Source organism: Trinickia symbiotica (assembly GCF_002934455.1).
GTDB classification, from domain to species: domain Bacteria; phylum Pseudomonadota; class Gammaproteobacteria; order Burkholderiales; family Burkholderiaceae; genus Trinickia; species Trinickia symbiotica.
The window spans coordinates 112,402-227,744 of record NZ_PTIR01000009.1 but is presented as its reverse complement, the minus strand read 5'-3'; the positions used below and the strand labels follow the sequence as shown (position 1 = coordinate 227,744).

Below are 115,343 nucleotides of genomic sequence, written 5' to 3'. Positions count from 1 at the left end.
CTTAGGAGCGGGCGGGACGTGATCGTAAGCGCAGACATTGAGTTGCTATCGCCGGAACCCGGATCCAAGGATTTTCTTTACCTAACCGAACCCGATGCCGCCGCCGAGTTATCAAAGCGCCTCGGCCTCGAAATCGCGGAAGACCGTTTGCGGCGTCAAGTCGCCGATCGTTATCGGGGCGTTGACCTGTTCGATCGTGAAATGGCAATAGGAGACTATGTCAGGGCAGTAATGCCTCGCCTCTCCAAGGACCAAATAGCTACCGCTCGGGATCGAGTCAGGGAAGAGTGTCGGCAGCTCGGTATCGTAATCGGAGACAGCATCTGATGGCTATCGAAAAGATGTTCGCGTTCGGCTTGACTTGCCTCGGCTTCGGCTTTATCCCGGGTCCCGCCCTGTTGCAAACGGTATCGCTGACGCTGCAGCACGGGCGCCGGGCGGGGCTGTTATCGGCTTTGGGAATTCACGTTGGCGCGTTCTTCCAGATCTGTCTGGTCGCGTTCGGAGCGGTCGTCGTTTTGCAAACGACCCCGTGGCTATACCACGCGTTGAGGATAGTCGGCGGGGCCTATCTGGTCTGGCTTGGAATCGAGCGGTTGCGTACCAAGCCTGCTCACAACGTGCAGACGGGATTGCCGACCAGAATCGTCTTTTCTAGCGCATTCATCGAAGCATCGAACCCGAAGTCGGCGCTCTTTTATATGTCCTTCCTGCTGCAATTCGCCGACCCCGCCGCATCGATCAATGTAGGGTGGCAACTATTCCTCCTCGGCGCGGCAGCAAACGCTTTCTTTACGATTGCCGACCTGGTCTGCATCGTTCTCGCACATCCGCTTCGCCGTAACGTTAGCTCGGAAGGGACGGCGCTTACTATCGGCCGGTATCTCTCGGGCGCGCTGTTCATAGCCCTCGGGGTCGTTGCGATCGTCGATCGATAACGCGCTATAGGCGGAATCGCATCACCCCGTCCGCGCCCTGGATGCGCACGAGTTCCCCCGCATGCCAGAGCAAATGCAAATGCGCGAGCGCTTCGCCCATCGCGAACGTCATCTGGTGAATATCGAGCTGCCGGCGGAACATGATCGGCACGATGTCGGCCGCGCTTTGCGGGCTGCGAGCGCAAGCTTCCCGCACCTCGGCAAGCCGCGCGTCGTGGTGCGTGCGCAACTGCTCGATGCGCGTATGCAGCCCGCGAAACGGCCGGCCATGGGAAGGCAGCACGAGCGTATCGGCAGGCATCGACTCATACCGGCCGAGCGATTCGAGATAAAGCGCGAGCGGGTCGCCCTCGGGCTCGATATCGAAGACGGACACGTTCGTCGAGATACGCGGCAGGACCATGTCGCCCGAAATCAGTACACCCGCGCTTTCGCTGAAAAGCGCGCAGTGCTCGGGCGAATGTCCGTAGCCGGTGACGATGCGCCATTCGTGAGCGCCGATCGTCACCTTGTCGCCTTCACGCAGGCGCCGGTACTGCGAGGGCATCGACGGCACCAGATTCGAATAGTAGTCCTTACGATTGCGCAGCTTCTCGAGCGCCTCCGGATCGGTCACCCCGTGCCGCGCAAAATGGCGCGCCGCGCCCTCGCCGCCCGCGTTCGACCCGTCGCCGGCCGCCATCACGCGCCCCAACATGTAATCGCCGAGCGAAATCCAAAGCCGCACTTTCCAGCGCTCGCGGGCGCCGCCGTTGCAGATCCAGTCCGCAAGGCCCAGGTGATCGGGATGGCAATGCGTAACCAGCGTGCGAAGGACCGGCAAGCCTTGGAGCCGGGTATCGAAGATCGATTCCCAGTGCCCCCTGATGACGTCGCTCGCGATGCCGCAATCGATGACGGTCCACCCTTGGCGGCCATCGATCTCGTCGCGCAGCAACCAGAGATTGATATGGTCGAGCGCAAACGGCAGCGGCATGCGCACCCAGTAGATGCCGGGCGCCACCTCAAGCGTGGCGGCCGGCTCGACGAGCGTGTCGCCGAACGGATAGTCGAGTTGATGTTCGAGCGGATTCATCGGACGGTTTCAGTCGCGCAGGTTGCGCTTTGTCGAAGTTGACGATAACGTAAACGTCGACCGATTCTACCCGATCCGGCCGGAAAGTCGCAGCCGCCCCCGCGAGCGCCGCACGAATGCGCGAGCGCGTGAGCCGCGCGGGCACATGCCGGCCGAGCCGAAGCGAACACCATGAGCCAGCATTTCACGATCACCGAGCTCGCGCGCGAATTCGACGTAACGCCCCGCGCGATCCGCTTCTACGAAGACCAGGGACTGCTCGCGCCGAAGCGGGAGGGCTCGGGCGGGTTGCGGCGCGTCTACTCGAGCCGCGATCGCACGCGGCTCAAGTTGACGCTGCGCGGCAAGCGCCTCGGGTTTACGCTCTCCGAGATTCGCCGGCTGCTCGATCTGTATGACTCGCCGACCGACACGGTACCCCAGTTGCGGGCGTTTCTCGCCACGATCGCGCAGCATCGCGAGGTGCTCGAGCGCCAGCTCGACGATCTGAACGCGACGCTCGGAGACCTCGCGCGATACGAAGCCCAGTGCCGAGCCATGCTCGCCGAAAACGGGGCGGCCGAGGCCGTGCGCGCATGAAGCACTTTCCGAAGCTCCTTTCCTCGCAGATCGGCTTCGACATGGCGCAGTCGATCCTCGAAGGCTTCAACGGCCACTACGGTGCGTTTCGCGAGGCCGGTGCGCGCGCGAAGACGCTCTTCGAAACGGCCGATTGGCTCGGACTGCAAAAGCTCGCGCGCGACCGGATCGCGTCCTACGACAACCGCGTCCAAGCCTGTGTCGAGCTGCTTCAGGACGAATACGACGCCGAGAGAATCGATGACGATGTCTGGCAGCAGATCAGGCTCCATTACATAGGACTGCTGACGAACCACCTGCAGCCCGAGTGCGCCGAGACGTTCTTCAATTCAGTCTGCTGCAAGATCCTGCACCGGTCGTACTTCAACAACGACTTCATCTTCGTGCGCCCTGTCATCTCGACCGAATATCTCGAGAACGAAGAGCCTGCCGCGAAGCCTACGTATCGCGCCTACTACCCTGGTAAGGACGGCCTCGCGGCGACGCTCGAGCGAATCGTCACGAACTTTCAGCTCGAGGTGCCGTTCGAAAATCTTTCACGCGACGTCGCCTGCATCATCGACACCCTCCACGAGACCTACGGACCGTTCCAGGAAGCGTTCAACTTCCAGGTGCACGTGCTCTCGTCGCTGTTCTATCGCAACAAGGCCGCGTACGTCATCGGCCGGATCATCAACGGCGAGCTGCTGTTGCCATTCGCCGTGCCGATCCGGCATGTGCGCCCGGGTCTGCTCGCGCTCGATACCGTGCTGCTCAGGCGTGAGCAGTTGCAGATCATTTTCAGCTTCTCACACTCGTATTTCCTCGTCGATATGGCCGTGCCATCCGCCTACGTCGACTTTCTCGAGACGATCATGCCGGGCAAGCCGAAGGCGGAAATCTACACGTCGGTCGGCCTGCAGAAGCAAGGCAAAAACCTCTTTTATCGCGACCTGCTGAAGCACCTCTCGCATTCGAGCGATCAGTTCATCATCGCGCCCGGCATCAAGGGACTCGTGATGATCGTCTTCACGCTGCCGTCGTTCCCTTATGTGTTCAAGCTGATCAAGGACAGCTTCCCGGCGCCGAAGGATACGACGCGCGAGAAGATCCAGGAAAAATACCTGCTCGTGAAGCGGCACGACCGCCTCGGCCGCATGGCCGATACGCTCGAATATTCGAGTGTCGCATTGCCGCTCGCGCGGCTCGACGATGCGCTCTTGCGCGAACTCGAAAGGGAGGCGCCTTCGATGATCGAATACGAGGGCGATTGCGTCATCATCCGGCACGTCTACATCGAGCGCCGCATGGTGCCGCTCAACATGTTCCTGCAAAATGGCACGGAAGCCGATATCGAGCATGCGGTCAAGGAGTACGGCGATGCGGTGAAGGAGCTCATCCAGGCCAACATCTTCCCTGGCGATTTGCTCTACAAGAACTTCGGCGTGACCCGCCACGGGCGCGTTGTCTTCTATGATTACGACGAAATCGAATACCTGACCGACTGCAACGTTCGCCACGTGCCGCAGGCGCAAAGCGAGGAAGACGAGCTCTCGGCCGAGACGTGGTACGCCGTCGGCCCCAACGACATCTTTCCCGAAACCTACGGCACGTTCCTGCTCGGCGATCCGACCGTGCGCCGCTACTTCATGCGCCACCATGCGGATATTTTCGACCCGGCGCTTTGGCAAAGACACAAGGAGCAGCTACTCAAAGGCGAATTGCCGGACTTCTTTCCCTACGACAGGAACGCACGTTTTTGCAATCGCTATCCCGAGCGCTTTCACGAGACTTCGCCCGGCGCCGAACCACAGGCGACGGACGAGCCGAGCCACGGCAAGCGAGCGGCTTGAACGGCCGCCGTTTCGCTCGCGGCATTCATTCGAGGACGCCAGTGTCCGGAGCTGTATCAATCCAATCCACCGTCACGACGCATCATGAACGATCAAGACCATCCGCTCGCTCACCTCTTCGCCAACAACCAGTCGTGGGTCAAGCGCAAGCTCGCCGAAGATCCGCAGTACTTCTCGCGGCTTGCCGATCAGCAAACCCCGGAATACCTCTGGATCGGCTGCTCCGACTCGCGGGTGCCCGCCAATCAGATCATCGGGCTGCCGCCCGGTGAAGTGTTCGTCCACCGCAACATCGCGAACGTCGTCGTGCATACGGACCTGAACTGCTTGTCCGTGATCCAGTTCGCCGTCGATTTGCTGAAGGTCAAGCACATCATGGTGGTCGGCCATTACGGCTGCTCGGGCGTCGGCGCGGCCCTGTTCGACAGGCGCGTGGGACTCGCCGACAACTGGCTTCATCACATTCACGACGTGCGCGCGAAGCACGCGGCGCTGCTCGACGAGTGGCCGATGGGCGAGGCCCGGCATCGGCGTCTCGTCGAATTGAACACGATCGAGCAAGTGGTCAACGTCTGTCGCACGACGATCGTGAACGACGCGTGGGCGCGCAGCCAGCCACTCACGGTGCACGGCTGGACCTACGGCGTGCACGACGGACGCATGCGCAATCTCGGCATGACGATTTCGAGCGCCGAGATGCTCGGCAGTACTTACGAACGCTGCGTAGCCGCGCTTTCCGCCAAGCGGGCGAGCGCGGCCGATATCGACATCGTCGCTGCCGACGCCGCCGAGCTGACGAAGGTCGAGGCGGTCGTCGAAGGCGTAATCAAGGAGATCAAGCATGAGTGATGCAAGAGAGAGGTCCAGCGATGCCGTCGTCATCGTCGCCGCGGCGCGCACGCCGATGGGCGGGTTCCAAGGCGAGCTCGCCGCGCTCGCGGCGCCGCGGCTCGGCGCCATTGCGATCGAAGCGGCGCTCGCGCGCGCGGGACTGAAGCCCGAGCAGGTCGACGAGGCACTGATGGGCTGCGTGCTGCCGGCCGGTCTTGGCCAAGCACCAGCGCGTCAGGCCGCGCTCGGTGCCGGCTTGCCGCTTTCCACCGGCTGCACGACCGTCAACAAGATGTGCGGCTCCGGCATGCGCGCCGCCATGTTCGCGCACGACATGCTCGCCGCCGGCTCGGCCGATGTGATCGTCGCGGGCGGGATGGAAAGCATGACGAATGCGCCGTACCTGCTGCCGAAGGCGCGCGCCGGTATGCGCATGGGGCACGGCCAGGTGATCGACCACATGTTCTACGACGGGCTCGAAGACGCCTACGACAAAGGCCGTCTGATGGGCACGTTTGCCGAGGAATGCGCCGGCTCGTTCGGTTTCACTCGCGAAGCGCAGGACGCGTTCGCCGTCGAATCGCTCATGAGAGCACGGCGGGCCAACGAGGACGGTTCATTCTCGTGGGAAATCGCCCCCGCGAAAATCGAAGGCCGCAAGGGCGACGAGGTCCTGATCGCGCGCGACGAGCAGCCGTTCAAGGCGAACATCGAGAAAATCCCGACGCTCAAGCCCGCATTCAGCAAAACCGGAACGGTCACGGCGGCGAACTCGTCTTCGATTTCGGACGGCGCGGCGGCACTCGTGATGATGCGCGCGTCCACGGCCGAGCGGCTCGGCATCGCGCCGCTCGCACGCGTCGTCGGCCACTCCACGTTCGCCCAGGAACCGGCGAAGTTCACGACGGCACCCGTCGGCGCCATCCGCAAGCTCTTCGAGAAAAACGGCTGGCGCGCCAGCGACGTCGACCTCTATGAAATCAACGAGGCATTCGCCGTCGTGACGATGGCGGCGATGAAGGAACACGGCCTGCCGCACGAGATCGTCAACGTGAACGGCGGCGCCTGCGCACTTGGGCATCCGATCGGCGCCTCAGGCGCGCGCATTCTCGTCACGCTCATTGGCGCATTGAGGAAGCGCGGCGGCAAGCGCGGCGTGGCGAGCCTTTGCATCGGCGGCGGCGAAGCGACGGCCATGGGAATCGAGATCGTCTCGTGACCCGCATCGGGCGTCCTCGGGCATCAGGCGGCGCTCGATCGGCTGAGGGCAAGACGCTGCGCGCCTGCCGCGCAGATTCCGCGGTCCGTTAGGGGTCCGAACGATGAAGACAGCACTGATCGTGGGCGCGTCGCGCGGCATCGGGCGCGAGTTCGTGCGGCAATACCGTGGCGCGGGCTGGCGCGTCATCGCGACCGCGCGGGACGGCGAGGCGCTCGACGCGATCGAGGCCGACTTCGAAGCGGAGCCGATTCTGCTCGACGTGACCGAGCCCGATGACATCGACGGGTTGGCCGCCGTGATCGCAGACGAAGAGCTCGATGTGGCCATCATCTGCGCGGGTGTCTACGGGCCGCAGACGGAAGGCGTCGAGTCGTTCTCAGCCGACGATTTCGACCACGTGATGTCCACCAACGTCCGCGGCCCGATGCTGTTGCTGCCCGTGTTGCTGCCGCTCGTCGAATCGGTGGATGGGGTCCTGGCCGTGCTGTCGAGCAGAATGGGCAGCATCAGCGAGGCGACGGGAACGACGGGCTGGCTTTACCGCGCAAGCAAGGCCGCGCTCAACAGCGCGCTGCGCGTCGCCTCGCTGCAAACGCGCCGGGCGACTTGCATCGCGCTCAATCCCGGTTGGGTGCGTACCGATATGGGCGGGGCCAACGCGGCGATCGATCCTGAGCGCAGCGTGTCCGGCATGCGTCAGGTCATTGCGCAGGCGGGCGCCGCGCGGGCCGCTTTCAACGGCCGGTTCGTGCAGTATGACGGGACGCCGGTCGAGTGGTAGCACGAGACGGATCACACCTTCTCGCATCGTCCGTTCGATCGCGGCTTCCAGCAGCGACTCGAACGCAAGGCCTCACAAGGGCCGCCCAATGCTGCAGACATAGCAATCCAAGGCAACCAGCCAGGAGACAAACGAATATGGTGCTCGACCAGGATCACACGATGATCCGCGATGCGGTGCGTACTTTCGTGCGCGATGCCGTCACGCCTTTCGCGGCGCAATGGGACCGGAAACGGACATTTCCTAAGGACGTCCATCGGCAGCTCGCCGAGCTTGGCGCATATGGCGTGCTCGTACCGCACGAATACGGCGGCGCGGGCCTCGACGCGCTAGCACTCGCATTGATTCTCGAGGAAATCGCCGCGGGCGACGGTGGAACCTCGACGGCGATCTCCGTCAACAATTGCCCCGTGTGCAGCATCCTGCTCGCCTACGGCGACGACGCGCAAAAGCGCGACTGGCTCACGCCGCTCGCACGCGGCGAGATGCTCGGCGCGTTCTGCCTCACCGAGCCTCAGGCCGGCTCCGACGCCTCGGCGCTGCGGACCACGGCCGTGCGGGATGGGGACGCGTATGTCATCAACGGCGTCAAGCAGTTCATCACGAGCGGCAAGCATGGCGATGTCGCGATCGTCATGGCCGTGACGGATAAAACCGCCGGCAAGCGTGGCATCAGCGCCTTCATCGTGCCGACGAATACCCCCGGCTACGTCATGGCGCGCGTCGAAGACAAGCTCGGGCAGCATTCGTCCGACACGGCGCAGATCGTGTTCGAAAATTGCCGTGTGCCGGCCGCCCAGCGCATCGGCGCCGAAGGCGAAGGTTATCGGATCGCGCTGTCGGGGCTCGAAGGCGGGCGCATCGGCATCGCCGCGCAAAGCGTCGGCATGGCGCGCGCGGCGTTCGAGGCCGCGCTCGCCTATGCCAAGGAGCGCGAAAGTTTCGGAGAACTGATTTTCGGCCACCAGGCCGTGCAGTTCCGGCTCGCCGAAATGGCGACGCAGCTCGAAGCCGCAAGGCAACTGGTCTGGCACGCGGCCTCACTGAAGGATGCCGGTCAGCCGTGCCTCAAGGAAGCGGCGATGGCGAAGCTTTTCGCGTCGGAGGCGGCCGAACGGATCTGCTCCGCGGCATTGCAGACGTTCGGCGGCTACGGATACGTCACCGACTTTCCGGTCGAGCGCATTTATCGTGACGTGCGCGTGTGCCAGATTTATGAGGGCACGAGCGATATTCAAAAGATCTTGATTGCAAGGCAGTTCGAGTAAGATTCGGCGTTTTCGTCCCCGCACACCGCCGACACCGGATGAACGCAAAGCAACCGACCGCGCCCGTCGCGGGCGCCTGCCCCTGCGGCGGCGCTGCACCGAACCGCCGGGCCGCGGCCGCCGCACCGCGCTTTGCCGTGTGCTGCGGCCGCTATCTGAGCGGCGCGGCCGTGCCGCCTACGGCGCTCGAGGTGATGCGCTCCCGCTATACGGCCTATGTGGTCGGCGACACAGACTACCTCCGCGCGACATGGGATTCTTCGACCTGCCCCGCCGATCTCGCGGCCGACATCGACGCGCCCGATGCACCGCGCTGGTTGGGGCTTCAGATCAAACGTTTCGAAGCGCTCGACGATCGGCACGCCATCGTGGAATTCGTCGCTCGATTTAAAACGGGGGGTCGCGGACACCGGCTGCAAGAAGTCAGCCGTTTCACGCGCGGCGACGATGGACGCTGGCGCTACGTGGACGGCGACGTAAGCGAGCGCTAACCTCGCTGCTCTGCCGTCGGTCTTTCCATCGCTTTTCACCCGGTACGCCGGACGTTAATGTCCGGCAAGCCCGGGTTCTCCTTTATTGCGCAGGCGAATATCGGCGGGCTACGATTGGGCTCGCTTGTGACGTGCATCGTTCAGACGAATCGTTGCTAGCCGAAGGCGTTCGCCGCCGGCTGGAACTGCGCTTGGGCGATCGATAGGACTCCCTATCGATTTTTCGAGCGCAACGGGTGCGCGTCACATTCCCGCGCTTTTTCGCCACCGATTGCCGGCGACGCCTCGTCGCACGACCAATGGGACGAATTGTGACCATTGCCGGCCTTTTTTCGAGCAACGGCCCAGCGAAGTGAGCGCGGATACTGATCCGGGATGGACGAGAGAGGGACCATCGCCGTGACAACCGATTTTCTGAGCAGGCGCGCATGAGTTGGAAAAAAGTTTGGGTTGGATTGGCATGTGCGTGCGCATGGATGAGCGTCCATGCGGGCTCGAGCTCAACGAAGCAAGACGTCGCACTCGCCACTAGCCCCGGTGGGCCGCTTTCGGCCTCGAACGTGACACGCCTCGAGTTCGGCGAGTCGGACATGCCGGTCCTCGCCGCCGATCTCAATGAGCGCGTCGTCCGCGTTCCGGTCGATAGCGCGGGCTCGATCACGCTCGAAACCACGATCTTCAAGCCCAACGGTCCAGGACCGTTTCCGATAATCGTCTTCAATCACGGCAAGATGGCGGGCGACCCCCGCGCGCAGGCGCGCAGCCGTCCGCTCGCGTTCGCGCGAGAGTTCGTGCGCCGCGGCTATGTCGTCGTCGCCCCCAATCGCGAAGGCTTCGGCAATTCCGGCGGCACCTACCGCCAGGAAGGTTGCGACGTCGAAAAGAACGGCGACGCGCAAGCCGACGACGTCGCCGCCACGATTGCCTATATGTCGAAGGAACCGTACGTCGATGCTTCGCGGATCGTCGTGGCCGGCACGTCGCACGGCGGTTTGGCGACGATCGCTTACGGCATGCGGGCGGCGCCTGGCGTGCGCGGCCTCGTCAATTTCTCCGGCGGACTGCGGCAAGACGCCTGCTCGGGGTGGCAGGACAATCTCACGAACGCGTTCGAAGCCTACGGCGAGAAAGCGCACGTGCCGTCGCTCTGGCTCTACGGCGACAACGACTCGATCTGGACGCGCGAGCTGACCGAGCGCATGTATGCCGCCTATGTCGGTCACGGCGCGAGCGCCAAGATGATCGACTTCGGATCGTACAAGAACGACGCCCACCGGCTCGTCGTCGATCGCGACGGCGTATCGATCTGGTGGCCCGCCGTCGACGCGTTCCTCGCGCGCATCGGCATGCCGACGCGGCCCGAATACCAGGTCGAAACGCGTCCGATGCCGCAAGCGACGGGTTACGCGGCCGTCGATTCGGTCAACGCCGTGCCCTATCTCGATTCGGCGGGCCGCGCGGCGTACGGCAAGTTCCTGCATCAATTCCCGAGCCGTGCCTTCGCGGTCGCGAGCTCCGGTGCCTGGTCGTGGGCGGAGGGCGGCGACGATCCGATGTCGGTGGCGCTCGCCAATTGCAGCAAGGAGAACCACGGCGAGCCATGCCAGCTCTATGCGGTCAACGACTCGGTGGTCTGGAACGACGGCACGCAAACAGCCTCGTCATCGCCATCGAGCGGCAACGACACGAGCGGCGTCGGCGGTACCGGCACCGTTGCCCATCCCTCGCTTGCCAGCCGCTGGTAAGTCTGCCATTGCGATTCGCTCACCGGCGCGCGGCTGACCGCCCGCGCCGCTCACGTTTTTCATGAATTTTTGCCGGCGTGCGGCGTCATTCTGCCGTCGTCAACGCCATTCAACGTTCGCGATCTGCTCCGAAGCGCCCGGAGCTGCGTCGAATGGCCCGCAAAACGCGCCGTTCGCGGCCGCACGGAGTGCGTGCATCGTCGAACGGAACGCGCTACTCTCACGTCCGCCTTGGCTCGCATGCCGCGACGAACGCGCGGCTCGCGAGCTCGCAAAGCGATGGACAGGTCCGCGTTTTCCTCGCGCGGACGCAACGGACGAGATTTTGAAGCGTATGAACGTCGACGCTCCCAAGCAAGTAACCAGTACGAGTCCCACGACGCACGGACGCACCAGCAGCCGGACGGACGAAAGGGGCGCACACGAATGGGTTGCACGCAGCCTCGCGGCGGTCTGGCACCCCTGCACGCAGATGAAGCACCACGAGCGGCTGCCGCTCGTTGCCGTGGCGCGCGGCGAAGGTGCATGGCTCTTCGATCACGACGGGCGCCGATATCTCGACGCGATCAGCTCATGGTGGGTCAATCTGTTCGGTCACGCGAATCCGCGTATCAATGACGCGTTGAAGGCGCAGCTCGACACGCTCGAACACGCGATGCTCGCGGGCTGCACGCATACGGCCGCCGTCGAGCTCGCGGAGCGGCTCTCGCGGCTCACGCAGGCTACGCTCGGCCATGCGTTCTTCGCGTCGGACGGCGCATCGGCCGTCGAAATCGCGCTGAAAATGAGCTTCCACTATTGGCGCAACAGCGGCATGGATGAGAAGTGCGAATTCGTCTGCATCGCGAACGGCTATCACGGCGAAACGATCGGCGCCCTCGGCGTCACGGACGTCGCGTTGTTCAAGGACGCCTACGACCCGCTGATCCGTTGCGCGCACGTTGCGGCATCGCCCGATGCGCGCCTCGCGCAGCCCGGTGAGACAGCAGCCGATGTGGCCCGGCGCGCGCTCGAAGACGTCCGCGCACTTTTCGAATCTCGGGCCGAACGGATCGCGGCATTGATCGTCGAGCCGCTCGTGCAATGCGCGACCGGCATGGCAATGCACGACCCGTCGTACGTCGCCGGCCTGCGCGCCTTGTGCGACGAATATCGCGTGCATCTGATCGCCGACGAGATCGCCGTCGGCTGCGGACGCACCGGTACTTTTTTCGCCTGCGAGCAGGCCGGCGTCTGGCCCGATTTCCTCTGCTTGTCGAAGGGAATCAGCGGCGGCTATCTGCCCTTGTCGATCGTGCTGTCGCGCGACGAGGTGTTCGCCGCGTTCTACGACGACGATACGACGCGCGGCTTCCTGCATTCGCATTCGTACACGGGCAATCCGCTCGCTTGCCGCGCGGCGCTCGCGACGCTCGATCTGTTCGAAGCCGACGACGTGCTGGCCACGAACGAGACGAAATCGTCGGCACTGTTCGCGGCGCTTGGCTCGCTCGCCTCGCACGAGAAGGTGCGTCATCTGCGCCGTCGCGGAACGCTGATCGCTTTCGATGTCGCCCTCGAAGGCGATGCCGCGCGCACGTTCTCGCGACGCTTCTTCGCCAACGCGCTTGCGCGCGAGCTGCTGATGCGTCCGATCGGCACGACGGTCTACCTGATGCCGCCATATATTTTGGACAACGAACAAATCGCATGGCTTGCCGCGCGAACGCGCGAGACGTTCGACGCGACGCTTGCGGGCGAGGAGCGCTGATGCATTTGCTCGACTCGCTCCGAGAAGCCCTCGCCGATCTCGATGCACGCGGCCTGACACGCCGCCGGCGCACCGCCGGGACGCCCTGCGGCGCGCATATGAGCGTGGACGGACGCGAGATAGTAGGCTTCGCGAGCAACGACTACCTCGGCCTCGCCGCGCACCCGAAGTTGACGGCCGCGCTCGCCGAGGGCGCCAAACGCTACGGCGCGGGCAGCGGCGGCTCGCACCTGCTCGGCGGCCACTCGCATGCGCACGCGCAACTGGAAGACGATCTCGCGGCGTTTTGCGGCGGCTTCGTCGATGCGCCGCGCGCCCTCTCGTTCAGCACCGGCTATATGGCGAATCTCGCGACGCTGACGACGCTTGCCGGCCGCGACACGACACTTTTCTCCGACGCGCTCAACCATGCCTCGCTGATCGATGGCGCACGGCTCTCGCGCGCCGACGTGCAGATCTATCCGCACGGCGATACGGCTGCGCTCGCGGCCATGCTCGAGGCCTCCGATTCGAGCGCCAAGCTCATCGTGACGGACGGCGTGTTCAGCATGGACGGTGACATCGCACCGCTCGGCCGTTTGCTGGCGCTCGCCGAGCGGCATGGCGCGTGGCTCGTCGTCGACGACGCGCACGGCTTCGGCGTGCTCGGGCCGCAAGGGCGCGGCGTGCTCGCCGAGCACGCGCTGCGCTCGCCGCATCTCGTCTATGTCTGCACGCTCGGCAAGGCGGCCGGTGTGGCGGGAGCGGCCATCGTCGCGCACGAGACCGTGATCGAATGGCTCGTGCAGCGCGCGCGGCCCTATATCTTCACGACGGCCGCGCCGCCTGCGGTCGCTCATGCCGTTTCGGCGAGCCTCGAATTGATCGCAAGCGATGAAGGCGACACCCGCCGTGCGCATCTCGCGACGCTGATCGAGCGCACACGCGCCATGCTTCGCCGAACGCGCTGGCAGCCCGTCGATTCGCAAACGGCGATTCAGCCGCTCGTGATCGGCGACAACGAAGCCACGCTTGCGCTCGCCGCGCGCTTCGACGCCGAGGGGCTCTGGGTGCCGGCGATTCGGCCGCCGACGGTGCCAGCCGGCACGTCGCGGCTGCGCATTTCGCTTTCGGCCGCGCATTCGCTCGACGATCTGGCCAGGCTCGAAGCAGCGCTCTGTCGAATCGACGAGGGAGGCCAGGCATGAACGCGCCGCTCTCGCTCTTCGTCACGGGTACCGATACCGAGATCGGCAAGACCTTCGTCTCTTGCGCCCTGCTGCACGGCTTCAAGCGCGCGGGCCTACGCGCCGCGGCGATGAAACCGATCGCGGCCGGAGCCGTCGAGCGCGACGGGCAATGGCACAACGAGGACGCGGATCAGCTCGACGCCGCCGGCGGCGTTTTGCTGCCGCCCGAACTGCGCACGCCGTATCTCTTGAAAGCGCCGGCGGCACCGCACATCGTCGCAGCGCACGAAGGCGTCGCGCTCGATATCGCCCACATCGTCCAGTGCCACGCGCGAGCCGCGAAGCTCGCCGATATCGTCGTCGTCGAAGGCGTCGGCGGTTTTCGCGTGCCGCTCGACGACGAACACGACACGGCCGACCTCGCCCGCGCATTGGCACTGCCCGTTGTGCTTGTCGTGGGCGTGCGCCTCGGCTGCATCAGCCATACGCTGCTGACGGCACAAGCGATCGCCGCGCAAGGACTGCGCATCGCCGGCTGGGTGGCGAATGTCGTCGACCCAGCCATGCTGTACCGCGACGAAAATATCGATACGGTGCTCAAATGGCTCGCTCGCGAACACGATGCACCGCTCCTCGGCATCGTGCCGCATCTGGCACCCGCTTCGCCCGAGCAAGCCGCGCAGACGATCGATATCGCAGGACTCCTAAAGATCTTGCGTACTCAGCCGCCGCCGAGTTAGCGCCGCTTCCTCCCATCACCGCTTACGCGAATTTTGACGAATTCGGAACGACGACCCAACAGCGTTCCCAAGCCTCGAAGGATCGACGATATGACTCAAGCCCAAACCGAAAGCGCGTCGCCGATGGCCGCCCCCCAAACACCCGGTACCGTTCGCTGGCGCGTCGGGGACGTTGCGGCACTTTACGAGCTGCCGTTCAACGATCTCCTCTTTCGCGCGCAGCAAGTGCACCGCGAGCATTTCGACGCGAACGCCGTGCAGCTTTCGACATTGCTGTCGATCAAGACGGGCGGCTGCGAGGAGGACTGCAAATACTGCTCGCAGTCGTCGCACTATGAAACGGGCCTCAAAGCCGAGAAGCTGATGGACATCGGCGAGGTCCTCGCCGCGGCACGCACGGCGAAGGACAACGGCGCGACGCGCTTTTGCATGGGCGCCGCGTGGCGCAGCCCGAAAGACCGCCACCTCGAGCCGATCAAGGAAATGATCCGCGGCGTGAAGGCGATGGGCCTCGAGACCTGCGTGACACTCGGCATGCTCGAGGACCATCAGGCGAAGGCGCTGCGCGAAGCGGGCCTCGACTACTACAACCACAACCTCGATACGTCGCCCGAGTTCTATGGGCAAATCATTTCGACACGCACTTACCAGGACCGGCTCGAGACGCTCGAACGCGTGCGTGGCGCAGGCATCAACGTCTGCTGCGGCGGCATCGTCGGCATGGGCGAGTCGCGCCGCGAGCGCGCGGGACTCATCGCGCAACTCGCGAACATGGACCCCTATCCGGAATCCGTGCCGATCAATCATCTCGTCGCGATCGAAGGCACGCCGCTCGGCGAAGTCGAGCCTCTCGATCCGTTCGAGTTCGTGCGCACGATCGCCGTGGCGCGCATCACGATGCCGCGAGCGATGGTGCGACTCTCGGCCGGCCGCCAGCAAATGAACGATGCCGTTCAGGCACTTTGCTTCATGGCCGGAGCGAACTCCATCTTCTACGGCGACGCGTTGTTGACGACGGGCAATCCGCAGGCGGACGCCGATCGGAAACTCTTCGACCGCCTCGGCATACGCGCGCAGAGCGCGGGGGATCTGCCGGCGGCGCAAGACGTATGCAAAGAGGCATGCCGCAACGACTAAAGTCCGTTGTGCGGGTTCGCGAGCGCGGGGCCGAGAAAGTAGAATGAGAGGGTTCGCCCCTTCGTTCAGAGACTCGTCGACCTACCGTACGCAGCACGCATGAAGATTCTCTTCCACACGCCGCAGGCAAACGAAGCCGACCACTGGCTGCCGTCGCTCGCACGCGCGCTACCCGTGGCGCATATACGCGCGTGGGAGCCCGGCGATGTGGCCGATGCCGACTACGCGCTCGTATGGCGTCCCCCGCGCGAGCTGTTCGCGCGGCGCGCCGGGCTCAAAGCGATCTTCAATCTCGGCGCGGGCGTGGACGCTTTGTTGTCGCTCGAGCGCGAAGCGCCGGGAACGCTGCCGCATGGCGTGCCGATCGTCCGGCTCGAGGATACGGGGATGGCGGCACAAATGGCCGAGTACACGACGTACGCGGTGCTACGCTACATGCGCCGCTTCGACGAATACGAACTCGCGCAGCGGCAAGCCGATCCGAGCTGGCGCGAACTCGCGCCGCATGCGCGCGAAACCTTTACGGTCGGCGTGCTCGGGCTGGGCGCGCTCGGCGCTCATGTTGCGCAGGCCCTGGCATCGCTCGGCTTGCCCGTGCGCGGCTATAGCCGGAGCGATAAAACATTGGAGGGTGTCGAAACGTTCTCGGGCGAAGCTAATCTCGACGCGTTTCTCGATGGCCTCAAAGTGCTCGTCAATTTACTGCCGAGCACGCCCGATACCGACGGTATCCTGAACCGTCGGACTTTCGCGAAGGTCGCGCGCGGCGCCTATCTCGTGAACCTCGCGCGCGGCGCGCATGTCGTCGAGGCGGACTTGCTGGATGCGCTTGCGCAGGGACAGATCGCCGCGGCCACGCTGGACGTGTTCGCGACGGAGCCGCTGCCGCCCGATCACCGCTTGTGGCGGGAGCCGCGCGTGACGGTCACACCGCATATCGCGGCCTTGACGCTGCGCGAGCCGGCCATCGCGCAGATCGCGCAAAAGATCGCCGCGCTCGAGCGCGGCGAGCCGATCGGCGGCATCGTCGATCCGGTGCGGGGGTACTGAGAGAACAACATCGCGAATATCGATCGGCAGTCCTTACGAATCGACTGGAGAATGACATGTCCTTGCCTCGCGCAGTGAAGATCGTCGAAGTCGGCCCGCGCGACGGGCTGCAGAACGAGAAGCAGCAGGTGCCGGCCGCGGTGAAGATCGAGCTCGTTGATCGGCTCTCGGCGGCAGGGTTTCGCAACGTCGAGTCGGCGTCGTTCGTGTCGCCGAAGTGGGTGCCCCAAATGGCCGACGCCGCCGAGGTGATGGCGGGCATCGCGCGCCGCCCCGGCACGATCTATTCGGTGCTCACGCCGAACCTCAAGGGCTTCGAAGGCGCGCTGGCTGCGCAGGCCGACGAAGTGGTCATCTTCGGGGCCGCGAGCGAGGCTTTCTCGCAGCGAAACATCAATTGCAGTATCGCGGAGAGCGTTGCGCGCTTCGAGCCCGTCGCGCGAGCCGCGAAAGACAATGGTCTGCGGCTGCGCGGCAGCATCTCGTGCGCGCTCGGATGCCCCTATCAGGGAGATGTGCCGGTGCCCGCGGTCGTCGACGTGGTGCAGCGTTTCGCCGAACTCGGCTGCGACGAAATAGACATCGCGGACACCATCGGAGTCGGCACGCCGAAGCGCACGCATGAGGTGTTCGCGGCCGTGACGAAGGTTTTTCCGCGCGAACGGCTCTCGGGGCACTTTCATGACACTTACGGTCAGGCGCTCGCCAACATCTACGCCTCGCTGCTCGAAGGCATCGAGATCTTTCACGCGTCGGTGGCGGGTCTCGGCGGTTGTCCCTACGCGAAGGGCGCGACAGGAAACGTCGCGACGGAGGATGTGCTCTATCTGATGAACGGCCTTGGAATCGAAACCGGCGTCGATCTCGATCAAGTCGTCGACATCGGCCACTTCATTTCGTCGGCGATCGGCCGACCCAACGCGTCGCGCGCCGGCCGTGCATTGCTCGCAAAGCGAAATGCGGCGCAATGCAGCGAAGCAAGCGAGCAGGCGTGACGCAACGCGGCCTGCGAGGATGTCAAAAGAATCGACAATAAGCGGACAACACCGATCGATATGGACAACGAACGATTGACCCCCACGAACGCGCCCGAAGTGGCGGATGCCTCGGAACCACTCGCCGCATTGCCCGAATCGGCGCGACGCGTCGCCCTGCTGCTGCGCGAGCGTGGGCATGAGAAGCCTGTCGTGACGTTGCCTCAGACGGGCAAGACCTCGGCGGAAGCAGCGGCAGGGCTCGGCTGCACCGTCGCTCAAATCGCGAAGTCGATCCTCTTTCGACGCCGCGACGACGATATGCCCGTGCTCGTCATCGCAAGCGGCGCGAATCGCGTCGATGAGGAAAAGGTCGCCGCGCAAGTCGGTGCGGTCGCGCGAGCGGACGCGAAGTTCGTGCGCGAGAAGACGGGCTATGCGATAGGCGGCGTCTGCCCGATCGGGCACGTCACGCCGCCCGTTACGCTGATCGATGCGGACCTGTTGCAGTTGGACAGCCTCTGGGCGGCGGCCGGCCATCCTCACGCCGTCTTCAATCTGTCGCCGCAGGAACTGATCGGACTGACGGACGCCCCCGTGGCCGATGTGGCTTTGCGCGATTGAGAGGCCAAAAAAGAAAAGCCGCTCGTCAAGAATGGCGAACGGCGCAATGTACGACGTGATCAGCGTCACCGTCATCATACCGATGCGCCTTGATCGAGCGCATCGGTGATTTCCCTGCGAATACTCTACAACCCGCTTTCACTCAAATTTCACTTGCGTGCGAAGAGCCGCGCGCCAGCGATGTCCGGCGCGGCATCACGCGCCCGCGCGGCCCCTAATGCCTGGTCCGACTTTCGTCGAATTCATCGGACTCTCGCGCCTCGAAGAAGTCGAGCATTTCAGCGACGAGCGCACCGGCCGCTTCCTCGGGAATGAGACTGCCGCAATCGAGCGCGTGACCGCTTGCGTCGCGTGCCATGCGCTGCCATGCGCCGATGGGATCGGCACATTGACCGATGGCGCTTCGGGCGCCCCACAGAACGCGCAGCGGACACGCCACGCGACGACCGCGCTCGACGTCCGCGCGATCGTGTTCGAGATCGATCGAATCAGCCGCCGCCAGCTCGGCCGCGCCGTCGTAGTCGGTCATCGAGGGGGCCGTACCCAGCAACATCAATCGATCGACTGCATCGGGATGATCGAGCGCCATCCGGTGCGCGACACTCGCGCCCCACTCGTGCGCGCAGACGAGGAAATGCTCGAAGCCGAGCCGGCGCATGACGTCCACCTGATCCTGCGCCAAGGCACGCTTCGATACGCGGCTCGCCGCACCTTCGCGCTCGGGGTCGACTGACGATCCGTAGCCGCGCAGGTCCGTCGCGATCACCGTGAAATGCCGCGCGAGCGGTTGCGCGCACCGATGCCAGATTTCGTGCGTTCGCGCATGGCCATGCAGCAGCAACAACGGCGCCCCCGAACCGCCCTTGAGACCGAATATCGCTGATCCCCCGGTGGCCACGCGAAACGGAGTAAAGTCGGCGAAAGTCATTGCGTCCGCTCCATTGTTCTGCAGGTAGCCTCGCATTCTACGGACGTCTAAGCTGCGCGCCCGTTCGCTGCGCCACGAAACGTAGAGCCTGAGTACTCCCTCCAATGACCGATGCCACGGCGAACTCACCCCTCCGTATAATCGAACGAACGTTCTCTTCGTCGCCTACCTCTCCCCGCTCTTCGAAGGAGACTCGCCTCATGGCCCTTCCCGCCGTCCTGCAAAATCTGACGCTGCCTGTCGTCGCATCGCCGATGTTCATCGTCAGCTATCCGGAACTTGTGCTCGCGCAATGCAAGGCCGGTATCGTCGGATCGTTTCCAGCGCTCAACGCGCGCCCGGCCGAGTTGCTCGACGAGTGGCTCACGCAGATCGGCGAGGCGCTTGCCGCCCACAAGGCGGCGAACCCGAACGCGAAGGTCGGACCCGTCGCGGTCAACCAGATCGTCCATCAGTCGAATGCGCGTCTCGAGCACGACGTTCGCGTTTGCGTCGAGCACAAGGTGCCCATCTTCATTACGAGCCTGCGCGCGCCCGTCAAGGAGATGATCGATGCCGTGCATAGCTATGGCGGTATCGTGCTGCACGACGTCATCAATTTACGCCACGCGCAAAAGGCGCTCGAAGCCGGAGTCGATGGCTTGATTCTCGTGGCGGCGGGAGCCGGCGGACATGCGGGCACGATCTCGCCGTTCGCGCTCGTCGGCGAAGTACGGCGCATCTTCGATGGACCCATCGTGCTGTCGGGTGCGATCGCGAATGGCGGCTCGATCCTTGCCGCGCAGGCGATGGGCGCGGACCTCGCGTACATGGGCACGCGCTTCATCGCCACGCGGGAGGCGCATGCCGTCGATAGCTACAAGCATGCGATCGTGAACGCGAGCGCGGCCGACATCGTCTACACGAACCTCTTCACAGGCGTGCACGGGAACTACATACGCGAGAGCATCGTCAACGCTGGGCTCGATCCTGAGGACCTTCCCCTATCGGACAAGTCGGCAATGAATTTCGCCGGCGACAAAGCAAAAGCCTGGAAGGATATCTGGGGCGCCGGCCAAGGCGTCGGCCTCATGGACGATATTCCGAGCGTCGCCGAACTCGTCGCGCGGCTCGAGCGCGAGTACGACGAAGCACGGGCAAAGCTATCGATTCGATAACGCCGCCGCCTGGGGCTACGTCGTTCGACCGGGATGGAAGCAGACGTTCGCAACGTCACATCGTTCGCCGATACTGACCTCCCACCTCGAAGAGCGCGTGTGTGATCTGACCGAGCGAGCAGACGCGCACCGCATCCATCAATACGGCAAAGACGTTCTCATCGCCGATCGCGGCCTGCTGCAGGCGACGCAACATCGGCCCCGCTTCGTCGCGGTGCCGCTCGTGAAAAGCGGCGAGACGCGAGAGCTGGCTTTGCTTTTGCTCCCGCGTCGAGCGCGCGAGCGAAAGCGGCGGCGCGTCGGATTCGTCGGCATCTTTTCCAACGAACGTATTCACCCCGACGATCGGATACGACCCGTCGTGTTTGCGGTGCTCGTAGCGCATCGACTCGTCCTGGATTCGGCCTCGCTGGTAGCCCGTCTCCATCGCACCGAGCACTCCGCCGCGCTCGGTGAGTCGATCGAACTCGGCGAGGACGGCCGCCTCGACGAGATCGGTGAGTTCCTCGATCGCGAAGCTGCCCTGGTTCGGATTCTGGTTCTTGGCAAGGCCCCACTCGCGATTGATGATGAGCTGAATCGCGACTGCCCGACGGACCGATTCTTCGGTAGGCGTCGTGATCGCTTCGTCGTAGGCGTTCGTATGCAGCGAATTGCAGTTGTCGTAAATGGCGATTAACGCCTGCAGCGTCGTACGGATATCGTTGAACGCGATCTCCTGCGCATGCAGGCTGCGCCCGGAAGTCTGCACGTGGTATTTGAGCTTCTGGCTGCGCTCGTTCGCGCCATAGCGATCGCGCAGCGCCACGGCCCAGATACGCCGCGCGACGCGGCCGAGCACCGTGTATTCGGGCTCCATGCCGTTCGAGAAGAAGAACGACAGATTGGGCGCGAAATCGTCGATCGCCATGCCGCGCGCCAGATAGGCTTCGACATAGGTGAACCCGTTCGCGAGCGTATAGGCCAGCTGCGTGATCGGATTCGCGCCTGCCTCGGCGATGTGATAGCCGGATATCGACGCCGAGTAAAAGTTGCGGACGTCGTGCTCGACGAAGTACTGCTGGATATCGCCCATCATCTTCAGACTGAACTCGGTCGAGAAGATGCAGGTGTTCTGCCCTTGATCCTCCTTGAGAATGTCCGCCTGCACGGTTCCGCGAACGTTTTGCAGCGCGCTCGCACGCGCCGCCTCCATTTCGCCGGCGCGCGGCTGTCTGCCCTCTCGCGCGCAGCGCGCGGCGAGCTTTTCGAGCTGCTGATCGATGGCCACGTTGAAGAACATCGCGAGGACGGTCGGGGCGGGTCCGTTGATCGTCATCGACACCGACGTGCTCGGCTCGCACAAATCGAAGCCGTCGTAGAGGACTTTCATATCGTCGAGCGTCGCCACGGAAACGCCCGAGTTGCCGATCTTGCCGTAGATGTCGGGCCGCTCGTCCGGGTCCTCGCCGTACAGCGTGACCGAATCGAACGCCGTCGAAAGTCGCGCGGCAGGCATGCCCTCCGACAACAGCTTGAAGCGGCGATTGGTCCGTGCGGGATCGCCTTCACCCGCGAACATGCGCGTCGGGTCCTCGTTCTCGCGCTTGAAGGCGAAGACGCCAGCCGTATAAGGGAAGTAACCCGGCAGGTTTTCGAGCGCGAGCCAGCGCAGCGTTTCGCCGGGATCCGCGAATTTCGGCAACGAGACCTTGCGCATCGTCGTGCCGGAAAGCGTCGTGATCGTCAGCGCCGTGTGGATCTCGCTACCGCGAACGGTGACGACGCGCTCGTCGCCCGAGTACGCCTCGACGGTTTTGGGCCACGCCTCGAGCATCGCCTTTTCCGCCGAGCCGAGTTGCGTGTCGCGCGCCGCGATAAGCGCATCGAGCCGCGCCAGAGGGATTTCGCTTGCGGCATCGTGCGCGCCGCTCGCCGCGTCCATCAGGATGCGCCTCGCCTCGACGAGCTGCCAGCGCTCGCGCGCAAGGCTTGCCTGCGCCTCCGCCCGCATCCGATAGCCGCGCACCGTCTCGGCGATTTCCGAAAGATAGCGTACGCGCCCCGGAGGAACGATCGCGCGGCGCGCGCTCGAAAATCGCACATCGGCGGGCGGCAGACGCGGGCCCTGCACCGGCCGCGGCAACCCGATTTCATGGAGCGACGCTGCAATCCGCTGATAGAGCGCCGTCACGCCATCGTCGTTGAAATGCGACGCGACGGTGCCGAAGACCGGCATGGCGTCGGGCGGCTCGCTCCACGCTTCGCGATTTCGCTGCACCTGCTTCGCCACGTCGCGCAGCGCATCGGCCGCGCCGCTGCGGTCGAATTTGTTGATGGCGACGAAGTCGGCGAAATCGAGCATGTCGATCTTTTCGAGTTGCGTGGCTGCGCCGAACTCAGGCGTCATCACGTAAAGCGAACGATCGGCATGCCGAGCGATCGCCGCATCGCCCTGTCCGATGCCCGAAGTCTCGACGACGACGAGCTGAAAGCCCGCCGCCTTGCAGGCCGCTACCGCGTCAGGCAGGACATCGGGCAGCTCGTTGGCCGCCTCGCGCGTCGCGAGAGATCGCATGAACACGCGTGGACCATGCCCCCAGTCGCCGATCGCGTTCATGCGGATGCGGTCGCCGAGCAGTGCGCCGCCGGTCTTGCGCCGCGAAGGATCGACAGCGAGGACGGCGATGGTGAGGGAGTCGCCATAGTCGAGCCGAAAGCGCCGCACGAGCTCGTCGGTGAGCGACGACTTACCCGCGCCGCCCGTTCCGGTCACGCCGAGCACGGGGACCTGCCGCGCCTGCGCACGGGCCGCGAGCGCCGCACGCGTGGCCGCGTCGGCCTTGCCGTTTTCGAGCGCCGTGATCAGTTGCGCGAGCCCGCGCCAGCGCCGCGCGCCCGCGGCTTCGAGACCGGCGAGCGCTGCCTCGCCCGCCGACCCGCCGGGCGCGCCGGCCGGGTGAGCAGCCCGCGACGCCGCCGCGCAGCGCGCGATCATGTCGTCGATCATGCCCTGCAGCCCGAGCTGCTGACCGTCGTGCGGCGAATAGATTCGCTCGACGCCATAGCGCTGCAGCTCGTCGATCTCGTCGGCGACGATCACGCCGCCGCCGCCGCCGAACACCTTGATGCGCTCTCCCCCGCGCTCGCGCAGGCGGTCGACGAGATACTTGAAATATTCGACGTGGCCGCCTTGATAACTCGATACGGCGACGCCATCCGCGTCCTCGTCGAGGGCGGCATCGGCCACTTCATCGACCGAGCGGTTGTGGCCGAGGTGAATGACTTCCACGCCGCTCGATTGCAGAATGCGTCGCACGATGTTGATCGCGGCGTCATGGCCATCGAAAAGCGCGGCCGCGGTGACGAAGCGCAGCCGCGGTGAAGCACTCGGCTTGACCTCGCCTAGGGATTGCGGCGCCGACAGGTCGGTCATGTCTCCCCCATCTCGATCCGGGTCTCACCGTATTATCGCAACACGGCGGCTCTTGCGAGTATAGGCAACGGCGAAAAAGGGAGCTGACCGCAATCGAAAAGCATAGGGACGCGCGCGCATCAGCCAGCAGCCTCGCCATGTCCGGCGGAGCGCATGATCGCGCGAGCTGTGTCGATGCGACTTTCGAGCTGAAACACCTGGTAAGCACAGCGGACGGGGTGGTCTTTTTCGCCCGATCGCACGCGCTCGTCGCTCCCTACACTAGGTCCGCATTTCTTTCTCTAGCGGCGATGCGGGCTCCCGAGGTACCACGAGCGCGTCGCACTCCTCGGACCCATATCATGCGGCGATTCATCGCGATTATTCTTTTGCTTGTCGGCGTGCTGGATCTGCAAGGATGCGCGACGAGCACGGAGACGTTCGCGCTCGGTGGACTGTTCGGCTTTTTTGCGGGCGTCGGCGCTGTGACTTGCGCCGTTACGTGCCAGTAAGCGCCCGCGAACGGCAGGGCTCGCTCCCGCTGCTGCGAAATCGCGCTCAGGCCACGAGCGCGATCAGACCGCCGAGCGTGATGCCGGCCGCCAACCACCGGCCGGCCGTGTAGTACCCGTTCGTTTCCTCTTCCGGCTTGTCAGGGCGCTCGAGGCCGAGCGTACCGTAGGTAAATGACTTCACCGGCGAAGCATCGGGCTGCGACGACGCATCCAGCGTCGCGTCGGACGTCGCAGCCCCATCGCGCGCGGCGGCCGCCGCTCCTTCGGCAGAGATGGAGACGGCCGCATCCTGTGTCGGCACGGCCGTTTCAGCGAGCTGCAGAACTTGCGGGTCCTGGCTCGCTCCGTTGGCGCCGCGGTTTTGCCAGCCAGAATCGGTGCTCGTTGCGTTTCCCTGCTGCGCGTAGGACGTGAGCGCGCTCTCGATTTGCATGATCGATCTCCCGTGGTATGCGAGAGCCCGCCCGACTATGGCGTCTACAGGCTCCTTGCCGCGCCGGCATCGCGACTCTCATGCGATTTGGCACATCTAGACCGGGCTAACGACCGCGCCGTCGACAGGCTTGAGCGTGCGTAAGCAACGGTAAGCCGATCCCGTTGCGAGCGAGGCGCCCAGCACCGCGCAACGGGCAATGGGCGCCGTGCGCGGGGTGGCAAGTCCGACGGCGCTCAGAACTTCGCGCGTACGCCGGCGCCGACGGTCTGCCCCGTCGAGAGTCCGTTGAACTGGTCGTTCATATAGGCCGCGTAGACATCGGTGCGCTTCGAGAGCGGATAGTCGTAACCGACGGCCCACGTGCGGCGAGTCTGGTCGAGCCCGCCGCCATCACGCGAGTAGGCGTACGAAGCCATGATGGTGCCCGGGCCAGCAGGCACCGTCACGCCGCCTTGCCCTGTGTTGACGTGCCAGCTCCCGCCGCCAATCTCGTCGTTCTTCGTGTACATGTACTGCCCATAGAACTTGACGAACTTCATGTCGTAGCTGGCTCCGAGTTGCGCCACGCTTTGGCTCTTGAACGGCACGATCGAGCCGAACGCGGGCGGGGAGACGAGGTCGCCGGGGCTGTTGTTGAAGTTGACGTATTGGAATACGCCCGTCGCCGCGAACGGTCCGTGAAAATAGAGAAACTGCGCGCTCCACTTCTTGGCGCCGTTATTGCCGGCCTGATTACCGAGCCCGTACATGACGCTGCCCGACAGACCGTGAAAATCGGGCGTCGAATACTGCACCGCGTTGTTCCAGCCGGAATCGCCGACGACGCCCGTGTCCGTCGTATAAGTCGCGCCGGTCGGAATCGCCGTGTTGCCGAGGAACACGTGATACACCATCGGCGAGAACGTGTAGGAATCGATGAACGGATTGAAAAGAATCGTCGAAATGAAAAGCTGCGTCGTAAGCCGGCCAGCCGTGAACGTGCCGTATGGCGATTCGATACCGACGTAGGCGTTGCGTGAGAAGAACGAATCGCCGGTGAAGCGACCGTAATTGCCGTTTTGCGGCAGGAAAAAGTCTTCCAGCGTAAAGATCGCCTTGTAGCCGCCGCCGAGATCTTCGGCGCCCTTCAAGCCCCAATACGACGTCGACATGCCGCCGCCTCCGACGACCCACGAGCGTTGCTCGCCCGGGAATTGCTGCATGCCGACCCAGCTGTCCACCTGCCCGTACAACTGGACGCTCGATTGCGCGTAGGCGGCCGAGCCGGCCGCCATGAGGCCCGCCGCGGCGGCCGTTCGGAAACTCTTCTTCAGCGCACGGCTGACGGTGCTTTTCATTGGATCTCCTGTCTTTGTCGAAAAAATCGAAGCTTGGCGAACCGCTCGCGCGCCCCGTTTGCGTTCTCCGAATCGCCGGCGCTGCTCGGACCGGGATCATCGTTGCGGACCATTTTTCCGAACAAAAAACGATTTGGTTATTGCCGGTATAGCGGCACCGATAATCGAGCGAACGCCGCATTCTTTTGGGGCACGGCGCACCGCCATTGCATCGCGAGCGCCGTTTGCGGACGCGCTTGGGGCAGCTTTGGGCCGCCGCGGGTCGCCAAGCCGCAATAGTGGCGCATCACAAATCTCATGACAAAATCATTTCGCGCGGAACGCTCTCCAAGCGGAGAACCAGGGCGGCTCAGGCGAAAAAGTGTGGCGCGTTTGCATCAGCAACCGCTCGGCTGCCATGCAAGGACCAGGGAGGAGCGACGGAGGGCGCTCCGTCGCGAGTGACATCAGTTGCGGTAAAGCCAGGGATCGGGCGCACGCGTCCCGGGGCTCGGGGGCCGCGGCGCGACGCGCCCGGATTCGCGCTCTTCGTTGTAGCGCGTGACCGCGTCGCGAATTGAACCGGCTCTTACATAGGCCGAATTATCGGGTGGGCGAGGCACGTTTCGGCCGTTCTCGCTGACAGGCCGGTACGGTATGCCGCCCGGGGCGGCGCGCGGCAACAAGCGTTCGTGACGTGAAGACGCTGCGGCCCGCGAGCGCGGTGAACGGTCCGTTTCCGGATAGGTGCTGCGCGCCATCTGGAGGTAGTCCGCGCCGGGCTGCCGGACGAGCGCCGGATGCGTCGAGAACCCGCCGAAGCCGAAGGTCGCGGGTTGCCGGAAGCTGACCGCACCGGCATGCGCCGGCATAGGCGGCGCGGCTTGCGCGAGCGACATCGAAGCCGCGCAAATCGCGGCCGTCATCCAACGCCCGATGGTTTGAAAACCCGCATCCGCCATGATTGATCCACTCGCCCGCGGCTACGCCTCTTACTCTATTGCAGCAACATCGTCTTTACCGAAGCATGATCGGAGGAAAGGCTGCAGGGGCGCGCCGCAAGGGTAATTTATGGGCCACCCTCGGGTGTGTCGAGGCAAAAAGTGTTATGCGCTCGACGCCGTTGTAACCTGGTGTTACCGACATCTCTTTTTTCCGCCAAGCGTGCCGCAAATGCAGTAACCGGCGTATTCGAGTTCGGTCCGTGAGATCATCGAGGGTCTGTTTTGGCCCTGGCTTGCCCTGGTTTTTATTCATCGCTTCTTTGCCGTTTTTCCGCTCGACGCCGACATGCCCCGTCTGCCGTTTTTGATTCCCGATCGTTTCACGCTTTCGCTCGTGGGCACTGTCGTCCTCGCGAGCGTCATGCCGTGCCGCGGAGAAGCGGCCGTTGCAGTCAACGCGTTGACGAACGTCGCCGTCGGTCTGCTCTTTTTCCTGCATGGCGCCAAGCTGTCGCGCGAGGCGGTGCTCGCGGGCGCCACGCATTGGCGCCTGCATGCGCTCGTGCTGGCGAGCACGTTCATTCTGTTTCCGTTGCTCGGCCTCGCGTTCAAGCCGCTATTCTCGCCCCTCGTGTCGCCCGCCCTTTACGCGGGCGTGCTCTTTCTTTGCACGCTGCCATCGACCGTTCAATCGTCGATCGCCTTTACATCGATCGCCCGAGGCAACGTGCCGGCGGCCGTCTGCGCTGCGTCGGCGTCGAGCCTCATCGGCATATTCGTGACGCCGGCGCTCGTCGGCATCGTCGTCGACAGCCAGTCCGCAGCGGTGCGCTCGCCCTGGCACACAGTCGGCAACATCGTGGCCCAACTACTCGTTCCGTTCGTCGCGGGACAACTGCTGCGACCGGTCGTCGCGCCCTGGCTCGATCGCCACCGTCGCGCACTGCGTTTCGTCGATCAAGGCTCCATCCTTCTCGTCGTGTACATGGCATTCAGCGAAGCGATCAACGAAGGGCTGTGGCATCACCTGGGACTGAGGACGCTTGCCGGCCTCGTGGTCGCGGATGGCGCGCTGCTCGGCGCGGCGCTCCTCATTACGGGATGGGTCGGCAAGCGGCTTCGCTTCGATCGCGCCGATCGCATCACGATCGTTTTTTGCGGATCCAAAAAAAGCCTCGCCTCGGGCATTCCGATGGCCAAGGTCATTTTCTCGTCCCAGGCAATCGGCATCGCGGTGCTGCCCCTGATGCTATTTCATCAAATGCAGCTGATGGTCTGCGCCGCCCTCGCGCAGCGCTGGGGCGACCGCGCGGCGCGCGCCGAAACGCTGCCCGTCGACGCGCGCTGAACCGCGATCAAGGATCTTGCAGCATTAATATGAAGAATGGTCCGACACACGCCCGGCAACGCATTAATCGAGGCGTTCTATAAAGGCGATAGTCTTGGCATCGTCGACATTCACAATTGCAATTAACGATCGGCTCGACTCGCAAACGTTTGCTATTTGATTCCTGCTCGGAATCTCACTACCTGTTTGAAACGAACGTCCGCCGCACACCGTCTTTCGAACAATAGAAGAACGTGGAAGAAACCGGTATAGACGATACTGCCCCGGCTATGGACCATAGGATTACTAAATATCGTTAAACGTATCCCAACCGGGAATCCGCACATTAGAATGGCGCGACGGAACGAGCTGTCGGTTCCGTAATGCTTAGTTGCGCATCCAAAAGAGAGAAAAATGAGCAGCGAGGACCGATCTGAAGAGGATCGTCTCGACGGGGGTAATCTGCTCCGTCGTAAGCGGCGTTGGCCGGGGCGGCGCGCCAAGACGATCGATACTCCGCAAGAAAGCCAGTCATTCGAGGATTACGCCGCCGAAAGGCTCTCGTCGTTCCTCAGCGCGCAGTTGCTGACCTTGCTCGTGGGCTATGTCGTGCTCGTCGCCGGCGATATCTGGTTCAGGCACGGCCTCTCCACCGTGGCAGCGGTCCTTGGCGCATTGCCCGCAATGCCGATGGGGGCGGCGCTCGTCGTCGCGTGGGCGCCGCGCAGCGGCTTGCGCGCGAGCCTCGCCGCGCTCGTGTTCATTGCGGCACTCGAGGCCGGCATTGTCCTCCATGCCGTGCAGTGGGGGGAGGACCCGGCGATCGTTCTGCCCGCCTTCGTCCTCGTTCCGCTCACATTCAGCCCGGTCCTGCTGCGCGGCTGGGATTTCGCGGCGGCGGCGGCGTTTGCGGCGGCCGGACCGGTAGCGCTGCTCGCATTCAGCGCACCGCCGGCTCCCGAGCGGTTCGGCGTTGCGCTCTCGATCGTCGCCGCCATTTCGGCGAGTCTCGTGACGAATCTCTTCGCCCTGCGCTCGCAAAAGAAGAACTTTCGCCTCGAAGTGCAGCTGCGCGCTTTCGCGGATATCGACGAGCTCACTCAGCTGCCGCGCCGGCGCCGCGTGTTCGAGCTCGGCCGGCGCCTCATCCACCGCGCCGAGCGCACAGGTCAGCCGCTCTCGGCGCTTTACATCGACGCGGATTACTTCAAGTCGGTCAACGATCGGTTCGGCCACGACGCGGGCGACCGCGCGCTGCGGCTCATCGCGCGCGGAATTCAGGACAGTCTGCGTCCCACGGACGTCTGTGGCCGCTTCGGCGGCGAGGAGTTCGTCGCGCTGTTGCCGGGCAGCGATCAGATCGACGCCGCGCGCGCCGCCGAGAGGCTGCGCAAGCGGATCGAGGAGATGCGACAGTTCGAAGTGACGCTGACGATCAGCGTCGGCGTCGCTCAGCATGTGCGTGGCGAGCAGATCGATCGAGTGATTCGCCGCGCCGACGCCGCGCTCCTCGACGCCAAAGGGAGCGGCCGCAATCGCGTTGTGATCGCACCGCGTCCGCCCGAGCACGGGCTGGCCGCAACCGATGCGGGACCGCGCCCGGAGCCAGGCCCGAGCGCCCAGGGCGCCGCGCCGGGCTCCGCGACAAAGGAGTCCGCCACTCATGGCGACGCGCCGTGTTCGCGCGAGCCGATCACCGACTGAAGCATCGGAGGGCCGGCGGCAAGCATGGTGCGCACCAAAGCGGTGCAACACTTCACAAAAAATTCATTCAACTCTCAAGCATTCCGGTCGTTAAGCCGAGAGTCGTACTGGTACGCCCAATTGCCCGCCATTGCCCTTCATGTCATCACATCTTTCGCCGCCGAATGAGCCGAAGATCGCCGAGCTCATCGAGGGGCGCGCGCTGTCCGCGGTCTTCCAGCCGATCGTCGACTTCGGCGGCGGCACGATTCTCGGCTATGAGGGCCTCATACGCGGGCCGGCCGGAACCTTCCTCGAATCGCCCGGGGCGCTCTTCGCGCAAGCGGCGCGCGAAGGGCTGTCCGTCGAACTCGAGCATGCGGCCGCCGCCGCTTGCGTCGCCGCATTCGCCGAACTCGGCTGCGAAGGCAAGCTGTTCCTGAATTTCAGCGCCGAAGCGATCGCCACGCTCGGCCGCACGCGTGAGCACGCCGCCGATTGGCTCGGTCGGCAAGGCATGCCGATCGAGCGCATCGTGCTCGAGCTCACCGAGCAATGTGCGATCGACAACATGGCGGGCTTCGAGCCGATCGTCGCCGCGTTGCGCGAAACGGGCGCGCAGTTCGCGCTCGACGACTACGGCACGGCCAACGCGAGCATGAACCTCTGGGTCAGGCTGCAGCCCGACGTCGTCAAGATAGACCGCTTTTTCATCGACGACATCGCGAAGGACCCGCTCAAGTTCGAGGCCGTGCGCGCGATGCAGCACTTCGCGGGAGCGAGCGGCGCGCGGCTCGTCGCGGAGGGGATCGAAAAGGAAGCGGACCTCATCGTCGTGCGCGACATGGGCATCTCGTTCGGACAGGGCTACTTCTTCGGGCGCCCGCAGGCGCGCGCGCCGCGGGCCGTCTCGGATGCGGCCAAGGAGGCGCTCGGCGCCGGACACATCGCCGTGTTTCCGGGCGCGCGGCGCAGCGCGATCCCCGGGTCGCCGTCAGGCGGCATGGCGGCGGCGAAAATGCTCGTGCAGGCGCCCGCGCTCGATCGCAGCGCGAGCAACAACGACGTGCTCGATCTCTTCAATCGCTTGTCGGCGCTGCATGCGCTCGCCGTCGTCGAACAGGGGGAGCCGGTCGCGCTCATCAACCGCCGCAGCTTCATGGACCGCTATGCCCTGCCTTATCATCGCGAACTGTTCGGCAAGCGTCCCTGCATGCTGTTCGCGAACGCATCGCCCGTCATCATCGAAAAATCGATGACGGTCGAGCAGATGGCAAAGCTGCTCGCGAGCGACGATCAACGCTACCTTGCCGACGGCTTCGTCATTACGGATCAGGGCAAGTACCTCGGCCTCGGCACGGGCGAAAGCCTCGTGCGCGCCGTCACGGAAGTGCGCATCGAGGCGGCCCGCTATGCGAACCCCCTCACGTTCCTGCCCGGCAACATCCCGATCAGCTCGCACATCGCGCGGCTCGTCGAGCATCACGTCGAGTTTCACGCATGCTACGTCGATCTCAACCATTTCAAGCCGTTCAACGACCGCTACGGCTATTGGCAGGGCGACGAAGTGCTCAAGTTCTCCGCGGCCGTGCTCGCGCAAGCCTGCGACCCGACGCGCGATTTCCTCGGGCACGTCGGCGGAGACGACTTCCTGATTCTTTTCCAGAGTGAGGATTGGAGAGAACGGGCCTCGTCGGCGATCGCGGCGTTCAACTCCGGCGCGCTTCGCTTTTACGCAGACGAGGATCGTGAAGCGGGCGGCATTCATGGCGAGGATCGGCGCGGCAATCCGTCCTTCTTCGGCTTCGTGACGATGGCCATCGGCTGCGTGCGCGTGAAGCCGGCACCCGAGAGCCGCGCCCGCTACGGCAGCGAAGAAATCGCGTCGGTCGCGGCGCTCGCGAAGCACCGCGCCAAGCAAGAAGCGAGCGGTTTCTACCTGATCGACATCGACGAGGGCGCGGCGGTCCTGCATCAGCACGACAACGCATCGCCGACACCGCGCGCCGCCATGGCGCTCGACTAGCGCCGTAGAGGCGCTGCCCGCCTCTGCCCCCCGGCCCCCCTCTCCTTGATCGCGCCCCGGCCCCAGCCAGAGCCGGGGCATGCTCATTTGGCGTGTTTAGTTCTATTTACTAAACAAGACAAAGTTCCATCTCACGCGCTGCATCAAGGTTTCCCGGGAATTCCCCAACCGATCAGCGACTGTTTCCGACAGTTTTTACTATACAATCGGCGCGATTCGCAGCGACGGACGAAAGATGCACGATGGCCACGACCATTCGCGACATTGCCCGCGCGGCTAACGTGTCGATCGGCACGGTTTCGCGCGCGCTCAAGAACCAGCCGGGCCTCTCCGAGGCCACGCGCGTGCGCGTCGTCGAAACGGCTCGGCGCTTAGGCTATGACGCGGCGCAATTGCGCCCGCGCATCCGTCGTCTTACGTTCCTTTTGCACCGTCAGCACAACAACTTCGCCGCGAGCCCGTTCTTCTCGCACGTGCTGCACGGCGTCGAGAACGCGTGCCGCGCGCACGGCATTGTTCCCTCGCTGCTGACGGCGGGCCCGACCGAGGACATCGCCGACCAGCTGCGCCTGCATGCGCCCGACGCGATCGCCATCGCGGGCTTCGTCGAGCCGGAGACACTGGCCGCGCTCGTCGCCATGGGCCGGCCGCTCGTACTCATCGATCTGTGGGCGCCGAATCTGCGCTCCGTCAATCTCGACAACAGCGCCGGCGCCGCGCTCGCCATGCGGCATCTGTTCGCGCTGAACCGCACGCGCGTGGCGTTCATCGGTGGCTCTCTCGCGCACTACAGCATCGCCCAGCGCGCGCTCGGCTATCGGCGCGCGTTTTTCGAAGCGGGATTGCTTTTCGATCCCTCGCTCGAAACGACGATCGACGCCAATCTGCCGCCCGATGCCGGCGCCGCGCTCGCGATGCAGCGCCTGCTCGACGCGCGCGCGGGCGACGAGGCGCCGAACGCAGTCTTTGCTTACAACGACGTCGCGGCACTCGCCGCGATGCGCGTTTGCCTCGCACGTGGGTTGCGCGTGCCGGAGGACATTGCCATCGTCGGTTTCGACGACATACCCGCCGCCGCGCAGGCCGCGCCGTCGCTCACGACGATCGCGGCCGACAAGGAAGCGCTCGGCTCGCGCGGCGTCGAAGTATTGCTCGACGATTCGCCGGCCGAGTTCCAGGTACGCCTGCCGGTGAGACTCGTCGTACGCGCGAGCTCGGCCCACGCCACGTACACGGGAAGGACGGGCACGCCCCGCGCGCTCGACATGACGAGCAGCCATTCGGAAACAACACCATGACGAAACTACCGAACGCCAACAAATCGATGAAAGCGACGACGTCAGGGATAGCGGAGCCAGGCGTCATTCATACGAACACCACGGTGCCGCCGGTCGAGAACTTCCGCGATCGCGAATTCCTGCTTGGGCACGTGGCCGACACGCTCGCGTTCTACGGGCCGGCGGTGCACGACCAGACGGGCGGATTCTTCCACTACTTCAAAGACGACGGGACGGTCTATGACCGGACCCGCCGCCACTTGGTCAGCAGCTGCCGCTTCGTCTTCAACTATGCGATGGCCTATCGCCATTTCGGCGATCCGCAATACCTCGAATACGCGCGTCACGGCCTGGCATTCCTGCGCAGCGGGCATTGGGACGCCGAGCACCTCGGTTACGACTGGGAGATCGAATGGCGCAATCGTGAAAAGCGCGCGCTCGACGCGACGCGGCATTGCTACGGGCTCGCGTTCGTGCTGCTCGCGCAGTCCCATGCGGCGATGGCGGGCATCGACGAAGCGAAAATGCAGATCGCCGAGACTTTCGAGTTGATGGAGCACCGCTTCTGGGATCCCGCCGCGGGCCTCTATGCGGACGAAGCAACGCCCGACTGGCGCGTCTCGACCTACCGCGGTCAGAACGCGAACATGCACACGACCGAAGCACTGCTCGCCGCTTATGAAGCCACCGGCCATCTGGTCTATCTCGATCGCGCCGAGCGAATCGCGACGAATATCACGCAACGGCAGGCCAAGCTTTCGCATGGCCTCGTCTGGGAGCATTTTCATGCCGATTGGTCCGTCGACTGGCATTACAACGAAGAGGACAGCTCGAACATTTTTCGCCCCTGGGGCTTTCAGCCGGGGCACCAGACGGAGTGGGCGAAGCTGCTGCTGATCCTCGAGCGGCACCGGCCGCTGCCGTGGCTGTTGCCGCGCGCGATCGAGCTTTTCGACGCGGCGCTCACGCATGCCTGGGACGACGAGCATGGCGGGCTCTGCTACGGCTTCGCCCCAGACGGCACGGTTTGCGACCACGACAAGTACTTCTGGGTCCAAGCCGAGACGCTGGCCGCGGCCGCGCTGCTCGGACGGCGCACGGGCAGCGAACGGTTCTGGGACTGGTACGACGAAATCTGGCGCTATAGCTGGACGCATTTCGTCGATCATCGATACGGTGCCTGGTACCGCATCCTGACCTGCGACAACCGCAAGTACAGCGACGAGAAGAGCCCGGCCGGAAAGACCGACTATCACACGATGGGCGCTTGCTACGAAGTGCTCAATGCACTCGACGAAAGCGAAAGCGCCTGCGCGCCCACCCTGGAACCACGCTCATGAGCACGAACTTTTCCGCCGACTTCCCGCTCTTCGTGAGCGCGGGCGACATTCTCACCGACCTGGTACGCATGCGCGACGCGCAATGGGTCTCGCACCCGGGCGGCGCGGGATGGAACGTCGCGCGCGCCGTCGCGCGCCTCGGCGTGCCGAGCGCCTGCGCGGGTGCGCTCGGGCTCGATTGCTTTTCCGACGTGCTCTGGAACGCGAGCGCGGCAGCCGGGCTCGACATGCGGTTTCTGCAGCGCGTCGAGCGGGCGCCGCTGCTCGCGATCGTTCATGAAACGCAGCCGCCAGCCTATTTCTTCATCGGCGAAGCGAGCGCCGATCTCGCGTTCGATCCTGAGCTGCTGCCCGAAGGCTGGGAAAAAGCCGTGCAATGGGCGCATTTCGGCGGTATCAGCCTTGCCCGGCAGCCGCTCGGCGCCACGCTCGCGACGCTCGCGGCCGAGCTTCGCGCGCGCGGCGTGAAGATCAGCTTCGATCCCAACTACCGCAATCTGATGGAGCACGGCTATCGCCCGATGCTCGAAACGATGGCCGCGCTGGCCGACCTGATCAAGGTGTCCGACGAGGACCTGCGGTGTCTCTTCCGCACCGACGAGGCAAGCGCCATCGAAGCGCTGCGCACGATGAACCCCGATGCGGCGCTCCTCGTCACGCGCGGCGCAAGCGCGGCGACGCTCTTCGTCGGCGGCGAAACGATCGAGGCCTCGCCGCCGCGCGTCGAAGTCGTCGATACCGTCGGCGCAGGCGATGCTTCGATCGGCGGACTGCTGTTCAGCCTCATGCGGCGCCCCCACGAGGGATGGCGTCAACATCTCTCGTTCGCGCTCGCGGCCGGCGCCGCCGCGTGCCGCTACGCGGGCGCACATTCGCCGACAGTCGACGAGGTAGCCGCGCTGTTGCTGGACGCCTGAGTCGTCCGGGCCGGTCGCGTGGCATTCGCCGTGTCGTCCGGCGGGCGGTGAGGCACGCCAGTCTGCCGACGTCGGGCGTTCGACATGTAGGCTTCTCGAACCGGTGCTACGATGCAATGCATCCACTCGATGGGAGAGGAGCGGCATCATGGACGACGTCACCTACACCAAGGGCATCTATACGGCGACCGTGACGGTGCGTCAGCTCGCCAACGGCCGATTCCAGGGCGTGGTGTCGCTCGCCCGGGACGACGCGACCGAACGCGAGACGACGGCCTACGAAGTCGAGGCGCCGAATACGACGGCAACGGAAGCTTTGGAGGAAGGCAAGGCGCTCGCTCACCGGATTCTCGGCGAGCTGGAGTTATAGGCGCATCGACCGGACGCCAGTCGCGAAAAGCCCTCCCTCCCCGCAACGGTTCCCGCCTGAATCCCGAACGCTCGCCGCGGCAAGCAAAGGAAGGTGCATATGGCCGAGCAACTTTATCTCTACGGTGTCTATTCGATTCACGTTCGTCCGATTCCGCTCGAGCGCGCGCATTGGGATGCCGAGTACGAAATCCGCCATCAGGACAAGCCGGTGCAAAGGTGGACGACGGTCGGCGGCGACGTCGGCTACGAGCACGAGGCCGACGCGATCGAGGCGGCTCATCAGCAGGCGATCGCCGATATCGAGCGCGGCGCCGGCGTGCCGAAGCCGAGAGCGTTTCCCTGAAGCGCGCGTGATTGCCGCTCGGGAAAGCGAACGAAGCGAGAAGGCACGTGGTACGCTCAGGCCCGATCCGAACCCAGGGCCTGCGCCATGCGATCGAGTACGCGACAGCAAATTGAACCGGACGCCGCAGCGGGTGCGAACATGAGCCGTGCGCGCGGCGAGCGGCGGCGCGCACGCACGAGCCGCACATTGCGCACGCAGACCGGCAACGTCGTGACGCACAACATGCCGCAGCCGCTCTTCCTCGATGTCTATCACCGGGCGCTGACGGCCAGCTGGCCTCACTTCTTCGGGGCGCTCGCCGCGCTTTTTCTGCTACTGAACACCGGTTTCGCGTTGCTTTATCTCTGCGGATCGGCATCGATCGCCAATCAATCGCCGCCCGGCTTTCTCGGCGCGTTCTTTTTCAGCGTCGAGACGCTGGCGACCGTCGGCTACGGCGACATGCATCCGCAGACCGTCTACGCGCATATCGTCGCCACGCTCGAAATCTTCATAGGCATGTCGAGCATCGCTCTGGCGACTGGCCTCATCTTCGTGCGGTTCTCGCGTCCGCGCGCGCGCATCATTTTTTCGCGCTACGCCATCGTGCGTCCGCTCGACGGCCGCTCGACGCTGATGGTTCGCGCCGCGAACGCGCGCCAGAACGTGATCGTCGAAGCGCAGGCGAAGCTGCGGCTCATGCGCCGCGAATCGACGCCGGAGGGCTATTCGCTTTGGCGCATCACCGACCTCACGCTCGTGCGCGATCGGCACCCGATCTTCCTGCTCGGATGGAATCTGATGCACGTCATCGACGAAACGAGCCCCCTCTATGGCGAAACTCCGGCGAGCCTCGCCGCCAGCAAAGCTTCACTGATGATCTATCTCGAAGGGGCGGACGAAACGACGACACAGCTCATGGAAGCGCGCTACACGTGGTCGCACGAGGCCATTCGCTGGCGGCATCGGTTCATCGACCTGCTCTATGACGACGAAGACGGCGTGCGGCATATCGACTACGAGCACTTCCACGACGTCGTCGCGCTTACGCCCGAGGAGGAAAATTCCTCTCCGCAAGAGCTCGAATCGCGTACAAAGCACCACGACGCGACGGACAAGCAGTCGATATAGCAAAAAACCTCCACTATTGGCGGGAAAGAATGAAGGTTTCCGGCGTTCGCGAGATCCGCAAGCGCACGAGATAAGGAGACCCGCCATGACAGCCCGCCTTCCGATCGACGGCATACCCGCCCTTTCGGACTACCAGCTCACCGATAATCTGGCCGCCACACGCGGACGCATCTTTCTGACGGGCACTCAGGCGCTCGTGCGCATCCTGCTGACGCAGCGGCGGCTCGACCGCGCGCGCGGGCTCCATACGGCCGGCTTCGTGAGCGGCTACCGCGGCTCCCCGCTCGGCATGGTCGACCAGCAACTCTGGAAAGCGAAGAAACTGCTCGAGGCGCACGACATCCGCTTTCTGCCCGCGATCAACGAAGAGCTCGGCGGCACGGCGGTGCTCGGCACGCAGCGCGTGGAAGCCGACGAAGCGCGCACCGTCGACGGCGTATTCGCGATGTGGTACGGGAAAGGGCCGGGCGTCGACCGCGCGGGCGACGCACTCAAGCACGGCAACGCCTACGGGTCGTCCCCGCACGGCGGCGTGCTCGTCGTGGCGGGCGACGATCACGGTTGTGTCTCTTCCTCGATGCCGCATCAAAGCGACTTCGCGATGGTCGCCTGGCAGATGCCGGTCGTGAATCCGGCAAATATCGCCGAGATGCTCGAGTTCGGCGCTTACGGTTACGCGCTCTCGCGGTTCTCGGGTGCCTGGGTCGGCTTCAAGGCGATTTCGGAAACGGTCGAATCGGGTTCGACGGTCGACCTTGATGCATTGACGACGGAGTGGACCGCGCCCGTCGAGTTGGCCCCGTTTGACGGCGGCCTGCACAACCGCTGGCCTGACTTGCCGAGCCTCACGATCGAGGCGCGCCTTGCGGCCAAGCTCGATGCCGTGCGCGCCTTCGCCCGCGCGAACTCCATCGATAAATGGGTTGCGGCGAGCCCGAAGGCGAACGTCGGCATCGTCACCTGCGGCAAGGCGCACCTGGACCTGATGGAAGCGTTGCGCCGGCTCGACGTTTCCGTCGCCGACCTCGATGCCGCGGGAGTGCGGATCTACAAGGTCGCACTGTCGTTTCCGCTCGAAACGACGCGTCTGGACGCGTTCGTCGAGGGCCTCGACGAAGTCCTCGTCATCGAGGAGAAAGGCCCCGTCGTCGAGCAGCAGATCAAGGATCATCTCTACAACCGTATCGCCGGCTCACGCCCGCGCATCATCGGCAAGCACGATGCGAACGGCGCGCCGCTTCTCTCCGCGCTCGGTGAATTGCGCCCCTCGCGCGTGCTGCCCGTATTCGCCGAATGGCTCGCACGGCATAAGCCCTCGCTCGACAGGCGCGAGCGTGTCGTCGACCTCGTCGCGCCGGAAATCCTCTCGAACGAGGCCGACACGGTGAAGCGTACGCCCTATTTTTGCTCGGGCTGCCCACACAATACCTCGACCAAGGTGCCCGAAGGCTCCATCGCGCAGGCCGGCATCGGCTGCCACTTCATGGCCTCGTGGATGGATCGCGGCACGACCGGGCTCATCCAGATGGGCGGCGAAGGCGTCGATTGGGTATCGCACTCCATATTCACGAAGACACGCCACGTTTTTCAGAACCTCGGCGACGGAACGTACTTTCACTCGGGCATTCTCGCGATCCGCCAGGCCGTTGCGGCGCGCACCAACATCACCTACAAGATCCTCTACAACGATGCGGTTGCGATGACGGGCGGACAACCCGTCGACGGCAGCATCTCCGTACCGCAAATCGCCCGTCAGGTCGAGGCCGAAGGGGTCTCGCGCTTCGTCGTGGTGTCCGACGAGCCCGAGAAGTACGACGGCCATCACGGACTGTTTCCGAAGGGAACGACGTTCCATGATCGCAGCGAGCTCGATGCCGTGCAGCGCGAGTTGCGCGAGGTGGAGGGCGTGAGCGTGCTGATCTACGATCAGACGTGCGCAGCCGAAAAACGTCGCCGCCGCAAAAAGGGGCAGTTCCCCGATCCGGACAAGCGTCTCTTCATCAACGAGGAAGTCTGCGAAGGCTGCGGCGACTGCGGAGTGCAGTCGAATTGCCTCTCGGTCGAACCGGTGGAAACGCCGCTCGGACGCAAGCGTCGCATCGACCAGTCATCGTGCAACAAGGATTTTTCGTGCGTGAACGGCTTTTGCCCGAGCTTCGTGACGATCGAAGGCGGCAAGCTGAAAAAGGCGGCGGGCGCGGCATTCGACGAAGCCGCCCTCGATGCGCGCGTCGCGGCACTGCCGTTGCCGGCGATGTCGCTCGACGCCGCGCCCTACGACATTCTCGTGACCGGTGTCGGCGGCACGGGCGTGGTGACGGTGGGCGCGCTGATCAGCATGGCCGCTCATCTCGAAGGCAAGAGCGCTTCCGTGCTCGACTTCATGGGCTTCGCGCAAAAAGGCGGCTCGGTGCTGTCGTTCGTGCGTTTCGCCGCGCGCGACGAGTGGTTGAACCAGGTCCGCATCGATACGCAGCAAGCCGACCTGCTGCTTGCCTGCGATATGGTCGTCGGAGCAAGCGCGGACGCGTTGCAAACCGTGCGCCATGGTCGCTCGCGAATCGTCGTCAACACGCACGCGATTCCGAACGCAACGTTCGTGCGGAACCCGGACGCGAACCTGCATGCCGATGCGCTCATCGACAAAATGCGCCATGCGGCCGGCGCCGAATTCTTGTCGGCCTGCGATGCACAGTCGCTCGCGTCGAAGTTCCTCGGCGATACGATCGGCGCGAACATTCTGATGCTCGGCTTCGCCTGGCAATTGGGCCTCGTTCCCGTGTCGCTGGCGGCGCTCTCGCGCGCGATCGAGCTCAACGGCGTGGCCGTGGCGATGAACAAGCTCGCCTTCTCGATCGGCCGCCTCGCGGCGGGCGATCCGCGTGCACTCGACGCGCTGTGGGCCGAGCGGCACGGCGCCGTCCGAGCGGCCTCGGCGCCGGCCGGGGACGGCTCGACGGCGAGCACTGGCTTCGACGCGCTCGTGGCGGACCGCGAAGCACGGCTCGCCGCCTACGGCGGCCGACGCTACCTCAAACGCTATCGCGCGCTCGTCGAAGCGGCCCGTCTTGCCGGCAAACGGGCCTCGGCATCGGACGGCGATCGACTTGCCGCCGCCGTCGCGACGACGTTCTATCGACTGCTCGCGGTCAAGGACGAGTACGAGGTGGCGCGCCTGCACACGTCCTCCGCATTCCGCGCGGCGCTCGAGACGCAATTCGAAGGCACGGCCGGCAAAGACTTTCGCGTCAAGTTCAACCTCGCCCCGCCCGCGCTCGCCAAACCCGGCCCCGGTGGCATCCCGCGCAAAATGACGTTTGGGCAATGGCTGTGGCCGGTGCTCGGGCTGCTGGCGAAGTGCCGCAGCTTGCGCGCAACGGCGCTCGATCCGTTCGGGCGCACGCTGGAACGCAGGATGGAGCGCGCGCTTGCAAATGACTACGAGCTGACGATGACGCGAGCATTCGACGCGCTTAATCCGTCGAACGCCGAGACGGTCCTGCAACTTGCCCAGTTGCCTGCGCGGGTGCGCGGCTATGGTCACGTGAAACTGGCGAACCTCGCGGCCGTCAAGCGTAACGAGCGCGCGCTGGCCGCGCAGTTGTCGCTCGAGGCGGCCACGAGCACCGCGGTGCAGCAAGCGCTCGATCAATTGAAAGGCGCCGGGACGCTGCGGGGCATTCCTGTCGTCGCGGCGAAATAAAGAACGGCCGAGCAAAGACCATTGACGATACCAACTAAACGACCTATTATGAGACCACTCGTCAGATCATCTTCCGCTCCTTAGCCGATCGGTCTAATTGGCGGAAGAACCTGGGATGCCCATACTCGTCACCGTAGGCATTGGGGATGCGTCGCAACGATCCCCGATGAAATGAACCATGGAAAGCATTCTTGCCCGCGCCTCGATTGGAATCAGTGAATTGAAGCTCAACCCGACAGCAGCCATCGAACGTGCCCACGGCCCGGTCGCCATTCTGAACCGCAACAAGCCGGTCGCTTATCTCGTTCCGGCCAGCGCTTGGGAGGCGATTTGCGAGCGGCTCGAAGACTTGGAACTGGCGGAAATCGTCAAGGCGCGCAGCGGCGAGACACCGGTGAGCGTCAAGTTTGAAGACCTATGACCTGAAATTTCTGCCGTCAGCTTTAAAGGAGTGGCATCGTCTCGACAAGACTGTTCGCGATCAGTTCAAGAACAAGCTTGCCGAGCGGCTGACGAGTCCGAGGATCGAATCCGCACGCCTTTGCGGCATGCCGCACTGCTACAAGATCAAACTGGCAGCGCTGGGCTACCGGCTCGTGTATCAGGTGGACGACGGCACCGTCACCGTCGTAGTCGTTGCCGTCGGCAAGCGCGAGCGCAGCGTCGCTTATCGTGCCGCGCTCGTGCGAATTCACTGAGCCTTCAGGCTTCGATCCAGTCGATGTCTCCGCAGAGCACACGAAGCTGCTCGCCGACGCGTATCGCCAACGATAGCGTGACGCAAGGCAGCGCCTCGTTGATCGACAAATAAGGCTTCGTCACTTGCACGCGCTCGGGCGCTTCCATTGCCGCCCGGAAATACGGCCGGCGCACCCAGTTGGCGCCCTGCGCGTCGGCCACGGGCATGAAGCGCGCCTCGTTGCCGGGACGATCGGCGCGCAGCACGATGTTGCGGCCCGCCTGCCGGCCTTGCGCGTCGAGCAGAAAGCAGCGCGCAGCATGATCGAGTGCAAGGAAATTCCAGCAAACCTCTTCGAGCGGCTCGCCGGCGGCCAGTCGTTCCCCGGCTCGCATGAGCGCGCGGATGTACGGCGCGAGGCGCGCCGCATTGCGCCGCTCGCGCGCCTCGCTCTCCGAGCGATGATGCTCGGCCAGCTCGCCGATGCGCGCGGCCGCGTAGCCGCTATCGGCCGGTCCCGGGCCCGGGCGTCCGAAATGGAATCCCTGCACGAAGTCGGCATCGCAGGCAAAAGCAAGCTGCGCCTCGTGCTCCGTCTCGACGCCTTCGATGAGGACCAGCTTGCCGGCCTCGTGCAACAAGGAGACGAAGCCGGGCAGGATGGCCGCGGCCTGCGTGCGATGCGCCGCATGGGAGAGCATCATCCTGTCGATTTTGACGATGTCGGGATCGAGCTGCCAGATGCGCTCGAGATTCGAGTCGCCCGCGCCGAAATCGTCGAGCGCAATAAGGAATCCCTGCTCGCGGAAAATCCTCACCTCGTCGGCGATTCGATCGAGGTCATGGATACGCGCCTCCTGCATTTCGAGCACGATCCGGCGCGGCGGCAAATCGAGTCGCGAGAGGCTCGCCGCGAATGCGGCGGCATGATACGAGTCGGTCAACGCGCCCGCATGCACGTTGAGAAAAAGCCACTCGCGCTCGGCGCCGAGCATCTTGAAGTTCTCGAGATGCAGCGTCAGCGCAAGCCGATCGACGTGAAGGAGCTCGCCGCGCCGCGCCGCATCGCCGAAAACGTCGAGCGGCGGGACGGGGCAATCGAACGCGTCATGCGCCCGCAGCAAGCCTTCATAGCCGACGGCGCGCATATGCGCGAGGCTGAAAACAGGCTGAAAGACGCTCGTGAGCGTCAGATCGTGGTGACGTAGCGCGTAACGCCGCAGCCCCGAAACGACATCTTGCTCGAACCCGGCGGGCGGTGCGATCGCTGCGTCTTGCATCGACGTGGGCATGGCGATCGCACGATCATGGCGTATTCCATCTTGAAGGGGGGAAATCAACGACTGCTCCTCGGACTCTCGTTTGATCGTTGAGGCCCTCTAAGCAAGCTCCGTGCAACCCCCACGCGGACGCCCTGTCCGCGCCCTCCTCGCATATCGGGACGCAGCGGGATGCACCGGTGATCGCACCGCTTCGCACCAGCGCGGTGCGCGCCGCTTCGTTCTCGGATGCACCTCTTCGAGGCACGGCTACAGTACCGGCCCACGCACCGCTTCGCGGCGCAAAAAGGCGTAGAGCAAAATCGCACCGAACGTCGCGGTGCCGATCCCGCCGAGCGCAAATCCGCCGAACTTCAACGAGAAATCGCCCGCACCAAGAACGAGCGTGACCGCCGCAACGATCAGATTTCGATTGTCGGAAAAGTCGACACCGTTCGTGACCCAGATCCTCGCGCCCGTCACGGCAATGAGGCCGAAGACGACGATCGATACGCCGCCCAGCACGGGCCCTGGGATCGTCTCGATGAGCGCGCCGAATTTCGGCGAGAAGCCGAGAACGATCGCGATCACCGCGGCGACGACGAACACCAGCGTCGAATAGATCTTGGTCACCGCCATCACGCCGATGTTTTCCGCATAGGTGGTGACGCCCGTGCCGCCGGCGAAGCCCGAGACGATCGTCGCGAGACCGTCGCCGACGAAGGCCCGGCCGATAAAGCGGTCGAGGTTTTGACCTGTCATGGCGCTGACCGCCTTGATATGGCCAAGGTTCTCGGCGACGAGGATCACCGCGACAGGCGCGAGCATCGTCATCGCGTGGGGATCGAAGACGGGCGAGCGGAAATTCGGCAGTCCGAACCATGCTGCGTTGGCGACGATCGAAAAATCGATCGGCCGGCCGAGGCCCATTCCGTTGGCAACGATCGCGTAGATCGCGTAAGCGATAAGGAGCCCCACGAGAATCAGCAACCGTTGAACCATGCCGCGCGCGAAGACGGCCACGGTGCCGACGCAAAGCACGGTCACGAGCGCCATCCATGCATCGAATGTCGAGGTGCTGACACCCTTGACGGCAATCGGCGCCAGATTGAGTCCGATCACCGCGACGATCGAGCCCGTAACGACGGGCGGCATCAACGTCTCTATCCAGCGTGTGCCGACCGCCGCGACGATGAATCCGATGATCGCGTAGACGATTCCGCAGGCGATGATGCCGCCGAGCGCGACGGCGACGTTGGGATTCGGGCCATGCCCGCTATAGGCGGTGACCGCAATGACGAGACCGATGAACGAAAAGCTCGAGCCCAGATAGCTCGGCACGCGCCCGCCGACGAGCAAGAAAAAGAGCAGCGTGCCGATGCCCGACATGAAGATGCAGAGATTCGGATCGAAACCCATGAGCAGCGGCGCGAGCACCGTCGAGCCAAACATGGCCACGACGTGCTGAATGCCCATCGCGACCGTCTGCGGCCATGCGAGACGCTCTTCAGGACCGACGACACGGCCCTCGATGGCGCCGGGCGCGAGGCGCCAGCGCGGGAAATAGGAATCGGCCATGCTCGTTGCGCTCCTTTGTCGACGTGTTGCCTTCTTATCGTGGAGACGCGCCGCGACGGTCCGGCGCAGCGGTCAACGCGCGAGTGTACGGAGGGCAACTGGCGCTGGCAAGCGATCAGAATTGCGTCTTGAGCGGCGCGTGCGTGGACTCGGGGTGCCGGGAGCCGACCCGGAACACGGCGACAGCCGTCTTGAGCTCGCGCGCCTGATCGGCCATGGAGCCGGCTGCCGCCGCCGCTTGTTCGACGAGCGCCGCGTTTTGCTGCGTGACCTGATCCATTTGCACGACGGCGCGGTTGACCTGCTCGATGCCCGTGCTCTGCTCGGCCGAGGCGGCCGAGATTTCGCCCATGATGTCGGTCACGCGCTGGACGGCCTGCATCACCTCGGCCATCGTTTTCCCCGCGCGCTCGGCGACTTGCACACCGGAATCGACGCGCGTCGTCGAGCCTTCGATCAGCTCCTTGATCTCTTTCGCCGACACGGCGCTGCGCTGGGCGAGCGCGCGCACTTCGCCGGCGACGACCGCGAAGCCGCGCCCCTGCTCCCCCGCGCGCGCCGCTTCCACCGCGGCATTGAGCGCAAGAATGTTGGTCTGGAAGGCAATGCTTTCGATGACGGCGATGATGTCGGTCATGCGCTTCGAGCCGTCCGCAAGCTCGCGCATCGTCTCGACGACTTGCCTCACGTAACCGCTGCTCGTCTCGGCGATCTCGGATGCGCCGCCTGCGAGCCCGCTCGCCTGCCGCGCATTGTCGGCGTTGTTGCGTACGGTCGAGGTCAGCTCTTCCATGCTCGAAGCCGTTTCCTCGAGAGACGCCGCCTGCTCTTCCGTGCGCTGCGACAAATCCGTGTTGCCGCGAGCGAGCTCCTGCGCCGCCGTCGCGATGGAATCGCTCGAGGTGCCGATGCTCGAAACGATCTGCACGAGTCTTTCCCGCATATTCTTGAGGGCCCAAAGCAGGCTCTGGGTATCGCCGGTCCGGGTGTTGATCGGGACCGACAGGTCCCCCTGCGCGATTCGATTCGCGATTTCCACCGCATCGGCCGGCTCGCCGCCGAGCTGACGCGACAGCTGCCGTGCGATGAACCATGCGAGCAGCACGCCGATGGTGATCGAGGCGAAGATGAAGGCGAACATCGTCAGCCGCACGGATTCATAGGTCGCTTGAGAGCCGCGCACCGCGGTCTGAGCGAGGTCGTACTTGCGCTTGATCAGCGCCTCGAATGTGTCGCGCAACGCGCTGCTCGCCGCGCTCGCGCGCGACAATGTTGCCTCGTCGCTCGCGCCCATTTCGGCGCGCAGCGCATCTTCCCACTCTTGTTCCTTTTTCATCGCGTCGGCGAACAGTGCGCGCCCTTGCTCGGTATGGATCGTTTCGGGGAAGCGCTCCAACGATTCATGAAGTCGGGCGAGCGACTGTGTCAGCCGCTCCTTCAGCTGTTGCTTCACCGCTTCATCAGTCGCGTAGCGCAGTTGTGCCTCGGCAAGGTCCGCGTTGAGCCGCTGCCGGTTGCCTTCCTCGACGTAGTAAAGCCCGTTCATCTCCTTGGTACTGATCTGTTCGGCGACGTCGCGCATGGCGGACACGCCCCACAGGCCCGCCCCGCCGACGAGCGCCCCCAATCCCACGACGAATGAAAATGCCAGAAGAAGCTTGTTGAAGACGGTCATGCGGGCAAGCCAAATCATTTCGGAATCCTCAGTAAATTGCGCGGAAAGCACCCGAACGGATGCGGCGTTGGCGGGTGCACCGCCTCGCCTGTGTTACGGCTCCGACGCAATCTTCTTGAGATCCGGTCATGCCCGGGGTTGACTGATCTCCTGTCTGTCGAGGCCCGACCGTGCCGTACGATTAGTAGTACGAAACAGTAAACGCGCCGCGCTCGTCGATGTCGAGCGAGAGTGTGTCGAGATCAGCTGCGTCGCCCATCCGCGCCAGGATTTCTTGCGAGAGCATCGGCATCACCGCGCCGCGCAAAATGAAATCGATGTTGCGCGCCCCCGTCTCGACTTCGGTGCAACGTGCCGCGATGGTGTCGACGACAGCGTCGGAATAGGCTAGCCGCAGCTTGTTGCCGCGTGCGAGACGCTGCGCCAGCTTGTCGAGTTTCAGCCTGACGATCGCGGCCATTGCGTCGGCCGCCAACGCATGGAACGGGACGACGGTCATCCGCGCGAGCAGCGCGGGCTTGAAGTGAGCTGACAGGATCGGCCGCACGGCCGCCAGTATCGCGTCGGCGTCGGGCCATGCGCCGTTCGCCGTCATCTCGGTGATGACGGCGCTCGCCAGGTTGGACGTCAGAAAGACGACCGTATTGGAGAAGTCGATCGTCTTCCCCTCTCCGTCCGACAGTACGCCCTTGTCGAATACCTGATAGAAGAGGTTCATGACGTCGAGGTGGGCCTTTTCGACTTCATCGAGCAGGACGACGGAGTACGGCCGTTGGCGCACCGCTTCGGTCAGCAGGCCACCTTCGCCATAACCGACGTAACCGGGCGGCGATCCGATCAGGCGGCTCACGTTATGGCGTTCTTGAAACTCGCTCATGTTGACGGTGATCGTCGATTTCTCGTCGCCGAAAAGCATATCGGCGACAGTCAGCGCGGTCTCCGTCTTACCGACACCCGACGGCCCCACGAGCAGGAACACGCCCATCGGCTGCTGCGGGTCCTTCAGGCCGGCGGCCGATGACTTCAGGATCTCCGCAATCAGATCCATCGCATGGTCCTGTCCGCGCACGCGCCGCTTGAGCGTCTCGGCCATGTGCAGAATCACCTGGGCCTGATCGCGCTGGAGCTTGCCGAGCGGAATGCCGGTCCAATCGCTGACCACCTTGGCCACCACGTCCGGATCGACGTCGACGCGCACCAGCGGCGCTTCGCCCTGAGCGTCGCCGAGGGCCGCCTGCGCGTCGGCCACGGCCTGGCGCAGTCGTTCGAGCTCGGATTGCGGCTTGGCCGCGCCGCGCGCCTCGGCCAACGCCGCGCGTGCGGCGAGCAACGCCTGGGCCGTCGATTTCTGCGCAAGCCAGCGCGCAGACAACGATTCTTTAGTTGCGTCCAGCTCGGCCAACTCGGCGGAGATCTCGTCGAGTCGGCTCTCGTCGACGGCTTGCAGATTGTCGCGATCGCGTTCGAGCCCGGCCCGCTCGCGCATGAGCGCCTGGATCGCACGCTCCGCATCCTCGAGTATGTCGGGCTTTGCGCTTTGCAACACCTTGACGCGAGCGCACGCGGTATCGAGCAGATCGATCGCCTTGTCCGGCAACTGTCGGCCCGTGATATAGCGGCTCGACAATTCCGCCGCGGCGACGATAGCGTCGTCGCGCATGACGACGCGATGCTCCGCTTCGTAGCGCTCCTTCAATCCGCGCAGAATCAGCACCGCGGTGCGAACGTCCGGCTCGTCGAGCTTGACGAGCTGGAAGCGCCGCGCGAGCGCCGCATCTTTCTCGAAGTACTTCTTGTATTCGGACCACGTCGTCGCGGCGATCGTGCGCAACTCGCCGCGAGCGAGCGCGGGCTTCAACAGATTGGCCGCGTCCGACGAGCCGGCCTGCCCCCCAGCGCCGATCAGCGTATGGGCTTCGTCGATGAAGAGGATGATCGGCTTCGCGGACGCCTTGATCTCGTTGATGATCCGCTTCAAGCGATTCTCGAACTCGCCCTTGACGCTCGCGCCTGCCTGCAGGAGGCCCATATCGAGCCCCAGAAGCGTCACACCGCGCAGCGACTCGGGGACATCGCCTTCGACGACACGCAACGCGAGGCCCTCCACCACCGCCGTCTTGCCGACGCCGGGGTCGCCGACGCAAATCGGGTTGTTTTTGCGTCGGCGAGCGAGGATATCGACCATCTGCCGAATCTCGGGGTCGCGGCCGAACACAGGGTCGATCTGGCCTGCTCGAGCCTTCTCCGTGAAGTTTTCGCAGTACTTGGCGATAGCGCTGCCCTCGCCGCCCGCGCTTGCGCTTGGCCGTCCCCCCGCTGCCTGAGCCGGCTCATCGGCGCTCGTCGCCGTTTCGCGCGAGGCGGCGCAGACCCGGCGGAAGCTTTCGAGCACGGCGTCGCGATTCACGCGTCGCAGCATGTCCGCGTAGCTTCCGGCTGCAAGAAACGTGGCGCGCGCAATCAGCGCGACGAGGATGGCCCCTGACCGTACACGCGTTTCGGCGAGATCGACGGACGCGATGAGCCACGCATCCTGCAGCAGCTCGAGCAGCAACGGCGAAAACACGGGACGACCCGCATTGCCGGTCCGGAAGTCTTCGGTGGCCCGAGTAAGGGAGCGCTTCAGCGCGGCGGCGTCGATGCCATGCTGACGCAGCAGTAGCGGGATGTCCGCCTGGTCGTCGTCGAGCAGCTCGAGCAGCAAGTGTTCGACAGTGACTTCGTAGTGCCCTTGCGATACGCAGCGCCCCGCGCTATCCGCCAGCGCTTGCCTGCAATAGTCATTGAGGCGGTCCACCAACGGCTTCATGTCGACTAACAGCATGGCCATGCTCTCCTTTTTTCGAGTCTTCGTTCGTTGCCCGCATCGGTGCGGCGGCGCGTCTCTCAGCGCGCCGTGCAATGTCATGCCGCCATCGCAAAGGCGAATTCTACGAAAAATCGAGCCGGCCAGAAAAAAAGCCGGCTGCCTGTTCCGGCAGCCGGCCCAAGGCCACGCCGTCGATCACCGGACTCGAAGGTCAAACGGTCAAGCGACGGCGGATGGCGATAGGGTCAATAACGATGCGGCTCGTCTTCCCGAGGATGCGGACGGCGATCGTCGTCGCGATGCCAAGGATCGCGATCGTGCGGGTGACGGTGCGCCCACTCGTCATGCTCCCAGTAGCGATGACCATCCCAATAGCGATCGCCGTGCATGCCGATGCTGACATTGACGTCCACCGGCATCAGATGCGCCTCGCCATATGGGACACGCTGCGGGCGTTCTTGTGCGGATGCCGTTTCCGCGGCGATAAACGAACCGCCTACCAGCGCGACCGCGAGAGCCGTGCGAGCAAAAATCGAACGGGCTTTCATACTTACCTCCTACATTCGGTTCATATTCGATGGCGGCAGGACCGATCGTGGAAGACGTTCCCGCCTCCGCCTGAGAACCAATGTATCGAGGACCGGCGCGCGAACATGTGCCGACTTGTAAGCGCTCATTTCATCGGATGCAGCCATGGGCGGCCAAAGCCTGCGACGCCACGAGCGCGCCGTCGCGGGGTTGAGGGGCCGAATCGCGCCCGCCATGCAGGCGGCGGCGCCTGTCAGCGGCCGTTACATTTTCGCGTCGCCAGGGGCCGGCTCGATCGTCCCCCGTTCGGCGCCCGCGTCGTCATTTCGGAAGACATCGCCACGGTTTCCCTTTCGAGCTGATGGTCTCGTTTCGTTTGTTCTGCAACGATATGTAAGCCCTATGGGTTGCTGTGACGCCGCGTAACACGTGTTAACGCCGTCGCAATCGAAACCGCGATCGGCGCGCCTACACTGGGCTTGCCTCCATGGTGAGGCCTTTCTTACCCACTCCAGCTCGGCCCTCCTCACAACGCGCAAGGCGGGCGCTTTTTTGACGTTGGGAATTCGACGACGGAGAGAAAAATCGTGATCAGGCTGCTCGCAGTCATTGCCCTGGCCGGCGGCCTAGCCGGCTGTGTCGTCGCTCCCCCGTACGGATACGCGCCAGCCTATCCCGCATACGGCTATTACGCCGCACCCGCTTACTACGCGCCGAGCGTATCGGTAGGCGTGGGCTTCGGGGGCGGCTGGCACGGAAGGTAGCCCGATGCGTCGGCGCATCGGCAGGCGGCCTCGGTCACGCGATGCGCCGACACTTTCGCCTGAGGGAAAGCAAGGCGAAAGCAAATAGAAAGGCGGCTTGCCGGACCGCCGGCTACGACGCTACGTCGATTTCCTCCACGACTCTGATCTGCGGCGGCTCGGCGATCCAGTCTCCCATCTTCGCCTTCAACGCCTGAAAGTGCTCGCTCGCGAGATGCGCGTCGAACGCGGCCCGGTCGACGTAGATCTCATAGAGATGCAAGGCCGGCCCTTTGCCCTCGCGCGTCTCGCGAAAGAGGTCATACCGACGGTTGCCGGGCTCTTTGCGCGTCACGGGTACCATTTGCCGCAGTGCAGCTTCGAGGTCCGCGGCATGCTCGGCCTTGGGAACGATCGTGGCGATTACGTAGGTGCTCATTCCAACTCCTCCTTTCCTGGAAGAAGACATCGCTTCGAGAACAACGGTAGTCGGGGAACGCGTATCATCGCTTCATGAGAGGGCACCAGCGATTCTGCCACCGAACACCGCGCCCCGCCCACCGCCGCGCGAGCGCCCCCGAAGCCTATCCTGTCGAGCCGCCACGCTCGGACGACTCGCAACGTTGGAGTAGTCGTAACGATTCGTAATCGTTTCCCGCCCGACGATTCGTCATTGTGGCGGGGAGGAATTCACTTTTTTCACCGCGTTCGACTACATTCCACCTTCTCCTCTGCAACATTTCGGCGTGTTTTCGCATGTGGATCGTCAACGTTGCCCTCAAGCGGCCCTACACGTTCATCGTGATGGCCATCCTCATCGTGCTGGCGACCCCGTTCTCGTTGCTGACGACGCCGATCGATATCCTGCCGAACATCGATATCCCGGTCATCAGCATCATCTGGAATTACCAGGGCCTTTCCGCTCAGGAGATGGCCAACCGCATGACGTCGGTGAACGAGCGCAGCCTAACCACCACCGTCAACGACATCGAGCATATCGAGTCGCAGTCGTTGGCCGGCATCGCGATCATCAAGCTGTTTCTGCAACCTAACGCGAGCATCCAGACTGCGATCGCGCAAACAGTCGCGGTCGAGCAGACGCAGTTGAGGCAAATGCCGCCGGGTGCGACGCCGCCACTCATCATCAGCTATTCGGCCTCGTCGATTCCGGTGATCCAGCTCGGGCTTTCGAGCGACACGCTGTCCGAGCAGGATCTCAACGACACCGCGCTGAACTTCCTGCGCCCGCAGATCATCACGATTCCCGGGGCGCAGGTGCCGTATCCCTATGGAGGCAAGTCGCGGCTTGTTTCCGTCGATATCGATCCGCGCGCCCTGCTCGCGAAGGGGCTGACACCGCTCGACGTCGTCAACGCCGTCAATGCGCAGAACCTGATTCTCCCGACGGGCACCGCAAAAATCGGCCCTCGCGAATACACGGTCGACATGAACGGCTCGCCCGCGACGATCGCCGGGCTCAACGATCTGCCCGTGCGCACGGTCAACGGCGCGACCACGTATCTGCGCGAGGTGGCGCACGTGCGTGACGGCTACTCGCCGCAGACCAATATCGTGCGGCAGGATGGCCGGCGCGGCGTGCTGCTTTCGATTCTGAAAGCGGGCAATGCTTCCACGCTGTCGGTCGTCAACGCCGTTCACCGGTTACTGCCTGTCGCCGAGACGACGCTGCCGCGCGAGCTGACGATCAGGGCGTTGTTCGATCAATCTCTCTACGTCAAAGCGGCGATCACGGGCGTCGCCCGCGAAGCGGTGATTGCGGCCGCGCTCACGGCCGCGATGATCCTGCTCTTCCTCGGCAATTGGCGCAGCACCTGCATCATCGCGATCTCGATTCCGTTGTCGATTCTTTCTTCGCTGCTTGCACTGCACGCGCTGGGCCAAACGATCAACATCATGACGCTCGGCGGCCTCGCGCTCGCCGTCGGGATTCTCGTCGACGACGCGACCGTCACGATCGAGAACATCGAGCGGCATTTGCGCCTGGGTACGAATCTGCATGACGCGATCCTCGACGGTGCCGGCGAGATCGCCGTGCCGGCGTTCGTCTCGACGCTCTGTATCTGTATCGTGTTCGTGCCGATGTTCTTCCTGACGGGCGTGGCGCGGTATCTGTTCGTCCCGCTGGCGGAGGCCGTCGTCTTCGCGATGCTCGCGTCGTACATTCTTTCGCGCACGCTCGTGCCGACGATGGCCATGCTGCTGATGGGCCACGCACACAAGCCCAAGAGCGGCGCACGACCGAATCTGTTCATGCGATCGCATCACGCCTTCGAGGGCGCGTTCGAGCGCATGCGCGCCGCCTATATCGTCCTTCTGAGTACGTTGCTGGTGAGGCGGCGCCTGTTCGTCATATCGTTCCTCGCCTTTTGCGTGGCATCGCTCGGCCTTGCGTTCGTGCTCGGCGCCGATTTCTTCCCGAGTGTGGATGCGGGCGACATCCGGCTGCACATGCGCGCGCCGACCGGCACGCGGATCGAGGAAACGGCCCGGCTCGCCGACGATGTCGAAAAAGTGATTCGCACCGTCGTGCCGCCACGCGACCTTGGCACGACCCTCGACAACCTCGGCTTGCCTTATAGCGGCATCAACCTCTCCTATAGCAACGCAGGGACGATCGGCACGCTCGACGGCGATATCCAGATCGCGCTGAAGCCCGATCACGAGCGGACACAAACCTATATCGACAAGCTGCGCGCGGTCCTGCCGCAGCGCTTCCCAGGCGTCGAGTTTTACTTTCAGCCCGCCGACATCGTTACGCAGATTCTGAACTTCGGCTTGCCCGCGGCAATCGACGTCCAGATCGCCGGCGCCAACCAGACCGCGAACTTCGATGCCGCGAGCAAGCTGATGAAACAGGTGCGCATGATTCGCGGCACGGTCGATACGCACATTCAGCAGAAGTTCGACGAGCCGACGATTCATTTGCAAATGGACCGCACGCGGCTGCAGCAACTGAATCTGAGCGCGAACGACGTTGCGCAGAATGTGCTCATCTCGCTGGCCGGCAGCACGCAGACGTCACCCGGTTTTTGGTTCAACCCGCGAAACGGCGTGGAGTACCAGCTTTCCGTGCGGACGCCGCAATACGACGTGACGTCGGTGGACGCGTTGCTGCGCACGCCCGTCGCCGCACGCGGAGCGTCGCCCGCCGCCTCCGGCACGCCGCAACTGCTCGGCAACCTCGTTCAGGTGCAGCCCGGCAATCAATTCGCCTTGGTCACGCACTACAACATCAGGCCCGTCGTCGATTTGCTCGTGAGCGTCGAGGGCCGCGATCTCGGCAGCGTCGCGAGGCAAATCGACCAGCTCGTCGAGCAAGCGAGGGCCACGCTGCCGCGCGGGAGCCAGATCGTCGTGCGCGGCCAAGTGGAGACGATGCAGCGGTCCTACCTCGGGCTCGGCATTGGCGTCGCGATGGCGATCGTGCTCGTTTATCTGCTCATCGTCGTCAATTTCCAGTCCTGGCTCGATCCGCTCATCATCGTGAGCGCGTTGCCGGCGGCGCTCGCGGGCATCGTCTGGATGCTGTTCCTGACGGGCACGCATATGTCCGTACCCGCATTGACGGGCGCCATCATGACGATGGGGGTCGCCACGGCGAACAGTATCCTGATGGTCTCCTTCGCGCGCCAGCGACTCACGGCCGGTGCGCCGCCGCTCACCGCCGCGCTCGAGGCCGGAGCCAGCCGTATTCGTCCCGTGTTGATGACGGCCTGCGCGATGATCATCGGCATGGTGCCGATGGCGCTGGGTCTTGGCGAAGGCGCCGAGCAGAACGCGCCGCTCGGCCGCGCCGTCATCGGCGGCCTATTGTTCGCGACCGTTTCGACGCTCCTGTTCGTTCCGCTTCTCTTCGCGGGCATTCACGGCCGTCTCGCGCGGCGCCACGCCCGACAGGCCGCGGCCGAAGAGGAGGCCGATTGATCGATGAAATACGTGAAGCCCCCATCCAGGTCCAGCTGACATGACTGAAGAAACTCACGCCCCCTTGGCCATTCCGGCACGAGAAGACGGAAGCGGTCACATGCTGCCGCCGCGTGATCGCATCTGGCGGCGCGCAAAAATCGCGACCGTCGTCGTGCTGGTTCTGCTCGCCGCGGGTGCGCTGCGTACCGTCGTCGCGAACATCGTAAACGAGCGCGCCACGGCGAACGCCACCGCGCAGAATGCGAAGCAGTATGTCAACGTCGTCACGCCGAAAATCGCGGACGGTGCCGGCGACATGCTTTTGCCGGGCACGCTGCGCGGCTTTGTCGAATCGCCGATTTATGCGCGAGCGACGGGCTATTTGCTGCATTGGTATGTCGACATCGGCGCGCACGTCAAGCAAGGGCAGTTGCTCGCCGATCTCGACACGCCCGAGATCGATCAGGAACTGGCCCAGGCCATCGCGCAACGCCAACAGGCGAGCGCGAGCCTCGCATTGGCGAAGACGTCGTTCGAGCGCTGGCAGCAATTGCGGCAACGCGATGCTGTCTCGCAGCAGGAGCTCGACGACCGGCAAGGCACCTACCACCAGGATCTCGCTAATCTGGCCGCCGCGGAGGCGAACGTGAAGCGCCTCCAACAGCTCGAATCGTTCAAGCGCATCGTGGCACCGTTCGACGGTGTCGTCACACAGCGCAATGTCGATGTCGGCGATCTCATCGATGCGGGCAGCGGCAGCAGTCGTGCACTTTTCGCGCTTGCCCAATCGAAGACGCTGCGCGTGTATGTGCAGTTGCCGCAGGCCTACTCGCAAAACGTCAAAGTCGGCATGCCCGTCGCCGTCACGCAAGCCGAGTTGCCCGGCCAGTCGTTCCGCGGAACGATCACGCATATCTCGGGCGCCATCGACGTGCCGACGCGGTCGCTGCAACTCGAAGTCACGCTGCCGAATGCCGACGACAAACTGCGGCCCGGCGCTTACGTGCAAGTCGCGTTACCCCAGGCACTGCATTCGCATCTGCTCGTGCCCGACAACGCACTGTTGTTTCGCTCGGAGGGGCCGCGTCTTGCAGTCGTCGACGCCAACGGCGTCGTCCATTTGCGCGCGGTCACGATCGCACAGGATCTCGGCCAGTCGCTCGAAATCGAAAGCGGCATCGAGCCGAACGACCGGATCATCGTCAATCCGAGCGATTCGATCGCCGACGGCGATCACGTGCAGGTCATGTCGAAGACCGCGGACAAGGGGCTCTCCTGATGCGCTCGCGCCGTCTCGCTTGCGCCTGGCCCGCGGCCGCCGTTGCCGTTTTATTGTCGGCTTGCACCGTGGGGCCCGATTACAAACGCCCCGAGGTCGAAGCGCCCGCGGCCTGGCGAACTGATTCGAATTGGCAACTGGCGGTGCCCTCGCATGCCCCGCTCACGCTCGACTGGTGGAGACAGTTCGACGACGCGAAGCTCGACGCGCTCGAAAAGGAGGCGCTTGCGCAAAACCAGACGCTCGCCGCCGCGAGTGCGCACTACGAGCAGGCGAAGGCGACGCTTGCCTTCAACTCGGCGCAACGCCTGCCCGAGCTCGATCTTTCCGGCGCGCTCGCTCGCCAGAAAGTCTCGAAGGACAGGCCCAGGCTCAGCTACACGACACCGAACCAGTCCACGGTGCAAAACGAAGTCCTCGTGCAGCCGACAGTCAGTTACGACACGGACCTCTTCGGCCGCATCCGCCGCGAAGTGGAGAGCGCGAAAGCCTCGGCGCAACAAGCGGCCGACGACCTGGCCAATGCACGCCTCGTTCTGACGACAGAGCTTGCCACCGACTACTACGCCTTGCGCGAGCTCGACGCCGAGATCGACGTATTGAACCAATCGGTCCGACTGCAAGAGAGGGCGCTCGATTTCGTGAAAGCCGAGCATGAGCTCGGCTCCGTGTCCGGACTCGATCTCTATCAGCAACAGGCGCAGCTCGACGCGACACGGACGCAGGCAACGCTGCTGCTCAATCAACGCGCGCAGGACGAGCACGCGATCGCCGCGCTGATCGGTACGCCGGCGCCCGAGTTTTCGATTGCGCCCGAGATCGTCGAAACGAAGGTGCCGTCGATTTCCGTCGGCGTTCCGAGCGAACTGTTGCAGCGGCGGCCCGACATCGCTTCGGCCGAACGCGCGATGGCCGCAGCCAATGCGCAAATCGGCGTCGCGAAGGCGGCGTTCTTTCCGAGCCTCGTTCTCTCGCCGAGCATCGGTTGGGAATCGACGGCGTTCTCGAGCCTCTTTACCGCGCCGAGTCTCATGTGGACGCTCGGTGCGTCGTTAAGTCAGGTCGTCTTCGATGGCGGCCGGCGTAACGCGAATCTGAACTTCGCAAGCGAGGGGTATCGCGCGGCCGAAGCCACCTATCGACAGACGGTGCTGAACGCGTTCCAACAGGTCCAGGACGGCGTCACGGGTCTCTCGGTCCTCGATGTCGCGTCGAAGCAGGCCCATGCGGCCGTCGTCGATGCGCAAAGACTGCTGTCGCTCGCGAACGATCGCTACTCGGGCGGACTCGTCGCTTATCTCAACGTGATCGATGCGCAGCAGTCGCTGCTGACGAGCCAGCGCCAGGAGGTGCAGATCCATGGCCAACAGATGGCGTTTTCGGTCGCGCTCGTGAAAGCGCTCGGCGGAGGGTGGGATGAGAAGCTGCCCGCCGACGCCGGCATGGCTTCGAGCGGGCAGCCGGGACGCGCCGCGGACGGAACTTCGTCAGCGCAGGCTGTTCATTAGGGGCGCTTTTCCAGCATCACGACCCAAGCGATTCCGTCGTCTGCTTTACGCGGTCGGCGAGACGGCAAAACTGCTTTATGGGTGCAAAAACCTTGCGCCCGCTGCGACGGAAATCCGTGGGTAAGCCGTTTAACACCTACGGGATGCGTTTCGGGGACAATCTTCCAAAGCGCCATCGCGATGTCAGGGACGGTCAACCAATCACCAATCGAAGATGCTTGCAAATATGAAAATGCGATCCATCAATGGCGGCAAGCCCGCCAAAACGCATGCACGCCGGCAAAACCTCGTTCGTGCCGCCGCAGGCCTCGTCGGCGTCATGCTGCTATCTGCCAGTCTATCGGCGTGCGTGGTCGCCGAACCCGAACCTGCCGTGGTCCGCACGGCGCCGCCGGCGCCTCGCGTCGAAGTCGCTCCGCCGCCGCGCACGGGCTATGTCTGGGTAGCGGGACACTGGCGCTGGGAGCACGGTGCATACGTTTGGGAGCCAGGGCATTGGCAAGCCGAACGCATCGGCTACCACTGGGTGCCCGGACACTGGGCTGCACGCGGCCCCGGTTGGGTGTGGGTAGAGGGCCACTGGGCGCCGTGATTCGAGCATTCCGGCGCAGGCGCCGTCACTTCTCCGTGACGGCTTCCGCGCCGCGCCATTCGCGCATCATCGCCCCGACTTCCTCGGCGAGCCACTCGCGAAACTGCAGATACTCGGGCCGAAGCTTCGCGTTCCGGTGCGTGATCAGATAGTGATGACGGTCGTGGAAGACTAGGGCATCCTGGACGGGCCTCAGCAGGCGTCCCTGCTCCACTTGACGGTGCACGAGGTGATGCCAGCCCAGCAGGGTGCCTTCGCCCGCTTCGGCCTGAGCGACGAGCAACCGATAGTCGTTGCTCTCCAAATGCTCGTTCTCCACGAGCCGATCCGAGCCGTCGCTGGGCTGAAACCAGTTTCGCCACACGCGCCAATCGACGTGCTCGCAAACCTGCGCCCGCCCCAGCAACGAGAGGTTCAACGTGGGATGCGTGAGCAGGTCCAGCGGCTTCAACGATCTGCCATGAAAATGCCGCTCATAAAACGGCTGGCTGCAGACAGGATAGACGACGTCGTGGAATAGCGGCTCGACCTCGTATTCCGCTTCGCGCGGAGGGTTCTTCGTGATGATGACGTCGGGCTCCATGAGCTCGTCGAGCTCCATGAAATGCTCGGTCACCATCACGTGCAAGCGGATATCCGGAAACCGCTTGCGGAACGCCGGCAGCCTGAACGACAGCCACAACGCGGAGAAGGTGTGCGAGACGCAGATCGTCAACGCCTGCTTGTCCGAGCGGCGGACGGCCTCGGCCGCTTCCGCGATGTTCATGATCGAGAGATACGACGCGTTGTAGAGAATGCGTCCTGCATCGGTCAACGAAATGTGCCTGCCGGTGCGCTCGAACAACGCGACGTCGAGCGAATCCTCGAGCTCCTTGATCTGTCTGCTGATTGCCGCCTGTGTCACGCAGAGCACCTCGGCCGCCTGCGTGAAGCTCTCGTATCGCGCCGCGGTGACAAAGCACCTCAGCGCCCGCAATGACGGCATCTGGGCGAGAAGTCGGTCCGCAAACAACTGCTTCTTTTGCATGGCTATCACCTTCCAGGCGGATACCTCTGATCCGTTACGATCGCGGGCCCGTCGGCCGCTGTCGCCGCGCGGCCCGTGACGACGCCCGGCCTCGGGCCGGGCCGGCCGTAAGCGGCTCACACAAGAGTAGTGTGCTAGCTGCCCCGCCCACTGGCAAGAGAGGCACGCCTGGGGGTCTTCAGCGTTCTGCGCGCGATCAATCGAGCTTCAACCAGGTAGTCTTCAGTTCGCAGTACTGATCATGCGCGTAGACCGATTTATCGCGGCCGCCGAATCCCGATTGCTTGAAGCCGCCGAACGGCGTGGACAGATCGCCTTCGCCGAAGCAATTTACCGTGACCGTGCCGGCCCGGATTCGCGCCGCGATTTTGTGCGCATGATTGACGTTGTCCGTCCACAATGATGCAGCGAGCCCGTAGCAAGTGTCATTGGCGATCCGGACCGCATCTTCGATATCGTCGTACTCGATGAAGCAGAGGACCGGGCCGAACACCTCTTCACGCGCGATCGTCATCTCGGGCGTCACGTTGTCGAAGATGGTCGGCTCGACGAACCACCCGCCGGTTTCGCCGAGCGTGGCCTTGCCGCCGCATACGAGGCGTGCGCCCTCCGCCTTCGCCTTCTCGATGTGAGCGAGCACCTTCTCATAGTGCGGCTTCTCGATCAGCGAACCGAGCTTCACGTCCGGGTCGAGCGGATCGCCGGTCTTCCAGCCTTCCAGCACCGCCTGAACCTTCTGAAGCATCTCGGCCTTCTTGCTCGCGGGCACGAGAATGCGCGAACCCGCGCTGCAGTTTTCGCCCATGTTCCAGAATGCCGCAGCAACCGCATTCTCGGCGACCGGGTCGAGATTCGCGACGTCCGGCAAAACAATCTGCGGGTTCTTGCCGCCGCATTCCAATACGACCCGCTTGAGGTTCGTGTCGGCCGAGTAACGGAGAAATCGCTTGCCGGTTTCGGTCGAGCCCGTGAATGCCACAAGGTCGATGTCGGCGTGGAGCCCGATCGCCTGCCCCGCGCCCTCCCCAAAGCCCGTGACGACACTGAAGACCCCGGCGGGCACGCCGGCTTGGAACGCGAGATCGGCGATGCGCAGCGTCGAAAGCGACGTCTGCTCGGCCGGCTTCACAATGACGCTGTTGCCGACGGAAAGCGCCGGGCCGATCTTCCAGGCGAGCATCAACGCCGGGAAATTCCACGGCAGCACCGCACCCACGACGCCGATCGGTTCTCGCGTGATCATGCTGACCACGCTCGGGCCGGACGGCGATAGTGCGTCGTAGCGCTTGTCGGTGGCTTCCGCGTGCCAGCGGATGCATGCGGCCGACTCGGGGATATCCAGGCCGAGGCATTCCCCAATCGGCTTGCCGGCCTCGAGCGCTTCGAGCAGCGCCAGTTCGTCCGCGTTTTCCTCGATCAACTGCGCCAACCGAAGCAGCACCGATTTTCTCTGCGCGGGCGTGACCGTGGACCAGACACCGCTTTCGAAAGCATCCCTCGCCGCGACGACCGCGCGATCGACGTCTTTCGCCTCGCACTTCGCGATGTCGGCCAATACCTTGCCGGTAGACGGATTCAGCGTTCCGAACGTTTCATTCGAAGCCGCCGCGCACCGTTGCCCGGCAATGAACGCGCGCCCATCGAGCGACAGCATTTCTGCCTTCTGCTTCCATTCCTGATAAGTCGTCATTGTCTTGTCCTCGAAAATTAAAGCTCGGCGCCTGCCGTGAACTCCTTGACCCAGATCGCCGCGGACACCGCCACGTCGGCAATGGGACGCACCGGCAACGAGCGCGGGTGCGGCTGATTCAAGAGCTGATGAACGAGGTCGCTCGATTGTCCGAGCGCATATTCCGCGATGAGCTTGCCCGACGCGGACCCTCTGCTGAGGCCGAGGCCATTGCAGCCGACGGCTTCGAAAACGCCGTCGCCTCTGCGACCGAAGAGCGCGCCGTTGTTCGCGGACAGACACAAAGGTCCGCCCCACGTGTATTCGAGCTCGACGCCCTTCAGCATCGGAAACCGTCGGTCGAAGGAACGTTGATGCAGGCTCCTCGCCTTGGCGAGATCAGCCTGGGACACCTCGAGGCCCGGCCGGAACGCGAAGTGGTTGCGAACGCAAATGCGGTCGGTAATCAAGCGCCGAACGGTCGTGCCCATCGGGTCCGCCGGGATCAGCGCCCACGATGGGGTACCGCCGAGCCTCCTGACCTCGTCCGGGTTCATGACACGCGTCATGGACGCAAACGTGTAGACGGGCAGCAAGCCGTTCGGATGCCCGCCGAATCGCGCCGCATAGGCATTCGTGCAGAGAATCACGCGCTTCGCCGTGATCTTGCCGCCGGCGAAAGTCAGCACCTTCGCGTCGCCGCGGTCGTCGATCGACTTCACGGCGCTCATTTCAAACGCCTTCGCGTTGCGCGGTAAGGTCGCCGCGAGGCCGCGCATCAGCGCGGCCGGCTGAACCGTGCTGCACCCGGGCGTGAACAGCGCGCCGCAATAAAAGTCGCTCCCGGTGACGGCCTTGATCGCCGCCTCGTCGAGCCAATGGAACGGCTCACCGATACGCTCCAGCCCCTCGGCGAAGTGAGCAAGCGCCGCCTGTCCTCTCTTGTTGACCGAAGCGTGAAACTTGCCGTCGTCGCGCCAATCGCATTCAATGCCGTGCCGACGCACGACCGAGCGCACGTAGTCGATCCCGTGACGTTGCAGCCGCACGTCCGCCTTGTCCGCTTCGATGCTTCGGGAATAGCTTTCGCTGCTGATGTCGTGCGGCAGGTCGACGAAGAAACCCGAGTTCCGCCCGGCGGTGGTGCGGCCGATGCGGTCTGCTTCGACGAGCGCAACGGAGGCACCAGGCGCCAATTCAGCGAGGCGCCGGGCGGCGCAGAGCCCCGTAATGCCTCCGCCGATGACGACCCAGTCGTATTCGTATTCGGACGACACCGTCTCGGCGCACCCGGGCGGCGGGAGGCTCTCCCACCATCCGTTCACGCCATCCGGGGCGGGAAACCGCGCAAAATCCAGTTTCATGGTCGTGCAAGTTACCGAGCGTTGCCGAGCAGCGGTTCGACGAGCTTCGCGAACGCGCGGCGCTCTTCGTCGGACAGCGTGCCGAGCGGTGCGCGGGCGACCCCGACGGGCTTGCCCGCCAGTTCGCAGCCATAGCGAACGTATTGAATGAATTTCCCGCTGCGCTCGAGCAGTTCGAGCACGGGCAGCAGTTGCGCCATCAGCTTGCGGCCCAATTGGAAATCGCCCTTGTTCACGCACGCATCGAAGAGCGCCGTATGCGCTTCGGGCAGGAAGTTGGACGCGCCGCCGACCCAGCTTTTCGCGCCCCAGGCGAAGAACTCGAGCGCCTGGTCGTCCATCCCGCAGCTGAGCACGAGCCGGTCGCTAAAGTGCGTGGCGAGATGATGCAGACGGGAAACGTCCCCGGTGCTCTCTTTCATCGCGATGAAATTCGGCCGCTCCAGCAACGTTGCAAGCACGCCATCGCTGATCTCAGTGCCCGTGCGGGCCGGGAAGTTGTAAAGCATGATCGGCATGTCGAGCGCATCGTCCACCTTGAGCAGGTGGTTGAGGAGCTCTTCCTGCGTGGGCTGGGCGTAGTACGGGGCGGCCACCAGTAAGGCAGGCAGGCCGGCCCGTTTGGCTTCCTGGCCCAGACGAATCACTTCCTTCGTCGTCGTCGCGTTGATGCCCGCGGTCAAATACGTCTTGCCGCCCGCTGCCTCGGCAACCGTGTTGAACGTCTTGACGCGTTCCTCGAAACTCAACGCGTAGTATTCGCCCGTTGTGCCGCCGACCCCAAGGCCGGCTACGCGGCCAGCGAGGTCCGCCGCATGCTTGCCGAGCAGATTGTGATCGATTTCGCCATCCGCCTTGAACGGTGTCACCAGCGGGGTATGTACGCCCTCGAAGCTCATTTCGGTATCTCTCTTCAGTATCGTCAAACAAGTCATCTGACCGCGCTCACCGGCTGCGGCGTGGCGCCCGTACGTCGTCACGCGAACGCCTCAACATGCGAGTAGATGGGGAACTGGCCGCTAAGCTCGCGCACGCGGCTGCGCACCGCGCGCTCGACTTGCTCGTCTCCGCCGGGTTCGCGTTCGAGTGCCGACAGGACCTCGAGAATCATTTCGCCGATCTGCTCGAACTGAGCCGTGCCGAATCCCCGCGTCGTGCCCGCGGGCGTGCCGAGCCGGATGCCGGAGGTTACGGTCGGGTTTTCCGTATCGAACGGGATGCCGTTCTTGTTGCAGGTGATGCCGGCCCGCTCCAACGCCTTTTCGGCTTGCGTACCCGTGAGCCGCTTGGCCCGAAGGTCGACGAGCAGCAGGTGGTTGTCGGTGCCGCCCGTGACGAGGTTCAGCCCGCCGGATTGCAGGACCTTGCCGAGCGCCTCGGCGTTGTGCAGCACCTGATCGATGTAGGCCGTGAACTCGGGACGCAGCGCCTCGGCGAACGCCACCGCCTTGCCCGCGATCACATGCATGAGCGGACCGCCTTGCAAGCCGGGGAACACCGCGGAGTTGATCTTCTTGGCAATGTCCGCGTTGTTCGTGAGGATGAAGCCGCCACGCGGCCCGCGCAGCGTCTTGTGCGTAGTCGATGTCACGACGTCCGCAAACGCAACGGGGTTCGCGTGACGCCCCGCGGCGACGATGCCCGCGATATGCGCCATATCGACCATCAACAGGGCGCCGACGCTGTCCGCGATGTCGCGGAATGCGGCGAAATCGAGCGCCCGCGGATAGGCCGAGTAGCCCGCGATGATGAGGTTGGGACGATGCTCTTGCGCGAGAGCGCGGACCTGGTCGTAGTCGATGCGGTACGTTTGGGGGCTCACGCCATACTGAACCGCGTTGAACCACTTGCCCGAGAGCACCGGACGCGCGCCATGCGTGAGGTGGCCGCCGGCATCGAGCGACATGCCCATGACGGTGTCGCCCGGCTTGACGAGCGCAAGCATGACCGCACCGTTGGCCTGCGCGCCCGAATGCGGCTGTACGTTGGCGTACTCGGCCTCGAACAACGCTTTCACGCGATCGATGGCCAATGCCTCGATTCGATCGACATGTTCGCAACCGCCGTAGTAGCGCTTGCTCGGATACCCTTCCGCGTACTTGTTCGTGAGAACCGTCCCTTGCGCTTCCATCACCGCGGCGGAGACGATGTTCTCGGAAGCGATCAGTTCGATCTGGGTTTGCTGGCGGCGCAGCTCCAGCGCGATCTCCGATGCGATTACTGGATCGCGGCTCTGGAGCGTGTCAGAAAAAAAGCGCGAGTGTTCGTTCACTGGTTACTCCCGGAAGTCATCCTCAGAAGCGGGTCATGCAAAGACGGCCTACTGCTCCAGCCAGGCTTTCACCTTCTCCGGATGCGCGTCGACGAATTTCTTCGCCGCGGCCGCATAGTCGTTGGTGCTATTGCCGTCGAACTCGACCGACTCGACGTCGGCGAGCGTCAGCTTGAAGTGCTTGAAAAACACGTCGGCGCGGGGGAATTTGGTCGCGAATTGCTTCGACGCGAACGCGTGAACCTGCTCTTCCCCACCGAGGGTTCCCTTCGGATCCTTGAGATAGCGCATCTTCCACTTCTGCCAGAGCCAATGCGGGCTCCACACCGTGGCGACGACCCACTGTTTCGATTGGTTGGCACGCGAGACGGCGGCGAGCATCCCAGCCTCGCTCGACGATTGCAGGTTGTAGCCGTTCAGGTCGTAGGCCTTGATCGTCTTTTCGGAAGCCTGCATCAAGCCGGCACCGGGTCCGATGCCCTGGATCGTTCCGTCGAGCTTGGTCTTCACGTCGGGCTTTTGCAGATCGGAGATCGACGACAGTTCCGATACGGGGATATAGTCAGGCACCGCCCAGCCGTTCTTGCCGCCGGCATAGATGACGCCGACGTCGTCCATCTGGTCCTTGTACTTGGCGTAGTACGCCGCGTGCGTCACGGGCAGCCATCCCCCCACCATGATGTCGAGGTCGCCGCGCGCAACGCCCTCGTACTGAATGCCGATGTCGGCTTTAACGAAGCTCACCGGTTGGTTCAATTTCGTCTCCAGCACGTATTTCGCGACGTTTGCCGTGGCGAGCACATCCGCCCAGTCAGTGACCGCCATCTTGATCGGCTCGGCCGCCGTGGCAGGTGCGGCGCTGAGGCCGAAGGCGACGACCGCCGATACCGCGACGTTCGCCAAGATGGATTTCAACAACTTGCTTTTCATTTAGGACTCCTATTTATCTGCACCCGTTTCGACCAGGTCATGGGTGCCGCCACGTAGCGTATGCGGTTTCCCGCTCGTTCAAGGTCCCCGGCTATCAAGCCGCTCAACTTCCGCGGGCCGTCCGCCGAACCGGGTTCGGCGAAGGTCCGTCGCGTCGACGACGCCGGGTGGATCGCCGATCCGTCAAGTCTGTGCCGTCCCGTTTGCCGCGCTCTTCTCCGTCTTGGCGATGGGTCTCGCCCGCTTCTTCGACTTCACGCCGAACGTCTCCGTCAAGCGGTCCAGCACGATCGCGAGCAACACGACGCCAAGGCCGCCCTCGAAGCCGATTCCGATATCGAGGCGCTGGATGCCGCTCAGCACGTACTCGCCCAGGCCGCCCGCGCCGATCATGGAGGCGATGACCACCATCGAGAGCGACATCATGATGGTTTGATTCACGCCGGCCATGATGGACGGCATCGCGTTCGGCAACTGGATTTTCCAGAGCAGTTGTGCGTCCGTGCTGCCGAACGAGCGCCCTGCTTCCAGCAGTTCCTCGCGTACCTGGCGAATGCCGAGTGTCGTGAGACGCACGACGGGAGGCATCGCGAACACCACGGTAGCGATGACGGCCGGCACTCTGCCCAGGCCGAACAGGATGACAGCGGGGATCAAATAGACGAATGCCGGCATCGTCTGCATAAAATCGAGCAGCGAGCGCAGAACCAATTCGACGCGCTTGTTGCGCGCGCCCCAGATGCCGAGCGGCACACCGATGATCAAGCTGAAGCACGTCGCCGCGACGACGAGGGCAAGCGTCGAGACCGTCTGAGGCCAAAGGCCCATGTAGTCGATGAGCAGCAGCGCGGCGCCGACGAAAACCGCGAAGACGATGCCGCGTCGCCACACGGCAAGCGCCACTAGCGCGATGAGCATCGCGGCGAACGGGATCGCCCCGAGCCCTTGCTCGAGCAGCTTGACGACGGCCCCCAGGCCCGCTGAAAACGCGTTGAAGCCGCCCTGGAAATGATTGAACAGAAAGTTGACCGCGTTCTCGGCAAACTTTCCGACGATTGACGAGTTCATGCTCCCCTCCGCTCGATGACCTGCTTGAGAATCGTCCGGCACGACACAATGCCCGCGAGCTTGCCGGCGGCATCGACGACCGGCACGTCATGTTCCTGGCTGAGGGCAATCGAGGCGAGCTCGTGCAGGTCGGCCTCGAGCGAGACCGTCTTCAAGTCCCGGAGTAACGCTTCGCGGACGGGGAGCGCGCCGGCCTTGTGCAGTGAGGCGGGCGTCACACAGCCCTGATAGCGGCCTGATTCGTCGCATACATAGCCGCATTCCACGCCGCTATCGATAAGCTGATTGAGGTAACGCTCCGAGGAGGCGCCGACATCACATAGAATCAATCCGCGCTCGACCCGGCTCAGCAGACTTTCGGCCGTCAGAAAGCGCGAAACGTCGACATGGCGGAAAAAGTTGCGCACGTAATCGGTTGCCGGCGACTGGATGAGCTCGGCCGGCGTGCCCACCTGGATCAGACAGCCATCCTTCATGATGCCGATGCGGCCGCCGATCTTGATGGCCTCTTCGATGTCGTGCGAAATGAAGACGATGGTGCGCCGCTCTTCCTTCTGCAGCCGCAGCAGTTCGCTCTGCATTTCAAAGCGGATCAATGGGTCGAGCGCGGAAAACGCTTCGTCCATCAGAAGCACCGCGGGATTCACCGCCAATGCCCGCGCCAGGCCGACGCGCTGCTGCATGCCGCCGGACAGTTCGCCCGGCAGCAGCTTTTCGTACGAGCCTAGGCCCACCCTTGTCAGCGCGGCTTGCGCGATTTCGTAGCGCTCGGACTTCTTCATGCCGGCGACTTCGAGGCCGTATGAAATGTTGTCGAGCACCGTTCGGTTGGGCAGCAGCGCGAACGACTGGAAGACCATCGCCATCTTCTTGCGGCGCACGTCGCGCAACTCGAGCGTCGACATCGGCGCAATGTCGCGCCCTTCGAGAATGACCTGGCCGGAGGTGGGCTCGATCAGGCGGTTGAGCAGCCGGACGAGCGTCGATTTCCCGGAGCCGGAGAGGCCCATGATGACGAAAATCTCGCCCGCCTTGACATTGAGGCTGACGTCGTTGACCGCCACCATGTTGCCCGTGCGCTTGAAGATTTCATCGCGGCCGAGTCCTTGCTTGACCAGCTCGGCGGCACGCTCGGGCTTCTGGCCGAAGATTTTCGACAAGTGCCGTACGGCGAGAATATCGGTCCCGGAGACCGCGATCGATCGCGTCGGCGATGGGGCGGCGTCCGCGTTGATCGCGCCGGGCGGCAACATGTCGTCAGGCGCGAAGGTCAGATTCGGAGTCATGCTGTCATCCGTTTGGGTGTCCAAAGCATGAACTCAGCGTATCAAGCCAAATCGAGCTATCCCGCTACATTTTCTGCACCTTTTTCCATACCTCTGGTAATGCTCGGCTTTTATGTAGCGTTCGCCGAAAAAACGAGCGGAAATTCAGACTTCGCGCGAAGCCAGCACTGACAACGGTTTGCGGCCGCCGGATTGGCTGGCGAGGCATTGACGGAGGCCCGCGATAAGGGTGACGCCTTATAGGGAATGTCCTAAGGCCATTGCAACGTCCACTATTTCAATGCACCTGCAAACCAATTGGAGCCTACGCGGCGTTGATTTACTGCTGGGAAGCGCTTCTAGCTGTTCCGCAAGCGCGCGGCAAGCCGTGGCGGCGATAACGGCAGCTCGCGAATCCGCTGCCCCGTCGCATCGGCCACGGCGTTGGCAAGCGCAGCCGCCATCGGCCCCTGCGACGCCTCGCCCACGCCGAGAAACGGTTGTCCTGGCCTGTCGATCAGATCGACTTCGATCGATTGGGGCACCGAATCGAAGCGCAGGATGGGGTAAGTGCTCCAGTCGTAGCTCGTGATCGTGCGCCGGTCGAACGTCGTCTCCTCGAACAACGTCCAACTCGCCGACTGAACGATCCCGCCTTCGACCTGATTGCGCACGCCGTCGGGATTGACGATCTGACCGCAATCGATGGCGCTTGCTACGCGGCCGATCTTCACCGCACCGGTATCGGGCTCAACCATCACCTCCAGCGCAATCGCACAGTAGGCCATCAGGTTCTTGTATTTCGCGAACGCGAAGCCCCGCCCGTGCCATCGCTCGCGCGTCCCCACCCTCGACCAGCCGAAACGCTTCGCCGCTTCCCGGATCACGTCTTGCGCGCGCGCATCGTCGAGATGACGCAGCCTGAACTCGACGGGATCGACGCCGGCAGCGGCGGCGAGTTCATCGACGAAACTCTCGATCGAAAAAACGTTGTGATAAGCGCCGAGCGAGCGCATCGCCGATACGCGGATCGGCATATCGGGCAGGAAGTGGTGCTGCACGTGTAGGTTCGGAATCCGGTAGAGCGGAATGCTGTTGCGATCGCCACCACCCTCGGGCATCGGTATCGGCTTCGGCGGCGCCGGCATGAACGGCTTCTCGAGAAACCACGTCGGCATCAACCGTCCCGCGTTTTCGATGCGGTTGTTATGGCTGTTGCTCCAGATTTCGAAGCGCCAATCGACGATCTGCCCTGAGGCGTCGAGCGAAGCCGTCACGTCTGTCACCATCGCGGGCCCGAACGGCTCCCAAGCATGCTCCTGCTCTCGCATCCATTGCACGCGCACGGGCCGTCCCGGCACGGCATGCGCGATCAATGCGGCATCGGCGGCGACATCGTCGGCGCCGTTGTGGCCGTAACAGCCGGAGCCCTCGACATGCACGCAGCGCACCTGTTCCCGCGGCATCGAGAGCATCTCGGCGAGCCCGTTGCGCAAGGGGAAAACGCCTTGCGTATGCGTCCATACAGTCAGCCGCGTCCCGTCGAACTGCGCGATCGCGCAAGAGGGGCCGATCGAGCCGTGCGTCATATAGGGCTTTTCGAAGCGTGCATGCAATGTCTTCGCCGCGGGCGGCGCGTCGGCTTTCGTGTCCGCAACGGCGATCTCCTGCGCCGGCAGCTTCATCAGCGTCTCGTGGATCGTCGCCTGCTCGGGCAAGGGCGGACCGCCGTTCCACTTCGCGCTCGCGGCGAGCTCGCGCATTGCGACGATCGCGCGCCATTCGTCGTCGGCAACCACCGCCAGATAGCTGCCGTTCTTGACGACGGCGATAACGCCCGGCATCTTGCCGACTCCAGCCGTATCGACCGAGGCGAGCGTCGCCCCGTACGACGGCGGTCGGACCACGCGCGCGTGCACCATTCCTGGCAGCCGCATGTCCTGCACGTAGCTCGGCCCGCCCGTCACTTTGCCCGGAATGTCCACGCGCGGAAATGAACGCCCTATGACGGTGAATGCGCGAGGGTCCTTCGTCGCTTGCCCCGGCTCGGCGTTGCGGTGCAGATTCACGCCGCTCACCGCGTCGCCGAACGATATCCGCCGGCCGTCGGCGGAGACGATCTCGCCGCCCTTGACGTCGAGCGTTGCCGCATCGACCTGAAGCTTCGACGCAGCCGATTGCAACAGCAACGCGCGCACCTGCGCGGCGGCATTCTCGATCGCCGTGCCGCTATCGGCCATCGAATGACTCCCCGCGGTGTAGCCTTCGTTCGGCGTCGCGGCCGTATCGGCCGTGATCAGCGTAATGCGCTCGGGCGGGACGCCGAGCTCGTCGGCGGCGATCTGAATGAATGCGGTTCGGATTCCCGTGCCGAGCTCAGCCTTGCCCGTGAAGACGGTAATGCCGCTCTTCTCGTCGATTCTGATCCACGAATCGAGCGACGGCGTCGACTTCAAGCTGCCCGGCAGTTGCGGCGCGCTCACGGTGAACGTGCCGGCTTCCGTCGTCGTCTGCGCCAGCGCGCGGGCCAGCGGCAACAGCGAGAAGCCCACCGTCACGCCGCCTGCCACCAGAAAATGCCGGCGGCTCGCGTTCTCGAGCGAAGAGCGGTTCGTCATGTCGCGCGCCCGGCTTCGCGTATCGCCGCGAGAATGCGCATATGCGTGCCGCAGCGACAAAGATTGGCCATCATATGCTCACGGATCTGCTCGTCGGTAGGAGACGGCACGCGTTCGAGCAATGCCTGCGCGCGCATCACCATGCCCGCTATGCAATAGCCGCATTGCGCCGCCTGCTTGTCGATGAATGCTTTTTGCAGCCTGCTCGGATGGCTCGCGCTGCCGAGGCCTTCGATGGTTCGGACATGGCGATCGCCGACGCTAGCTACCGGCAGCAAGCACGAGAACACCGGCTCGTCGCCGACGATCACCGTGCATGCGCCGCACTGGCCCAGGCCGCATCCGAACTTCGCGCCGTTCAGCCCGAGTGAGTTGCGCAGCGCATAAAGCAGCGGCATCGAAGGGTCGATGTCGAGCGCGCGGCGTTCACCATTCACTGTCAGTTCGATCATGGGTTCACGGTCTCCTTGCGAAGCTTGGCGACGTCCGCGCGATCGAGAGTCCACGGCGCCTCGACGCTGAAACGCGAACGCATGTACACCGCGACATCGGCGATCTGAGCGTCGTCGAGCATCTTGGCGAACGCGGGCATAAACGGGCCCCGCGTTCCATTGCCGCCCGGAATGCCATCGAGGATCACGCGAATCGCGTTGCGCGGAGTCTGCGAATTGACAGCCGTGCCGAGCGAGAGCGAGGGGCGATCGCCGAGCGTCGACATCGGAGCGGCAGCGCCATGGCACGATGCGCACGCGCCTTCGAAGAGCGTCGCGCCTCTTTCCAATCGGGCGCGATCGGTCGATGAACTCGATAAAGCCGATCCCGTTGACTGCGTGCGCGATAGCGCCGAGCTCTGGCCGGCTTGCAACGTCATCAAATAGGCGACCATCGCGCTGATATCGTCCGCGGACGCGGCGCCAAGCGAATCCGTCACGGGCCGCATCGGTCCCGCCGCCGCGCCGTGCTCGCTCGCAACGCCAGTGCGCAGATACGCTTCGAGCTGATCGACGGTCCACGGCTTCGGCCGTCGCAGCAGCGTCGTCAGCGCAGGCGCTTCCCAGCCCTCGATCACACCGCCTTCGAAGGCATATCCGGATTTCTCGGCGCCGAGCACATTCAGCGGCGTATGGCAGGCGGCGCAGTGACCCACGCTGTCGACCAGATACTTGCCGCGTCTCGCCAGCGCGTCGGCCGGGACGAGCGACGGCTCGGCGGCGCGATGGGCGAAGAGCCGGTTCCAGCCCGCAAGCAATGGCCGAAACTCGAAAGGAAACGCGAGGTGGTTCTTCGGCGCGACAGCGTGAAGTGCCTGGCGTGACATGACGAAGCGATAGACCGATGCGATGTTGGCATCGGTCATGTGCGTGAAATGCGGGTATGGGAACGCCGGATAGAGCAGATGACCATCGGGTGCGACGCCCTCGCGCATCGCCCGTCCGAATTGGTCCAGCGACCAGCGGCCGATGCCGGTTTGCGCGTCCGGGGTGATGTTCGTCGAGTAGAGCGTACCGAACGGCGTGGCGAAAGCGCGGCCTCCAGCGAAGGGCGCCCCTCCGGGCGCCGTATGACACGTCGCGCAATCGCCGAGCGCGGCCAGTTCGGCGCCGCGCCGGATCGAAGCGTCATCGGCGGCGCCGCGCGTCGGTTTCTGTTCCGCTGCGAACGACGCGAGCCACGATGCGCGAAACGTAAAGACCGTTGCCGCCAGCGCCAGAAGACAGACCACCGCGGCGATGAATCGCCTCCTCATCGTCCCTCCGCGCGAAGCTCGACAGAGAAACGCTATCACGGATCGAGGTTTCGGTCTCCGCAGGACTCCTAATGATCTGATCTGCTTTCAAATTCCATGCAACGATGCCGCGATGAAGGCCGGATGTGAGGGTTTGCGCCAGCACCATCATTCAGGCGGCCACCTTCAGGCGCCGCTATTCGGGCGCGACCGCTCGCTGCGTCGATCGCTGCAAAGTCTCGACCGCCGCAGGATTGAGTCCAGCGATCGATACCGTGAGGCCAAGCCCGTCTTCGTTGTTCCGCAGCGCGAGCGACGCGTGATGACGCTGCACGATCCGCGCAACGATGGCAAGACCGAGACCACTGCCTTGCCCCTCCGCCCCCGCGCTGCGATAAAACCGATCGCAAACGCGCGGCAGTTCATCTTCGGGAATGCCCGGCCCGTTATCGCGCACAGAAAGGCCGATACCGTTCGCGTCGCGCTGCAACACGACATCGACCTTGCCGCCTGTCGGCGTATGGCGAATCGCATTGTCGAGCAGGTTGTTCAGCACCGCCGTCAGCGCATGCGGCTCGCCCATCACGGCGAATTCGCCGTCGGCCGCCGCCGCGTGGTCGACTTCGAGGCCGAGGTCGATCGATTTCGTCTCGGCCACGAGCGAGAGATCGCCGACGGCCTGCTCGGCGAGCCGACGAAGATCGACCGGCTGCATCTCAGCCACGCCAAGCGCGTCTTCGCGCGCCAATGCGAGCAACTGCTGAACGAGCCGGATGAGGCGGTTGAGCCTCTCCTCGATTTGCGCAAGCGTCCGCCCTTCACCCTTCAACGAGCCGTCGCGCTCGGCGGCCTGAAGCTGAAGGCGCAGCGCGGTCAGCGGTGAGCGCAGTTCGTGCGCGGCATCGGCAACGAACGTGCGTTGCGCCTGTGATGCAGTGCCGAGGCGCGCCAACAAATCGTTGAGCGCGTGCACGAGCGGCCGGATCTCGACGGGCATGGCGGAGTCGAATCGCAGCGGCTCGAGCGCTTCGAACGAACGCGTCGACAAGGCTCGCGTCACTCCCCTTATCGGAGCGAGCGCCCGCCCGACGACGACGAGCACGAGTACGATCGTGGCCGGCAACAGCAACGCGAACGGCCAGAGCGTGCGCAACGCGAGCCGCGCGGCAAGCGCATCGCGCACCGAGACCGGCTGAGCCACCTGAACGAACCGCTCGCCGACTTGGGCGCTGAACACACGCCAATGCTTTTCATCAACCTCTATCGTGCGAAAGCCCTCCGCTCCCCGCTCGAATGGCGGTGTGTCCTCCGACCGATAGACGACCCGGCCTTGCTGATTGCGGACCTCGATCGCGATGCGGTCTTCCGAGAGCCCTTCCAGTTGCGGACTTGGCCCGACCGCCACGCCTACCGTGGCGACGTCCGGCGGCAGGGAGAGTGCCACTGTCCGCAGCTCGTAGTCGAAGAGTTCGCCCGCTTCTCCGCGGGCCTTCAGATAGACGCCATAGCCGGCAATGGCAGACACGGCGACGAAGCCGAAGATGAGCCAGCCGAGCAGGCGGCCCTTGATCGAGCGCATCAGACTCGCCTCAAGCGATATCCGACCCCGCGCACGGTGACGATCTCCTCGGCGCCGATCTTCCTTCGCAAACTGTGCACGTGGACTTCGACGGCATTGCTGCCGATCTCTTGTTGCCAACCGTAGATCTTCTCTTCGAGTTCGGATTTCGTATAGACGCGCGAGGGCATCTCGATCAGCGCCCGCAGCAACGCGAACTCGCGCGGCATGAGCGGAATGGACTCGCCGTCCTTCGTGACCTCGCGCGATGCGGGATCGAGTGTCAGCACGCCGTGCGTGTAGACAGGCTGCTTTTGCCCCGTGCGCCGGCGCAGCAGTGCGCGGATTCGTGCCGCGAGCTCGTGCAGATCGAATGGCTTGACGAGATAATCGTCCGCGCCCGTATCGAGCCCGCGCACGCGCTCGTCGACGGCATCGCGCGCCGTGACGATGATCACGGGCGCGGCGCCTCCTGCCTTGCGATACGCATTCAGGACTTCTATCCCCTCAGTCTTCGGCAAGCCGAGATCGAGCAGTACAAGGTCATACACGCCGTTTGCGAGTGACAGTTGCGCCTCCCGACCGTCGCGGGCCCAATCGATTGCATAGCCCTCGCGCCGCATCGCACCGAGCACGGGTTCCGCAATCATCTGATCGTCTTCGACCAAAAGCAGTCGCATGGCCTTCGCTTCCTCTCTTTTGTACGCCGCCAGCATAGCGCAGTGCGCTGGCGGCGATGCAGGCAAATATGGACTGTAGTGGCTCGGCAGCGTGCACGAGCTTTGCTTAAGCGTCGCTTAAGGAAATGTTCGGGACAATGCACGCTCGCAGACACGAAGGATCGATCTTGTCCGTTTTTCACGCTGTCACGAGCGCGCTTGCGCGGGCCGCACGGCGTCTGATCGCGCCCGGCTTCACCCTCGCGCTCGCCGCTTGCACGTGGTACCACGGAGAGCCGTTGGGCCGACAGCAAACGCTGATGTCGCCTGAGGCGCTTGGCCGAGTCCGCATCGATCCTTCGACGATGCCGCTGCCCGCGCTCGCCGCCCATCGGTTCGATCCCTCCGATGGACTCGACATCGAAGAAGTCGCGATGCTCGCCGTTGCCGACAATCCCGATCTGAAGCTCGCGCGAGACGACCTCGGCATCGCGCGCGCACAGGCCTTTTCGGCAGGCCTGCTGCCCGACCCGCAGCTAAGTGTCGCGAGCGACTATCCCGGTGCGGCCGGATACTCGCGCGCGTTCACGTACGGGCTGAGCATGGACGTGATGGCTATCATCACGCGCGGTGCAAACAAGCGGTCGGAGCAAGCCAACGTCACGAAGATCGATCTGGGCCTGCTATGGCAGGAATGGCAAGTCGTTGCGCAAGCCAAGCAATTATTCCTGAAGGCGCGGCTGTCGGACGAGATTCTGCCTCTTCTTCGGAAACAACTTGATATCGCCAAGGCCCGCTATGAGAGCGCGGCCGCAGCCGAGCGCTCTCGCGCCGTCACCGAAGACATATCGACGGCGTCGCTCATTGCGTACACCGACGCTCGCAAGCAATACGGCGATGCCGAGCGCGAAGCCGAGCAAACGCATCACGACTTGAACGCGCTGCTCGGCCTTGCACCTGATATCCGGTTGCGGCTGACCGGCGACGACGATAGCGTCCCGGTATCCGACACGCAGATCGATACCGCTCTCGCCGACCTATCGAAGCGCCGCCCCGATCTGCTCGCACTGCAAGCGGGCTACGAGGCTCAGGAGCAGAAATACCGCGCCGCTATCCTCAATCAGTTTCCGAGCCTTTCGGTCGGCTTCGTGCGGGCGCGCGACACGTCAGAGATTTATACGAGCGGCTTTCAGATCAACCTGAGCCTGCCGATCTTCAATCGCAACCGCGGCAATGTCGCGATCGAGCAGGCAACGCGGCAGCGGCTGCATGACGAGTACCAGATCCGGCTGAATCAGGCCTATGCCGATGCAGCGCATCTGCGTGCGGATACCGCGATCTTGACGCAAGCCCTCGAGCGCGCCGACGCCGCGTTGCCGGGCGCGGAGCGCGCCGCCGACGATGCCGAGCGCGCCTATGACGCGCGGGATCTCGTGCTGGGCGCGTATTCCGACGCATTGAGCGCAGCCCTCACCAAACGAATCGAAGTCGCGCGACTGCGCGAATCGCTCGCCGAGCAACGCATCGCGCTGCAGACGGTTCTCGGCAGCGCGATCCCCGATACGTTCTCTAACCACGAACACATCATCGACACCCATGCGAAATAACCTCATGTCGACGCGCACGGCGCGGGCCGCGATCAGCGTCGCTGCTGTGACAGCGCTGCTGACCGGTTTCGCTCGACACGCATGCGCCGACGAGGCGCAAGCCGGTGTCGTAGCCGTCCAGACCGTGCGTGCCGAACGCGGAACGATCTCCGAGCCTGTGCGCGCTTACGGCATCGTCGCCGCGTCTCAATCGAACGTCACGACGCTGTCGTTGCCCTACGTGGTTCAGGTCGCACGGCTTCTCGTTCAGCCCGGGCAGACCGTCAAACGCGGAACGCCGATCGTGCTCGTGAAAGCCGATGCCGCGGCGCTGCTCGCCGCCGACCAGGCGCAAACCGCACTCTCGTTCGCTCGCGGCGAGCTTGCCAGGACGCAGTCGCTTTACGATCAGCATCTCGCGACGGCCTCTCAAGTCGCGGCCGCGCAAAAGAGCGTGGAGGACGCACGGCAGGCGCTCGCGGCGCAGCGACAGATGGGCGTGGGAAGCGGCGCGCGCACCATCGCGGCACCCGCGGACGGAGTCGTCCTTCAAGTATCTGTCTCGCAAGGCGATCAAGTAGCGGCAGGTTCCGCGATCGCGCAGATCGCTACGACGAGCGGCGGCACGGGCGGGCGAGCGAATGTGATGCTCGGCGTGGAGCCCGACGATGCGGGCGCGGTCCACGAGGGCGATACCGTCACGCTGCATGGACTCTCCGCCTTGCTTTCGAAGCAAACCGTAACGGGCCGCATCACGACGGTCGGCGCCGCTATCGATGCGCAAAGCCATCTCGTCGACGTCGGCGCAAATGTGCCGCTCCGGAACTCCGCATTCATTCCGGGCACGCAGGTCAGCGCGGATATTGCGACGCGCAGCGGTACGCACTGGATCGTTCCGCGGTCAGCGGTGCTGACTGACGGTCACGGCACTTATCTCTTTCAGGTGACGCAAGAACACAAGGCGCATCGTGTACCCGTCGCCGTCGCCATCGAAAACGGCGAGCGCTATGGCGTGGACGGCGCGCTGGATGCGACGCTGCCCGTAGTGACGGTCGGCAACTATGAGCTCGAAGACGGCGCGGCAGTCCGCGGCGCTGGAGAGTCGGCTCGATGAACTTCAGTCAATGGATGCAGACGCATCGGCGCTCGCTGCTTTTCGTGCTGGCGCTGCTCGCCGTTGCCGGTACGCTCGCAGCCTTTCGCCTGCCGATTTCACTGTTTCCCAACGTCTCGTTTCCGCGCGTCGTGGTCTCGCTCGACGCCGGCGATCGACCGGCCGAACAGATGGCGACACTCGTCACCACGCCGGTCGAAGAGGCGCTGCGCCGCGTGCCGAACGTCATCGACGTCCAATCGAAAACGAGTCGGGGCTCCGCTGAGATCTCGATCAATTTCAACTGGGGCACCGACATGCCGCAGGCCACCCTGCAGGCACAGTCGGCAATCAGCGAAATCCTTGGCACCCTTCCGCCCGGCACCTCGATGCTCGTGCGACGCATGGATCCCACCGTCTTTCCGGTACTCGCGTACAGCCTGACCTCCGATCGGCAGACACTGTCGGCGCTACGCGATCTCGCGCAGTTTCAATTGCGTCCGCTGCTTTCATCGATCGACGGCGTCGCGCGCGTAGACGTGACCGGCGGCGCGCAGGACGAGCTCGAAGTCGAAATCGACCCGGCGCGCCTCGCCGCGTACAAGCTTTCGCTCGCCGACGTCTCGAAGGCGATCGGCGCGACCAACGTGCTGATGGCCACGGGCCGCATCGAAGACCACGACAAACTTTATCTCGTCATCGCGAATACTCCTGTCACACAGCTAACCGAGCTCAAGCGCGTGGTCGTCGCGGACAACGGCGCGATGCAGGTCCGCCTCGGCGACATCGCCAATGTCCATCTCGGCGTCATGCCGCAGTGGATCCGGGTCACCGCCGACGGTCACGACGCCGTTCTGGTCAACATCTATCAGCAACCCGGCGCAAACAGCGTCGCGATGGCCGCGGCCGTGCGTGCGCGACTTGCCTCGTTCAGTCGCCAGATGCCTTCCGGCGTGCATTTGGCGAACTGGTACGACCAGAGCCAATTGGTGGTTGCCTCGGCCAAGAGCGTACGCGATGCGATCATCATCGGCGTCGTGCTCGCGGCGATTACATTGTTCGTATTCCTGCGCAATGGGAAGATCACGGCGATTGCCGTCGCACTCGTGCCGGTCGTCATGGCGTCGACGATCTTGCTCCTCGACGTGTTCGGCATGGGATTCAACATCATGACGCTCGGCGGCATGGCCGCCGCGGTAGGCCTGGTCATCGACGACGCGATCGTCATGATCGAGCATATCGTGCGGCGCATTCGGGAGACAGGGGAGAAAGCATTCCACGGGCGCGTGATGTCGGCCGCGCTCGAGTTCACGCGACCGCTCTCGGGATCGTCGGCCGCCACGCTCATTATCTTCGTGCCGCTCGCGTTTCTTTCCGGCGTGACGGGCGCCTTTTTCAAGGCACTTTCGATCACGATGGCAAGCGCACTCTTCATTTCGTTTCTCGTCACATGGCTCGCCGTCCCGATCCTCTGTGATCACTGGCTCAAACCCGCCGATGCCGAAGAGCATCGCGAGTCGCGGCTCGGCGCCTGGCTCAATCAGCACTACACAGGACTCGTCGATCGGTTGATCGCGCGGCCGGCGCTGGTCCTGCTCGCCCTCGTGCCATTGGCGGTAGTCGCGGCCTTCGCCTTCACGCGGGTGGGCAGCGGTTTTATGCCCGCGATGGACGAAGGCGGTTTCGTGCTGGATTACCACACCGAACCGGGCACCTCGGTGACCGAAACCGACCGGCTGATGCGGCAGGTGGAGGCAATCTTGCGCGCGAACCCGAACGTCGAGACCTATTCCCGCCGCACGGGCGCCGGCCTAGGCGGCGACCTCAACGAGCCGAATCGCGGTGACTTCTTCGTGCGGCTGAAGTCCGCTAACCGCGAGCCGATCGAGACAGTGATGGAGGAAGTTCGGACGCAAATCGCCCATGACGTGCCCGGCGTCAGCGTGGAACTCGCGCAGCTGATGGAAGACCTCATCGGCGATCTGACGGCCGTTCCGCAGCCCGTGCAGATCAAGATTTACTCCGACGACCAGAACTTACTCGATGCCACCGCGCGCAACGTCGCGATGCGTATCGGCAAGATCTCCGGCGTCGTCGATATCGACGACGGCATCCACCCCGCCGGCGACGCGCTCGAACTCCATATCCGGCCCGGTGCCGCCGCGGCCGAAGGCATGGATCCCCAGTCGATCGCACAAGCTGTCGCTCAGATGGTCGACGGGGACGTCGCCACGCAGTTTCAGCGTGGACCCAAGACCATTGGCGTGCGTGTCCGCGTGGCCGATGCATTGAAGCTCACCGATACGGAACTGGGCCGCCTGCGCGTCCGTGCGCCGGACGGTCATCTATTCGCGCTCGATCGCGTCATGGACCGTGTGGTTATCTCGGGGCAGCCTGAAATCACCCGCGACAATCTGAAGCGGATGGTCGCCGTGACCGCTCGCATCGAAGGCCGCGATCTCGGTTCGACGATAGCCGACGTGCAACGCGTGCTCGGGCAGCCGGGGCTGCTTCCGGCCGGCATCTATTATGAGCTCGGAGGACTTTATCAGCAGCAGCAGATCGCATTCCGAGGTCTCCTCACGGTATTCGGCGCCGCCATCGCGCTCGTATTCGGGCTGCTGCTCTTTCTATACGAGCGCCTGCGCGTCGCATGCGCGGTCATGATCATGCCGCTAGTCGCGGCGGGCGCCGTATTCATCGGACTGTGGGTGACCGGTATCGAGCTCAACATCTCGGCGATGATGGGAATGACGATGATCATCGGCATCGTGACCGAAGTAGCGATCTTCTATGTTTCCGAGTTGCAGGGCCTCGTTCGCGACGAAGGGATGCCGTTGCGGCAGGCGTTGATCGAGGCGGGCCGCAACCGGATGCGACCGATCGCCATGACCACGATCGCGGCCATCCTGGCGCTTACGCCGCTCGCCCTCGCGCTCGGCCAGGGCTCCGCGATGCAGCAGCCGCTCGCGGTGGCGATCATCTCGGGACTGATCGCTCAACTGCCACTCGTTCTGTTGTTGCTGCCGATTCTGCTGCATCTGTTGCTGCGTAGGGATGTCGAAGGGGTCTAGAGCAGCCAGCCGGCTGCGGCCCCAGCGAAACCCGCCACGCAGACGATGGCGGCCAGCGCGCCGACGAGACCGAGATACCAACGGCTCGGCCGATGCGCGACGGGCAGCGCGACCGCAGCGAGCGCAATCAGCAGCCCGACGATGAGCGGCAGCATCAAGGCATTGAGAACCTGCGCGCCGACGTTCAGCGACACGAGATCGGGCTCGATACCGACGATGAGCGCGCTGACGCCGACCGCCCCGGCATAGACGCCAAAAAACCATGGCGCGCGCGTCGGCCCGCCTTCGAGGCTTCTGCTGTAGCCGGACACTTCACCGATGCCCCACGCGAGCGCCAGCGAGCAGACGATGGCCGCGACGAGCGATGCGCCGAGCACGCCCGCGCCGAACAACAACCGCCCTGCTTCGGGACCGACGACGCTCGAGAGCGCCGCGCCGATTTCGCCGACGCTTTGCAGGCCGTGCGGATCTCCCGCGTTCGACAGTGTCGCGGCGGTCGCGACGAGAACGGCGCCAGTCAGCAACTGCGTGAGCACCGAACCGAGCGCGGTCTCGACTCTCGCGTTGTGATAATCGAGCGACGTGAACTTCTTGTCCGCAACGGCGGCCTGCTGATAGAAGATCATCCACGGATTGAAGGTCGCGCCTATCAGCGCCGCCGCCAGGTAGGAAAATTCGGCATGCCGGAACGGCATATCTTGCAGCTGCCTCGCCAACGTGCTGAAGTCGGGCCGCGCATGCCAGACGACCGCGAAGAACGAGAGTTCGAACATCCCGATCAGCATCGCCACGCGGTCGACGCGCTTGTGCGAGCCGGTCGCGACGACGGCGAGCAGAACGCATACGGCAAGCGGCAACGTGACATACCGCGGCACCCCATACATCTCGCCCACGCCGGCGACACCGGTAAATTCGGTCACGAGGGAGCCCATCACCGCCACGAAGAGCCCGGCTGCGGCAAGGCCGGCCCACAGTGCGCCGAAACGTCGACGCACGAGTTCGCCGAATCCTCGGCCGTTGAAGATGCCGAGCCGCACACAGAGCTCCTGGATCATATAGAGCAGCGGAATCAGCGCGAGCAGCACGGGTAGCAGTCTCACGCCCCATCTCGCTCCGCTTTGAGCGGCGGTGACGACGTTGCCCGCGTCGCAATCGGCAAGCATGACGAGCAGACCCGGCCCCCAGCCGGCCGTCGCGCGCAAAGCGTCGCCGCTTCGCCTCATCAATGCTTGGAAGTCGGCCATGATCGCCGCGGAGCAAGTAGGTGTAGTGAGGTAAGGCTAAAACGATAGCCGAAATTCCGAGTCCCGGACACCCTGTACATCCGGTCATGCATCGACGAGCTTGCATCCGATCCGTCACGAAAAGGAGAGTGATAGCCCGAGCAGTGCGGCGACGAGCGCGGGGAGCATCACCACGGCGCCCACTTTCAGAAAATCCACGCCCCGCACCTCGAGCCCGCCTTTACGTAGCGCGGCGAGCCAGAGAATCGTCGCGAGCGATCCGGTGATCGACAAGTTCGGGCCGAGATCCACGCCGACGAGTACGGCGCCGGCAACGGTTGCCGGCGCCTTTGTCGCGGCGATCGCCGTGCCCGCGAGCAAGCCTGCGGGCAGATTGTTGACTAGACTGCAGACGAGCGCGATCGCAACCCCGGACAGCCAGACCGTGAGCGTCACGGAATAGCGCGTGAGCGCATCGAGCAGATGAGCCAGCATGCGGATCGCGCCGGTCCGGTCCAACCCTTCCACGATGACGAAGAGCCCCGCGACGAGCGGCAGCACGGACCAAGACATCTGAGCAAGATGGGACCAGAGCAGTCGGCGCTTTTGCAGACAGACCGCCACGAAGACCGCTGCTCCGGCCGCGAAAGTCGGGAGTCCTAAGGAGACCCCTCTGGCGGAAGAAGCCATCATCACGGCAGCCATCATGACGATGCCGCAGCCCGTTGTCTTGCCGGAAGCGCCCAACGGGGGCACATCGACGTTTCGTTCGATGCGTCCGCAAAGCGCGCCGCGTTGAGCAAATCGCAGCGCGACATAGGTGACGACGACCGAAAGCGCCGACGGCGCCGCGAAGCGCGCGAGCCATGCGGCGAGACCCGGCAGCCGATCGTGGAAGACGACAAGATTTGCCGGATTCGAGATCGGAAGCACGAAGCTCGCCGCGTTCGCAACGAACGCGCAGATATAAAGAAGAGGCAGCGGCTTTTCGGCTTTGACGGCACGCGCAACGGCTACGACAGCCGGCGTCAGCACGACGGCCGTCGCATCGTTCGACATCGTGATCGTGACGACGGTACCCACGCCATACAACAGGAAGAAAAGACGCTTGGCCGATCCCGCCGCGCGCCTCGCCGCGAGCGCGGCCATGTAATCGAAGAGCCCCTCTCTGCCCGCCAATTCGGCCACGATCATCATGCCCGTGAGGAACAGATAGACGTCGGTTCCTTTGCCGGCCGCGCGCAGTGCATCGGCCCACGGCAATGCCCCCGATAGGCAAAGCGTCAATGCACCAAGGAGCGCCCAGATCGCCTCGGGCAACCTGAACGGCCGCATGACAACGCCGAACGTGGCCGCGAAGGCGATAGCCCAGACGGAAAACGGGGAAGCGAAGAGTGCATTCATGGGCGGTGGCCCTCGCAGGCATCGGCAGCCGCAACCGCCGGTGGAATGTGGATGATCGTGGACGCACTCGAGGACCGGATGTTCGCAAGCGTTTCCGGCATCGCAACCGCAAACAGGACGAGCGCGATCAGCGCCATGAAGGCGAGCAGGCAAAACGCGGCCCCGAAGCCGAATCGGTCGACGATGAAGCCGCTCGTCAGATTGCTGAGCGCCGCGCCGATGCCCACCGCCAGCGAGATCGTCCCTTGCGCGAAGCTGAACCGCCCTGTCCCACGCATCAAATCCGACGCAATAATCGTCGCCACGACGCCAAAAATGCCGGCGGATATTCCGTCCAGAATTTGAATGCCGATCACCGCATAGGCGTTGTCGGTCGCGGCGAAGAGCAGCCCTCGGATCGGCAGCACGACGAGCGCGACGAGGAAAATCTTCTTGCGCCCGATGCCGGCTCGCATGGCGCGGCCCACGGCCGATGCCGTCACCATCATCACGAGCTGCGCGGCGATCACGCATGCGCTGAGGCCGATCAAGTCCTGACCCGGGTGGGTTTTGGCGATCATCTGCCCCGCGAGCGGCAGCATCGCCGCATTCCCGAAATGGAAGAAAACGACCGTGGCGAGGAACACCCAGACGTCGCGGCGCGTGACGATACGGGCTAGCGGCAACGGTTGTGCTTTGCCATCCCGGACGGTCTCTCCTCCGCGCGCCAGTTCGTGATCGATCTCGGACGGCCGGATGAGCATCACGGCGAGCGAACTCGCGAATGCGAAGAAGCAGACGAGGTAGAACAACCAGATTGCACCCTGGTACTGCCCGACAAGGCCGGCCATCGCCGCGGCCGTGAAGTTGCCGGCATGGTTGAGGCTCTCGTTGCGGCTCACGCGCGCCGGCAACGCGCCATGGCCGACGATGCCGAGACTGAGCGCGGCAAGACACGGCGGAATGACGGCCGCAACGAGCGCGAGCATGACCTGTATCGCGAGCACGACGAGCAACGTCGAACTGTGTGCGATCGCGAGACATCCGAGCCCAATCGTCAATGACGAGACCGCGATGACGGTTCGCTTGGCCCGCGCCGCGTCCACGAGCATTCCCGCGGGGATCTGGCTCAGCGCGGCCGCGATGCCGCTTGCGCCCATGACGAGTCCGATGTCGCCCGAGGACCAATGCTGCGATCCCTTGAGGAACACCGCGAGAAACGGGCCGATGCCGTCGCGCACATCGGCCATGAGAAAGGTCAGCGCATCCAGCGCGCCGAGGCTTCGCCTCGACGGCGAGCGGAATGCCGCCGCGCCATCATCGGTCTCGTCGACAAACCGCTTCGCCGCCGCACCCATGGCCTCAGGCGTCCGTTTCGGCGCCGGCCACATGCGCGATCTCGTCGACATCGAGCGTGCGCCCGATACCGGTCTCGACGAGTTCGCCCCAAGCCTCGACGCAGGCGCCTGGCGTCAGGTGCGAAGCCAGCTCGGCGGCGGATTCGCGGGACATCCGCAACGATGTGCCGTCATCGAGCAGCGCGCCGCGCAGCTCGCCTTTCGGCCCATGCAGCGACAGCACGACGGCACCCGACACCTTCTGCGCGCGTCGCGCCGGGCCGGGATCTCGTTCGTCAAGGTCGGCTGCCGGCTTCTTACGCTTCTTCTCGCCGCCATGCGGTCCATCGTCGATGACGACATCGCCATGCGCAGTAACGATCGATACGGCGGAAACCATATTGACGCCACGCGGCTTGACTCCTCGCACGCTCACGATATCGCCGGGCGCGACGCGCTCGACGAGCGTCGACGAAAGATGCGGCGGCAGATGAACCTGCAGATGTCCGTCGAGAATCAAACCGTCCGCATCGCCATGTGGGTTGAGCAACAGGCGCGTGACGGTACCTTTCGTTTCGGGCAGGCTTTCGGGATCTATCCAATGCATGTTCAGTTCTCCTTGGCGATTGAGATACGCATCGACGATTGGCCGTCGTGCGCGGAGGAGAACAAGGCAATGAGCATGCCATCGGCGCGACGGCCTGACGACAAGGGAAAGACCAACGATGAGCCGCAACCGGGCATCGATAAGTGTCCGGTTGTCGGACAGGGGGTGTCCGATTCATTGACAGCGTGGTCGCCAACCGGCGCGCCGCACTCGAGGCGCAGCGCGACTTTATCCGAGCCCGAGACTGGCCATCTTCGTATAAAGCGACTGGCGACTGATGCCCAGTCTGCGCGCGGCATCGGCGCGATTGCCTCCTGCGAGCTCGAGCGCGCGCGCAATCACCGCGCGCTCGACCCGCTCGATCGCCTCCGCGAGCGGCAACTCGGCGAGCGCGGCCAACAGCGCGTCGTCGGCTGCCCCCGTTCGCGCGCCGAGAAACGAAAGGTCGTCGCCGGTGATCGCCGGGCCCGGCGCAAGCGAGGCGACACGTTCGATCGTGTTCTTGAGCTCGCGCACGTTGCCGGGCCACGCGTGCTCGACGAGGCGCCGCTCGGCCTCGGGCGAAAGATGCATGGCGCGCCCCGTCGACATCCTCACGGACGAGAGGAAGTGCTCCGCGAGCGGAAGGATGTCGGCGATCCGTTCGCGCAGCGGCGGCAAGTGCAGCGGCACGACATTGAGCCGGTAGAGCAGGTCCTGCCGGAAATCGCCGGCCGCCACCATCGAGTCGAGGTCGCGATGCGTCGCCGCCACGACGCGAACGTTCACGGAAATCGGCTTGCTCGTTCCGAGCGGCATCACCTGCCGCTCTTGCAGCACGCGCAGCAGCTTCGCCTGCATGGCGGCCGGCATGTCGCCGATCTCGTCGAGAAAGAGCGTGCCGCCGTCGGCCTCGGCGATCCGGCCGATACGCTCGGCGGCCGCACCGGTAAAGGCCCCCTTCGCGTGACCGAACATCTCGCTCTCGAGCAGATCATGCGGGATCGCCGCGCAGTTGATGGCGACGAACGCCGCACCGCGCCGCATCGACGATTCATGCAGCACGCGCGCGGCCACCTCTTTGCCCGTTCCGGTTTCGCCCGTGATCAGGACGCTTGCATCCGTGGAGGCGGCGCGTCCTAGTTGTTTCTGGACACGGCGCATGGCCTCGCTGATGCCCAACAGCCTCGCCTCGCTATGCGATGGGGGCTCGTCCGCGAACGGCGCATCGGCTTGCACTGCGTTTGGCGGCGGCTCGTTGGCGGTAAAGACGCGCAGCAATAGCGACGCGATGTCATCGCGGCCGACCGGCTTCGTCAAGTGCTCGAACGCGCCGAGCCTCATTGCGCCGATGGTGTTGTCGCTCGTCGCGAACGCCGTCAGCATGACGACCGGTACGGCCTTGAACCTGCTGTCGTTACGCAGCTTCTCGAGCATGGCGAGCCCGTCCATGTCGGGCAGACGGAAATCGAGAAAGATGCAGTCCGCTGGCTCGCCGCCATGCAATCGGTCGAGCGCGGCGGCGGCCGAGTCGGCTTCAACGACGCGATGACCGAGGTCTTTCAGCGTTTCCGCGAGACCTTCACGAAACGCGTCGTCATCATCGATCACGAGGATGGTTGCCACGGTATCTCCATGACGAAACGCGCGCCCGCCTCGGCATCGTCGAGCCGGACGAGTCCGCCGTGCGCGGACGCGACTTCGCGCACCACGGCGAGGCCCAACCCTGTGCCGTCCGGGCGGCCGGTCACGAATGGCTCGAAAATTCGCTGCCGTTGATCGGCCGGCACGCCGGGGCCATCGTCGGCCACTTCGATCGCGAGCAACGATTCGCCGCCGCGGCACACGCGTCGAGCCGATACCATAACGGTCCCTTCCTCGCCGACATGACGCAGCGCATTGATGAGCAGATTGTCGAGCGCGCGGCGCAGTTGCTCGGGGTCGAGCCGCAAGACCGGAGAAGCCTCGCCCGCCGATGCGTCCGCATCGATTCGCAGTTCGAGAGCAAGCGTCACGCGCCGCTTCTCCGCACGCTCTCGATAGGCCTCGACGATCGCCTGGAGCCAGCGGGCGATATCCACTTCGACGGGCCGAACGACGATCGGTTGCGTCAACGCGAGCAAGCTCGCGAGCTGCGTCTCGATGCGCCCGATCTGCTCGAGGATCACACGCAGCGCATCGCGCTGCCGCGCACTGTCCGCCGCCAGCGCGTTCTCCGCCTTGAGCCGCATCGCGCCCGCCGGGTTTCGAATTTCGTGAGCGATCTCGGCCGCAAGCCTGCCGAGCACGCCGAATCGCTCCGCCTCGGCGAGCCTTTTGGCGAGATCGGCCGCTTGCTGCTGCAAGGCCGCCGTGCGTTCGACGTAACGATTCAGCGCTGCCACGATCTTGTCGAGATCGGGCTCGCCCAGAGGCTCGAAGCGCGTCGTCCCCGGATGTTCGCTCCGCGGCGAAAGCGCGGCCTCGAGCTCGACGAGGTTGCGCTTCCAGCGGCGCAATGCCAGCGCGAGCACGACGGCGATGACGAGTATGACGGCGAGCACGATGGCGAGGCTGGCGCTCAGCGCCTCGCCGTGCGGCCCGAGCGGCGGGCGCGCACGCGTGAGCATCCACGCGAGGAGTGTGCCTTCGCCGCGCACGGGGCACGCCGCCGCGACGACGGCATCCTGTCCGCTCTCGATGATGGATTGCGCACTCGCGTGCTGCGCGGCAGCCGCTTGCAACGTACGCAAAATCAACGGCGTCTCGGCTTCCGGGATGTCGCGCTTGACGCCGCTGCCTTGATAGGTCGGAAATGCGTAGGCGAGGAAACCGCTTCGTGCGGCACTGTCTTGCATGCTGCCGGCCGCTGACGGCGTGTTCGTCCAGAAGCCACCCTCGACACCGTCGAACCTGAGCAGCACGACATCGAGGACCGCCCGCATCAAATCGCGATTCGACGTTGCACGCGAGGAGGCGTCCGAGAGGCTGTAACGCGAAGCCACGGCCTCACAGGCCGCGGCCGCCCGCTCTTTGGCTCCCGCGACCTGCTCGCTTCCCACCGAGCTTGCGATGAACGCGATGACCGCGGCCAGCATCGCGCAGATCGCGGCGACGAGACCCCACGAAATCATGAGCTGCGTCGAGAACGATGGCCGCTTCATCGGTATGACGGGCGAAAGAGATGGCGCAAGGATAGCGCAAAGCGAACGCGGGCCGGCTGAGGAGCCGCGAGGAGGCGCTCCGGGCGACCAGAATCGATCAGAATTGATCAGAATCGATAGCCGACGCCCGCGAGGTAGATATCGCTGTCCTTGTCGTATCCGGTCAACACACGGTTCCACGAAGCACGCACGAGCCAGTGCCGCGTCATTTGATAGCTCGCGCTCATCGTCACCAGAATCGACACCTTGTCGCCCGTTTGCGTGGTGCCGCTCGCGCGGTAGGTATCGACGGCCACGTACGGCCCGGCGCCGACGGCAAGCCTCAGCGTGTTGCCGAAGAAAGAGCGGCCGAGCCAAGCCTGCACGGCCGCGCCGTTACGGCGCGTGAGAACGGTCTTGCCTTCGTCGAGCCAGCTCACCGTCGCGTCGACGTAGGGGCCGAAGCCGTGCCGATACTCGACACCTCGGGCCCAACTGCCCGGTGAGCTGAGGCTGTTGACTTCCGTCCTGCCGTAATACACGGTCAACTCGTCGCCGCTACCGGGGCCCGGGCGGGTGCCGTCGAACGACGTATGCGTAGCCGGTAGCGCGTCGAGCCGATAGCCGATGCCGGCGAGCGCCGTCGTCGTGTTGATGCTGTTCCGTGAGTAAGTTCGATTGACGGAGAGCTGATAAAACCAGCGCGGATTCGGATAATACGTGGCCGACACGCTGTAGATGAGCGCGATACCGTGGACATCCGAATAGCGTCGTGGCGCGTCCGCCGCCGTCGTGTCGAAAAAGAAATAGCCGCCAATGCCAGCCCCGAGCGCGAGCTTGCGATCGAAGAACCACGCGCGCCGCCAATACTGGAGCGCGAAGCCATCGCGATGGTGGCCCGGGAAATGCCCTTCGTTGAGCCACGAATACGAAAGCGAGTTATAGGCGTCGAGCGACTGGAGATAAGAAAAACCCCAGGCGTAGCTCGATTCGCTCGGGCCGTTGAAACGAGAACCGCCCGCGAGCGCCGAAAACTCCTGCGCGCATGCAGCGCCGCTGGCCACCGAAAGAATAATTGCGAACGCTCGCGACGCCCGTTGACGTCTGCCGCCGACTGCCATGCTTGTGCGCCTCTTACCATCCACGGTTGCTTCGCCCGGCGGCTGACCGGCTCGCGCCGGCTCCGAAGCCGGGGCCAGATCGGGCTAGTTTAACGGTCGCGAACAGAAACGTCGCGCAAGGACGAGGAGGCGAAGATTACATTTGTTTAAATAGTGCGCCGTCCGGGCGACTGACGGCACGACGTCGCCGTCTCAAAGTTGCTCGATCGCAATCCTTCGCTCGACGTTCATTCGACGACCGGCGGCGTTTCGAACGTGTGGTAGGGCGCCGGGCTCGGCACGGTCCATTCGAGGCCCTGCGCGCCGTCCCATGGCGATGCACCCGCGGGCTCGCGATCCTCGTGCTTGCCGAAGTAAAGCGGCAGCGCGACGGCGAACAAAAAATAAACCTGTGCGAGCCCGAAAACGAATGCGCCAACGGTTGCGACGCGGTTCCAGTCCGTGAACTGCGCGGCGTAGTCCGCATAGCGACGCGGCATGCCGGCGAGCCCCAGGAAGTGCATCGGGAAGAAAGTGACGTTGAACGAAATCATCGTCAGCCAGAAGTGGATCTTCCCTCTCAACTCGTTGTACTTCCAGCCGGTCCACTTCGGCGACCAGTAGTACCAACCCGAAAAGAGCCCGAATAGCGACCCCGCGACGAGCACGTAGTGGAAGTGCGCCACGACGAAATAAGTACCGTGATACTGAATGTCCGTCGGCGCCATCGCAAGCATGAGCCCCGTCAGGCCGCCCATCGTGAAGACGAAGATGAAGCCGATCGCGAACAGCATCGGCGTTTCGAACGTGAGCGAGCCGCGCCACATCGTGGCGAGCCAGTTGAAGACCTTCACCCCCGTCGGCACCGCGATCAGCATCGTCGCGTACATGAAGAAGAGCTGGCTCGTGACGGGCATGCCGACGGTAAACATGTGATGCGCCCAGACGAGAAACGAGAGAATCGCGATCGAAGCGCCCGCGTAGACCATGGAGCTGTAGCCGAAGAGCGGCTTGCGCGAGAAGGCCGGGACCACCTGCGAAATGATCCCGAATGCGGGCAATATCATCACGTAGACCTCGGGGTGGCCGAAGAACCAGAACACGTGCTGATACATGACCGGGTCGCCGCCCCCAGCCGCGCTGAAAAAGCTCGTGCCGAAATGGCGATCGAACAGCAGCATCGTGACGGCGCCCGCCAGCACCGGCATGATCGCGATCAGCAAATAAGCCGTGATCAGCCACATCCAGACGAAAAGCGGCAGCTTCATCAGCGTCATCCCCGGCGCGCGCAGGTTGATGATCGTCACGATGATATTGATGGCGCCCATGATCGACGATGCCCCCATGATATGCACGGCGAAGATCGTGAAATCCATGCCGGGGCCCATCTGCGTCGAGAGCGGCGCATACATGGTCCAGCCGGCCGCCTGCGCGCCGGCGGGCGCGAAGAATGAACCGATGAGCAGCACGCCGCCCGCGGGTAGCAACCAGAAAGACAAATTGTTGAGCCGCGCGAACGCCATGTCGGGTGCGCCGATTTGCAGCGGGATCATCCAGTTCGCAAAACCAACGAACGCGGGCATGATCGCCCCGAAGATCATGACGAGGCCGTGAAGGCCGGTGAGCTGATTGAAAAACTCGGGGCGAAAAAACTGCAGCCCTGGCGAGAAAAGCTCGGCGCGTATCGCGAGTGCGAATACCCCGCCGACGATAAACATCGTGAACGAAAAAATCAGGTAAAGCGTGCCGATGTCCTTGTGGTTCGTCGTGCGCAGCCAGCGCATGAGGCCCGCCGGGGGGGCCGCGTGACCGTGCTCATGTTCATGGTGGCGATCGGCCGGTGTCGTCGCGGTTGTCATGCGGAGCCCTCCTACCCTCGATCAGCGGTGAAGCGCGCAACGAGCGTGCCGCGCCGGATCGCGCGCCTGTGGCCCGATCGACCAATGTGGATTTCCCTGCTTGCACGCGCGGATGCCCGGCGCCGCTGCCGCGGCACGGAGGTTGCATGTCAGTCGGCGCTTCCACCAGTCGGACATCGGCGATGTACGCATACTTTCGGCAGACAGTGGGGCCATTCGGCTCGTCCGGGGGCGAAGAAGGCCCCCCGATTTGCGAATGGCGCATCAAGCGCAATTGCTCGCTGACGCCGCGCCAATCGCTCGCCGCGACCACGTTTCTGATCGCGCTGGTCGCCCTGATCGGCGTCGGTTCCGCCGTGTCGTTCGGGGTATGGCTGGCGCTGCCGTTCTCGTTCCTCTACGTGCTCGCCATCGGTATCGCCTTCGTCGCCTATTCGAGGCACGCAACGGACGGCGAGACACTTCGGCTCGTTCCGCCTTTCATGATCGTGGAAGTGGACGAAGGCGGCCGGCGCACCGTCCATCGCATGAATGCAGCCCGGCTGACCGTGCTCCTCGACAGCGGCGACGAAGCGCACGTCTATCTTTCCGACGGCTGGCAGCGCATCAACGTCGGGGGGCAATTGCCCCTCGCGGCGCGCGAGGAATTCGTCCGACAGTTGCGACGGTTCATCGTGGTTGGCCGTTGAGATCCACGAGGCTGCCGCGGCCGCTCAAACATCGAAGTAAAGATGAAACTCCCACGGATGCGGGCGTAGCTTGACCGCATCGATCTCGCGCTTGCGCTTGTATTCGAGCCAGGTCGTGATGACGTCGTCGGTAAAGACGCCGCCTTTGCAAAGAAACGCATGATCGCTTTCGAGCGCCGCCAGCGCGGCATCGAGCGAAGCCGGCACCTGGCGTACCGCCGCCGCCTCCTCCGGGGGCAGGTCGTAGATATTGCGATCGAGCGGTTCGCCCGGATCGAGCTTTTGCTCGATCCCGTCGAGCCCGGCCATCAGCATGGCCGCGAAGGCGAGGTAGGCGTTCGCCGACGGATCGGGGCAGCGGAACTCCACCCGGCGTGCGCTCGGCGAATCGGAATACATGGGAATCCGCGCCGCCGCCGACCGGTTGCGCTGCGACATCGCGAGATTGACGGGCGCTTCGTAGCCCGGCACGAGACGCTTGTACGAATTCGTCGATGGCGCGCAAAACGCCATCAACGCGCCGGCATGATGAAGCAGTCCGCCGATGTACCAGCGACAGACATCGGAGGTGAGCGCCCATCCGCTCGCGTCGTAAAAGAGATTGCGCTCTTCTTGCCAGAGACTTTGGTGGCAGTGCATCCCGCTCGCGTTGTCGGCGAAGAGCGGCTTCGGCATGAACGTCGCCACCTTGCCGTGCTTGCGGGCGACGTTCTTGCAGATGTACTTGTAGAGCATCACGTTGTCGGCCATGCGCGTGAGCGTCGAGAACCGCATGTCGATTTCGTTCTGGCCGCCGGTCGCCACTTCGTGATGATGGACCTCCACCTGCACGCCGATGCTCTGGAGCATGAGCACGATTTCCGAGCGGATGTCTTGCAGCGTGTCGTGCGGCGGAACGGGAAAATACCCTTCCTTGTAGCGCATCTGATAGCCGAGGTTGCCGCCGCCGTACGCGCCTTCGTCGCTGCCGGTGTTCCATTCCCCTTCCGACGAATCGACGAAGTAGTAGCCGCTGTGCGCGTCCTGGCCGAACCGGATGGAGTCGAAGATGAAGAATTCGACCTCCGGTCCGAAGTAACAGGTCGTGGCGAGGCCCGTCTCGCGCAGATATCTTTCGGCCTTCTTCGCAATGTAGCGCGGATCGCGCGAGTACGGCTCATGCGTAACGGGATCGACCACATCGCAGATGATCGCGACCGTCGGCGTCGCGCAGACGGGATCGACGAAGGCCGTCGTCGCGTCGGGCACGAGCAGCATGTCCGATTCGTGGATCTCCTGGAAACCGCGGATCGACGAACCGTCGAAGCCGATTCCGTTCTGAAAGAGGCTCTCGCTGACTTCGGGCAGCGTAATCGAGAAGTGCTGCCAGAGCCCGGGCAGGTCGGTGAATTTCAAATCGACGATCTGAACGCCATGCCGGTTGATGAGATCGATCACGCCCTCGGCATTCGTCGGACGCACGACACGGTAGCTGCCCGGCTCGGCGAAGACTTCGAACCGCGATGTGCCCGTAGGTACCGTTGACGACATGGCTCGCCTCCTTCGCTTCGCTGCTTATGTTCGACCTTAGTACGTCCTGCCACAAAAACAAGGGCCGCAAGCGAAGGAGAACGAACCTCGGATCGATCAAGCGTCGGCAGCCATTCCTTTCAGGCACGCCTCGCCGGCGTCTTGCGCCGCTGCCCGCGTCGTATAGTTTTCGTCCGAAACCAGCGAACGCTTCACTTGCCTCGCGGCAAAATCGACGAGCGAAATGACCCAGACATAGCCGCCCGCACGTTCAGCCGTTTGAACGAAAGCCTGAACATCGCCTCTTTGCTCCGTATTCATCTGACCTCCTTGTTTGCTGGGAATCGATGCGGCGCGCGGCGGCCGAAAACCGTTGATGCGTCTACCGAGGATTGCGTGGGCAAGCCGCGGCCGCCACTAAACCGCAGACGCGAAAGCATCTTGATTGTAGGCCGCGCGCTCCAGATTGCGAGCCGGACCGAGCGGCCGTTCACGTGCCATGGGGTACGCGCCGCAGTTCCGTAAAATTACCGCGGGCAAGCCACCGTGGAGAAACCTTAAATGAAGATTGCAGTGATGGGAGCAGGCGCTGTCGGGTGCTACTACGGCGGCATGCTGGCGCGTGCCGGGCACGACGTCGTGCTGATCGGCCGTGCGCAACATGTCGAAGCGATCAACCGAGACGGCCTGCGCTTCACGAAGTACGACGTCGAAGAGCGGATCGAGCTTGCCGCGAGCACCGAGGCGAGTGCGTCACAGGATGCCAAGCTCGTGCTCTTCTGCGTGAAATCCACCGATACCGAGCGCGCGGCCGCGGAACTGCAGCGCCATCTGCTCGCCGACGCCGTGCTGCTGACGTTGCAGAACGGCGTCGACAACGCCGACCGGCTGCGCGCACGATTGCCGCACGAAATCGCGGCGGCGGTCGTCTACGTCGCGACCGAGATGGCCGGTCCGGGACACGTCCGGCATCACGGACGCGGCGAGCTCGTCATCGAGCCGTTCCCGTCCGCCGCGGAAATTGCGCAAACGTTGATCGACGCCGGCATTCCGACCGAAATCTCGGACAACGTCCGTGGCGCCCTTTGGGCGAAGCTGATTCTCAACTGCGCGTACAACGCGATGTCGGCGATCGCGCAACTGCCCTACGGCGAGCTCGTGAAATGCGAGGGCGTGAACGAAGTCATGCGCGACGTCGTCGCCGAGTGCGTGGCTGTCGCGCAGGCGGATGGCGTCACCGTTCCGGGCGACATCGATGCCGCCGTGCGAAGGATCGCCGAGACGATGCCGAATCAGTATTCGTCGACCGCGCAGGATGTCGCCCGCCGCAAGCGCAGCGAAATCGATCATCTGAACGGGTACGTGACGCGGCGCGGCGAGGCACGCGGCATCGCGACGCCGGCCAATCGTGTTCTGCATACGCTCGTCAAGGCGATCGAGTTCGGGCAGCCTGCATAGCGGGCAGAGTCGTCGGCGCCGGAATGCCGGTTCCTTGCCGCTTCGATGCCACCGCTGCCGGCTCATTGCGATCTTGAGTTCGCGCGGCCACGAACGATACTAATAAGCGTGCGCAGAATCGATCGGGAGGAGTGCCATGCCGACCTACCAATACCGTTGCGAAAAGTGCGGCGAGACGTTCGAGCACGTCGAGCACCTTGCCGAGCATGAAAAGGCGCAACCGCAGTGCCCCAAGTGCGGAAGCGACGCGGTGCAGCACGTTCCGACGCCGTTTGTCGCAAAGACGGCGAGAAAGAGCTGAGCTGGCGGGCGATCGGTTCTCGATAGCTGCCTCGTGGCAAGGATGGCCGCCAAGCCCAAAATCGAACTAAGTACCCGGCGAAATAATTCGAACGATGAGCCCGCGTCCCGCTCCGTCAATGAAGCAGCAGCGACCGCTTCGCCGCGCGGAGCACATGGCGCGTCACGAGCGGGCATTCGGTCGTTCGCGCTTCGCGGCGTTGTGGGCCTCGTGCTTCATTGCTGGGGCGATCGCCGCCTGCGGGCAGCGCAACGCCGATATCGCGACGTATCAAGGCTACGTCGAGGGCGAGTTCGTTTATCTGTCGTCGTCGCAATCGGGCACGCTCGCTCACCTCTCCGTGCAACGCGGCCAGAGCGTCGCGGCCGACGCGCCACTTTTCGCGCTCGAGTCCACCGACGAAATGGCCGCGCTGCAGCAGGCCCAGCACCAGCTCGCCGCGGCCCGGGCCCAGCTGGCGGACCTGCAGACGGGCAAGCGGCCGCCCGAGGTCGATGTGACGAAAGCGCAGCTCGCACAAGCGATCGCGCAAGCGCGGATGGCCGCGCAGCAATTGGCACGCGACGAAGCGCAGTTTCGCGCGGGAGGCATTTCCCAACAGCAGCTCGACAACTCGCGCACATCGGCCGCCACGACCGCCGCGCAGGTCCGCGAAGTGCGAAGCCAGTTGACCGTCGCGCGCTTGCCGAGCCGCGGAAGCCAAGTCCACGCGCAGAGCGAACAGGTGGAAGCGGCGCAAGCCGCGCTTGCCCAGGCGCAATGGCGCCTCGATCAGAAGCGCGTAGCGGCGCCGCGCGCGGGTCTCGTCTACGACACGCTCTATCGCATTGGCGAATGGGTGCAAGCGGGAAGCCCCGTCATTCAGCTGCTGCCGCCGCCGAACATCAAAGTGCGCTTCTTCGTGCCTGAGACCGTCGTCGGACCGCTCGCCGTGGGGCGTCATGTCGTCATTCACTGCGACGGCTGTGCGGCGGATATTCCCGCCACTGTCACCTACATCGCGACCGAGGCCGAATACACGCCCCCCGTCATCTACAGCAACGAAACACGCTCGAAGCTGGTGTTCATGATCGAGGCCCATCCCTCGGCCGCTGACGCACCGAAACTGCATCCGGGCCAACCCGTTACCGTGAGGCTGCAATGAACGGCCCGGCCGAGCGTTCAGATGCGGCCGCCGATTTTGCGATCGACGTGCGGCAGCTCAACAAGCACTTCGGCCCGAAGCACGTCGTGAAGAACCTCTCGCTGCGCGTGGCCCGGGGCGAGATTTTTGGCTTTCTCGGGCCGAACGGCAGCGGCAAGACGACGTCGATCCGCATGATGTGCGGACTGCTCACGCCGGACTCCGGCAGCGGCGCATGCCTCGGCTACGACATCGTGCGTGAGAGTGCTCAGATCAAACGCCGCGTCGGCTACATGACGCAACGCTTCTCGTACTGGGAAGACCTCTCGATCCGCGAGAACCTCGATTTCGTCGCGCGCATGTACCAGATGCCGCGCCGCAAGCAGGTGGTCGAGCAGGCGCTCGAATCGCTCGGGCTCGTTAGTCGTGCGAACCAATTGGCGGGCTCGCTTTCGGGCGGCTGGAAGCAGCGCCTCGCGCTCGCCGCCTGCATGCTGCACGAGCCGCAATTGTTGCTGCTCGACGAGCCGACGGCCGGCGTCGATCCCGCCGCGCGCCGCGACTTCTGGGAAGAGCTGCACCGGCTCGCCGCGCGAGGCATCTCCGTGCTCGTCAGCACCCACTATATGGATGAAGCGGAGCGCTGCCACAAGCTCGCCTATATCGCATACGGCGAACTGCTCGCCGAAGGGACGGCGCAAGAGGTCGTGGCCGCGCAAGGCCTCTCGACGTGGACGATATCGGGCGCCCGTCTCACCGAGCTATCCGATCGCCTGCTCGCGATGCCGGGCGTCGAGCAGACCGTCGTATTCGGCCCTTTGCTGCATGTGAGCGGACGGAACCGTGCAACGCTCGCCGCGACGGTCGCTGAAGTCGGCACAGACCCATCGCTGGAAATCCTGGAAATCGCGACCGGACTCGAGGACGTATTCGTTTTTCTGATGAGTCGGACGCCCGAGCGCTCCGATGACAAAGGGCGACCATGAGCACGCGAGCAACCGTGCCGACGCGGCGCTTCCCGTTCTCGCTCTCGCGCTGGTGGAGCATCGTGCTCAAGGAGTTCTTGCAGTTGCGCCGCGACAGAGTCACCTTCGCCATGATCGTCGGCGTGCCGATCATTCAGCTCGCGCTGTTCGGATTCGCGATCAACACCGACCCGAAGCACTTGCCTTCCGGTGTCATCGTCGCGGACGACAGCGTCTTTTCGCGCAGCTTCATCGCCGCCATGCGGAACTCGACGTACTTCGACATAGTGCGAATATTGCCGAACGAGGAGGCGGGCCGCCGTGCCCTCGCGCGCGGCGATGTCCAGTTCGTGCTCACCATCCCCGCCGATTTTTCGCGGCGACTGCTGCGCGGCGAGCGGCCGTCCCTGCTCGTCGAAGCGGACGCGACCGATCCGCTCGCGACGAGCACCGCGCTCAATGCGCTGCCAGCGCTCGTGCAGCCCGTCGTCGACAAGGACATCACTGGACCGCTCGCCCGGCTGAACGGACGCGCGGCCGCATTCGACGTCGAAGTCCATCGCCTCTACAACCCCGAGGGAATCACACAGTACAACGTCGTACCCGGATTGATGGGCGTGATTCTGACGATGACGATGGTGATGATGACAGGCCTCGCGATCACACGCGAGCGCGAGCGCGGGACGATGGAGAATTTGCTGGCGACGCCGGTGCTGCCGATCGAAGTCATTACCGGAAAGATCGTGCCCTATGTCTTCATCGGATTCATCCAGGTTTCGATCATCCTCGCGGCCGCGCGCTGGGTTTTTCATGTGCCTTTCGTCGGGGGCGTGCTCGCCATCTACGGCGCGTCGCTACTCTTCATCGCCGCTAACCTGACCGTTGGCATCACGCTCTCCTCCCTTGCACAAAGCCAGCTGCAAGGCATGCAACTGACCGTCTTCTATTTCTTGCCGAACATTCTCCTCTCGGGATTCATGTTTCCGTTCGCGGGCATGCCGGCTTGGGCGCAGATCATCGGCAACGTCCTGCCGCTCACGTACTTCAACCGACTCGTGCGAGGGATTCTGCTCAAGGGCAACGGGTGGGCCGACCTTTGGCCTTCCGTGTGGCCGATTGCCGTCTTTACGCTGGTCTTGATGGCGGTGGCCGTGCGGTTCTATCGGCGCACCCTCGATTAACCAGGTTCACGAATGAACGCGCTGCTTCGTCGACAGCTTGGCTGCTTCGGGCTCATACCGGTGGTGCCGATACTCTGCGCTTGCACGGTCGGCCCCGACTTCCATGCCCCGCCGATGCCGACGACAGAACACTACATGCGCGAGGAAACGCCGGCGACGACCGCAGCCGCAAGCGGCACTCTCGGCGCCGCGCAGGCCTTCGTCCCCGCGGCGCATGCTCCGCGGCAATGGTGGAAACAGTTCGGATCGGGCGAGCTCGATCGACTGATCGACACCGCTTTCAGTCAGAGTCCAACACTCGACAGTGCGCGCGCGAAGCTCATCGAAGCACGGGAAAACTACATCGCCGAAGCCGGTGGGACCGAGTGGCCGAAAATCGACGCGAATCTGTCCGCTACGCGAGAGAAGATCGATATCGCGGCATTCGGCATCACGGCGTTTCCGCCGCCCTCGCCGTTTTCGCTCTACAACGCGTCGGTCGGCGTGTCTTATATGCTCGACTTCCTCGGCGCGAATCGCCGCGCGCTCGAAGCGTTGCGGGCGCGGATCGATTACGAGGCCTACGAACTCGAGGCGGCACGGCTCACGCTGGCAGGCAACATCGTTGCGGCGGCTATCCGGCGAGCCTCGCTTCAACGACAGATCGGGCTGACCCGTGCGCTCGTCGACGACGAGGCGCAACAGCTTTCAGTGATCGAATCGCGATACGCCGCTGGCGGTATCGCGCTGGCTGACGTGCACAGTCAACGCACGCTGCTTGCTCAAACGCGCGCGACGCTGCCGCCCCTTTCGACCCAGCTCGCGCAGATCGATCATCAACTGGCGATTCTGGTCGGCGTGCCGCCATCCGATGTGGATGGCGCAAATATCACGCTCGATTCTCTGCATCTGCCCGAAACGCTGCCGGTGACACTACCGTCGACGCTCGCTCGCGAACGTCCCGATATTCGGGCGGCACTGGCATTGCTGCATGAAGCGAGCGCTAATGTCGGCGTTGCAACAGCCAACCTCTTTCCGAAGTTTTCGATTTCCGCGAGCGCGGGCTCCGAACGCACGCATCTTGCTGAGGAGCTGAACAGTATCAATGTCTGGAACCTGGGCCTGAATGTGACGCAGCCGATTTTTCATGGCGGCGAGCTGCGCGCAAGGAAGCGCGCGTCGGAGGCGGCCTACGAGGCCGCGCTCGGCGATTATCGTCAGACTGTCCTGATGGCGCTCGGACAGGTGGCCGATGCGCTGCAAGCCGTGCAGGACGATGCACGCACCTTGCAGGGACGCGAGATAGCTGCGCGTGAAGCGGAGGCGACGAGCGCAATCACGCGCGAGCAATACGCAGCCGGCGGAGTCAGTCGATCCGCGCTGCTCGATGCCGAGCGCCAGGCACTGCAGACAGCGCTTGATCAGACGCGGGCACAGGCCGATCGGCTCGCCGATACAGCGGCTTTGTTTCAGGCGCTCGGGGGCGAGTGGACGACGACGGAGCCTTGAAGCGATGCCATCGTGACCGCTCATCTCTGCGCAGCGATAAATTCCCCGCCCTTGCGCACGATCGAGCGAGCCATCGCCAACAAGCAGCCGACCTCGGCGTACGGACCGACGACCGCCATCGCCCCGGTACAACAACTTCACCCGACCCTCGCACGCTCGCGCAACGCTTCTGTCGTCTCGCCCGCGCCGTCATGGCGCCAACCCGGCGGCTGGAAAACATACGCGAGTGCCGTCCACCAACCAGGCGCCGACTTCATATCGCGTGCAAGACTCACCCAATGCTCGAGCTCAACGACGAGCGGGTTGCGCGAGCGCGTCGGCGTGGTCAACCCATAGCGGCAAGGCTCTTCATCCCGCTCTTCGACGTAGGTTCCAAAGAGCCGATCGAACACGATCAAAACGCCGCCGTAGTTCGCGTCGAGGTAAGTCGCATTCGATGCGTGATGAACGCGATGCGCCGACGGCGTATTGAACACATATTCGAGCCAGCCGAGTTTCGGGATCCAAGTGGTGTGCAGCCAGAACTGATAAAGAAGATTCAACGAGAGCGTAACGAGTACCACCTCCGGCCGCACGCCAAGCCATACCAGCGGGGCAAAAAACATCGCACTGCCCGTAATCTTGCCGGTCCAGCCGAGGCGATAGGCCGATGACAATGTCAATTGATTCGGCGAGTGATGGACCGCGTGCGTGGCCCAGAAAAAGCGAATGCGGTGCGAGCAACGGTGGTACCAGTAGTAGCAGAACTCCTGGCCGACAAATAACAGCATCACCATCAGTGCGCTGTCGAGCGTCACCGTGAAAATCCGGTGCTCCCACGCCAGCGCGAAGATCGGCGTCGCGAGCGACAGCGGCAAAAAGGCAAGCAGCTTGCGGCCAGCCAGATCGACAAGCGACAGCCAGACCTCATGCCACTGAAAGCGCGCATGGGTATTTCGGTTCTTCCAGGTCAGCCAGCACGCCTCGATCAGCGAAACGCCGACGACGAACGAAGACGCGATGAGCGAAATTAATGCGGTGGAGGTCATTTCGACTCCAGTGAATAAGGTTGAGAGGATTTCGTCGGCCGGCCCGCGATGCAATGACTTTAGCGAACGAGGTCCGAAAGCGCGATCGGAAAGATATGTCGAACAGTTTCAATCAACGTCGTGAGACCGGCGCTACCGGCCCGCTCGTCACCACAACACGCCGTTTTCCGGGGTTAGCGAAGACAAGCCGTGATCGCTGCCGAGGCCATCGAGCAAATCCATTTCGATCGCACGCGCGACAGCGGTCAACGGCACGTCGTGGACCGTGTTCGAGAACGGTTGCGCGATGTCGTCGCCGGTCCGCAGCAGCGCAAGCAGCAGAAAGCCGAGTCCGGTCGAGCCCAGAGGCGTGAAGACGCCGAGCGTCTGTACGAGCCCGAGCGGCAGCAACAGACAGAACGCATGGGTGAAGAGCGCGGGATACGTCGCATATTGCCGCGGAAACGGCGTGTTTCGGATCCGCTCCATCCCTCCCTGCGCATTCGACAGCTCGCGCATCGTTTGGGCGACGATCGCAAGCTGCATGCTGTCGAGCGACGCTTCCCGCCGAATCAGTCGCGCACTCTCGAAGAGGATCGCGTGGGGGACGTTGGCAACGCCGCGCAAACGCTCGACCTCCTCCGCGGGAAGGCGTCCATCCAATTCGTCCCACGGCGGCTCGCGGCGCAGGTGCAGCCGCAGCGCATGAACGTAGGCGATCTGGCGCACGATGAGCAGGTGCCGCAACGCATGCGCATGCTCGGGCAGCAGGATGCTCAGCTCGCGAGCGAAGCTGCGAGAGTAGTTGACCGTCGCGCCCAGAAGCGTTCGGGCCTCCCACCATCGCGCATACGCGGCGGAGTTGCGAAAGCTCAGGTAGACGACGATCGCCGAGCCGAACAGCGATAGCGGCAACGCCGGAAACGTGACACTTTCTGGCGCGTAAAGATAGGCAACCGTGACGACGATATCCCACAGGCACAGGAGCCCCAGCGGCCGCCCCACGTAGCGGATGATCTGGATCGCGCATGCACGCCCCGGTACGATCACGCCGCCACCCTGCGCGGGCGCTGCATGCGCTCGCGGGCCTCGTCTAGCGCTAAAAAGCGCCCGGTGTCCGCGTCGAGTACCGTGACCACTCCCGCGCCGATGTCGTAGAGCCATCCCTGCAGCGCGATGCGTTGTTGCGCGAGCCGTGCGGCAACGGACGGATGGGTGCGCAGGTGCGAGACCTGCAGCCGAACGTTTTCTTCGGCGATTTCCTGAATCATCCGCGAGGGGCCCAAGCGGCGCGCCCGCACGACGCTGCGCGCAGCTTCGGCGTTGCGCAGCCACGCCTGAACGGTCGGCATCTGGCAGCAAGGCGCGGCCTCCACGGCCAAACTCTTCATGGCACCGCAGTCCGTATGACCGCAAACCACGATCTGCCGAACGCCGAGCAGCGTCACTGCGTATTCGATGATCGCCGAGACTCCGCCAAGCGTTTCCCCATACGGCGGTGCGATATTGCCGATGTTGCGGCAGACGAACAGCTCCCCGGGCTGGCTCTGCGTGATCGTTTCTGGACATACGCGCGAGTCGGCACAGGTGATGAATAACGTATGCGGCGCCTGTCCATGAGCAAGGTCCTCGAACAACGCCCGGCTGGACGGAAATACTTCACGACTAAATCGCTCGACGCCCGACAGCAGTCCGGCCAGATCGCGCCTGACGTGCCCGCCCAGCGCCAATGCAGTCAAATTCCCTTCCACTTTCATTTAGAACTCCTAACAAATCGAAGCAGTCTCATGATCGAATTGACAGTCACCACAGGTGCCCCTACATCATACGCACGTCCGACTTTCCGCTAACCGCGCCCATGTACCGGCCAATTGTTGGCAGTGCCGGCCGCCTGCACCTGATCGGCAATCTTGTCGGCCAGCTTCTTGGCGTCGGTGTCCGTCGTGTGCCGACGCTCAGATGCCACATGCAATGCAGCCCCCGCGGCGAGCGCGATCGGCAGATGGTGAGTGATCGCGCCCATTGCACCCGTTTCGGCCATGCCCGGTGCCTTGCCACTGTCCGCCTTTGCCGTGAAGCTTTGGACCGGCACCGCAGCGCCGGTCGCCGGCTGATACATGAGCCGCACTGCGGCCGCGAGCTCACGCTTTCCCGCGCCGAGGCCGACGACGACGCGACGGCGTGCGTTGCCGGCATCGACCGTTTCGAAGTTGCCCTCGACGAGGAGCGCCTTCGTGCCGGCCGGCACGGAAGAATCCGAGCGCATGGCGCGCCAGCCTTGGGACTGCAGGCGGCTGACGATTTGGTCCGCAACGCTGTCACGCAGCTCGGCCGCGCAGGCCGCTTGGCTCACTCCCGCCGAACCGCCCGACATCAAGCGAAGGCCCTGACGTTGTCCTTGTCCGCTCGCGGGCAGGCACTGGTCCGGCGCAACGTCGAACGACCTGACATAAACGATATCGGGCGCTTCGCGAGCGTCTACCGGGTAATGCGCGACGCCCGTCACTGGCGCGGCGCAACCGGTCAGTAAAACGAAACTCGCTGACAGCGCCGCAACGGCGGCGCCTTTCCAATGACGTACCGCCTGCTGGGATGGGTTCTGCATACTCATTCGGACCTCGATTCGCCTATGCGTTGGTTCGTTCGACCGGTCGACCAGGCGTCTTCCGGAACATGGAGGCAAGTATCGAGGGAGCACCGCGTAAACACTATCGATGAGTTATGTCGAGAAATGTCGTCCGCGCCTGATCACGCGTGAGGCGCTTTCAGCGGCAGCGCAACGCGCACCTCGAGGCCGCCCCCCTCACGCGAGTGAAAGCTGACGGAGCCGCCGTGAGATCGCGCAATTCTTTCGACGATGGCGAGCCCGAGCCCGGTGCCGCGCGCCTGCCGGCTCGCATTCGCGCCGCGCGCGAACGGCGCCTTGAGACGTTCGAGCTCGTCGGCGCTGATTCCTTTGCCTCGATCGCAGACCGCGGCGTAGGCATAGCCGCCTTCGCACCAGGTGCGGACGGCCAGGCCGGTGCGTCCGTAAGCCACCGCGTTCTGCATAAGGTTCATCAGCAAACGCATCGTGTTCGTCGGACGAAACGGAAACGGCGGCACATCGCCGAGCGATAGCTCGAATTCGTGCCCAAGCCCCGCGAAATCGCCCGCGATCTGATCGACGAGGGCATTCAGGTCGCCGACCTGCGGTGCTTCGCGCTCGCCGCTGCCCGCGTAGTCCATGAATTGCTGAAGAATGGCATCGATCTGCTCGAGGTAGCCCTCCGCCGATGCGGACAGCGCGGCGTCGCCGTTGGCCGGAATCGCGAGCGTGAGCGCGAGACGCAGCTTGGTGAGCGGCGTCCGAATGTCGTGCGAAATTCCGGCCAGCATCAGTGCGCGTGTCGCTTCGGCTTGGCGCAACGCATCCGTCATTTCGTTGAAGGCGCGGCTCACCTGCGCAATTTCGGTTGGGCCGTCGACAGGCAGCGTCTGTGGCGCATTGCCTGCGCTCACGTCACGCGCGGCATGCGCGAGCTGCCGTAACGGTCGATTGATGTAGCTCTGAATGACATAGCCCGTCAGGGCCGCGACGAGCACCAGACCGATCGATAGTGCGATCGCGGTCGTGACGGCATCGGTTTGCGCATCGGGTCCCATCGCCGGCGCAATCCAGTAAGGCGAGCCCGCGATATGAATGCGAATCCAGAGCCTTTCAGCCGCGGCGGGCTCCCAACGGATGAGCGTGTCGGCTGGAAGACTACGATGCAGAGCCTGGGCGAACAGATCGCGTTGATAGGTGCGAAAGAAGTGAATGAAACTCGGACGCGGCGCCTCCATAGCGTCGCGCGGCGGCTCCGGTTGTGCATCGAGTCGGGCGATCACCGCTCGGCCTTCGCCCGGCGGCAGCGAAGCGAGAGCGCGGTCGAGCGTTCGCACGTATTGCGCGAAGGTAATCGCCGCTCGTTCTACGCGTGGGCGCTGGATGTAATAGACGATGACTGTCAGCGAGCACGCCTGCGTCAACACGACGAGCGCCACCAGCAGCGCGATGTTGCGCGCGAGCAGCGAGCGCGGCGGGCCCAAGCGCCTCATCTCTCGACATCCGCCACCAGCATGTAGCCCATGCCCCAGACCGTCTTGATGTATCTCGGCTTAGACGGATCGTCTTCCACGACTTGCCTGAGCCTCAGCACTTGCACGTCGATGCTGCGATCGAGCGCTTCGTGCTCGCGCCCCCGCGCGCGGGCCAGCAGATTCTCGCGGCTGACCGGCCGGTTCGGCGACGAACCGAGCGCCTGCAAGAGCCGCATCTGCGCCGAGTTCAGCCCGACCGGCTGCCCGGCCCGCAGCAACGTCTGTTTCCTCAGATCGAAGTGGAACTCGCCGAACCGCACCTGCTCCGACGTAACTGTCGCTTCGCCCGATGCGATTTTCTGTCGGCGCAGCAACGCGCGGATTCGCGCGACGAGCTCGTTCGGCAGAAACGGCTTCGCCAGATAATCGTCCGCGCCCATTTCGAGCCCGACGACGCGATCGAGGGGGTCGCCTTTGGCCGTCAGCATGAGGATCGGCAACGTGTGCCCCTCCGCGCGCAAGCGCCGGCAAACCGACAGCCCATCCTCGGGTTCCATCATCAGATCGAGCACGAGCAGGTCGAACGGCTCGCGCTGCAAATAGCGATCGAGCCGCCGGCTATCGGCGACGCAACGCACATGGAAACCCTGTCCCGTCAGGAAGCGCTGCTGCATGTTGCGCAGCTCCGCGTCGTCGTCGAGCACGATGATCTTATCCGGCCGATCCATGACGTACCTCCGGCAATACCGCGTTGGCCCAATGCCGCGCGTCCACGCTCACATCATCATAGGCGGTATGAGCTCGTTCACCGTGACGCGCCGCTCAGGCGCACCTCAGCGCGATCGCGCTCGTTGTGCGAAACACGCTTCGACCTGTGCGAGCGTGACATAACCCTGATGGCGCGTGTCGATCTGATCGAAGTGGCGTGCCACCATCGGCATTCCGGCAGCGGCCTGCTGCCTCGTCAGCTTGCCGTCGTGCGTAGTGTTAGCGTTGGCGAACCGCTCGTGCAGCATCTCCAACCCTTGCTCCATGCGCGCCGCGCCGCTCGCGGGCGAAGCCGCCGGTCCAGGTGAGAGCGGCTGCGCGGACGCAGCCGTCGAGGCGACACAGATGGCGATCGTGATAAGCATACGTTTCATTAAGTACTCCTCAAAGAATCATCACCGCCCGTCGGCGCACTGCGCTCCGACTCGAGCGACGGCAGGCGAATCTTAGAGGCGTACGTGGGAAGCAGGCGATCGAAAAACTGTGTCGCGGCATGTCATGCCGCCGAATGCGGACTCGGCCGCGGCAGGGCAAAAAGGCTTGAGCCGCGGCGCGCGAATCGGGCGCCCTGCGCCGGGTAATCGCTCGTTCGGCCGCGCACATTACGACGTGCGGCAGCGGGTTTCCAGGCGTACTATCGCTTCCATCATCCGATCGAGGATGACCTCACGGTAGAGATGCAAATCGGGGGGAACCGGCCATGAGACGCCTCTATTTTCTCGTACCTGATACGGCGATAGCGAAGGCGATCGTCGACGACTTGCTCCGCGCGCGAATCACCTGGCGGCATATCCACGTTCTCGCTAACCACAATGTCGCGCTCGATCAGTTGCCCGAAGCATCCTTGCTCCAGAGCAGCGACCTCGTGCATGCGCTCGAGCGCGGCGTGGCGCTCGGGGGTGCGACGGGCGCGCTCGTCGGGCTCGCCGCACTCGTCTTTCCGCCCGCGGAACTCGTCATAGCGGGCGGCGCCGTGGTCGCATTGACGTTGGCGGGCGCGGGCTTCGGGGCGTGGACCGCCGCGATGATCGGCATCGCCGAACCGAACGCGCGACTCGAACGCTTTCAGGACGCCATCAAAGACGGCCAGATTCTGATCATGGCCGACGTGCCGGCGCTGAGAGAACAAGAAATCGAAGAGATGGTCGCCCAGCACTTCCCGACGGTGGACCGGGAAGGCGCCGAGCCTACGACGCCGATCTTCCCTTGAGGGACGACGCCCGCCTTCGCTTTGCGCTGCAATGCTCGCGCCGCCGAACGCGACATGATCGAACGCGGCATGACCGAACGCGGCGGTCGGCCGCCGCATCGGCAAACTCCGGCCTCACTCGCGGTGCCTGGAGCAACTCATGTCAGTGATGCATGTCAGCCCCGTCGCGAACTATGAAGCCTGCCTGATCATCGGTGGCGAGCACGTCTTCGAAATCACCGTCGACGAAATGCCGCAACTGCGGGAGAAAGTCCGCAGTCCGGTGCGCATCCGGATCGCATTCGACGAACTGGAGGCCGAGGCGCCGCGGGGGACGTGGTCCGCTATTGCGAAGGACTTGTCGACCAGGGGCGCGACGTTCTTCTATGAGCGCATCGACGAGAACGTCTTTCGCGTGACATGCGCTATCCCGCGTCAAGGTGCATGACGACGCCACGTTCAGCCATGGGGAACGCGTCACTAATAGCGCGGCGCAGCCGGCGCAGCTACCAATGCGGCGGCCGGATCGGCCAGCGCTGCTTCGCTCAACAGCGTTCGGACTTCGCTCATGAGCCGCGCGGCAGGCACCGGCTTCGTCAATAGCGTGTCCCACAGCTTCTCATCCACCGATGGCGGCGGGTAAAGCGCGGTAAGCATGACAATGGGTATACGGACCGTCGCCAGATTGGACTTCAGACGCCGGCAAAGCTCGGCGCCGTCGATGCCCGGCATCATGTAATCCGTGACGATGACGTCCGGCCGACTGGCGATAGCCTTCGCGATCGCGGATTCGGCGTCGTTCGCAGTGACGACGCGATACCCTTCCTCCGCGAAAAGAGCCCCAAGGGCGCGCAGAAAGTTACGGTCGTCGTCGATGGCGAGGATTGTAACCAAGCGAAAATCCCGTATCAAAGAGCAAATAAGGGCGAGCAATTTGCATGCCCAAACGGGCTACTCACTTCGACGGGGCAACGCCATAGCGGCTCCGAATGACATTGGTCCCCGCGGTAACCAGACCGCACTGTCCAGCCACCTGTACTTTCTTCACTCGTTACGGGGTAAAAAAGTCCGATTCGTCAGATCGACCCCGGGAGAAAACATGGATTCAGAACCAATGTCCTAAATATCGATACGAGCCGCCCGGTGTCGGCATGGTCTTCGGTACGCGGATCAGGCTGGGAGGCGCGCGTCTCCCAGCGCGTCAGCCAAATTTGTTCGAATAGAGCTCGCCGACCCAGTCGACGAAGACGCGAACCCGCGGCGACAGATGTCGCCGATACGGGTATAGCGCCGAGACGGGCATGTCAGGGCTTTGCCACTCGCTCAGCACGTGGACGAGGTGCCCATCGCGCAGTTCGTCCTCGATATGGTGGCGAGGGACCTGGATCAGCCCGCAGCCGCGCGGATGGCCGCCGCGAATGACGCAATCGACACCCTCCCGTACGAGATATCGACCAGCCGGTCGCCACTGCTGACGACGAGATCGATCGCCGGGAATTGACGACGAAATTCGTCGATCTTCGGCAATACGATGCGCGGCGCATGCGTGCCGTGCATGTCGATACGCAGCACGCCCCGCGGGTTCGCCGCAATCGCTGGCCCAGATGGCGCCTGGGTCAATTCGCAAGTCGTCCGCGTCAATGGCGGTTTCGCTTGATTTTTCGCTCCATCGAATGCGAGCGGCCCGGCAACAACGGTAGCCGGGCCGCGTAACCACTCGCGATCTTGATTCTCGAAAAATGAAGCGCTAACTCTTCACTGTTCGATCGATTACTGTGAACCACTGCTCGGCTCTGGCTCACTCGCCGCCATGCCCTTGTTGTGCTTCATATGCCGCACGTGATGTTTATGCATGCCGCTCGACTTATTCATGCCGTTGCCCATCGTGCTCGTCCCCGATGCGCCCGATGGTGATTCGGTTGTGCCTTCGGCATTCGGCGTCCCCATCCCTGTGCCGCCGCCACCGGCAGTCCCTCCGCCAGCCCCTCCGCCAGCGCCAGCCGCATAAGCGGCACCGGATAACCCAAGCATCAAAGCGGAAACAACGATTCCCTTACCTGTAACTCGCATAACGGCCTCCCTCTTACGCAACGTGACGAATAACCCAAAAGGGCACAATGTCTAGCGTTCCTGCGCAAGGTACATGCCGCACTTGCACATCATCGGCGGGCGCTTGCAGGCACGTTCAATGCTGCCACCCTCGTCCATGAAACGAATCTTTAAAATTACCGTCGTCCTTCTAGTCGCGGTGCTCGCGGGCAACCGTATCACCGACTTCCTGACCGCTGGCGCTCGGCGACACAGACCCCCTCTCTGAACCGAACGTCAAGTGCGGTTTTTGCCAATCTTTGCAATCGCCTGACCGTCTCTTATCCTACAGACGGCCAGATGCAAACAGCGGACCGAATTTTTGACTCTCTCGGTCACCACGCGACACGCTCCCAAAGGAGAATAGCGATGAGAAACGCGACACGGTGGGCCATTTTTTCATACCGCGGTGCACAGGCTTCAAGTCGAAACGCAGCGGCATTTTGGCGATCTTGTCGACGTTTCTTACGCGTTTGCCTCTATGGGCTCGGCGCACTCGCGCTGGCTGGCAGCTTTGCGCAGGCCGCGACGATCAAGAGCGGCGACATTCTCGTTGTCGATACCGGCAACGGCAAGCTCTTTCGCGTAGACCCGCAGACAGGTGTGCGCACCGTCATCACGGACTTTCGAAATTCTTCGCAGGGTCCCGTCGATCATTCGTTCCTCGGCGGCATCTCCATGGCAGGCGGGCGCATCTTTGTCACCGCCGCAACGACCGGCATCTATTCGGTCGATCCTGCCACCGGCACGCGCACGCTCGTCAGCAACTTCGCCCAGGGCACGTTTCAAGGGGACGTCTTCGGCTCGGCCGTCGATTCATTCGGGCACGTCATCGTCAACTGGGCGAAACCGCAGTACGGTGGCGCGCCGAGGGCCATCGTCAACGTCGATCCCCGCAGCGATGCACGCACCATCGTCACCGATTTGACGAACCCCGCTCAGGGAGATTCGTTCAACTGCTGCGTCGCATACTTCACGGACCTCGCGCTCGAACACTCAGGGTCGATCGTCGCGGGCGTGACATGGTTTGCGCCAGTCGGGCCCTCGCGAGATACAGGCGACCTCTATCGCGTCAATCCGGCATCGGGCCAACGAACGCTGCTTAGCGATTTCAGCAACGCGGCACAGGGGGTCACGCAAGTGGTGCCGTCAACGGGCATTGCGACCGACCCGTCCGGTCAAATTCTGGTGAATACGCGAGGATCGTCGACCGCTTCCACAGCGCGGGATCTACTGGTACGGGTAGATCCCGCCACCGGAAACCGTACCGTCGTCAGCGATTTCGACAATACCGCGCAAGGGACTCCTGGACGGCGTCTTTCGGGCATCGCGTTGGAGCAGTCTACGACCCGTGTCGACTTCATCGTCGGCGCGAGCGTCGCGGCAAATGTCGCCGCGCAACCGTCGCTCCTCTTCCGAGTCAACCCGCAGACCGGACAGCGGACTTTGCTCAGCGATTCCAGTAATGCGCAGCAAGGGCCACCTTTCTCATGGATCGATGAGATTACCGTCGTGCCCTGACAGCCGGACTGCTTAGGTTCGATGCGCGTCCGGCACGCGCAGAGGTTCGGCGATCGATATTGCGATGAGCGTTGGCGGCATTACTTGGTTCGACGCAATGTAAAAGGGGCGAAGATGTCTTCGCCCCTTTTACCATTCAGAGGAGCATCGTCAGGCGGCTTTGAGCAACCCGTGCGGGTCGATGACGAACTTGCGCGGCGCACCGCCGTCGAACTGCTTGTAGCCTTCCGGCGCGTCGTTGAGCGAAATCACCGTGACGTTGACGATGTCCGCGATCGGCAGCCGGTCGAACAGAATCGCCTGCATCAGGTTGCGGTTGTACTTCAACACGGGCGTCTGGCCCGTATGGAACGAGTGCGACTTCGCCCAGCCGAGCCCGAAGCGAATGCTGAGGCTTCCGTGCTGCGCGGCGACGTCCTTCGCGCCCGGATCGTCAGTCACGTAGAGCCCGGGAATGCCGATCGCGCCGGCAGGCCGCGTGATTTCCATCAGCGAATTCAGCACCGTCGCGGGCGCTTCTTGCGAATGGCCCGACGCACCGTGCCCGTGCGCTTCGAAGCCGACACAGTCGACCGCGCAATCGATTTCCGGCTTACCGAGGATCTGCGCGATCTGCTCGCCGAGCGTCGCATCCTTCGACAGATCGACGACTTCGAAGCCCATCGCTTTCGCGTGTGCAAGACGCGCCGCGTTCATGTCGCCGACGATCGTACATGCCGCGCCCAGCAGGCGTGCCGATGCGGCCGCCGCCATGCCGACCGGTCCCGCGCCCGCGATATAGACCGTCGAGCCGGGTTTCACGCCCGCTGTCACCGCGCCGTGATAGCCCGTGGGCAAAATGTCCGAAAGACACGTGAGATCGCGAATCTTCGCCATCGCCTGATCGCGGTCCGGGAACTTCAGCAGGTTGAAGTCCGCATACGGCACCAGCACGTACTCGGCTTGGCCTCCGATCCACCCCCCCATGTCGACGTAGCCATAGGCTCCGCCCGCCCGCGACGGGTTCACGTTCAAGCAAACCCCCGTATGCTGCTCCTTGCACATCGCGCAGCGTCCGCACGCAACGTTGAACGGGACGGACACGAGATCGCCGATCTTCAGCGTCTCGACGTCATGGCCGACCTCGATTACCTCGCCCGTGATCTCGTGGCCGAGCACGAGCCCGACCGGCGCTGTCGTGCGGCCGCGCACCATGTGCTGGTCCGAGCCGCAGATGTTCGTGCTGACCACCTTGAGAATGACACCGTGGCCGATCGAGCGCCCGCTCGGGTCCACCATCTTCGGATAATCGATCTTTTGCACCTCGACCTTGCCCGGCCCGAGATACACGACACCTCGATTGCTACTCATCGCACTGTCTCCTTTCCGTTCTATGGCGCTGTCGCACGCCGGCTGCAAGCGTGGCTCGTCGAGAGTAGTCCGGAACGAAGGGGGAACGGGAGACAAAACCCGACAGACGTTTGAACGGTGCCGACATCGGGTTCGCGGCGCCGATGCATGCGCTTCAGGCATGCATTGCGAGGAACGAGGAACGAGGAACGAGGAACGAGGAACGTACCTCAGTGAAGTACAACTTCGCCGATTGTGGCCAGCGCGCAGAATGCGACGACGAGGAGCGGAGGCACTTTCCAGCGGGCCAGCAGGAAAAAGCCGATGACGGCGATGGCGAAATCGACTTTCGTGAGAATGGCGCTGGTCCAGACCGGTGTGTACAGCGCAGTCGCGAGCAAGCCGACGACGGCCGCGTTGATGCCGGCGAGCATGGCGGCCATCGAGGGGCGCGAACGCAACGCCTGCCAGTAGGGTAACGCCGCAATGACGAGCAGCAGCCCGGGCAGGAAGATGCCCACAATGGCGATCAGCGCGCCCATGGCGTGGCTCGGTGTTCCTGCCAGCATCCAACCGAGAAAAGCGGCGAACGTAAAAAGAGGCCCAGGGACGGCCTGAGCGGCACCGTAGCCAGCAAGAAAGACGTTCGGCGTCACCCAGCCCGTTGCGACGGTTTGCTGCTGCAACAGCGGCAGCACGACGTGGCCACCGCCGAAAACGAGCGCGCCGGAGCGGTAGAAAGCGTCGAAGAGTTTGATCGCATGGCTTGCGTCTACTGCGGCCAACGTAGGAAGCCCCGCAAGGAGCACGCAGAAGAGCATCAATGCAACGGCGCCGGCAGTGCGCGAGACCCGGAATACGAGAACGTGTTGCGGCGGCGTTACGGCCATCGGCGATCCCGTTGTCTGACATAACGCAATGCCAAGCGCCGCGCCAATGACAATGACGATCAATTGAGAATAAGCGGTCGTCATCACGCTGAGCAGTACCATGGCGATGAGCGCGATGGCCGCGCGGCGGTGGTCTGGACACAGACGTCGGGCCATGTCCCAGACAGCTTGCGCGACGACGGCGACAGCGACGATTTTCAGGCCGTGAATCAGGCCTGTGCCGAGCGGACCTGCGAGGCTCGGCGCAATCGCGGCGAAGGCGATCAGCAAGATGACCGATGGCAGCGTGAACCCGCACCATGCGGCGAGTCCGCCGAGCCAGCCGGCTCGCAGCAGGCCTATCGAGAATCCGACCTGACTGCTGGCGGGACCCGGCAGGAATTGGCAAAGGCCGACGAGGTCCGTGAAAGTTTCGTCGTCGAGCCAGCGGCGTCGCTCGACGAACTCGCGGCGGAAGTAGCCGATATGAGCAATCGGACCGCCAAAAGACGTCAACCCCAACTTGAGAAACACTGCTAGAACCTCGGGCGCTGAGGCGATGCGAGTAGCGTGCGGTGATGTCGTAGGAGTTTCCATTTGCTCCGGCATGGTTAATGCATTTAATCCGCGAATCGGTATTGTCTACGAGAAGGGTCCTGCGCGCCGCCGCGCGCTCCCCTACGCCGCTCCGTCATGGCAACGCCGACTCATTCCATTCGAGACAGCAAGTGTCTATCGGGTAGTCGATATGCGAACCATCCTCAACCGGCTGCATCACTCGCGCTGGTGCGCCGCTCCTGTCATTGCAACGCTGCTTGCGGGAAGCGCCTACGCCGTGGGCGCTTGTCCGAAGTTTGTCGAGCTGAGCTCGGGCACCATATTCAGCGTGGCGGATCTCATTTCCGACACCGGCTCGCCCGAAGCCGCACTGCGTGAGGTGCGCGCAGCGCTTGCAGAGACGAACGCAGCCGGCGGTTGCCGTCGGGCTAACGATCGTAACGCCTGTGAGGAAACGCTGGCGGTCACGCGCAAGGCGATATCCGCGTTGGAGGAATGCACTGCACCGCATTTGCCTCGCCAAAAGGTCGAATAGCAGCGCTACCCCCGCGCGCAGATCGTCTTGAACGGCGACCATGCGTTAACCGTCCCTTAAGCTCGCGGTGCCATGCTCGTATCAACGGTTGCGGAGATCTCTCTTCGCAGCCGCAACTGATACGGAGGTACCTATCATGGACGGCAAGATCAAGGCCATCGCTATTGCGATCGCACTGGCCGTACCGGCCGTTTCGTTCGGTCAGCCATCGAACGGGCCGCTGACCCGCGCGCAAGTGAGAGCTCAGTTGATCCAGCTCGAACGCGCCGGCTACAACCCGGCGGAGGGCAATAGAGGATCGCACTATCCGCGAGATATCCAGGCGGCGGAAGCGCGCGTTGCAGCGCAGAACGGCACCAGCGGGACGAGCGGCATGGCAACGGGGATGGGTGGAACGACGACAAGCGCATCGGAGTCGGGGCATCAAACCCACACCTCGAGTTGGATCGGTGGAACGACGACAAGCGCTTCGGAGTTGGGGCATCAAACCCACACCTCGAGTTGGAATCCGATGTACCGGCACCATTGAGGTGGTGGCGCCGGTGATCACACGCACCAACTTCTATCATCGGCGTCGCGCAAACTTCCCGGGGGGAGCGTGCGGTTTGCGATAGTGGACGCGCTCGCCCCGGTCAGCGAAATCAAAGGAGCTCTGCCGTAACGCAGCGCGACTCGGATTGCTTTATCGCTCGCGACCTCGCTCCCCGTCGACTCGCAGAGAAACGGTGCTTGTCTGGATCGCCAAGTCACACCCTCCAGCGCAACTCGTTCCGTCAGCAGCGGACGGCCCCGTGGCGACGTGCTGCGCGCTCGTGACGCTGTACAGTTGATTGCCGTGGTCGAGGACGATGAGCTTGGTAGTAATCGTTCGTTTGCCATTGCCGATATTGACGACTAGCTCGCCGGTGCAGTCGGAATTCACGGTGTACGAGAGCGTCTCGTCGGTCTCGAAATCGGCTGGCGCGCCGGGCAGTCGCGTTCCATTGAGCATCACGAAGTCTTTCTGAGTCCCTGCCCCGTTTCCGTCGAAGGTTTGGAGCGCAATTCCGTCGATAACACCAGCAACTGCAAAGCGGTGGAGCGTCTGGTTCGGCGCGGTTCCGGTGAGGACTCCAAGCAATTCGGCGTGGATCTTCGTGCCGTACGTTCCTCTCAGGCTCGCTACCGTGCATGCGTCGTTATCCTGAGCGAAAGCCAAGTTGTTTAGCGACAACAGTGCAATCGCGGTTACTGCCACCTTATTCAAGTAACTGTTGGACATCTTCATCTCCTTTTATCTCCAAAATCGGTCAACGCAAGTCACCTGCACTGCCGTGCAGATCACCCACGACGTCACGGCACTGGTCGTCATCAGCGCAATACGCTGATGGCGGCCTGCCCCCGGTTGCTTCGGTTTTGGTGGGAATTTTCCAGCGATGGAGCTCGTTTACGCGGTGTACGGCGCACGCTGCTCGGCGAACGCTTGGAGTCAAATGCGATTTTTGGAGTATTGCAACTCGTTTTAGCCCGACCGTAATGGCACGGCCAGACAAAAACGAGCGTGATTAGCCGTCTGCGTTCTGATGAGAGATGTCCCCAAGCAACGCGATTCGATAGCTTGTAGCGCGGGGACTCGTGCCGAACGCAGCTGTTGGTTTCGAGCGTCGGCAGCAATGATGAATGTGTTTGCCGTGAGCCAACACTTCCCGCCTCTGCTTACGGGTCTGGTGTCAGTAGCACGCGTCGAAACGCTTGCACCGGAAGAGACAAGGGCCTGCTCGCCAGCTTTGGCACAGTGAGTGCAGAAGGATTGCGAACCGAGCATCAAACGGCCGACATTGCGAGAAATTGCCATGGACCACACCATCGATTCCGAAATCCATCACCTGGAGCGCGTTCTATCGCTCGAGATAGCTCATCAGGTGTTCAGCATCGACTACTGGCGCGGTAGAGTGACGCAGCTCACGACGGCCAACGGTTTGGTGGCCGCGCAGATGCTGAGGCTGCAGCGGCTTCTCGACTTTCTGGAGGACCGCGAACGCGCCGCTGTCAGCGCTCCGGAGGGCGCAGGCAACGGCTCCACGCGAGCGGGGATACGCTGTATGGAATGGTGTCGGCGCCGCGTCGCGTAATCCTTCACATCAGCCCCCGGCGTTTGAACCAGACGATCGTGACGACAACGGACGATATGGGCAGGAGGACGCCGAGGAGCCCAAATGCAACGGGATTGTTGACTCTCTCGATCATCCAGTTGAAATTCATGCCGAAATAGCCCGTCAGAAAGGTGATCGGCAGAAAGATGACCGACACGACTGTTAAGCGACTGATTTGCTCGCTTTGACGCTGCGCGATCGCGGTCGCGAAATGCTGAATGATCTCCGCGCCCCAACGATACCGCTCCTGGAGTCGGTGCTGTACGTCTTCCACCTGTTCGGCATAGTCATTCAGTTCCGCCGCACCCCTTTGGTCCATCCCCGGCATGGCCTCGATGCCGACGGTGGCTGATTTCACGGCAATGCTGTAACGATCAATGCTCGCCCAAGCAGTGTGCAACCGCTGGATACGACTGCTCAGGCTTCTGAAATCAATGGCGGTCGGATTCCGCTCGAACTGCACGTCAGTTGCCTGAAG

The 115,343-nt window shown here is 63.9% G+C and carries 99 protein-coding genes and 1 pseudogene (2 of these 100 only partly in view); 52 read left to right on the top strand and 48 right to left on the bottom strand.

Features of this window, described 5'->3' with window-relative positions:
• Both B0G57_RS15385 and B0G57_RS15380 read left to right on the top strand, forming a co-directional pair.
• A protein-coding gene (locus B0G57_RS15385; RefSeq protein ID WP_018441102.1) for a B12-binding domain-containing radical SAM protein crosses the window boundary here: on the top strand, positions 1–327 show its 3' end. Its footprint begins 1,263 nt before the window's first position; the window shows 327 of its 1,590 coding nt (coding positions 1,264–1,590); its start codon lies off the left edge, out of view; it ends in the stop codon at positions 325–327.
• Complete coding sequence (locus B0G57_RS15380; RefSeq protein ID WP_018441103.1) at positions 327–938, top strand: LysE family translocator; 612 nt, start codon at positions 327–329, stop codon at positions 936–938. The genes B0G57_RS15385 and B0G57_RS15380 overlap by 1 nt, the downstream gene beginning before the upstream one ends.
• A gap of 4 nt (positions 939–942) precedes the next feature.
• Here the strand turns inward: B0G57_RS15380 and B0G57_RS15375 are convergent, their stop codons facing one another.
• Entirely contained in the window at positions 943–2,013 is a 1,071-nt protein-coding gene (locus B0G57_RS15375) for an MBL fold metallo-hydrolase (RefSeq protein WP_018441104.1), read from the bottom strand.
• 171 nt (positions 2,014–2,184) lie between these two features.
• On the opposite strand from B0G57_RS15375, the gene B0G57_RS15370 reads away from it, so the two are divergent.
• The 15 genes from B0G57_RS15370 (at position 2,185) to B0G57_RS15300 (ending at position 18,206) form a co-directional block, all read left to right on the top strand.
• Entirely contained in the window at positions 2,185–2,592 is a 408-nt protein-coding gene (locus B0G57_RS15370; RefSeq protein WP_018441105.1) for a MerR family transcriptional regulator, read from the top strand.
• Positions 2,589–4,424 carry a bifunctional isocitrate dehydrogenase kinase/phosphatase gene (aceK, locus tag B0G57_RS15365; RefSeq protein WP_018441106.1) on the top strand — a complete coding sequence of 612 codons (1,836 nt, stop codon included), beginning with the start codon at positions 2,589–2,591 and terminating at the stop codon, positions 4,422–4,424. The genes B0G57_RS15370 and aceK overlap by 4 nt, the downstream gene beginning before the upstream one ends.
• An 84-nt stretch (positions 4,425–4,508) precedes the next feature.
• Entirely contained in the window at positions 4,509–5,273 is a 765-nt protein-coding gene (gene can / locus B0G57_RS15360; RefSeq protein WP_018441107.1) for a carbonate dehydratase, read from the top strand.
• Complete coding sequence (locus tag B0G57_RS15355; protein ID WP_018441108.1) at positions 5,266–6,474, top strand: acetyl-CoA C-acetyltransferase; 1,209 nt, start codon at positions 5,266–5,268, stop codon at positions 6,472–6,474. Before can ends, B0G57_RS15355 begins: the two co-directional genes overlap by 8 nt.
• Positions 6,475–6,577: 103 nt before the next feature.
• The gene (locus B0G57_RS15350; RefSeq protein WP_018441109.1) at positions 6,578–7,258 is read left to right on the top strand and encodes an SDR family oxidoreductase; all 681 of its coding nucleotides are present in this window, start codon (positions 6,578–6,580) and stop codon (positions 7,256–7,258) included.
• Positions 7,259–7,395: 137 nt separating this feature from the next.
• Complete coding sequence (locus B0G57_RS15345; protein WP_018441110.1) at positions 7,396–8,526, top strand: acyl-CoA dehydrogenase family protein; 1,131 nt, start codon at positions 7,396–7,398, stop codon at positions 8,524–8,526.
• Between the two features lie 38 nt (positions 8,527–8,564).
• On the top strand, positions 8,565–9,017 hold the full coding sequence (locus B0G57_RS15340; protein WP_018441111.1) for a YchJ family protein: 453 nt from the start codon (positions 8,565–8,567) through the stop codon (positions 9,015–9,017).
• Positions 9,018–9,445: 428 nt separating this feature from the next.
• Positions 9,446–10,762: a dienelactone hydrolase family protein gene (locus B0G57_RS15335; protein WP_051090046.1), complete on the top strand. Its 1,317-nt coding sequence runs from the start codon at positions 9,446–9,448 to the stop codon at positions 10,760–10,762.
• Positions 10,763–11,096: 334 nt separating this feature from the next.
• On the top strand, positions 11,097–12,512 hold the full coding sequence (gene bioA / locus B0G57_RS15330; protein ID WP_102607128.1) for an adenosylmethionine--8-amino-7-oxononanoate transaminase: 1,416 nt from the start codon (positions 11,097–11,099) through the stop codon (positions 12,510–12,512).
• Complete coding sequence (gene bioF, locus B0G57_RS15325; RefSeq protein ID WP_018441114.1) at positions 12,512–13,699, top strand: 8-amino-7-oxononanoate synthase; 1,188 nt, start codon at positions 12,512–12,514, stop codon at positions 13,697–13,699. The genes bioA and bioF overlap by 1 nt, the downstream gene beginning before the upstream one ends.
• Positions 13,696–14,421 (top strand): dethiobiotin synthase, encoded by a 726-nt coding sequence (gene bioD / locus B0G57_RS15320; RefSeq protein ID WP_018441115.1) that lies wholly within the window; start codon positions 13,696–13,698, stop codon positions 14,419–14,421. Before bioF ends, bioD begins: the two co-directional genes overlap by 4 nt.
• Positions 14,422–14,511: 90 nt before the next feature.
• Positions 14,512–15,558: a biotin synthase BioB gene (gene bioB / locus B0G57_RS15315; protein ID WP_018441116.1), complete on the top strand. Its 1,047-nt coding sequence runs from the start codon at positions 14,512–14,514 to the stop codon at positions 15,556–15,558.
• Between the two features lie 99 nt (positions 15,559–15,657).
• On the top strand, positions 15,658–16,608 hold the full coding sequence (locus B0G57_RS15310; protein ID WP_018441117.1) for a 2-hydroxyacid dehydrogenase: 951 nt from the start codon (positions 15,658–15,660) through the stop codon (positions 16,606–16,608).
• A gap of 56 nt (positions 16,609–16,664) precedes the next feature.
• Positions 16,665–17,603, top strand: coding sequence for a hydroxymethylglutaryl-CoA lyase (locus B0G57_RS15305; RefSeq protein WP_018441118.1), 939 nt, complete (start codon positions 16,665–16,667; stop codon positions 17,601–17,603).
• 60 nt (positions 17,604–17,663) lie between these two features.
• A complete protein-coding gene (locus tag B0G57_RS15300) occupies positions 17,664–18,206 on the top strand; it encodes a YbaK/EbsC family protein (RefSeq protein ID WP_018441119.1) in 543 nt (180 codons plus the stop codon).
• Between the two features lie 214 nt (positions 18,207–18,420).
• Here B0G57_RS15300 and B0G57_RS15295 read toward each other — a convergent pair whose 3' ends face one another.
• Positions 18,421–19,134 (bottom strand): alpha/beta fold hydrolase, encoded by a 714-nt coding sequence (locus B0G57_RS15295; RefSeq protein WP_026229753.1) that lies wholly within the window; start codon positions 19,132–19,134, stop codon positions 18,421–18,423.
• A gap of 200 nt (positions 19,135–19,334) precedes the next feature.
• Between B0G57_RS15295 and B0G57_RS15290 the strand changes: the two genes are divergently transcribed.
• Positions 19,335–20,291: an NAD(P)H-dependent flavin oxidoreductase gene (locus B0G57_RS15290; protein WP_018441121.1), complete on the top strand. Its 957-nt coding sequence runs from the start codon at positions 19,335–19,337 to the stop codon at positions 20,289–20,291.
• Positions 20,292–20,346: 55 nt separating this feature from the next.
• Here the strand turns inward: B0G57_RS15290 and icmF are convergent, their stop codons facing one another.
• Entirely contained in the window at positions 20,347–23,706 is a 3,360-nt protein-coding gene (gene icmF / locus B0G57_RS15285) for a fused isobutyryl-CoA mutase/GTPase IcmF (protein WP_018441122.1), read from the bottom strand.
• 341 nt (positions 23,707–24,047) lie between these two features.
• On the opposite strand from icmF, the gene B0G57_RS31370 reads away from it, so the two are divergent.
• Positions 24,048–24,197, top strand: coding sequence for a hypothetical protein (locus tag B0G57_RS31370; RefSeq protein ID WP_018441123.1), 150 nt, complete (start codon positions 24,048–24,050; stop codon positions 24,195–24,197).
• A 46-nt stretch (positions 24,198–24,243) separates the two neighbouring features.
• Here B0G57_RS31370 and B0G57_RS15280 read toward each other — a convergent pair whose 3' ends face one another.
• The 3 genes from B0G57_RS15280 to B0G57_RS15265 form a co-directional block, all read right to left on the bottom strand.
• Complete coding sequence (locus B0G57_RS15280; RefSeq protein ID WP_018441124.1) at positions 24,244–24,633, bottom strand: hypothetical protein; 390 nt, start codon at positions 24,631–24,633, stop codon at positions 24,244–24,246.
• 236 nt (positions 24,634–24,869) lie between these two features.
• On the bottom strand, positions 24,870–25,973 hold the full coding sequence (locus B0G57_RS15275) for a porin (RefSeq protein WP_018441125.1): 1,104 nt from the start codon (positions 25,971–25,973) through the stop codon (positions 24,870–24,872).
• A 446-nt stretch (positions 25,974–26,419) separates the two neighbouring features.
• Entirely contained in the window at positions 26,420–26,914 is a 495-nt protein-coding gene (locus tag B0G57_RS15265; RefSeq protein WP_018441127.1) for a hypothetical protein, read from the bottom strand.
• A gap of 328 nt (positions 26,915–27,242) precedes the next feature.
• Between B0G57_RS15265 and B0G57_RS15260 the strand changes: the two genes are divergently transcribed.
• From B0G57_RS15260 to B0G57_RS15205, 12 genes are all read left to right on the top strand, one after another.
• A complete protein-coding gene (locus tag B0G57_RS15260; RefSeq protein ID WP_018441128.1) occupies positions 27,243–28,244 on the top strand; it encodes a bile acid:sodium symporter family protein in 1,002 nt (333 codons plus the stop codon).
• Between the two features lie 393 nt (positions 28,245–28,637).
• Positions 28,638–29,927: a GGDEF domain-containing protein gene (locus B0G57_RS15255; protein ID WP_018441129.1), complete on the top strand. Its 1,290-nt coding sequence runs from the start codon at positions 28,638–28,640 to the stop codon at positions 29,925–29,927.
• A gap of 139 nt (positions 29,928–30,066) precedes the next feature.
• Positions 30,067–31,932, top strand: coding sequence for an EAL domain-containing protein (locus tag B0G57_RS15250; RefSeq protein ID WP_018441130.1), 1,866 nt, complete (start codon positions 30,067–30,069; stop codon positions 31,930–31,932).
• Between the two features lie 242 nt (positions 31,933–32,174).
• Positions 32,175–33,230, top strand: coding sequence for a LacI family DNA-binding transcriptional regulator (locus B0G57_RS15245; RefSeq protein WP_018441131.1), 1,056 nt, complete (start codon positions 32,175–32,177; stop codon positions 33,228–33,230).
• Positions 33,231–33,256: 26 nt separating this feature from the next.
• Positions 33,257–34,549 (top strand): AGE family epimerase/isomerase, encoded by a 1,293-nt coding sequence (locus tag B0G57_RS15240; protein ID WP_051090052.1) that lies wholly within the window; start codon positions 33,257–33,259, stop codon positions 34,547–34,549.
• Positions 34,546–35,466, top strand: a complete 921-nt coding sequence (locus tag B0G57_RS15235; protein ID WP_018441133.1) for a carbohydrate kinase family protein — start codon at positions 34,546–34,548, stop codon at positions 35,464–35,466. The genes B0G57_RS15240 and B0G57_RS15235 overlap by 4 nt, the downstream gene beginning before the upstream one ends.
• 148 nt (positions 35,467–35,614) lie before the next feature.
• Positions 35,615–35,836 carry a hypothetical protein gene (locus tag B0G57_RS15230; RefSeq protein WP_018441134.1) on the top strand — a complete coding sequence of 74 codons (222 nt, stop codon included), beginning with the start codon at positions 35,615–35,617 and terminating at the stop codon, positions 35,834–35,836.
• Positions 35,837–35,935: 99 nt separating this feature from the next.
• Complete coding sequence (locus tag B0G57_RS15225; protein WP_018441135.1) at positions 35,936–36,181, top strand: hypothetical protein; 246 nt, start codon at positions 35,936–35,938, stop codon at positions 36,179–36,181.
• Between the two features lie 141 nt (positions 36,182–36,322).
• Positions 36,323–37,294: an ion channel gene (locus tag B0G57_RS15220; RefSeq protein WP_018441136.1), complete on the top strand. Its 972-nt coding sequence runs from the start codon at positions 36,323–36,325 to the stop codon at positions 37,292–37,294.
• Between the two features lie 85 nt (positions 37,295–37,379).
• Positions 37,380–40,997 carry an indolepyruvate ferredoxin oxidoreductase family protein gene (locus B0G57_RS15215; protein WP_018441137.1) on the top strand — a complete coding sequence of 1,206 codons (3,618 nt, stop codon included), beginning with the start codon at positions 37,380–37,382 and terminating at the stop codon, positions 40,995–40,997.
• Positions 40,998–41,175: 178 nt separating this feature from the next.
• Complete coding sequence (locus B0G57_RS15210; protein WP_018441138.1) at positions 41,176–41,418, top strand: type II toxin-antitoxin system Phd/YefM family antitoxin; 243 nt, start codon at positions 41,176–41,178, stop codon at positions 41,416–41,418.
• Entirely contained in the window at positions 41,405–41,695 is a 291-nt protein-coding gene (locus tag B0G57_RS15205; protein ID WP_018441139.1) for a type II toxin-antitoxin system RelE family toxin, read from the top strand. The genes B0G57_RS15210 and B0G57_RS15205 overlap by 14 nt, the downstream gene beginning before the upstream one ends.
• 4 nt (positions 41,696–41,699) lie before the next feature.
• Here B0G57_RS15205 and B0G57_RS15200 read toward each other — a convergent pair whose 3' ends face one another.
• From B0G57_RS15200 to B0G57_RS15180, 5 genes are all read right to left on the bottom strand, one after another.
• Positions 41,700–42,968 (bottom strand): sensor domain-containing phosphodiesterase, encoded by a 1,269-nt coding sequence (locus B0G57_RS15200; protein WP_018441140.1) that lies wholly within the window; start codon positions 42,966–42,968, stop codon positions 41,700–41,702.
• A gap of 237 nt (positions 42,969–43,205) precedes the next feature.
• Positions 43,206–44,513: a solute carrier family 23 protein gene (locus B0G57_RS15195; RefSeq protein WP_018441141.1), complete on the bottom strand. Its 1,308-nt coding sequence runs from the start codon at positions 44,511–44,513 to the stop codon at positions 43,206–43,208.
• 115 nt (positions 44,514–44,628) lie between these two features.
• A complete protein-coding gene (locus B0G57_RS15190) occupies positions 44,629–46,206 on the bottom strand; it encodes a methyl-accepting chemotaxis protein (protein ID WP_018441142.1) in 1,578 nt (525 codons plus the stop codon).
• A 163-nt stretch (positions 46,207–46,369) separates the two neighbouring features.
• Complete coding sequence (tssH, locus tag B0G57_RS15185) at positions 46,370–49,012, bottom strand: type VI secretion system ATPase TssH (protein WP_026229755.1); 2,643 nt, start codon at positions 49,010–49,012, stop codon at positions 46,370–46,372.
• 230 nt (positions 49,013–49,242) lie between these two features.
• Positions 49,243–49,545 (bottom strand): hypothetical protein, encoded by a 303-nt coding sequence (locus B0G57_RS15180; RefSeq protein ID WP_018441144.1) that lies wholly within the window; start codon positions 49,543–49,545, stop codon positions 49,243–49,245.
• A 567-nt stretch (positions 49,546–50,112) separates the two neighbouring features.
• Between B0G57_RS15180 and B0G57_RS31365 the strand changes: the two genes are divergently transcribed.
• Positions 50,113–50,289, top strand: coding sequence for a hypothetical protein (locus tag B0G57_RS31365; protein WP_181321752.1), 177 nt, complete (start codon positions 50,113–50,115; stop codon positions 50,287–50,289).
• A gap of 112 nt (positions 50,290–50,401) precedes the next feature.
• On the opposite strand, the gene B0G57_RS15175 is transcribed toward B0G57_RS31365, so the two are convergent.
• Positions 50,402–50,707: a putative quinol monooxygenase gene (locus B0G57_RS15175; protein WP_018441145.1), complete on the bottom strand. Its 306-nt coding sequence runs from the start codon at positions 50,705–50,707 to the stop codon at positions 50,402–50,404.
• A 317-nt stretch (positions 50,708–51,024) separates the two neighbouring features.
• Between B0G57_RS15175 and B0G57_RS15170 the strand changes: the two genes are divergently transcribed.
• From B0G57_RS15170 to B0G57_RS15155, 4 genes are all read left to right on the top strand, one after another.
• The gene (locus B0G57_RS15170) at positions 51,025–54,213 is read left to right on the top strand and encodes an efflux RND transporter permease subunit (RefSeq protein WP_018441146.1); all 3,189 of its coding nucleotides are present in this window, start codon (positions 51,025–51,027) and stop codon (positions 54,211–54,213) included.
• 40 nt (positions 54,214–54,253) lie between these two features.
• On the top strand, positions 54,254–55,474 hold the full coding sequence (locus B0G57_RS15165; protein WP_026229756.1) for an efflux RND transporter periplasmic adaptor subunit: 1,221 nt from the start codon (positions 54,254–54,256) through the stop codon (positions 55,472–55,474).
• A complete protein-coding gene (locus tag B0G57_RS15160) occupies positions 55,474–56,982 on the top strand; it encodes an efflux transporter outer membrane subunit (RefSeq protein ID WP_018441148.1) in 1,509 nt (502 codons plus the stop codon). Before B0G57_RS15165 ends, B0G57_RS15160 begins: the two co-directional genes overlap by 1 nt.
• A 226-nt stretch (positions 56,983–57,208) precedes the next feature.
• Positions 57,209–57,574, top strand: coding sequence for a YXWGXW repeat-containing protein (locus B0G57_RS15155; RefSeq protein WP_018441149.1), 366 nt, complete (start codon positions 57,209–57,211; stop codon positions 57,572–57,574).
• Positions 57,575–57,599: 25 nt separating this feature from the next.
• Here the strand turns inward: B0G57_RS15155 and B0G57_RS15150 are convergent, their stop codons facing one another.
• The 13 genes from B0G57_RS15150 to B0G57_RS15090 form a co-directional block, all read right to left on the bottom strand.
• Positions 57,600–58,601, bottom strand: a complete 1,002-nt coding sequence (locus tag B0G57_RS15150) for a LysR substrate-binding domain-containing protein (RefSeq protein WP_018441150.1) — start codon at positions 58,599–58,601, stop codon at positions 57,600–57,602.
• 196 nt (positions 58,602–58,797) lie between these two features.
• Positions 58,798–60,291, bottom strand: a complete 1,494-nt coding sequence (locus B0G57_RS15145) for an aldehyde dehydrogenase (protein WP_018441151.1) — start codon at positions 60,289–60,291, stop codon at positions 58,798–58,800.
• A 17-nt stretch (positions 60,292–60,308) separates the two neighbouring features.
• The gene (locus B0G57_RS15140) at positions 60,309–61,634 is read right to left on the bottom strand and encodes an NAD(P)/FAD-dependent oxidoreductase (protein ID WP_018441152.1); all 1,326 of its coding nucleotides are present in this window, start codon (positions 61,632–61,634) and stop codon (positions 60,309–60,311) included.
• A gap of 11 nt (positions 61,635–61,645) precedes the next feature.
• The gene (locus tag B0G57_RS15135; protein ID WP_018441153.1) at positions 61,646–62,533 is read right to left on the bottom strand and encodes a dihydrodipicolinate synthase family protein; all 888 of its coding nucleotides are present in this window, start codon (positions 62,531–62,533) and stop codon (positions 61,646–61,648) included.
• A 77-nt stretch (positions 62,534–62,610) separates the two neighbouring features.
• Complete coding sequence (gene glyA, locus B0G57_RS15130) at positions 62,611–63,906, bottom strand: serine hydroxymethyltransferase (RefSeq protein ID WP_018441154.1); 1,296 nt, start codon at positions 63,904–63,906, stop codon at positions 62,611–62,613.
• A gap of 48 nt (positions 63,907–63,954) precedes the next feature.
• Positions 63,955–64,836 carry a glycine betaine ABC transporter substrate-binding protein gene (locus B0G57_RS15125; protein WP_018441155.1) on the bottom strand — a complete coding sequence of 294 codons (882 nt, stop codon included), beginning with the start codon at positions 64,834–64,836 and terminating at the stop codon, positions 63,955–63,957.
• Positions 64,837–65,019: 183 nt separating this feature from the next.
• Positions 65,020–65,904 (bottom strand): ABC transporter permease, encoded by an 885-nt coding sequence (locus tag B0G57_RS15120; RefSeq protein WP_018441156.1) that lies wholly within the window; start codon positions 65,902–65,904, stop codon positions 65,020–65,022.
• Positions 65,901–67,190 (bottom strand): quaternary amine ABC transporter ATP-binding protein, encoded by a 1,290-nt coding sequence (locus B0G57_RS15115; RefSeq protein WP_018441157.1) that lies wholly within the window; start codon positions 67,188–67,190, stop codon positions 65,901–65,903. Before B0G57_RS15115 ends, B0G57_RS15120 begins: the two co-directional genes overlap by 4 nt.
• A 338-nt stretch (positions 67,191–67,528) precedes the next feature.
• The gene (locus tag B0G57_RS15110) at positions 67,529–69,787 is read right to left on the bottom strand and encodes a xanthine dehydrogenase family protein molybdopterin-binding subunit (RefSeq protein ID WP_018441158.1); all 2,259 of its coding nucleotides are present in this window, start codon (positions 69,785–69,787) and stop codon (positions 67,529–67,531) included.
• Positions 69,784–70,239 (bottom strand): (2Fe-2S)-binding protein, encoded by a 456-nt coding sequence (locus B0G57_RS15105; RefSeq protein ID WP_018441159.1) that lies wholly within the window; start codon positions 70,237–70,239, stop codon positions 69,784–69,786. The genes B0G57_RS15110 and B0G57_RS15105 overlap by 4 nt, the downstream gene beginning before the upstream one ends.
• Positions 70,236–71,534 (bottom strand): c-type cytochrome, encoded by a 1,299-nt coding sequence (locus tag B0G57_RS15100; protein WP_018441160.1) that lies wholly within the window; start codon positions 71,532–71,534, stop codon positions 70,236–70,238. The genes B0G57_RS15105 and B0G57_RS15100 overlap by 4 nt, the downstream gene beginning before the upstream one ends.
• Before the next feature lie 175 nt (positions 71,535–71,709).
• Positions 71,710–73,092: an ATP-binding protein gene (locus B0G57_RS15095; RefSeq protein ID WP_018441161.1), complete on the bottom strand. Its 1,383-nt coding sequence runs from the start codon at positions 73,090–73,092 to the stop codon at positions 71,710–71,712.
• Positions 73,092–73,751, bottom strand: coding sequence for a response regulator (locus tag B0G57_RS15090; RefSeq protein ID WP_026229759.1), 660 nt, complete (start codon positions 73,749–73,751; stop codon positions 73,092–73,094). Before B0G57_RS15090 ends, B0G57_RS15095 begins: the two co-directional genes overlap by 1 nt.
• Before the next feature lie 167 nt (positions 73,752–73,918).
• Between B0G57_RS15090 and B0G57_RS15085 the strand changes: the two genes are divergently transcribed.
• Genes B0G57_RS15085 through B0G57_RS15075 form a run of 3 tightly spaced genes read left to right on the top strand, consistent with a single transcriptional unit; the run spans position 73,919 to position 79,483 of the window.
• Positions 73,919–75,337 carry a TolC family protein gene (locus B0G57_RS15085; RefSeq protein ID WP_035468778.1) on the top strand — a complete coding sequence of 473 codons (1,419 nt, stop codon included), beginning with the start codon at positions 73,919–73,921 and terminating at the stop codon, positions 75,335–75,337.
• A 4-nt stretch (positions 75,338–75,341) separates the two neighbouring features.
• Complete coding sequence (locus B0G57_RS15080) at positions 75,342–76,430, top strand: efflux RND transporter periplasmic adaptor subunit (protein WP_018441164.1); 1,089 nt, start codon at positions 75,342–75,344, stop codon at positions 76,428–76,430.
• Entirely contained in the window at positions 76,427–79,483 is a 3,057-nt protein-coding gene (locus tag B0G57_RS15075) for an efflux RND transporter permease subunit (protein ID WP_018441165.1), read from the top strand. Before B0G57_RS15080 ends, B0G57_RS15075 begins: the two co-directional genes overlap by 4 nt.
• Here the strand turns inward: B0G57_RS15075 and B0G57_RS15070 are convergent.
• The 8 genes from B0G57_RS15070 to ctaD form a co-directional block, all read right to left on the bottom strand.
• Positions 79,480–80,727, bottom strand: a complete 1,248-nt coding sequence (locus tag B0G57_RS15070) for an NRAMP family divalent metal transporter (RefSeq protein ID WP_018441166.1) — start codon at positions 80,725–80,727, stop codon at positions 79,480–79,482. The genes B0G57_RS15075 and B0G57_RS15070 overlap by 4 nt on opposite strands.
• A 114-nt stretch (positions 80,728–80,841) precedes the next feature.
• Positions 80,842–82,110, bottom strand: a complete 1,269-nt coding sequence (locus B0G57_RS15065) for an SLC13 family permease (protein WP_018441167.1) — start codon at positions 82,108–82,110, stop codon at positions 80,842–80,844.
• Positions 82,107–83,498, bottom strand: a complete 1,392-nt coding sequence (locus B0G57_RS15060; protein ID WP_223258585.1) for an MFS transporter — start codon at positions 83,496–83,498, stop codon at positions 82,107–82,109. Before B0G57_RS15060 ends, B0G57_RS15065 begins: the two co-directional genes overlap by 4 nt.
• Complete coding sequence (locus B0G57_RS15055; RefSeq protein ID WP_018441169.1) at positions 83,452–84,033, bottom strand: hypothetical protein; 582 nt, start codon at positions 84,031–84,033, stop codon at positions 83,452–83,454. The genes B0G57_RS15060 and B0G57_RS15055 overlap by 47 nt, the downstream gene beginning before the upstream one ends.
• A gap of 228 nt (positions 84,034–84,261) precedes the next feature.
• Positions 84,262–85,638 (bottom strand): sigma-54-dependent transcriptional regulator, encoded by a 1,377-nt coding sequence (locus tag B0G57_RS15050; protein WP_018441171.1) that lies wholly within the window; start codon positions 85,636–85,638, stop codon positions 84,262–84,264.
• Positions 85,620–87,155, bottom strand: a complete 1,536-nt coding sequence (locus tag B0G57_RS15045) for a sensor histidine kinase (protein WP_018441172.1) — start codon at positions 87,153–87,155, stop codon at positions 85,620–85,622. The genes B0G57_RS15050 and B0G57_RS15045 overlap by 19 nt, the downstream gene beginning before the upstream one ends.
• A gap of 107 nt (positions 87,156–87,262) precedes the next feature.
• Complete coding sequence (locus tag B0G57_RS15040) at positions 87,263–88,255, bottom strand: hypothetical protein (RefSeq protein WP_020566235.1); 993 nt, start codon at positions 88,253–88,255, stop codon at positions 87,263–87,265.
• 227 nt (positions 88,256–88,482) lie between these two features.
• The gene (ctaD, locus tag B0G57_RS15035; RefSeq protein WP_223258592.1) at positions 88,483–90,018 is read right to left on the bottom strand and encodes a cytochrome c oxidase subunit I; all 1,536 of its coding nucleotides are present in this window, start codon (positions 90,016–90,018) and stop codon (positions 88,483–88,485) included.
• A gap of 257 nt (positions 90,019–90,275) precedes the next feature.
• Here ctaD and B0G57_RS15030 point away from each other — a divergent pair, with 257 nt between their 5' ends.
• Positions 90,276–90,782: a DUF2244 domain-containing protein gene (locus tag B0G57_RS15030; RefSeq protein WP_018441175.1), complete on the top strand. Its 507-nt coding sequence runs from the start codon at positions 90,276–90,278 to the stop codon at positions 90,780–90,782.
• A 24-nt stretch (positions 90,783–90,806) separates the two neighbouring features.
• Here B0G57_RS15030 and glnA read toward each other — a convergent pair whose 3' ends face one another.
• Positions 90,807–92,312: a type I glutamate--ammonia ligase gene (gene glnA, locus B0G57_RS15025; RefSeq protein WP_018441176.1), complete on the bottom strand. Its 1,506-nt coding sequence runs from the start codon at positions 92,310–92,312 to the stop codon at positions 90,807–90,809.
• Between the two features lie 96 nt (positions 92,313–92,408).
• Positions 92,409–92,612: a hypothetical protein gene (locus B0G57_RS15020; protein WP_018441177.1), complete on the bottom strand. Its 204-nt coding sequence runs from the start codon at positions 92,610–92,612 to the stop codon at positions 92,409–92,411.
• Between the two features lie 240 nt (positions 92,613–92,852).
• Here B0G57_RS15020 and B0G57_RS15015 point away from each other — a divergent pair, with 240 nt between their 5' ends.
• The 6 genes from B0G57_RS15015 (at position 92,853) to B0G57_RS14990 (ending at position 98,807) form a co-directional block, all read left to right on the top strand.
• A complete protein-coding gene (locus B0G57_RS15015; protein ID WP_018441178.1) occupies positions 92,853–93,749 on the top strand; it encodes a ketopantoate reductase family protein in 897 nt (298 codons plus the stop codon).
• 136 nt (positions 93,750–93,885) lie between these two features.
• The gene (locus B0G57_RS15010) at positions 93,886–94,050 is read left to right on the top strand and encodes an FmdB family zinc ribbon protein (RefSeq protein WP_018441179.1); all 165 of its coding nucleotides are present in this window, start codon (positions 93,886–93,888) and stop codon (positions 94,048–94,050) included.
• A 118-nt stretch (positions 94,051–94,168) separates the two neighbouring features.
• On the top strand, positions 94,169–95,194 hold the full coding sequence (locus tag B0G57_RS15005; RefSeq protein WP_018441180.1) for an HlyD family secretion protein: 1,026 nt from the start codon (positions 94,169–94,171) through the stop codon (positions 95,192–95,194).
• Positions 95,191–96,159, top strand: coding sequence for an ABC transporter ATP-binding protein (locus B0G57_RS15000; RefSeq protein ID WP_018441181.1), 969 nt, complete (start codon positions 95,191–95,193; stop codon positions 96,157–96,159). The genes B0G57_RS15005 and B0G57_RS15000 overlap by 4 nt, the downstream gene beginning before the upstream one ends.
• On the top strand, positions 96,156–97,319 hold the full coding sequence (locus B0G57_RS14995) for an ABC transporter permease (protein WP_018441182.1): 1,164 nt from the start codon (positions 96,156–96,158) through the stop codon (positions 97,317–97,319). The genes B0G57_RS15000 and B0G57_RS14995 overlap by 4 nt, the downstream gene beginning before the upstream one ends.
• Before the next feature lie 12 nt (positions 97,320–97,331).
• Positions 97,332–98,807: an efflux transporter outer membrane subunit gene (locus B0G57_RS14990; protein ID WP_018441183.1), complete on the top strand. Its 1,476-nt coding sequence runs from the start codon at positions 97,332–97,334 to the stop codon at positions 98,805–98,807.
• 137 nt (positions 98,808–98,944) lie between these two features.
• Here the strand turns inward: B0G57_RS14990 and B0G57_RS14985 are convergent, their stop codons facing one another.
• The 7 genes from B0G57_RS14985 to B0G57_RS14955 form a co-directional block, all read right to left on the bottom strand.
• Positions 98,945–99,835, bottom strand: a complete 891-nt coding sequence (locus tag B0G57_RS14985; protein WP_018441185.1) for a sterol desaturase family protein — start codon at positions 99,833–99,835, stop codon at positions 98,945–98,947.
• Positions 99,836–99,982: 147 nt separating this feature from the next.
• Positions 99,983–100,864: a bestrophin family protein gene (locus B0G57_RS14980; RefSeq protein WP_018441186.1), complete on the bottom strand. Its 882-nt coding sequence runs from the start codon at positions 100,862–100,864 to the stop codon at positions 99,983–99,985.
• Positions 100,861–101,571: a carbonic anhydrase gene (locus B0G57_RS14975; protein WP_018441187.1), complete on the bottom strand. Its 711-nt coding sequence runs from the start codon at positions 101,569–101,571 to the stop codon at positions 100,861–100,863. Before B0G57_RS14975 ends, B0G57_RS14980 begins: the two co-directional genes overlap by 4 nt.
• An 89-nt stretch (positions 101,572–101,660) precedes the next feature.
• Positions 101,661–102,425, bottom strand: coding sequence for a DUF4410 domain-containing protein (locus tag B0G57_RS14970; RefSeq protein WP_085952723.1), 765 nt, complete (start codon positions 102,423–102,425; stop codon positions 101,661–101,663).
• Between the two features lie 137 nt (positions 102,426–102,562).
• On the bottom strand, positions 102,563–103,894 hold the full coding sequence (locus B0G57_RS14965) for an ATP-binding protein (RefSeq protein ID WP_018441189.1): 1,332 nt from the start codon (positions 103,892–103,894) through the stop codon (positions 102,563–102,565).
• Positions 103,891–104,604 carry a response regulator gene (locus tag B0G57_RS14960; protein WP_018441190.1) on the bottom strand — a complete coding sequence of 238 codons (714 nt, stop codon included), beginning with the start codon at positions 104,602–104,604 and terminating at the stop codon, positions 103,891–103,893. The genes B0G57_RS14965 and B0G57_RS14960 overlap by 4 nt, the downstream gene beginning before the upstream one ends.
• Before the next feature lie 105 nt (positions 104,605–104,709).
• The gene (locus B0G57_RS14955; RefSeq protein WP_026229764.1) at positions 104,710–105,018 is read right to left on the bottom strand and encodes a hypothetical protein; all 309 of its coding nucleotides are present in this window, start codon (positions 105,016–105,018) and stop codon (positions 104,710–104,712) included.
• A gap of 326 nt (positions 105,019–105,344) precedes the next feature.
• On the opposite strand from B0G57_RS14955, the gene B0G57_RS14950 reads away from it, so the two are divergent.
• Both B0G57_RS14950 and B0G57_RS14945 read left to right on the top strand, forming a co-directional pair.
• Positions 105,345–105,854: a hypothetical protein gene (locus B0G57_RS14950; RefSeq protein ID WP_018441192.1), complete on the top strand. Its 510-nt coding sequence runs from the start codon at positions 105,345–105,347 to the stop codon at positions 105,852–105,854.
• Positions 105,855–105,993: 139 nt separating this feature from the next.
• Positions 105,994–106,281 (top strand): hypothetical protein, encoded by a 288-nt coding sequence (locus B0G57_RS14945; RefSeq protein ID WP_020566237.1) that lies wholly within the window; start codon positions 105,994–105,996, stop codon positions 106,279–106,281.
• 32 nt (positions 106,282–106,313) lie between these two features.
• Here the strand turns inward: B0G57_RS14945 and B0G57_RS14940 are convergent, their stop codons facing one another.
• Both B0G57_RS14940 and B0G57_RS14935 read right to left on the bottom strand, forming a co-directional pair.
• Complete coding sequence (locus B0G57_RS14940; RefSeq protein ID WP_018441194.1) at positions 106,314–106,727, bottom strand: response regulator; 414 nt, start codon at positions 106,725–106,727, stop codon at positions 106,314–106,316.
• A gap of 307 nt (positions 106,728–107,034) precedes the next feature.
• Positions 107,035–107,426 (bottom strand): annotated as a pseudogene (locus B0G57_RS14935) (LysR substrate-binding domain-containing protein); the annotation flags it as partial.
• 864 nt (positions 107,427–108,290) lie between these two features.
• On the opposite strand from B0G57_RS14935, the gene B0G57_RS14925 reads away from it, so the two are divergent.
• Positions 108,291–109,442, top strand: coding sequence for an NHL repeat-containing protein (locus B0G57_RS14925; protein ID WP_018441196.1), 1,152 nt, complete (start codon positions 108,291–108,293; stop codon positions 109,440–109,442).
• 150 nt (positions 109,443–109,592) lie between these two features.
• Here B0G57_RS14925 and fdhA read toward each other — a convergent pair whose 3' ends face one another.
• A complete protein-coding gene (gene fdhA / locus B0G57_RS14920) occupies positions 109,593–110,792 on the bottom strand; it encodes a formaldehyde dehydrogenase, glutathione-independent (RefSeq protein ID WP_026229766.1) in 1,200 nt (399 codons plus the stop codon).
• A 209-nt stretch (positions 110,793–111,001) separates the two neighbouring features.
• On the bottom strand, positions 111,002–112,237 hold the full coding sequence (gene chrA, locus B0G57_RS14915) for a chromate efflux transporter (protein ID WP_026229767.1): 1,236 nt from the start codon (positions 112,235–112,237) through the stop codon (positions 111,002–111,004).
• A 151-nt stretch (positions 112,238–112,388) separates the two neighbouring features.
• Here chrA and B0G57_RS14910 point away from each other — a divergent pair, with 151 nt between their 5' ends.
• Both B0G57_RS14910 and B0G57_RS14905 read left to right on the top strand, forming a co-directional pair.
• Entirely contained in the window at positions 112,389–112,733 is a 345-nt protein-coding gene (locus tag B0G57_RS14910; RefSeq protein ID WP_018441199.1) for a hypothetical protein, read from the top strand.
• 136 nt (positions 112,734–112,869) lie between these two features.
• Positions 112,870–113,262 (top strand): DUF4148 domain-containing protein, encoded by a 393-nt coding sequence (locus tag B0G57_RS14905; RefSeq protein ID WP_018441200.1) that lies wholly within the window; start codon positions 112,870–112,872, stop codon positions 113,260–113,262.
• Between the two features lie 153 nt (positions 113,263–113,415).
• On the opposite strand, the gene B0G57_RS14900 is transcribed toward B0G57_RS14905, so the two are convergent.
• Positions 113,416–114,000 (bottom strand): hypothetical protein, encoded by a 585-nt coding sequence (locus B0G57_RS14900; protein WP_018441201.1) that lies wholly within the window; start codon positions 113,998–114,000, stop codon positions 113,416–113,418.
• 565 nt (positions 114,001–114,565) lie between these two features.
• On the opposite strand from B0G57_RS14900, the gene B0G57_RS14895 reads away from it, so the two are divergent.
• Positions 114,566–114,844, top strand: a complete 279-nt coding sequence (locus B0G57_RS14895) for a hypothetical protein (RefSeq protein WP_018441202.1) — start codon at positions 114,566–114,568, stop codon at positions 114,842–114,844.
• Positions 114,845–114,848: 4 nt separating this feature from the next.
• Here the strand turns inward: B0G57_RS14895 and B0G57_RS14890 are convergent, their stop codons facing one another.
• Positions 114,849–115,343, bottom strand: the 3' portion of a protein-coding gene (locus B0G57_RS14890; protein WP_158256619.1) for a CorA family divalent cation transporter. It continues 492 nt past the right edge of the window; 495 of the gene's 987 nt are visible here — the last part of the coding sequence; its start codon lies off the right edge, out of view; the stop codon is at positions 114,849–114,851.

What these genes read in the sequence shown, in the direction of transcription:
- B0G57_RS15380 (WP_018441103.1), top strand. Translation starts at nt 327, where the DNA reads ATGGCTATCGAAAAGATGTTCGCGTTCGGCTTGACTTGCCTCGGCTTC.
- B0G57_RS15375 (WP_018441104.1), bottom strand. Translation starts at nt 2,013, where the DNA reads ATGAATCCGCTCGAACATCAACTCGACTATCCGTTCGGCGACACGCTC.
- B0G57_RS15370 (WP_018441105.1), top strand. Translation starts at nt 2,185, where the DNA reads ATGAGCCAGCATTTCACGATCACCGAGCTCGCGCGCGAATTCGACGTA.
- aceK (WP_018441106.1), top strand. Translation starts at nt 2,589, where the DNA reads ATGAAGCACTTTCCGAAGCTCCTTTCCTCGCAGATCGGCTTCGACATG.
- can (WP_018441107.1), top strand. Translation starts at nt 4,509, where the DNA reads ATGAACGATCAAGACCATCCGCTCGCTCACCTCTTCGCCAACAACCAG.
- B0G57_RS15355 (WP_018441108.1), top strand. Translation starts at nt 5,266, where the DNA reads ATGAGTGATGCAAGAGAGAGGTCCAGCGATGCCGTCGTCATCGTCGCC.
- B0G57_RS15350 (WP_018441109.1), top strand. Translation starts at nt 6,578, where the DNA reads ATGAAGACAGCACTGATCGTGGGCGCGTCGCGCGGCATCGGGCGCGAG.
- B0G57_RS15345 (WP_018441110.1), top strand. Translation starts at nt 7,396, where the DNA reads ATGGTGCTCGACCAGGATCACACGATGATCCGCGATGCGGTGCGTACT.
- B0G57_RS15340 (WP_018441111.1), top strand. Translation starts at nt 8,565, where the DNA reads ATGAACGCAAAGCAACCGACCGCGCCCGTCGCGGGCGCCTGCCCCTGC.
- B0G57_RS15335 (WP_051090046.1), top strand. Translation starts at nt 9,446, where the DNA reads ATGAGTTGGAAAAAAGTTTGGGTTGGATTGGCATGTGCGTGCGCATGG.
- bioA (WP_102607128.1), top strand. Translation starts at nt 11,097, where the DNA reads ATGAACGTCGACGCTCCCAAGCAAGTAACCAGTACGAGTCCCACGACG.
- bioF (WP_018441114.1), top strand. Translation starts at nt 12,512, where the DNA reads ATGCATTTGCTCGACTCGCTCCGAGAAGCCCTCGCCGATCTCGATGCA.
- bioD (WP_018441115.1), top strand. Translation starts at nt 13,696, where the DNA reads ATGAACGCGCCGCTCTCGCTCTTCGTCACGGGTACCGATACCGAGATC.
- bioB (WP_018441116.1), top strand. Translation starts at nt 14,512, where the DNA reads ATGACTCAAGCCCAAACCGAAAGCGCGTCGCCGATGGCCGCCCCCCAA.
- B0G57_RS15310 (WP_018441117.1), top strand. Translation starts at nt 15,658, where the DNA reads ATGAAGATTCTCTTCCACACGCCGCAGGCAAACGAAGCCGACCACTGG.
- B0G57_RS15305 (WP_018441118.1), top strand. Translation starts at nt 16,665, where the DNA reads ATGTCCTTGCCTCGCGCAGTGAAGATCGTCGAAGTCGGCCCGCGCGAC.
- B0G57_RS15300 (WP_018441119.1), top strand. Translation starts at nt 17,664, where the DNA reads ATGGACAACGAACGATTGACCCCCACGAACGCGCCCGAAGTGGCGGAT.
- B0G57_RS15295 (WP_026229753.1), bottom strand. Translation starts at nt 19,134, where the DNA reads ATGACTTTCGCCGACTTTACTCCGTTTCGCGTGGCCACCGGGGGATCA.
- B0G57_RS15290 (WP_018441121.1), top strand. Translation starts at nt 19,335, where the DNA reads ATGGCCCTTCCCGCCGTCCTGCAAAATCTGACGCTGCCTGTCGTCGCA.
- icmF (WP_018441122.1), bottom strand. Translation starts at nt 23,706, where the DNA reads ATGACCGACCTGTCGGCGCCGCAATCCCTAGGCGAGGTCAAGCCGAGT.
- B0G57_RS31370 (WP_018441123.1), top strand. Translation starts at nt 24,048, where the DNA reads ATGCGGCGATTCATCGCGATTATTCTTTTGCTTGTCGGCGTGCTGGAT.
- B0G57_RS15280 (WP_018441124.1), bottom strand. Translation starts at nt 24,633, where the DNA reads ATGCAAATCGAGAGCGCGCTCACGTCCTACGCGCAGCAGGGAAACGCA.
- B0G57_RS15275 (WP_018441125.1), bottom strand. Translation starts at nt 25,973, where the DNA reads ATGAAAAGCACCGTCAGCCGTGCGCTGAAGAAGAGTTTCCGAACGGCC.
- B0G57_RS15265 (WP_018441127.1), bottom strand. Translation starts at nt 26,914, where the DNA reads ATGGCGGATGCGGGTTTTCAAACCATCGGGCGTTGGATGACGGCCGCG.
- B0G57_RS15260 (WP_018441128.1), top strand. Translation starts at nt 27,243, where the DNA reads ATGCCCCGTCTGCCGTTTTTGATTCCCGATCGTTTCACGCTTTCGCTC.
- B0G57_RS15255 (WP_018441129.1), top strand. Translation starts at nt 28,638, where the DNA reads ATGAGCAGCGAGGACCGATCTGAAGAGGATCGTCTCGACGGGGGTAAT.
- B0G57_RS15250 (WP_018441130.1), top strand. Translation starts at nt 30,067, where the DNA reads ATGTCATCACATCTTTCGCCGCCGAATGAGCCGAAGATCGCCGAGCTC.
- B0G57_RS15245 (WP_018441131.1), top strand. Translation starts at nt 32,175, where the DNA reads ATGGCCACGACCATTCGCGACATTGCCCGCGCGGCTAACGTGTCGATC.
- B0G57_RS15240 (WP_051090052.1), top strand. Translation starts at nt 33,257, where the DNA reads ATGAAAGCGACGACGTCAGGGATAGCGGAGCCAGGCGTCATTCATACG.
- B0G57_RS15235 (WP_018441133.1), top strand. Translation starts at nt 34,546, where the DNA reads ATGAGCACGAACTTTTCCGCCGACTTCCCGCTCTTCGTGAGCGCGGGC.
- B0G57_RS15230 (WP_018441134.1), top strand. Translation starts at nt 35,615, where the DNA reads ATGGACGACGTCACCTACACCAAGGGCATCTATACGGCGACCGTGACG.
- B0G57_RS15225 (WP_018441135.1), top strand. Translation starts at nt 35,936, where the DNA reads ATGGCCGAGCAACTTTATCTCTACGGTGTCTATTCGATTCACGTTCGT.
- B0G57_RS15220 (WP_018441136.1), top strand. Translation starts at nt 36,323, where the DNA reads ATGAGCCGTGCGCGCGGCGAGCGGCGGCGCGCACGCACGAGCCGCACA.
- B0G57_RS15215 (WP_018441137.1), top strand. Translation starts at nt 37,380, where the DNA reads ATGACAGCCCGCCTTCCGATCGACGGCATACCCGCCCTTTCGGACTAC.
- B0G57_RS15210 (WP_018441138.1), top strand. Translation starts at nt 41,176, where the DNA reads ATGGAAAGCATTCTTGCCCGCGCCTCGATTGGAATCAGTGAATTGAAG.
- B0G57_RS15200 (WP_018441140.1), bottom strand. Translation starts at nt 42,968, where the DNA reads ATGCCCACGTCGATGCAAGACGCAGCGATCGCACCGCCCGCCGGGTTC.
- B0G57_RS15195 (WP_018441141.1), bottom strand. Translation starts at nt 44,513, where the DNA reads ATGGCCGATTCCTATTTCCCGCGCTGGCGCCTCGCGCCCGGCGCCATC.
- B0G57_RS15190 (WP_018441142.1), bottom strand. Translation starts at nt 46,206, where the DNA reads ATGATTTGGCTTGCCCGCATGACCGTCTTCAACAAGCTTCTTCTGGCA.
- tssH (WP_026229755.1), bottom strand. Translation starts at nt 49,012, where the DNA reads ATGCTGTTAGTCGACATGAAGCCGTTGGTGGACCGCCTCAATGACTAT.
- B0G57_RS15180 (WP_018441144.1), bottom strand. Translation starts at nt 49,545, where the DNA reads ATGAAAGCCCGTTCGATTTTTGCTCGCACGGCTCTCGCGGTCGCGCTG.
- B0G57_RS15175 (WP_018441145.1), bottom strand. Translation starts at nt 50,707, where the DNA reads ATGAGCACCTACGTAATCGCCACGATCGTTCCCAAGGCCGAGCATGCC.
- B0G57_RS15170 (WP_018441146.1), top strand. Translation starts at nt 51,025, where the DNA reads ATGTGGATCGTCAACGTTGCCCTCAAGCGGCCCTACACGTTCATCGTG.
- B0G57_RS15165 (WP_026229756.1), top strand. Translation starts at nt 54,254, where the DNA reads ATGACTGAAGAAACTCACGCCCCCTTGGCCATTCCGGCACGAGAAGAC.
- B0G57_RS15160 (WP_018441148.1), top strand. Translation starts at nt 55,474, where the DNA reads ATGCGCTCGCGCCGTCTCGCTTGCGCCTGGCCCGCGGCCGCCGTTGCC.
- B0G57_RS15155 (WP_018441149.1), top strand. Translation starts at nt 57,209, where the DNA reads ATGAAAATGCGATCCATCAATGGCGGCAAGCCCGCCAAAACGCATGCA.
- B0G57_RS15150 (WP_018441150.1), bottom strand. Translation starts at nt 58,601, where the DNA reads ATGCAAAAGAAGCAGTTGTTTGCGGACCGACTTCTCGCCCAGATGCCG.
- B0G57_RS15145 (WP_018441151.1), bottom strand. Translation starts at nt 60,291, where the DNA reads ATGACGACTTATCAGGAATGGAAGCAGAAGGCAGAAATGCTGTCGCTC.
- B0G57_RS15140 (WP_018441152.1), bottom strand. Translation starts at nt 61,634, where the DNA reads ATGAAACTGGATTTTGCGCGGTTTCCCGCCCCGGATGGCGTGAACGGA.
- B0G57_RS15135 (WP_018441153.1), bottom strand. Translation starts at nt 62,533, where the DNA reads ATGAGCTTCGAGGGCGTACATACCCCGCTGGTGACACCGTTCAAGGCG.
- B0G57_RS15125 (WP_018441155.1), bottom strand. Translation starts at nt 64,836, where the DNA reads ATGAAAAGCAAGTTGTTGAAATCCATCTTGGCGAACGTCGCGGTATCG.
- B0G57_RS15120 (WP_018441156.1), bottom strand. Translation starts at nt 65,904, where the DNA reads ATGAACTCGTCAATCGTCGGAAAGTTTGCCGAGAACGCGGTCAACTTT.
- B0G57_RS15115 (WP_018441157.1), bottom strand. Translation starts at nt 67,190, where the DNA reads ATGACTCCGAATCTGACCTTCGCGCCTGACGACATGTTGCCGCCCGGC.
- B0G57_RS15110 (WP_018441158.1), bottom strand. Translation starts at nt 69,787, where the DNA reads ATGACGAACCGCTCTTCGCTCGAGAACGCGAGCCGCCGGCATTTTCTG.
- B0G57_RS15105 (WP_018441159.1), bottom strand. Translation starts at nt 70,239, where the DNA reads ATGATCGAACTGACAGTGAATGGTGAACGCCGCGCGCTCGACATCGAC.
- B0G57_RS15100 (WP_018441160.1), bottom strand. Translation starts at nt 71,534, where the DNA reads ATGAGGAGGCGATTCATCGCCGCGGTGGTCTGTCTTCTGGCGCTGGCG.
- B0G57_RS15095 (WP_018441161.1), bottom strand. Translation starts at nt 73,092, where the DNA reads ATGCGCTCGATCAAGGGCCGCCTGCTCGGCTGGCTCATCTTCGGCTTC.
- B0G57_RS15090 (WP_026229759.1), bottom strand. Translation starts at nt 73,751, where the DNA reads ATGCGACTGCTTTTGGTCGAAGACGATCAGATGATTGCGGAACCCGTG.
- B0G57_RS15080 (WP_018441164.1), top strand. Translation starts at nt 75,342, where the DNA reads ATGTCGACGCGCACGGCGCGGGCCGCGATCAGCGTCGCTGCTGTGACA.
- B0G57_RS15075 (WP_018441165.1), top strand. Translation starts at nt 76,427, where the DNA reads ATGAACTTCAGTCAATGGATGCAGACGCATCGGCGCTCGCTGCTTTTC.
- B0G57_RS15070 (WP_018441166.1), bottom strand. Translation starts at nt 80,727, where the DNA reads ATGGCCGACTTCCAAGCATTGATGAGGCGAAGCGGCGACGCTTTGCGC.
- B0G57_RS15065 (WP_018441167.1), bottom strand. Translation starts at nt 82,110, where the DNA reads ATGAATGCACTCTTCGCTTCCCCGTTTTCCGTCTGGGCTATCGCCTTC.
- B0G57_RS15060 (WP_223258585.1), bottom strand. Translation starts at nt 83,498, where the DNA reads ATGTCGACGAGATCGCGCATGTGGCCGGCGCCGAAACGGACGCCTGAG.
- B0G57_RS15055 (WP_018441169.1), bottom strand. Translation starts at nt 84,033, where the DNA reads ATGCATTGGATAGATCCCGAAAGCCTGCCCGAAACGAAAGGTACCGTC.
- B0G57_RS15045 (WP_018441172.1), bottom strand. Translation starts at nt 87,155, where the DNA reads ATGAAGCGGCCATCGTTCTCGACGCAGCTCATGATTTCGTGGGGTCTC.
- B0G57_RS15040 (WP_020566235.1), bottom strand. Translation starts at nt 88,255, where the DNA reads ATGGCAGTCGGCGGCAGACGTCAACGGGCGTCGCGAGCGTTCGCAATT.
- ctaD (WP_223258592.1), bottom strand. Translation starts at nt 90,018, where the DNA reads ATGCGCTGGCTGCGCACGACGAACCACAAGGACATCGGCACGCTTTAC.
- B0G57_RS15030 (WP_018441175.1), top strand. Translation starts at nt 90,276, where the DNA reads ATGTACGCATACTTTCGGCAGACAGTGGGGCCATTCGGCTCGTCCGGG.
- glnA (WP_018441176.1), bottom strand. Translation starts at nt 92,312, where the DNA reads ATGTCGTCAACGGTACCTACGGGCACATCGCGGTTCGAAGTCTTCGCC.
- B0G57_RS15020 (WP_018441177.1), bottom strand. Translation starts at nt 92,612, where the DNA reads ATGAATACGGAGCAAAGAGGCGATGTTCAGGCTTTCGTTCAAACGGCT.
- B0G57_RS15015 (WP_018441178.1), top strand. Translation starts at nt 92,853, where the DNA reads ATGAAGATTGCAGTGATGGGAGCAGGCGCTGTCGGGTGCTACTACGGC.
- B0G57_RS15010 (WP_018441179.1), top strand. Translation starts at nt 93,886, where the DNA reads ATGCCGACCTACCAATACCGTTGCGAAAAGTGCGGCGAGACGTTCGAG.
- B0G57_RS15005 (WP_018441180.1), top strand. Translation starts at nt 94,169, where the DNA reads ATGAAGCAGCAGCGACCGCTTCGCCGCGCGGAGCACATGGCGCGTCAC.
- B0G57_RS15000 (WP_018441181.1), top strand. Translation starts at nt 95,191, where the DNA reads ATGAACGGCCCGGCCGAGCGTTCAGATGCGGCCGCCGATTTTGCGATC.
- B0G57_RS14995 (WP_018441182.1), top strand. Translation starts at nt 96,156, where the DNA reads ATGAGCACGCGAGCAACCGTGCCGACGCGGCGCTTCCCGTTCTCGCTC.
- B0G57_RS14990 (WP_018441183.1), top strand. Translation starts at nt 97,332, where the DNA reads ATGAACGCGCTGCTTCGTCGACAGCTTGGCTGCTTCGGGCTCATACCG.
- B0G57_RS14985 (WP_018441185.1), bottom strand. Translation starts at nt 99,835, where the DNA reads ATGACCTCCACCGCATTAATTTCGCTCATCGCGTCTTCGTTCGTCGTC.
- B0G57_RS14975 (WP_018441187.1), bottom strand. Translation starts at nt 101,571, where the DNA reads ATGAAAGTGGAAGGGAATTTGACTGCATTGGCGCTGGGCGGGCACGTC.
- B0G57_RS14970 (WP_085952723.1), bottom strand. Translation starts at nt 102,425, where the DNA reads ATGAGTATGCAGAACCCATCCCAGCAGGCGGTACGTCATTGGAAAGGC.
- B0G57_RS14965 (WP_018441189.1), bottom strand. Translation starts at nt 103,894, where the DNA reads ATGAGGCGCTTGGGCCCGCCGCGCTCGCTGCTCGCGCGCAACATCGCG.
- B0G57_RS14960 (WP_018441190.1), bottom strand. Translation starts at nt 104,604, where the DNA reads ATGGATCGGCCGGATAAGATCATCGTGCTCGACGACGACGCGGAGCTG.
- B0G57_RS14955 (WP_026229764.1), bottom strand. Translation starts at nt 105,018, where the DNA reads ATGAAACGTATGCTTATCACGATCGCCATCTGTGTCGCCTCGACGGCT.
- B0G57_RS14950 (WP_018441192.1), top strand. Translation starts at nt 105,345, where the DNA reads ATGAGACGCCTCTATTTTCTCGTACCTGATACGGCGATAGCGAAGGCG.
- B0G57_RS14945 (WP_020566237.1), top strand. Translation starts at nt 105,994, where the DNA reads ATGTCAGTGATGCATGTCAGCCCCGTCGCGAACTATGAAGCCTGCCTG.
- B0G57_RS14925 (WP_018441196.1), top strand. Translation starts at nt 108,291, where the DNA reads ATGAGAAACGCGACACGGTGGGCCATTTTTTCATACCGCGGTGCACAG.
- fdhA (WP_026229766.1), bottom strand. Translation starts at nt 110,792, where the DNA reads ATGAGTAGCAATCGAGGTGTCGTGTATCTCGGGCCGGGCAAGGTCGAG.
- chrA (WP_026229767.1), bottom strand. Translation starts at nt 112,237, where the DNA reads ATGGAAACTCCTACGACATCACCGCACGCTACTCGCATCGCCTCAGCG.
- B0G57_RS14910 (WP_018441199.1), top strand. Translation starts at nt 112,389, where the DNA reads ATGCGAACCATCCTCAACCGGCTGCATCACTCGCGCTGGTGCGCCGCT.
- B0G57_RS14905 (WP_018441200.1), top strand. Translation starts at nt 112,870, where the DNA reads ATGGACGGCAAGATCAAGGCCATCGCTATTGCGATCGCACTGGCCGTA.
- B0G57_RS14900 (WP_018441201.1), bottom strand. Translation starts at nt 114,000, where the DNA reads ATGAAGATGTCCAACAGTTACTTGAATAAGGTGGCAGTAACCGCGATT.
- B0G57_RS14895 (WP_018441202.1), top strand. Translation starts at nt 114,566, where the DNA reads ATGGACCACACCATCGATTCCGAAATCCATCACCTGGAGCGCGTTCTA.